Source organism: Aliidongia dinghuensis, assembly GCF_014643535.1.
Taxonomy (GTDB): domain Bacteria; phylum Pseudomonadota; class Alphaproteobacteria; order ATCC43930; family CGMCC-115725; genus Aliidongia; species Aliidongia dinghuensis.
In genome coordinates, this window is record NZ_BMJQ01000016.1 from 1 (window position 1) to 112,768 (window position 112,768).

105 protein-coding genes, 1 tRNA gene and 1 pseudogene (1 of these 107 cut by a window edge) are annotated in these 112,768 nt (G+C 67.7%); 64 read left to right on the forward strand and 43 right to left on the reverse strand.

Translation table 11 applies throughout. The features are described 5' to 3' along the window. The 9 genes and pseudogenes from IEY58_RS25805 to IEY58_RS25845 form a co-directional block, all read right to left on the reverse strand. Window positions 1-952, reverse strand: a pseudogene (locus IEY58_RS25805) (hypothetical protein); the annotation flags it as partial. Further along, a complete protein-coding gene (locus IEY58_RS25810; RefSeq protein ID WP_189051044.1) occupies window positions 942-1,616 on the reverse strand; it encodes a flagellar motor protein MotB in 675 nt (224 codons plus the stop codon). The pseudogene IEY58_RS25805 and the gene IEY58_RS25810, both read right to left, overlap by 11 nt. Beyond that, window positions 1,613-2,281 carry a flagellar motor protein MotB gene (locus IEY58_RS25815; RefSeq protein ID WP_189051045.1) on the reverse strand — a complete coding sequence of 223 codons (669 nt, stop codon included), beginning with the start codon at window positions 2,279-2,281 and terminating at the stop codon, window positions 1,613-1,615. The genes IEY58_RS25810 and IEY58_RS25815 overlap by 4 nt, the downstream gene beginning before the upstream one ends. 39 nt (window positions 2,282-2,320) lie before the next feature. Beyond that, window positions 2,321-2,977 (reverse strand): protein phosphatase CheZ, encoded by a 657-nt coding sequence (locus IEY58_RS25820; RefSeq protein ID WP_189051046.1) that lies wholly within the window; start codon window positions 2,975-2,977, stop codon window positions 2,321-2,323. Window positions 2,978-3,115: 138 nt separating this feature from the next. Next, entirely contained in the window at window positions 3,116-3,892 is a 777-nt protein-coding gene (locus IEY58_RS25825; RefSeq protein WP_189051047.1) for a MotE family protein, read from the reverse strand. After that, window positions 3,889-4,578, reverse strand: a complete 690-nt coding sequence (locus tag IEY58_RS25830; protein WP_189051048.1) for a DUF6468 domain-containing protein — start codon at window positions 4,576-4,578, stop codon at window positions 3,889-3,891. Before IEY58_RS25830 ends, IEY58_RS25825 begins: the two co-directional genes overlap by 4 nt. A 5-nt stretch (window positions 4,579-4,583) precedes the next feature. Beyond that, a complete protein-coding gene (gene fliM, locus IEY58_RS25835) occupies window positions 4,584-5,687 on the reverse strand; it encodes a flagellar motor switch protein FliM (protein WP_189051049.1) in 1,104 nt (367 codons plus the stop codon). A 58-nt stretch (window positions 5,688-5,745) separates the two neighbouring features. After that, complete coding sequence (locus IEY58_RS25840; RefSeq protein ID WP_189051050.1) at window positions 5,746-6,264, reverse strand: flagellar basal body-associated FliL family protein; 519 nt, start codon at window positions 6,262-6,264, stop codon at window positions 5,746-5,748. A gap of 112 nt (window positions 6,265-6,376) precedes the next feature. Then, window positions 6,377-6,859: a flagellar basal body-associated FliL family protein gene (locus IEY58_RS25845; RefSeq protein WP_189051051.1), complete on the reverse strand. Its 483-nt coding sequence runs from the start codon at window positions 6,857-6,859 to the stop codon at window positions 6,377-6,379. Window positions 6,860-7,118: 259 nt separating this feature from the next. On the opposite strand from IEY58_RS25845, the gene flgF reads away from it, so the two are divergent. From flgF to IEY58_RS25870, 5 genes are all read left to right on the forward strand, one after another. Beyond that, a complete protein-coding gene (gene flgF / locus IEY58_RS25850; RefSeq protein ID WP_189051052.1) occupies window positions 7,119-7,841 on the forward strand; it encodes a flagellar basal-body rod protein FlgF in 723 nt (240 codons plus the stop codon). A 32-nt stretch (window positions 7,842-7,873) separates the two neighbouring features. Next, window positions 7,874-8,659: a flagellar basal-body rod protein FlgG gene (flgG, locus tag IEY58_RS25855; protein WP_189051053.1), complete on the forward strand. Its 786-nt coding sequence runs from the start codon at window positions 7,874-7,876 to the stop codon at window positions 8,657-8,659. A 25-nt stretch (window positions 8,660-8,684) separates the two neighbouring features. Then, a complete protein-coding gene (gene flgA / locus IEY58_RS25860; protein WP_189051054.1) occupies window positions 8,685-9,683 on the forward strand; it encodes a flagellar basal body P-ring formation chaperone FlgA in 999 nt (332 codons plus the stop codon). 26 nt (window positions 9,684-9,709) lie between these two features. Next, window positions 9,710-10,486: a flagellar basal body L-ring protein FlgH gene (flgH, locus tag IEY58_RS25865; RefSeq protein WP_189051055.1), complete on the forward strand. Its 777-nt coding sequence runs from the start codon at window positions 9,710-9,712 to the stop codon at window positions 10,484-10,486. 123 nt (window positions 10,487-10,609) lie between these two features. Further along, complete coding sequence (locus tag IEY58_RS25870) at window positions 10,610-11,032, forward strand: hypothetical protein (protein WP_189051056.1); 423 nt, start codon at window positions 10,610-10,612, stop codon at window positions 11,030-11,032. Between the two features lie 9 nt (window positions 11,033-11,041). On the opposite strand, the gene IEY58_RS25875 is transcribed toward IEY58_RS25870, so the two are convergent. The 4 genes from IEY58_RS25875 to IEY58_RS25890 all read right to left on the reverse strand — a co-directional run bounded on the left by IEY58_RS25875 (window position 11,042) and on the right by IEY58_RS25890 (window position 13,933). After that, entirely contained in the window at window positions 11,042-12,256 is a 1,215-nt protein-coding gene (locus IEY58_RS25875; RefSeq protein WP_189051057.1) for an ABC transporter substrate-binding protein, read from the reverse strand. Window positions 12,257-12,338: 82 nt separating this feature from the next. Beyond that, window positions 12,339-12,809: a GNAT family N-acetyltransferase gene (locus IEY58_RS25880; RefSeq protein WP_189051058.1), complete on the reverse strand. Its 471-nt coding sequence runs from the start codon at window positions 12,807-12,809 to the stop codon at window positions 12,339-12,341. Between the two features lie 120 nt (window positions 12,810-12,929). Next, window positions 12,930-13,346: an RNA polymerase-binding protein DksA gene (gene dksA, locus IEY58_RS25885; RefSeq protein ID WP_189051059.1), complete on the reverse strand. Its 417-nt coding sequence runs from the start codon at window positions 13,344-13,346 to the stop codon at window positions 12,930-12,932. A gap of 167 nt (window positions 13,347-13,513) precedes the next feature. Beyond that, window positions 13,514-13,933, reverse strand: a complete 420-nt coding sequence (locus tag IEY58_RS25890; RefSeq protein ID WP_189051060.1) for a flagellar assembly protein FliX — start codon at window positions 13,931-13,933, stop codon at window positions 13,514-13,516. Between the two features lie 222 nt (window positions 13,934-14,155). On the opposite strand from IEY58_RS25890, the gene IEY58_RS25895 reads away from it, so the two are divergent. The 20 genes from IEY58_RS25895 to IEY58_RS25990 all read left to right on the forward strand — a co-directional run bounded on the left by IEY58_RS25895 (window position 14,156) and on the right by IEY58_RS25990 (window position 37,001). Beyond that, on the forward strand, window positions 14,156-15,349 hold the full coding sequence (locus IEY58_RS25895; protein ID WP_189051061.1) for a flagellar basal body P-ring protein FlgI: 1,194 nt from the start codon (window positions 14,156-14,158) through the stop codon (window positions 15,347-15,349). Then, window positions 15,349-15,687 (forward strand): rod-binding protein, encoded by a 339-nt coding sequence (locus IEY58_RS25900; RefSeq protein WP_189051062.1) that lies wholly within the window; start codon window positions 15,349-15,351, stop codon window positions 15,685-15,687. The genes IEY58_RS25895 and IEY58_RS25900 overlap by 1 nt, the downstream gene beginning before the upstream one ends. Next, window positions 15,687-16,169 (forward strand): hypothetical protein, encoded by a 483-nt coding sequence (locus IEY58_RS25905; RefSeq protein WP_189051063.1) that lies wholly within the window; start codon window positions 15,687-15,689, stop codon window positions 16,167-16,169. Before IEY58_RS25900 ends, IEY58_RS25905 begins: the two co-directional genes overlap by 1 nt. A 136-nt stretch (window positions 16,170-16,305) precedes the next feature. Further along, the gene (locus tag IEY58_RS25910) at window positions 16,306-17,976 is read left to right on the forward strand and encodes a flagellar hook-length control protein FliK (RefSeq protein WP_189051064.1); all 1,671 of its coding nucleotides are present in this window, start codon (window positions 16,306-16,308) and stop codon (window positions 17,974-17,976) included. An 11-nt stretch (window positions 17,977-17,987) separates the two neighbouring features. Next, the gene (locus tag IEY58_RS25915; RefSeq protein WP_189051065.1) at window positions 17,988-18,701 is read left to right on the forward strand and encodes a flagellar hook assembly protein FlgD; all 714 of its coding nucleotides are present in this window, start codon (window positions 17,988-17,990) and stop codon (window positions 18,699-18,701) included. 184 nt (window positions 18,702-18,885) lie between these two features. Continuing rightward, complete coding sequence (gene sciP / locus IEY58_RS25920) at window positions 18,886-19,122, forward strand: CtrA inhibitor SciP (RefSeq protein WP_189051066.1); 237 nt, start codon at window positions 18,886-18,888, stop codon at window positions 19,120-19,122. Window positions 19,123-19,286: 164 nt separating this feature from the next. Next, complete coding sequence (gene fliF, locus IEY58_RS25925; protein WP_189051067.1) at window positions 19,287-20,963, forward strand: flagellar basal-body MS-ring/collar protein FliF; 1,677 nt, start codon at window positions 19,287-19,289, stop codon at window positions 20,961-20,963. A 59-nt stretch (window positions 20,964-21,022) separates the two neighbouring features. Further along, window positions 21,023-22,039, forward strand: coding sequence for a flagellar motor switch protein FliG (gene fliG / locus IEY58_RS25930; protein WP_189051068.1), 1,017 nt, complete (start codon window positions 21,023-21,025; stop codon window positions 22,037-22,039). Between the two features lie 26 nt (window positions 22,040-22,065). After that, the gene (locus IEY58_RS25935) at window positions 22,066-22,800 is read left to right on the forward strand and encodes a FliH/SctL family protein (RefSeq protein ID WP_189051069.1); all 735 of its coding nucleotides are present in this window, start codon (window positions 22,066-22,068) and stop codon (window positions 22,798-22,800) included. Window positions 22,801-22,850: 50 nt separating this feature from the next. Beyond that, entirely contained in the window at window positions 22,851-23,129 is a 279-nt protein-coding gene (gene fliN / locus IEY58_RS25940) for a flagellar motor switch protein FliN (RefSeq protein ID WP_229743970.1), read from the forward strand. Between the two features lie 22 nt (window positions 23,130-23,151). Next, complete coding sequence (locus IEY58_RS25945) at window positions 23,152-24,000, forward strand: motility protein A (protein WP_189051071.1); 849 nt, start codon at window positions 23,152-23,154, stop codon at window positions 23,998-24,000. An 11-nt stretch (window positions 24,001-24,011) separates the two neighbouring features. Continuing rightward, on the forward strand, window positions 24,012-25,433 hold the full coding sequence (gene flbD, locus IEY58_RS25950) for a sigma-54-dependent transcriptional regulator FlbD (protein WP_189051072.1): 1,422 nt from the start codon (window positions 24,012-24,014) through the stop codon (window positions 25,431-25,433). A gap of 40 nt (window positions 25,434-25,473) precedes the next feature. Further along, window positions 25,474-27,642: a flagellar biosynthesis protein FlhA gene (flhA, locus tag IEY58_RS25955; protein WP_189051073.1), complete on the forward strand. Its 2,169-nt coding sequence runs from the start codon at window positions 25,474-25,476 to the stop codon at window positions 27,640-27,642. Window positions 27,643-27,684: 42 nt separating this feature from the next. Continuing rightward, window positions 27,685-28,686, forward strand: coding sequence for a flagellar biosynthesis protein FlhF (locus IEY58_RS25960; RefSeq protein WP_189051074.1), 1,002 nt, complete (start codon window positions 27,685-27,687; stop codon window positions 28,684-28,686). Beyond that, window positions 28,683-29,477, forward strand: a complete 795-nt coding sequence (locus IEY58_RS25965) for a MinD/ParA family protein (RefSeq protein ID WP_189051075.1) — start codon at window positions 28,683-28,685, stop codon at window positions 29,475-29,477. Before IEY58_RS25960 ends, IEY58_RS25965 begins: the two co-directional genes overlap by 4 nt. 25 nt (window positions 29,478-29,502) lie before the next feature. Continuing rightward, on the forward strand, window positions 29,503-31,293 hold the full coding sequence (locus IEY58_RS25970; RefSeq protein ID WP_189051076.1) for a hypothetical protein: 1,791 nt from the start codon (window positions 29,503-29,505) through the stop codon (window positions 31,291-31,293). Window positions 31,294-31,377: 84 nt separating this feature from the next. After that, window positions 31,378-32,283, forward strand: a complete 906-nt coding sequence (locus IEY58_RS25975; RefSeq protein WP_189051077.1) for a LysR substrate-binding domain-containing protein — start codon at window positions 31,378-31,380, stop codon at window positions 32,281-32,283. A 151-nt stretch (window positions 32,284-32,434) separates the two neighbouring features. Then, on the forward strand, window positions 32,435-34,765 hold the full coding sequence (locus tag IEY58_RS25980; RefSeq protein ID WP_189051078.1) for a TonB-dependent receptor plug domain-containing protein: 2,331 nt from the start codon (window positions 32,435-32,437) through the stop codon (window positions 34,763-34,765). Further along, window positions 34,762-35,619 carry a metallophosphoesterase family protein gene (locus tag IEY58_RS25985; RefSeq protein ID WP_189051079.1) on the forward strand — a complete coding sequence of 286 codons (858 nt, stop codon included), beginning with the start codon at window positions 34,762-34,764 and terminating at the stop codon, window positions 35,617-35,619. Before IEY58_RS25980 ends, IEY58_RS25985 begins: the two co-directional genes overlap by 4 nt. A gap of 14 nt (window positions 35,620-35,633) precedes the next feature. Beyond that, on the forward strand, window positions 35,634-37,001 hold the full coding sequence (locus IEY58_RS25990) for a spinster family MFS transporter (RefSeq protein ID WP_189051080.1): 1,368 nt from the start codon (window positions 35,634-35,636) through the stop codon (window positions 36,999-37,001). A gap of 3 nt (window positions 37,002-37,004) precedes the next feature. Here the strand turns inward: IEY58_RS25990 and IEY58_RS25995 are convergent, their stop codons facing one another. The 3 genes from IEY58_RS25995 to IEY58_RS26005 all read right to left on the reverse strand — a co-directional run bounded on the left by IEY58_RS25995 (window position 37,005) and on the right by IEY58_RS26005 (window position 40,430). Beyond that, window positions 37,005-38,246, reverse strand: coding sequence for a Zn-dependent hydrolase (locus IEY58_RS25995; protein ID WP_189051081.1), 1,242 nt, complete (start codon window positions 38,244-38,246; stop codon window positions 37,005-37,007). Window positions 38,247-38,252: 6 nt separating this feature from the next. Then, complete coding sequence (locus IEY58_RS26000) at window positions 38,253-38,969, reverse strand: CC0125/CC1285 family lipoprotein (RefSeq protein WP_189051082.1); 717 nt, start codon at window positions 38,967-38,969, stop codon at window positions 38,253-38,255. A gap of 75 nt (window positions 38,970-39,044) precedes the next feature. After that, window positions 39,045-40,430, reverse strand: a complete 1,386-nt coding sequence (locus IEY58_RS26005; protein WP_229743960.1) for an MATE family efflux transporter — start codon at window positions 40,428-40,430, stop codon at window positions 39,045-39,047. Between the two features lie 240 nt (window positions 40,431-40,670). On the opposite strand from IEY58_RS26005, the gene IEY58_RS26010 reads away from it, so the two are divergent. The 3 genes from IEY58_RS26010 (at window position 40,671) to IEY58_RS26020 (ending at window position 45,536) form a co-directional block, all read left to right on the forward strand. Continuing rightward, entirely contained in the window at window positions 40,671-42,635 is a 1,965-nt protein-coding gene (locus IEY58_RS26010) for an APC family permease (protein ID WP_189051083.1), read from the forward strand. Between the two features lie 208 nt (window positions 42,636-42,843). Further along, on the forward strand, window positions 42,844-44,475 hold the full coding sequence (locus tag IEY58_RS26015) for an MFS transporter (RefSeq protein ID WP_229743961.1): 1,632 nt from the start codon (window positions 42,844-42,846) through the stop codon (window positions 44,473-44,475). A gap of 143 nt (window positions 44,476-44,618) precedes the next feature. Further along, the gene (locus IEY58_RS26020) at window positions 44,619-45,536 is read left to right on the forward strand and encodes an NAD-dependent epimerase/dehydratase family protein (RefSeq protein ID WP_189051085.1); all 918 of its coding nucleotides are present in this window, start codon (window positions 44,619-44,621) and stop codon (window positions 45,534-45,536) included. 16 nt (window positions 45,537-45,552) lie between these two features. Here the strand turns inward: IEY58_RS26020 and IEY58_RS26025 are convergent, their stop codons facing one another. Continuing rightward, window positions 45,553-46,665 carry an NAD(P)/FAD-dependent oxidoreductase gene (locus IEY58_RS26025; RefSeq protein ID WP_189051086.1) on the reverse strand — a complete coding sequence of 371 codons (1,113 nt, stop codon included), beginning with the start codon at window positions 46,663-46,665 and terminating at the stop codon, window positions 45,553-45,555. Between the two features lie 25 nt (window positions 46,666-46,690). After that, window positions 46,691-47,464, reverse strand: a complete 774-nt coding sequence (locus IEY58_RS26030) for a LamB/YcsF family protein (protein WP_189051087.1) — start codon at window positions 47,462-47,464, stop codon at window positions 46,691-46,693. 143 nt (window positions 47,465-47,607) lie between these two features. Here IEY58_RS26030 and IEY58_RS26035 point away from each other — a divergent pair, with 143 nt between their 5' ends. From IEY58_RS26035 to IEY58_RS26045, 3 genes are read left to right on the forward strand one after another with little or no spacing between them, the layout of a single operon-like run. Further along, complete coding sequence (locus IEY58_RS26035; protein ID WP_189051088.1) at window positions 47,608-48,114, forward strand: winged helix DNA-binding protein; 507 nt, start codon at window positions 47,608-47,610, stop codon at window positions 48,112-48,114. Beyond that, window positions 48,111-48,854, forward strand: coding sequence for a 5-oxoprolinase subunit PxpB (gene pxpB, locus IEY58_RS26040; protein WP_189051089.1), 744 nt, complete (start codon window positions 48,111-48,113; stop codon window positions 48,852-48,854). Before IEY58_RS26035 ends, pxpB begins: the two co-directional genes overlap by 4 nt. Then, complete coding sequence (locus IEY58_RS26045; RefSeq protein WP_189051090.1) at window positions 48,851-49,855, forward strand: 5-oxoprolinase subunit C family protein; 1,005 nt, start codon at window positions 48,851-48,853, stop codon at window positions 49,853-49,855. The genes pxpB and IEY58_RS26045 overlap by 4 nt, the downstream gene beginning before the upstream one ends. A gap of 14 nt (window positions 49,856-49,869) precedes the next feature. Here IEY58_RS26045 and IEY58_RS26050 read toward each other — a convergent pair whose 3' ends face one another. Next, complete coding sequence (locus tag IEY58_RS26050; protein WP_189051091.1) at window positions 49,870-50,778, reverse strand: LysR family transcriptional regulator; 909 nt, start codon at window positions 50,776-50,778, stop codon at window positions 49,870-49,872. Window positions 50,779-50,874: 96 nt separating this feature from the next. On the opposite strand from IEY58_RS26050, the gene IEY58_RS26055 reads away from it, so the two are divergent. After that, on the forward strand, window positions 50,875-52,104 hold the full coding sequence (locus IEY58_RS26055) for an MFS transporter (protein WP_189051092.1): 1,230 nt from the start codon (window positions 50,875-50,877) through the stop codon (window positions 52,102-52,104). Between the two features lie 50 nt (window positions 52,105-52,154). On the opposite strand, the gene IEY58_RS26060 is transcribed toward IEY58_RS26055, so the two are convergent. Genes IEY58_RS26060 through IEY58_RS26070 form a run of 3 tightly spaced genes read right to left on the reverse strand, consistent with a single transcriptional unit; the run spans window position 52,155 to window position 57,002 of the window. Next, window positions 52,155-53,705, reverse strand: a complete 1,551-nt coding sequence (locus IEY58_RS26060; RefSeq protein ID WP_189051093.1) for a SpoVR family protein — start codon at window positions 53,703-53,705, stop codon at window positions 52,155-52,157. A gap of 11 nt (window positions 53,706-53,716) precedes the next feature. Beyond that, window positions 53,717-55,018, reverse strand: a complete 1,302-nt coding sequence (locus IEY58_RS26065; RefSeq protein ID WP_189051094.1) for a YeaH/YhbH family protein — start codon at window positions 55,016-55,018, stop codon at window positions 53,717-53,719. 37 nt (window positions 55,019-55,055) lie between these two features. Further along, entirely contained in the window at window positions 55,056-57,002 is a 1,947-nt protein-coding gene (locus IEY58_RS26070; protein WP_189051212.1) for a PrkA family serine protein kinase, read from the reverse strand. Window positions 57,003-57,937: 935 nt separating this feature from the next. On the opposite strand from IEY58_RS26070, the gene thiC reads away from it, so the two are divergent. The 5 genes from thiC (at window position 57,938) to IEY58_RS26095 (ending at window position 64,983) form a co-directional block, all read left to right on the forward strand. Next, entirely contained in the window at window positions 57,938-59,752 is a 1,815-nt protein-coding gene (gene thiC / locus IEY58_RS26075) for a phosphomethylpyrimidine synthase ThiC (RefSeq protein WP_189051095.1), read from the forward strand. Window positions 59,753-59,972: 220 nt separating this feature from the next. After that, the gene (locus IEY58_RS26080) at window positions 59,973-61,781 is read left to right on the forward strand and encodes a S53 family peptidase (protein WP_189051096.1); all 1,809 of its coding nucleotides are present in this window, start codon (window positions 59,973-59,975) and stop codon (window positions 61,779-61,781) included. 111 nt (window positions 61,782-61,892) lie between these two features. Beyond that, complete coding sequence (locus tag IEY58_RS26085; RefSeq protein WP_189051097.1) at window positions 61,893-62,918, forward strand: cation diffusion facilitator family transporter; 1,026 nt, start codon at window positions 61,893-61,895, stop codon at window positions 62,916-62,918. Window positions 62,919-63,027: 109 nt separating this feature from the next. Further along, window positions 63,028-63,489, forward strand: coding sequence for a MarR family winged helix-turn-helix transcriptional regulator (locus IEY58_RS26090; RefSeq protein WP_189051098.1), 462 nt, complete (start codon window positions 63,028-63,030; stop codon window positions 63,487-63,489). A gap of 6 nt (window positions 63,490-63,495) precedes the next feature. Next, entirely contained in the window at window positions 63,496-64,983 is a 1,488-nt protein-coding gene (locus IEY58_RS26095; RefSeq protein ID WP_189051099.1) for a class I adenylate-forming enzyme family protein, read from the forward strand. On the opposite strand, the gene IEY58_RS26100 is transcribed toward IEY58_RS26095, so the two are convergent. From IEY58_RS26100 to IEY58_RS26110, 3 genes are read right to left on the reverse strand one after another with little or no spacing between them, the layout of a single operon-like run. Then, window positions 64,980-66,101 carry an NAD(P)/FAD-dependent oxidoreductase gene (locus tag IEY58_RS26100; RefSeq protein ID WP_189051100.1) on the reverse strand — a complete coding sequence of 374 codons (1,122 nt, stop codon included), beginning with the start codon at window positions 66,099-66,101 and terminating at the stop codon, window positions 64,980-64,982. The two genes, IEY58_RS26095 and IEY58_RS26100, sit on opposite strands and share 4 nt — an antisense overlap. Beyond that, on the reverse strand, window positions 66,098-66,817 hold the full coding sequence (locus IEY58_RS26105; RefSeq protein WP_189051101.1) for a methyltransferase domain-containing protein: 720 nt from the start codon (window positions 66,815-66,817) through the stop codon (window positions 66,098-66,100). Before IEY58_RS26105 ends, IEY58_RS26100 begins: the two co-directional genes overlap by 4 nt. Window positions 66,818-66,825: 8 nt before the next feature. Next, window positions 66,826-67,908, reverse strand: a complete 1,083-nt coding sequence (locus tag IEY58_RS26110) for a type III polyketide synthase (RefSeq protein WP_189051102.1) — start codon at window positions 67,906-67,908, stop codon at window positions 66,826-66,828. A 242-nt stretch (window positions 67,909-68,150) separates the two neighbouring features. Here IEY58_RS26110 and IEY58_RS26115 point away from each other — a divergent pair, with 242 nt between their 5' ends. Beyond that, complete coding sequence (locus IEY58_RS26115) at window positions 68,151-69,158, forward strand: coiled-coil domain-containing protein (protein WP_189051103.1); 1,008 nt, start codon at window positions 68,151-68,153, stop codon at window positions 69,156-69,158. A gap of 23 nt (window positions 69,159-69,181) precedes the next feature. Here the strand turns inward: IEY58_RS26115 and IEY58_RS26120 are convergent, their stop codons facing one another. Further along, window positions 69,182-69,646: a hypothetical protein gene (locus IEY58_RS26120; protein ID WP_189051104.1), complete on the reverse strand. Its 465-nt coding sequence runs from the start codon at window positions 69,644-69,646 to the stop codon at window positions 69,182-69,184. 398 nt (window positions 69,647-70,044) lie between these two features. On the opposite strand from IEY58_RS26120, the gene IEY58_RS26125 reads away from it, so the two are divergent. Together IEY58_RS26125 and IEY58_RS26130 are read left to right on the forward strand one after the other, a co-directional pair. Further along, window positions 70,045-72,222, forward strand: coding sequence for a sensor histidine kinase (locus IEY58_RS26125; RefSeq protein ID WP_189051105.1), 2,178 nt, complete (start codon window positions 70,045-70,047; stop codon window positions 72,220-72,222). Then, window positions 72,219-73,757 carry a DUF3369 domain-containing protein gene (locus tag IEY58_RS26130; RefSeq protein ID WP_189051106.1) on the forward strand — a complete coding sequence of 513 codons (1,539 nt, stop codon included), beginning with the start codon at window positions 72,219-72,221 and terminating at the stop codon, window positions 73,755-73,757. Before IEY58_RS26125 ends, IEY58_RS26130 begins: the two co-directional genes overlap by 4 nt. A gap of 26 nt (window positions 73,758-73,783) precedes the next feature. Here the strand turns inward: IEY58_RS26130 and IEY58_RS26135 are convergent, their stop codons facing one another. Continuing rightward, a complete protein-coding gene (locus IEY58_RS26135; RefSeq protein WP_189051107.1) occupies window positions 73,784-74,647 on the reverse strand; it encodes a LysR family transcriptional regulator in 864 nt (287 codons plus the stop codon). Between the two features lie 100 nt (window positions 74,648-74,747). On the opposite strand from IEY58_RS26135, the gene IEY58_RS26140 reads away from it, so the two are divergent. Both IEY58_RS26140 and IEY58_RS26145 read left to right on the forward strand, forming a co-directional pair. Then, a complete protein-coding gene (locus IEY58_RS26140) occupies window positions 74,748-76,385 on the forward strand; it encodes a gamma-glutamyltransferase family protein (protein WP_229743962.1) in 1,638 nt (545 codons plus the stop codon). Window positions 76,386-76,467: 82 nt separating this feature from the next. Beyond that, the gene (locus IEY58_RS26145) at window positions 76,468-76,968 is read left to right on the forward strand and encodes a TNT domain-containing protein (protein WP_189051108.1); all 501 of its coding nucleotides are present in this window, start codon (window positions 76,468-76,470) and stop codon (window positions 76,966-76,968) included. 17 nt (window positions 76,969-76,985) lie between these two features. On the opposite strand, the gene IEY58_RS26150 is transcribed toward IEY58_RS26145, so the two are convergent. After that, complete coding sequence (locus IEY58_RS26150) at window positions 76,986-77,879, reverse strand: LysR family transcriptional regulator (protein ID WP_189051109.1); 894 nt, start codon at window positions 77,877-77,879, stop codon at window positions 76,986-76,988. Between the two features lie 109 nt (window positions 77,880-77,988). Between IEY58_RS26150 and IEY58_RS26155 the strand changes: the two genes are divergently transcribed. From IEY58_RS26155 to thrS, 5 genes are all read left to right on the forward strand, one after another. Continuing rightward, on the forward strand, window positions 77,989-78,396 hold the full coding sequence (locus IEY58_RS26155) for a (R)-mandelonitrile lyase (RefSeq protein ID WP_189051110.1): 408 nt from the start codon (window positions 77,989-77,991) through the stop codon (window positions 78,394-78,396). Beyond that, window positions 78,396-78,626, forward strand: a complete 231-nt coding sequence (locus IEY58_RS26160; RefSeq protein WP_189051111.1) for a tautomerase family protein — start codon at window positions 78,396-78,398, stop codon at window positions 78,624-78,626. The genes IEY58_RS26155 and IEY58_RS26160 overlap by 1 nt, the downstream gene beginning before the upstream one ends. Window positions 78,627-78,655: 29 nt before the next feature. Beyond that, the gene (locus IEY58_RS26165) at window positions 78,656-79,846 is read left to right on the forward strand and encodes an arabinose transporter (RefSeq protein ID WP_189051112.1); all 1,191 of its coding nucleotides are present in this window, start codon (window positions 78,656-78,658) and stop codon (window positions 79,844-79,846) included. A gap of 109 nt (window positions 79,847-79,955) precedes the next feature. Further along, on the forward strand, window positions 79,956-80,384 hold the full coding sequence (locus tag IEY58_RS26170; protein ID WP_189051113.1) for a septal ring lytic transglycosylase RlpA family protein: 429 nt from the start codon (window positions 79,956-79,958) through the stop codon (window positions 80,382-80,384). Window positions 80,385-80,654: 270 nt separating this feature from the next. Further along, window positions 80,655-81,866 carry a threonine--tRNA ligase gene (thrS, locus tag IEY58_RS26175; RefSeq protein WP_189051114.1) on the forward strand — a complete coding sequence of 404 codons (1,212 nt, stop codon included), beginning with the start codon at window positions 80,655-80,657 and terminating at the stop codon, window positions 81,864-81,866. Here the strand turns inward: thrS and IEY58_RS26180 are convergent. From IEY58_RS26180 to sfsA, 5 genes are all read right to left on the reverse strand, one after another. Continuing rightward, window positions 81,856-82,329: a YybH family protein gene (locus tag IEY58_RS26180; RefSeq protein ID WP_189051115.1), complete on the reverse strand. Its 474-nt coding sequence runs from the start codon at window positions 82,327-82,329 to the stop codon at window positions 81,856-81,858. The two genes, thrS and IEY58_RS26180, sit on opposite strands and share 11 nt — an antisense overlap. 96 nt (window positions 82,330-82,425) lie before the next feature. Beyond that, window positions 82,426-82,653 carry a GFA family protein gene (locus IEY58_RS26185; protein ID WP_229743963.1) on the reverse strand — a complete coding sequence of 76 codons (228 nt, stop codon included), beginning with the start codon at window positions 82,651-82,653 and terminating at the stop codon, window positions 82,426-82,428. 140 nt (window positions 82,654-82,793) lie between these two features. Next, window positions 82,794-83,510 (reverse strand): RadC family protein, encoded by a 717-nt coding sequence (gene radC / locus IEY58_RS26190; protein ID WP_189051117.1) that lies wholly within the window; start codon window positions 83,508-83,510, stop codon window positions 82,794-82,796. 10 nt (window positions 83,511-83,520) lie between these two features. Next, window positions 83,521-84,354, reverse strand: coding sequence for a type I methionyl aminopeptidase (gene map / locus IEY58_RS26195; protein WP_407648455.1), 834 nt, complete (start codon window positions 84,352-84,354; stop codon window positions 83,521-83,523). A 72-nt stretch (window positions 84,355-84,426) separates the two neighbouring features. Further along, complete coding sequence (sfsA, locus tag IEY58_RS26200) at window positions 84,427-85,128, reverse strand: DNA/RNA nuclease SfsA (protein WP_189051118.1); 702 nt, start codon at window positions 85,126-85,128, stop codon at window positions 84,427-84,429. 97 nt (window positions 85,129-85,225) lie between these two features. Between sfsA and IEY58_RS26205 the strand changes: the two genes are divergently transcribed. Together IEY58_RS26205 and IEY58_RS26210 are read left to right on the forward strand one after the other, a co-directional pair. Continuing rightward, window positions 85,226-86,008 carry a competence/damage-inducible protein A gene (locus IEY58_RS26205; RefSeq protein WP_189051119.1) on the forward strand — a complete coding sequence of 261 codons (783 nt, stop codon included), beginning with the start codon at window positions 85,226-85,228 and terminating at the stop codon, window positions 86,006-86,008. A gap of 47 nt (window positions 86,009-86,055) precedes the next feature. Further along, a tRNA-Leu gene (locus IEY58_RS26210) sits at window positions 86,056-86,140 on the forward strand. 79 nt (window positions 86,141-86,219) lie between these two features. On the opposite strand, the gene IEY58_RS26215 is transcribed toward IEY58_RS26210, so the two are convergent. Further along, window positions 86,220-86,450, reverse strand: coding sequence for a hypothetical protein (locus IEY58_RS26215; RefSeq protein WP_189051120.1), 231 nt, complete (start codon window positions 86,448-86,450; stop codon window positions 86,220-86,222). 269 nt (window positions 86,451-86,719) lie between these two features. On the opposite strand from IEY58_RS26215, the gene IEY58_RS26220 reads away from it, so the two are divergent. The 5 genes from IEY58_RS26220 to IEY58_RS26240 all read left to right on the forward strand — a co-directional run bounded on the left by IEY58_RS26220 (window position 86,720) and on the right by IEY58_RS26240 (window position 90,275). Continuing rightward, window positions 86,720-87,625 (forward strand): S1C family serine protease, encoded by a 906-nt coding sequence (locus IEY58_RS26220; RefSeq protein WP_189051121.1) that lies wholly within the window; start codon window positions 86,720-86,722, stop codon window positions 87,623-87,625. A gap of 25 nt (window positions 87,626-87,650) precedes the next feature. After that, entirely contained in the window at window positions 87,651-87,920 is a 270-nt protein-coding gene (locus IEY58_RS26225; RefSeq protein ID WP_189051122.1) for a hypothetical protein, read from the forward strand. After that, on the forward strand, window positions 87,917-88,345 hold the full coding sequence (locus tag IEY58_RS26230; protein ID WP_229743964.1) for a DUF4186 domain-containing protein: 429 nt from the start codon (window positions 87,917-87,919) through the stop codon (window positions 88,343-88,345). Before IEY58_RS26225 ends, IEY58_RS26230 begins: the two co-directional genes overlap by 4 nt. Before the next feature lie 193 nt (window positions 88,346-88,538). Then, window positions 88,539-89,066 carry a hypothetical protein gene (locus IEY58_RS26235; RefSeq protein WP_189051124.1) on the forward strand — a complete coding sequence of 176 codons (528 nt, stop codon included), beginning with the start codon at window positions 88,539-88,541 and terminating at the stop codon, window positions 89,064-89,066. 285 nt (window positions 89,067-89,351) lie between these two features. After that, window positions 89,352-90,275: a hypothetical protein gene (locus IEY58_RS26240; protein ID WP_189051125.1), complete on the forward strand. Its 924-nt coding sequence runs from the start codon at window positions 89,352-89,354 to the stop codon at window positions 90,273-90,275. Between the two features lie 189 nt (window positions 90,276-90,464). Here the strand turns inward: IEY58_RS26240 and IEY58_RS26245 are convergent, their stop codons facing one another. Continuing rightward, complete coding sequence (locus tag IEY58_RS26245) at window positions 90,465-91,982, reverse strand: GH3 family domain-containing protein (protein WP_189051126.1); 1,518 nt, start codon at window positions 91,980-91,982, stop codon at window positions 90,465-90,467. 4 nt (window positions 91,983-91,986) lie between these two features. Next, entirely contained in the window at window positions 91,987-94,251 is a 2,265-nt protein-coding gene (locus tag IEY58_RS26250; RefSeq protein ID WP_189051127.1) for a penicillin acylase family protein, read from the reverse strand. Window positions 94,252-94,387: 136 nt separating this feature from the next. Between IEY58_RS26250 and IEY58_RS26255 the strand changes: the two genes are divergently transcribed. From IEY58_RS26255 to IEY58_RS26270, 4 genes are all read left to right on the forward strand, one after another. Next, entirely contained in the window at window positions 94,388-94,984 is a 597-nt protein-coding gene (locus IEY58_RS26255) for a YdeI/OmpD-associated family protein (protein ID WP_189051128.1), read from the forward strand. Window positions 94,985-95,107: 123 nt separating this feature from the next. Continuing rightward, the gene (locus IEY58_RS26260; RefSeq protein WP_189051129.1) at window positions 95,108-98,008 is read left to right on the forward strand and encodes an ATP-binding protein; all 2,901 of its coding nucleotides are present in this window, start codon (window positions 95,108-95,110) and stop codon (window positions 98,006-98,008) included. Between the two features lie 146 nt (window positions 98,009-98,154). Then, entirely contained in the window at window positions 98,155-98,844 is a 690-nt protein-coding gene (locus tag IEY58_RS26265; RefSeq protein ID WP_189051130.1) for a nuclear transport factor 2 family protein, read from the forward strand. A 123-nt stretch (window positions 98,845-98,967) separates the two neighbouring features. Next, window positions 98,968-99,762: an AraC family transcriptional regulator gene (locus IEY58_RS26270; protein WP_189051131.1), complete on the forward strand. Its 795-nt coding sequence runs from the start codon at window positions 98,968-98,970 to the stop codon at window positions 99,760-99,762. A 55-nt stretch (window positions 99,763-99,817) separates the two neighbouring features. Here the strand turns inward: IEY58_RS26270 and IEY58_RS26275 are convergent, their stop codons facing one another. The 6 genes from IEY58_RS26275 to IEY58_RS26300 form a co-directional block, all read right to left on the reverse strand. Then, window positions 99,818-100,096, reverse strand: a complete 279-nt coding sequence (locus tag IEY58_RS26275; RefSeq protein WP_189051132.1) for a hypothetical protein — start codon at window positions 100,094-100,096, stop codon at window positions 99,818-99,820. 157 nt (window positions 100,097-100,253) lie between these two features. Further along, window positions 100,254-101,336 (reverse strand): ABC transporter ATP-binding protein, encoded by a 1,083-nt coding sequence (locus IEY58_RS26280; protein WP_189051133.1) that lies wholly within the window; start codon window positions 101,334-101,336, stop codon window positions 100,254-100,256. A 14-nt stretch (window positions 101,337-101,350) separates the two neighbouring features. Further along, window positions 101,351-102,160, reverse strand: a complete 810-nt coding sequence (locus IEY58_RS26285) for an ABC transporter permease (protein WP_189051134.1) — start codon at window positions 102,158-102,160, stop codon at window positions 101,351-101,353. Between the two features lie 26 nt (window positions 102,161-102,186). After that, entirely contained in the window at window positions 102,187-103,071 is an 885-nt protein-coding gene (locus IEY58_RS26290) for an ABC transporter permease (protein ID WP_189051135.1), read from the reverse strand. A 34-nt stretch (window positions 103,072-103,105) separates the two neighbouring features. Then, a complete protein-coding gene (locus IEY58_RS26295; protein ID WP_189051136.1) occupies window positions 103,106-104,179 on the reverse strand; it encodes an ABC transporter substrate-binding protein in 1,074 nt (357 codons plus the stop codon). A 56-nt stretch (window positions 104,180-104,235) separates the two neighbouring features. Next, a complete protein-coding gene (locus IEY58_RS26300) occupies window positions 104,236-105,558 on the reverse strand; it encodes an LLM class flavin-dependent oxidoreductase (protein ID WP_189051137.1) in 1,323 nt (440 codons plus the stop codon). Window positions 105,559-105,695: 137 nt separating this feature from the next. On the opposite strand from IEY58_RS26300, the gene IEY58_RS26305 reads away from it, so the two are divergent. The 6 genes from IEY58_RS26305 to larB all read left to right on the forward strand — a co-directional run bounded on the left by IEY58_RS26305 (window position 105,696) and on the right by larB (window position 112,142). Continuing rightward, the gene (locus IEY58_RS26305; RefSeq protein WP_189051138.1) at window positions 105,696-107,495 is read left to right on the forward strand and encodes a helix-turn-helix domain-containing protein; all 1,800 of its coding nucleotides are present in this window, start codon (window positions 105,696-105,698) and stop codon (window positions 107,493-107,495) included. A gap of 94 nt (window positions 107,496-107,589) precedes the next feature. Further along, the gene (locus IEY58_RS26310; RefSeq protein ID WP_189051139.1) at window positions 107,590-108,108 is read left to right on the forward strand and encodes a flavin reductase family protein; all 519 of its coding nucleotides are present in this window, start codon (window positions 107,590-107,592) and stop codon (window positions 108,106-108,108) included. Between the two features lie 97 nt (window positions 108,109-108,205). After that, window positions 108,206-109,501 carry a nickel-dependent lactate racemase family protein gene (locus IEY58_RS26315; protein ID WP_189051140.1) on the forward strand — a complete coding sequence of 432 codons (1,296 nt, stop codon included), beginning with the start codon at window positions 108,206-108,208 and terminating at the stop codon, window positions 109,499-109,501. A 4-nt stretch (window positions 109,502-109,505) separates the two neighbouring features. Then, window positions 109,506-110,705 (forward strand): nickel pincer cofactor biosynthesis protein LarC, encoded by a 1,200-nt coding sequence (gene larC / locus IEY58_RS26320; protein ID WP_189051141.1) that lies wholly within the window; start codon window positions 109,506-109,508, stop codon window positions 110,703-110,705. Next, entirely contained in the window at window positions 110,702-111,478 is a 777-nt protein-coding gene (locus tag IEY58_RS26325) for an adenine nucleotide alpha-hydrolase family protein (RefSeq protein ID WP_189051142.1), read from the forward strand. The genes larC and IEY58_RS26325 overlap by 4 nt, the downstream gene beginning before the upstream one ends. 4 nt (window positions 111,479-111,482) lie before the next feature. Further along, on the forward strand, window positions 111,483-112,142 hold the full coding sequence (gene larB / locus IEY58_RS26330; protein ID WP_189051143.1) for a nickel pincer cofactor biosynthesis protein LarB: 660 nt from the start codon (window positions 111,483-111,485) through the stop codon (window positions 112,140-112,142). Here the strand turns inward: larB and IEY58_RS26335 are convergent. Continuing rightward, window positions 112,124-112,768: the 3' end of an MFS transporter gene (locus tag IEY58_RS26335; RefSeq protein WP_189051144.1), read on the reverse strand. The gene runs 660 nt beyond the window's last position; only the last 645 of its 1,305 coding nucleotides appear in the window; its start codon lies off the right edge, out of view — the gene reads right to left on this strand; the stop codon is at window positions 112,124-112,126. The two genes, larB and IEY58_RS26335, sit on opposite strands and share 19 nt — an antisense overlap.

The following is a 112,768-nucleotide window of genomic DNA, read 5'->3' on the forward strand; positions in this document are numbered from 1 at the left end:
CGGGTGGCGGCGGCGCTGCAGGCGCCTGCGGAGCCGGTGGCGGCGGCTGTGGTGGTGCCGGCGGCGCGGCAGCCTCGGCGGCCGGCGGCGCGCCCGGCACCAGCTCGAAAATGATCTGATTGCCCTGGCGGGTGTCGTTGACCCGGCGCCCCGGCGGCAGCGTGAATTCGAGCTGGGTTGCGTCGGCCGAGAGGGACGCCGGCCGCAGCCGCGCCGGCAAGGTCCGCCCGAGCCGCGCGATATCGACCGCGACCGGCTGATCGAACGTGATCTGCACCTTGCCGTCGCCCTGGGCGAGCTTGTAGTCGGGATGCTTAGGGCTGTCGAACACCAGCCGGTCGGCGCCGCCGCGAACGCTGATGCGCCACCCCAGCCGCAGCGGCTTCGGTGTCGCCGGCGGTGTGGCGGCTGGTGTGATGGGCGGGGCGGGCTCGGCCTTGGGCGGTTCGGCTTTCGATGGGGCGGCCTGGGGCTGTACGGTTAGCGCCGGTTTCGGCTTGTCGACCAGGTCAACGACCAGGGTCGTCGCGTCGTAGGAGGCCTGCTGGATCGCGACCGGCCGCTTCAGATGGGCTGTGATGGTGAGCCCGTCCGGCGCCGCTGCAACCTCATCGAGATAGGTGCCGAGCGCGCGCCGGACCTGATCGAGCGGCACCGTGACCGGCCGTTCGAAGCGGATGGTCAGGCTGTCGTCGGCGACGCTCGCCTGGAACGGCACCGAAGCGCCGCCATGCGTGCCGGCGAACACCAGGCGCGCGAAGCCGGTGTGCACCGCCGCGCGGGTGTCGAGCGGCGTCCGCGCCGATGCGGCAGGTCCAGGGGCCGCGACCGCCGTCGCGCCTGCCGGTGCTGAACCCCGCGCCGCCGGTTCCTGGGCGAGCGAGGTGCCGATCCAGGCGAGAGCCGCCACCAGGCCGACCGACATCAGGCGGATCGCGCGCTCAGGGCGCATGATCGCCCTCCGCACGCGCCGGAGCCGCCGCCGTATCTTCGACCGCGATCTCGATCCGGGTCTGGTCGCCGTCGCCGAGATCGACCATCGCCATGACCGAGAGCGGCCGCTGATAGCCGAGATGCCGGAGCGCGCCGGCGACACTGTTGGCGGCGCCGAGTGCCGTCACCCACTCGCGCGTCGTGTCGGCGCCGGGCGCCGGATTGGCGGCGCGATGAGCGATCACGGCGATATGGTTCTCGAAATTGGCCAGCAGCCGCGCCAGATCGAGCAGCGGCGGCGTCTGCGTATCGGCCCAATGCGCGATCGGCGCGGCCGGCAGGCTCAGCACCAGCCGATGCTCCTCGCGCCGCACGGTGGCGCCCACCAGGGCCTTCTGGTCGGCCAGCAGCTTGTCGAGCAATGCCGCAGCATAGCCGAGGTCGATTCGGGCCTTGCCCGGCGTCGGCACCTCGGCGGCGCCCTTGCCCGCGAGCCGATGGCCGGTCAGGTACTCGGAGATCGGCTGCACCACCCGTTCCCAGTCGCCGCGCTCGACGGTCGTCGTCGCGAACAGCAGGACGAAGAATGAGACCAGGAGCGACATCAGGTCGGCGAAGGTGATCATCCAGCCGGGCGAGCGCGGCCGCGGCGGCTGATCCCGCTCGAAGCCGAACGGCATCATGGTGCCGCCCCCGGCGTCTCGGTGCCCAAGACCGAGAAATCGAGCCGGAGGGCCGGCCCTGCCGCACGGTCGACGGCGATCGCGAGCAAGTCGCCCGGGCAGCCTTCGGCATAAAGCCGGGCCACGACGGCCGCCGCCCGCTGCCCGGCCAGCCGCTCGGCAGCGCCGCCCTCCGGCGCGTCAGCCGGCAGGAGCACGCGCCAGGTCATGCGCACACGCGGGCCGCCGCCGTGCTTCTGCATCAGGAGCGCCAGCCGATCGAGTGTCGGCAGCGCATCGGCCTTGGGCTGGGTGCTGCCCGGCTCGAACATGGCGGCCTCAGGCAGCGCGATCTCGAGGAAATTGTCGCCCGGCGCCGCCTCGGCCGTCTGGGCAAGCGGTGCGAAGCCGGTGAGCAAGCCGCTCACGTCGCGCGCGAAGCCCTCGATGTCCCCGGTCTCGGGTCTCAGCATCGGCGACGGCGGTATCATGCCCAGGCTCGATGGCAGGTGGCCGAACGCGGCATCGATCGATTCGAGCACCGCCTGCGCCCGGGGGCGCTGCACTTCGGAGATCGAGACCAGCACGATGAAGAAGACGAACAACAGCAGGAACAGGCTGACGTAGGTCGCCACCGCCGCGCCGGCCGGCGCCGGTGCCGCTGGGATCGAACCATCCTCATCCATGGCCGAGCGGTCCATGGCCCGATGCTGCGCAGGTCGTCGTCAGAACAGCCCCGCGAGAATAGCGTCGATGTCGGCCTGGCTGTTGGCGGCGCTCGGCATCTGCGGGCCATTCATCAGCTTGCGGTCGGCATCGGCCTCGGTTTCGGTTTCGGGCTCCGGTTCCGATGGCGGCACGAAATGCTCGACCTGATCGCCGAACGCCTCCAAGAGTCCGTGGATCTTGGTTTCGATGTAGCGCAGCGTCTTCACCACCTTGGTGATGCGCTGGCCGGTGATGTCCTGGAAGTTCGAGGCCTCGAAGATCTTGGTGACGGAGTCGGTGATCTGGGCCTGGGCCTCCGGCGGCAGGCTCGCGCCCAGCTTCTCCAGCACCTCGGCCTCGTCCAGGATGACGCCTGTCGCGGCGGCCGTCGCCTCGACCACGGCGTCCAGCTCGTCGGTCGCAAGCGGGATGTGATGATGCGGGATGTCGTGCGGCTGGACCGACGCGATCTCACGCTTTGCCGCTTGGATGACACGGGCCAGCGTCTCGAGCTCCTGGTAGAGCTTGATCTCGGACAGCGACAGTGCCCCGGTCAGGCTCGCCACCACCTCCTCGACCGCGGCATTGACCTCAGCCGCATCGACGACCGGCCGCTGGCCGCGCAACGTGTCGAGGCGGCGCGTCAGGTCGTCGGCGATCGCGAGCTTTACCATGGGGTCCCTCCCGAGGATCCGATGCGGGCGGCGCGGGCGGCCTGCCCGACGCGCGTCCCTCAAGATGTGCTAGTGGCCAAACACGAGGTCTGCAAGCCGTTGTGGATACAGGCGCGTGTGGATGGAGGCGCGTGCCCGTCAGTTCTGCGGGTTGGTGGTGGCCGCACCGGCGTCGGCCGCCGATGTTCCGCCCGCCGCCGTCGCCCCGCCCGCCACTGACTGGCGACGCTCGGCGAGCGCCATGGTGATCGACTGTGCCTTCTTCGGGTCCATCGCCGCCATGATCGCCGAGGTCGTGCGGTCCTTCATACGCGTCAGCAGCTGCAGCAGCACCGGCATGTCGAGGTCGGACAGGATCGGCGCCGCCTCCTTCGGCTTCATGGCGCTGTAGATCGCTACCAGGCTGTTCAGCCGCTGGTCCTCCTGGGCGTCGACCTTGCCCAGGCTGGCGTCGACCGACGCCTGCAGCTGCTTCAGCTGTTCGATCTTCTCGTCGACGCGCTGCTCCGCCGCCTTCAATAGCGTCTCGCGCTGCGTCAGCTCGTCGGCGCGCTGATCGAGCTCGGTGCGCCGCTTGGCCAATTCCTGCAGCAGCTTGACCTCGGCCTCGCTATAGCTCTGCGACGGCGCCTTGGACGGCGTCGGGTTGAGCGGCTCGCTCTGTGCTGCGGCACCGGCAGCCGGCGCAGCTCCCGCGGCGGCCGCTTTCGCTGGAGCTTCGCTCGCGGGCGGCTTCGCCGCCGGCGTCTGGCTTTGCGCTGTTTGGCTTTGTGCGGTTTGGCTCTGTGCTGTTTGGCTCTGGGGCGTCTGGGCAAAGGCGATGCCGGCCTCATGCCAGACGGCGCCAAGCTTGAGCATCAGCATGCCGCTGGCAGCGACGATCAACAGATGCAGCAGGCGTGGTCTCAGTCTCATTGGCGTCCCCTCGCCTCCAGCGCGCGCAGCAGATCCCGTTCGGCACGCGACTGCGGTGTGGATTCGGCATCCCGCGGCTCGCCCCCGCGCGGCTCGGCAGCACGAGGCTCTGCATGACGCGGTTCTGGCGGCCGCGGCGCAGGCGCGCTCGGCGGTTCACGGGGCGGCGGCGCGGCACGCCCCTTGGCACGCGCCGGGTCGAGCGCAGGCTCGTTGCGCCCGGCCGGCCCGTCGGCCGCCTCGGCCTGCTTCAGCAGCATGGCAAGGCGGCTCTGGCTGTTCTTGTCGGCAGCAGCGGCGGTCGCCGCAGCCGTCGGCGAAGACGCCCCGTTGCCGGTGGCGGCGGCCGTCGCGGCCTGCTGGTCGCGCTGGATGCGCAGCCCGGCCTCGAGCCGGTTCGCCACCTCCTCGCCGCGCTCGGTAATGAAGCGCAGATCGGCCTCGAGCGTCCGGGCGCCGTCGATCGTGTTTTGCAGCGCGCGTCCTGCGTCGGCGGCCGTGAGCTTGAGCTCGGAGACCGCGTCCTCGGCCGCCCCCGACGCGCCCTGCAGGTCGCGGATCAGGGACTGCAACCGCTCGCTGTCGCGCCGAAGCGCCGCCAGGCGCCCATTGAGCTTGATCGCAAAACCGATCGTCGCAATAAGCAGGACCGCGACCACCGCGTCCATGATCAGCGTCAGCATCATGGGCGTCAGCGCTCCTTCGGTTTGGCGTCGATCTTCTCGTCGATGCGCACGGCCATGTTGCCGCTCTTGCGGCCCATCTTGCCGCTGAACATCAGAAGATCGCCGCAGAGGAGCTCGACGTCGGAGTCCGGCATGGCGTTCAGGGGCAGGCGCGTGCCGACCTTCCAGCTCAGCACGTCCTTCAAGGACAGGCTCATGGTGTCGAGCACGGCGCGGATCTGCACGTCCGTATGCCAGAGCTCGCCGGCAAGATGGCTCTCCCAGATCGAGTCGCGGCCGAACTTCTCGCCCATGAACATCTGCAGCAGGAGCTCGCGGACCGGCTCGAGCGTCGCGTTCGGGAACAGGAGTTCGAGGCGGCCGCCGCGATCCTCCATGTCGATGCGCAAGCGCGCCACGATCGCGGCGTTGGCGGGCCGTGCGATGGTCGCGAAGCGCGGATTGATCTCGAGCCGTTCGAAGCGGAAATCGACCGGCGAGAGCGGATCGAACGCGGCCGAGAGATCACCCAGCACGACCGTCACCAGCCGCTCGACCAGGTTGCGCTCGATCGTCGTGTAGGGTCGGCCCTCGATGCGCATGGCCGCCGTGCCGCGCCGGCCGCCCAAGAGCACGTCGACGATCGAATAGATCAGCGCCGAATCGACCGTCAGCAGCCCGTAATTGTCCCATTCCTCGGCCTTGAACACCGACAGCATGGCCGGCAGCGGGATCGAGTTCAGGTAGTCGCCGAACCGGGTCGACGTGATGCTGTCGAGCGAGACCTCGACGTTGTCGGACGTGAAATTGCGCAACGAGGTCGACATCATGCGGACGAGCCGGTCGAACACGACCTCGAGCATCGGCAGACGCTCGTAGGAGACGAGTGCCGAATCGATGATGGCACGGATGCCGGACGTGTCGCGATCCCGACCGGCACCGTCGGCGAAGCCCAGCAGGCTGTCGATTTCGTTCTGGTTGAGGACGCGCGTCGAAGCTTCGCCGCCGCCAAGCCCCATGGCAGCGGCCATGTCGTCGTCGCCACCGCCGGCGCCGCCGTCATCGCCACCCGCCATCGCGGCCCATTCGGCCGCCATGCGTTCTTCGTCTTCTTTCGTTACATCCGACATCGCCTGTCCTGGTGCACCCGCGTTCCAATCAACGCCCAGATAGTTTCAGTGAAAGCGCTTACTGAACAAGCATCTCAGTGAATAATACGTCGTCCACCTTGACCGGTGCCACGGCGGCGTTGACCCGCATCAGCAGTTCTTCGCGCAGCCGATAGAGCCCGGCCGACCCCTTCAGGTCCTCGAGCCGGAGTTCGCGCAGGTAGGTCTGGAACGTGTCGATGATCCGCGCCTGAACCTGCTTGATCTTGGCCTTGTCCTCTTCGCTCTCGATTTGAAGACTGACATGGAGCTTAAGGAAGCTCGATTTCCGCGAGCCGGTATTGAGGTTGACCAGCATGTCCGGCATGTCGTCGTAGAACACCGCAACCTTTGGCGGCGGTGGTGGCGCTTCGACCTTCTTCTCGACCTTTTCCTCGCCCTTGCCGAGGAGCGTCGTCGCGATGCCGCTGAAATAGAGCGCCGCAGCCGTGCCGATGATCAGGAGCAGCGCCGCGAGTGCCATGATGATGAGCTTCTTGCCGCCGCGCCGGCCTTCGCCACCCTCGGCTGCACCATCATCGATTGCCTCTTCGGCCATTACCCGATTCCCGTCATGCACAAGCCCCGGCCGAACGATACCAGGGGTCGATTAACCATGACCAAACTTGATTAAAAGTTCCTTTAGCACCGCGCCTGCCGCCACGCGGGCGCTATTGCTCCTGCACCATATAGAGGTTGAGTTCGTCTGCCTTGAGCGGGGCGATCGCGGCATTGATCCGGCCCAGCATCTCCGCGCGATGGGCGCTGAGCTTCGCGACGCTCTCGGTCTCCGAGATCGGCAGCGAACGGATATAGACCTGCATGGCATCGACCACCCGCGGCGTGACGCCGCGCACGCTGTTCACATCCTCGCGCGTCGGCATCAGCAGGCTCACGCCCAGCTGCAGGATGCGGTTGCCGTGCCCCTGCGTGTCGAGCGAGATCATGATCGGCGGGCGCAGGTCGAAATAGCGCTCGGGCGTGATCGGCTCCGGCGGCTTCGGCTTCTTCTCCTCCACTGCGGCCATGGTCCCCTCGGGTGGTTTCATGCCGAGGAGCTTCGGCAGGAATCCCGTCATCATGAGTGCCGCACCCGCGCCGGCGACCAGCACGATCCCCCCCACCAATATCAGCACGCCTACGCTGCGCCGCATCGCCCCACCCTCTGACGCTCTTCCCCAGAGCGAGGGATAGCCCCGCTGCCAGAGGGATGGCAAGGCCGGCAGATCCGGCGGCCGCCGGCCGGAAATTTCTGCCGGGCGGCCCCGGTTCTTCCCGGCAAAGCTCGCCCTGATGCGTGCGGAGCCGCACTCTAATTAATTGAAATAAATCGCATTTCTTCATTGGCACGGCAGACGCATGGGGCCCGGCACCTGGCATCGTTGCCGGGTCGTCGTTGAGGAAGTGATCGAGATGCAGACGGCAACCTACGTTGCACTCTCCCGGCAAGCGGTCCTGGACCGGCAGATGGACGTGATCGCCAACAACCTGGCGAACATGTCGACTTCGGGCTTCAAGACCGAGAACCAGCTGTTCCAGGAATACCTGGAGCCGAGCCCGGTCCGCGGCCAGACAATTGCCTACGTCCGCGACGCCGGCGTCGTGCGCGACCTCCGCCAGGGCGACCTGTCCAGGACCGGCAACCCGCTCGACGTCGGCATCGACGGCAACGGCTATTTCCAGGTCAACACCGTCGACGGCCCGCGCTACACCCGCAACGGCCGCTTCCAGCTCGACGCCGGCCGCACGCTGGTGACGGCCCAGGGCTACCAGGTGCTGGATTCGACCGGCCAGCCGATCACCATCCCGCAGGGCTCGACCTCGATCTCGATCGGGGCCGACGGCACGGTCGCGACCGAAACCGGCCCGGTCGGCAAGATCGCTCTCTCCTCCTTCGCCAACGGGCAGGACGTCGTCCCCGCCGGCAACGGCCTCTACGTGACGTCGGCGACGCCGACGCCCGACACGGTCTCGACCCTGCACCAGGGCATGCTCGAGGACTCGAACGTCCGGCCGATTATCGAGATGACCCAGATGCTCGGCGTGCAGCGTGCTTACGCCTCCGCGCAGAACATCATCGACAGCGAAGACAACCGCCTGCGCAACGCCATCGACAAACTGTCGAAGTCGTCCTGAGAGAAGGCCTGAGGAAGAAGGACTGAATCACCATGCGCTCGATGGACATTGCCGCGACGGGCATGCAGGCCCAGCAGCTCAACGTCGAAGTCATCTCGAACAATATCGCGAACCTGAACACGACCGGGTTCAAGCGCCAGCGCGCCGAGTTCCAGGACCTGCTCTACCAGAGCATCCGGCGACCGGGCGAGACATCGTCGGACCAGAACACGGTCGTGCCGGTCGGCGTGCAGGTCGGCATCGGCGTCAAGACCGCCGCCGTCTACCGCATCCATGAGCAGGGCAATCTCACCCAGACTCAGAACCCGCTCGACCTCGCGATCCAGGGCAAGGGCTTCTTCCAGGTCCTGCTGCCCGACGGCACCACCGCCTATACCCGCGCCGGCTCGTTCCAGCTCAACAACCAGCGACAGATCGTGACCGCCGACGGCTATCTGGTGCAGCCGACGATCGCGATCCCGCAGGGCACGACGTCGATCTCGGTCAATGCGTCGGGCCAGGTGCTGGCCCAGGTGACGGGCCAGACCAACCCGCAGACCGTGGGCCAGCTGCAGCTCGCGATATTCCCGAACGATCCGGGCCTGGCCGCCCTGGGCCAGAACCTGCTGCAGGAGACCCAGGCGTCCGGCAACCCGCAGACCCAGGACCCGGGCCAGCAGGACGCCGGCACGATCCAGCAGGGTTTCCTCGAGACCTCGAACGTCAACGTGGTGACCGAGATCTCAAGCCTGATCACCGCGCAGCGCGCTTACGAAATGAATTCCAAGGTGATCGAAGCCTCCGACCAGATGCAGCAGACGCTGACCAACCTGCGCTGATCCAGAGCCTCAAAGGTAACCGGCCATGACCAAGCCCTTCGCCCTCGCCCTGACCCTCGGCCTCGCTCTCGTGCTCGCCCCCGTGGCCCACGCCGCGAACCCGGTGGCCGCGAACCCAGTGGCCGTGAACCCAGTGCCGCCGGCACCGCTCGTTTCGCTCAAAGCGAACGGCACCGTCGACGGCGCCGCGATCCGGCTCGGCGACCTGTTCGACGGTGCCGGCGCCCATGCCGATGACGTGGTGGCCAAGGCGCCGGCGCCCGGCACCAGCATGCTGTTCGACGTGGGCTGGCTCTACTCGACCGCCCGGGCGCACGGCGTCAACTGGCTGCCGCCCTCGACCGAGAGCGCCATCCGCATCCAGCGGAACGCGACCGTGATCGAGACGACCGAGCTCGCCCAGCAGCTGGCCGACAAGCTGCCCTCGACGCTGCCGCTGCGCCGGGTCGAGCTCGACGCGCAGTTCCGCCTCTATGTGCCGGTCGGCGGCTCGACGGACATCACGGTCCAGAAGGTCGACCTCAAGCCTGAGACCGGCCGCTTCTCGGCCGAGGTGCGCGTCGCGTCCGACGATCCCGACGCCGCGCCGGTGCATGTCAGCGGCCGCATCGTCGGCCTGATGACCGTCCCCGTGCTGGCCCGGCCGATGATGCCGGGCGAGGTCGTGCGGGCGGAGGACATCACGACCGCGGACTTCCGCGTCGACCAGATCCAGGCCGGCGGCATCATGGACCCGCGCGAGCTCGTCGGCGAGACGCCGCGCCACCCGCTGCGCGCGGCCCAGCCGCTCAGGGCCAACGACGTGCAGGTGCCGGTCGTGGTCAAGCGCAACGACCTCGTGCTGATCGTGCTGGAAAAGCCGGGCCTCTACCTCACCGCCGAGGGCCGCGCGCTCGAGGACGGCGGCAAGGGCAATGTCATCCGCGTCACCAACACTCAGTCCAAGCGGACGATCGACGCGGTGGTGCTCGCCCCGGGCCAGGTCGCGATCCGCGCCCCCGGCATCCAGCAGGCGTACAACTGACCGATCCCCGCATCCGGAGATAACCGATGCCCCGCCTCCCGCGCGCATCCCGCATCCCGTCGTTCGCCCTCGCCGCCTTGGCGCTTGCCCCCGTGGCGCTTGCCGGCTGCACCACCAACGTCGGGACCAGGCTGAGCGAGCTCGGCGAAGAGCCGGCGATGACCAAGATCACCGACCCGACCAAGGCACCCGGATACGAGCCGGTCACCATGCCGTCGCCCAACGCCGAGCAGACCGTGCATCAGGCCGGTTCGCTCTGGGCGCGCGGCGCCCGGGCGTTCTTCAAGGACCAGCGCGCGAAGCAGGTCGGCGACATCGTGACGGTCACGATCTCGATCAACGACAGCGCCAAGCTCAACAACGAGACCCAGGACAACCGGAACGACACGAACAATTCCGGCATCACCAATCTCTTCGGGCTTGAAAGCAAGCTGCAGAAGATCCTGCCGGGCCACCCCGCGACTTCATCCCTGATCAACACCAACACGACGATGGCGACGGACGGCAAGGCGCAGATCAACCGCCAGGAGCAGGTGACCACCACGCTCGCCGCGATCGTGACCCAGGTCCTGCCCAGCGGCAACATGGTGATCGTCGGCAAGCAGGAGGTCCGCGTGAACTTTGACGTGCGCGAGTTGCAGATGACCGGCATCATCCGGCCAACCGACATCGACCAGCTCAACACCGTCTCCTACGACAAGATCGCGGAAGCGCGCATTTCCTACGGCGGACGCGGCCGCCAGAGCGACATCCAGCAGCCGCACTACGGCACGCAGCTGCTCGATATCTTCAATCCGTTCTAATTGCCGGATTGACCACCATTTGTCGTACGACTTATTGTCACCACATCCTGAGAGTGCAATAACTCCGGTTCTGCGACCCCGGCGGAAAAACCCCCGCCGGGGTCGTCGACGTAACGAGCATTTTTGCGGGGCGTGGTGACATCTGTATCGAACCCGCTGCCCATCATCGAGGGCAGCGGAGCGGACCGTATTTCGATTCGACTGGTCGACGGTATTCTCCGAATCTCAGTCGAGCACGAACCGCCCGGCGAGTGCATCCTCGTAGCGGTCAGCAAAGGCATCGCCGCGGGCTGGATCCGGCCGAACATGCTGGCGCTCGTCGACCTGACCCGGTTCACCGGCTCGGTCGACTGGGCCGCGATGCGCGCGGTCAAGGACCTGGCGCCGTGGGGGGCCGGGCCCACGGGCCGGTCCCGGGTCGCCTATCTCGTCCGCAACGACGTGTTCCGATTTCTGATTCGGGCCACGGCCGCACTCTTCATGAAGACGCAGCACCGCACCTTCAGGACCGAGGCGGACGCGCTCGTCTGGCTCAACTCAGCTTGACGCCCGGATCTATTTGACAAACGGGCAACCGCCGTCCGCCAGCGGCCGGAACGCCTCCGCAGCGGGGATGTCGCGGATCTTCTTGTAATAGTCCCAGGGATATTTCGCCTCCTCAGGCTTCTTCACCTGATAGAGCGCCAGGTCGTAGAGCACGCGGCCGTCCGCGCGGATCGAGCCCTTGCGCCCGAAATAATCGGTCGGCATCGCCTTCATCTCGGCCGCGACCTTTTCGGCGTCGTCGGAATGGCTGGCGTCAAGCGCCTTCAGGTAATGCAGCACGGCGGCATAGGTGTTGGCCTGCTCCTTCGTCGGCATGCGCTGCCGCTTCTCGAAGAAGCGCTTGGCGAAGGCGCGGGTCTGGTCGCTGTCGTCCCAGTAGAAGCCGGTCGTGACATAGGTGCCCTGGGCGGTCTTGAGACCGAGGGTATGGATGTCCGAGATGAAGACGATGAAGCCCGCGAGCTGCTGGCCGCTCTGGGTGATGCCGAACTCGCCGGCCTGCCGGATCGTCGCGATCGAATCGAGGCCCACGTTGGTGAGCCCGATGACGTTGGCGCCCGATGCCTGGGCCTTCAAGAGATATGAGGAGAAATCGGTCGTGCCGAGCGGATGCTTGACGCCGCCCACAACCTCGCCGCCGGCCGCCTTGATGACATTGCTCGCCGCCGTCTCCATCGCCTGGCCGAATGCGAAATCGGCGGTGATGAAGAACCATTTCTTGCCGCCGTTGGCCACGACCGCCCGCGCCGTGCCGTTGGCGAGCGCCGCCGTGTCGTCGGCCCACTGGATCGAATAGGGCGAGCACTGCGCCCCGGTGAGCTCGGTCGTCGCTGCCGCGGAGATCAGCAGGACCTTGTGCTTCTCCTTGGCGATCTGCTGAACCGCAAGCCCGACGGAGGAGACCGGCAGGTCGGTGATCGTGTCGACCTGATCCTGGTCGAACCATTGCCGCGCGATCGACGATGCGACGTCCGGCTTGTTCTGCATGTCGGCCGAGATGATCTGGATCGGCCTGCCCAGCGCCTTGCCGCCATAGTCGGCCGCCGCCATCTCGGCCGCGGTCACGGCACCGATGCCGCCCGTGTCCTGGGCGAAGCCGGAGCCGTCGATCATGACGCCGATCTTGATCGCGTTCTGGCCGGCCGTGGCACCGCCGGCGACGAGCAGCGCTGCGAGCGCCGCGCCGGTCGAGACATATCGCTTGAGACGAGCGCTTGCGCGCATGGTGCTTCCCCCCACCCTTTTTGATTTCACCGGAAACCAAATCACATCGGCGCGGGGGCGAGAAGCCGCAAAAGCAACGACCTCAGGACGATGCCGTCTGCAGGTCCTTCTGCATGAAGACGCTGAGCGGATCCGGCCGGTAATCGGCGAACGGATCGCACGGAACGAAGCCGGCCCGCGCGTAGAGGCCGAGGGCCGCATGGCTCACCACCCCGGTTTCCAGCCGCAGCATCCCCACGCCCGCCGCACGTGCCGCCGCTTCCAGCGTATCGAGGATCGCCTTCGACAGCCCGAGCCCCCGCGCCTCGGGCTCGACCCACATCCGCTTGATTTCGGCCCAGGTGCCGTTGAGGACCACGGCGCCGGTGCCGATCGCCCGGCCGCCCGCGTCGCGCGCGACATGGAACAGCACGTTCGCCGCGCGCAGCGCGTCGAGCGGCAGGTGATGATTGCTCTCCGCCGGATAGAGTTCGGCCGAGTGCGCCTCGCCATGCTCGAGCAGCAGCACGATATCCGGCTGGGCCGGGTCTTCGATCCGGATCGTGGGATGCATGCTGGTACCGGGGCCTCCACTCAACATCCGTGCCGCCTCATGCGGATGCGAATAAAAAGGGCCGGTAGCCGCGCCTCGCGCGACTGCCGGCCCTCAAGGGTGTCTCGTCGGAACCCGCCGCTATTCCTCGCGGTGGGTCCGCTCCATCCGTTCGTGCCGCTCCTGGGCTTCCAGGCTCAGCGTCGCGATCGGCCGCGCTTCGAGGCGCCTGACGCCGATCGGCTCGTCGGTCTCTTCGCAATAGCCGTAAGTGCCGACCTCGATGCGCTGCAGAGCCGCATCGATCTTGGAAATCAACTTACGCTCCCGGTCGCGCGTGCGAAGTTCGGTAAAACGATCGGTCTCGAGCGTCGCCCGATCGGTAATATCCGGCTCCGACAGGCTTTCTTCTTTGAGATGGAACAAAGTTTCGGACGACTCGGCGAGCAGTTCAGCGCGCCATCGCAGCAGCTTTTGCCGGAAATATTCCTGCTGCACCGGATTCATGAACTCTTCGTCTTCGGTCGGTCGATAGTCGGGTGAAAGCGTAGGCCGCATCACGTACTCCGTGCACCCCGAAAGGTCAAAATGCCGGCGGAGTATATGAATCGAACCATTAACCAGCAAGTCCGCGTGAAGCGGCCGTTGCAGGAATGTCGGAATCCGAGAAAATTCCGGGGTTTGCTGAGATCTTTCAGCGGCTCAGCGATTAGACGGGCGCCGGATCAGTCGTCGCGCGGCTCGAGCTTGGCGAGTTCGACCCGCGCCCTGAGCTCGATGTCCTGCAGGACTTCGCGCACCTTGGGATCGGTAATCTGGCTCGAGCCCTCGCCGGCGAGCCGGGCCAGGTCCGCGAGCTTCGACGGTGCGATGGTCCCCAGAAGCAGGCCCCGCTTCAGGTCCTCGAGCCGGTCCAGCATCTCGTCCGCCCGCTGAAAGGCGCGCCGGCGCTCGGTCGTCGCATCCGGCACCTCCTGCAGCGCGAACAGCGCCTCGATGCCGCTCAGCATCGATGGGCCGGACACGGCCTGCGCCGCCGTCTCCGCTTCGGGCTTGAGTGCATCGGCGAAACCGCTGGAGCCGCTCCGCTTGCCATCCTTGCGGACGCCAGCAGGGCCGACAGGGCGGTTGGACTCGATTTTCATCGCGGACGTATCACTCCTCGGAACCGACAATAACCATACAGCATCGGCCCGGCTTTAGATTTGACTAACTGCGGCCTGCGATGCCAGGCAAAAACTGCCGTGCTCCCGCCCGATTAGGCAGGAATTGATCGATTCCCGCCACACCTGATATAAACGAACTTAATTGAAAACAATGAGTTAGACAGCAAAATCGGTTGGCACGGGCCTCGCTAGAGGACTGGCATGTGCACGATCTTCCGCCCCCTCCTCGCCTCCCTCGTCCTGCTTGCGGCCGGATTCGGCAGCGTGCACGCCGACGCCGCCGTCCGACTCAAGGACATCGTCAGCTTCGAGGGCGCTCGCGACAACCTGCTGGTCGGCTACGGCCTGGTCGTGGGGCTGAACGGCACCGGCGACGACGTGACCAAGTCGATTTTCACGCGCGAGAGCGTCATCGGCATGCTGGACCGCCTGGGCGTCAACGCCCGCGACGCCCAGCTGACGGTGCGCACCAAGAATGTCGCGGCCGTCATGGTGACGGCGACCCTGCCCTCCTCCGCACGCCAGGGCAGCCGGATCGACGTCTCGGTTTCCGCCATGGGCGACGCCAACAACCTGCAGGGCGGCACGCTCGTCGGCGTGCCGCTGTTGGGCGCCGACGGCGAGGTCTATGCCGTGGCACAAGGCCAGGTCTCGGTCGGCGGCTTCTCCGCCAAGGGGGCGGCCGCCTCGATCACCCAGGGTGTCCCCACCGCCGGCAAGGTGCCGGACGGGGCGATCGTTGAACGCGAGGTCAATTTCGACTTCAGCAAGCTGCAGACGATGAACCTGGCACTGCGCAACCCGGATTTCACCACGGCCGAGCGCGTGGCTACCGCCATCAACGCCTATATGCACGGCGACCTTGCCCGCGCGACCGACAATGGCACGGTGGCGCTTGCCATCCCGTCCTCGATGCGCGGCGACGTCGTCGGCCTGATGACGCGGCTGGAGCAGCTGCGCATCGAGCCGGACCAGGTCGCCAAGGTCGTGATCGACGAGGCGAACGGCGTCATCGTCATGGGCGAGAACGTGCGGATCTCGACCGTCGCCGTGGCCGAGGGCAACCTCACGGTCAAGATCACCGAGACGCCGCAGGTCTCGCAGCCCAACGCCTTCGCCCCAGGCGGCAACGCGGCCGGCGGCCAGACCGCGCCCGGCCAGAACGGCGTCCAGTTCGCGCCCAACGGCGGCGCCGCGACGACGGTCGTGCCGCGCACCAACATCGAGGTCGACACGGGCAAGGACAAGCGCCTCGCCGTCGTGCCCCAGGGTGTCAGCATCCAGGAACTGGTCAACAGCCTGAACGCGCTCGGCATCGGACCGCGCGACATGATCTCGATCCTGCAGGCGATCAAGGCCGCCGGTGCGATGCAGGCCGACCTGGAGGTGCACTGATGGACATGGCCAACAGCCTGGCTTTGCCGCCGACCCTCTCGACCTACGGGCGCACCGGCGCCCCCACCACAGGCACACCCGGCAGCAAGCTGTCGGGCGCCCAAGCGGCGGCGATCGACAAGACCGCCAAGGACTATGAGGCCGGCTTCGTGAGCGCGATGCTCGAAAGCATGTTCGCCGGCATCAAGACCGACAAACTGTTCGGCGGCGGCTCCGCCGAAGGCATGTATCGCAGCCTGTTGAACCAGGAATACGGCAAGGCGGTCGCCGCGCACGGCTCGCTCGGCATCGCCGACGCCATCAAGCGCGAGATGCTGCATCTGCAGGAGGCGCACTGATGTACGATCCCATGGTCGACGCGCTCGCCGCCCCCGACACGCCGCCTTCGACCGGCAGCCTGATCAGCGCGCTCATCCGCGTGACCGACCGCCTGTCTCAGGTGGTGGCAGAGGAAACCGACGCGCTCAAGGTGCCGCGCTTCGCCGACGTCCAGCGCCTGGGGCCCGAGAAGAGCAAGCTCGCCGCCAATTACGACACGATGGCGCGCGCGCTCGGCCAGCGGCCGCAGCATGAGATCAAGGCCGATCCGGAAGTGGCGCTGCGGCTGGCCGACGCGGTGCGCCGGCTCGACGGCGCCGCGCGCGCGAATGCGGAGGCGCTGAGGGTGCAGATGGCGGCCAACCGCCAGATCCTCGACCTGATCGCCAAGACGGCGGCGACGGCGGCCAAACCCAATTTCAGCTATGGCGGGCAGCGTCTCGGCCACGGCATCCGCGCCCAGTACGCCGCCCCGCCCGTCGCGATCAACCGGGTCTTCTGACCCGGCAAATCTTGCCGGCCGGCAAGCCCAAGCCCTAAATTCGATGATGGAAAACAAAGTGTTTCAAACGGTTAGGTCGGATCGCCCAGCGGCCCTGGGCTTGCATCGGCGGTAGCGGAACCTCGGGGAGAGCCTCATGTCGATCGCCCAGTTCGACGCGACCAACGCCAGCAACACCGCAGCCCAGCTCGGCGCCGCAACCGCGCGGACCACGGCGAACAACGGCTTCGCCCAGGCGCTGCTGGACGCCGAGGCGCGCGCCCGGATCGAGACGCAGCGTCAGAATGCGCAGCACCAGGCCGCGCAACGGGCGGCGAACCAGGCGTCGCCGCCGGCCAAGGATCCGAGCGGCGCCCCTTCCACGGCGACCGCGACGAAGACGGCGGCCAAGAGCGATACGAGCAAGACGGACCAGGGCAAAAGCGATACGGCCAAGACGCACGACAGCGCGCGCGCGAGCCAAGACGACACCACGACGGCCGCCCAGCAGCAGACGGCGGCCGCACCGACGCCGGTACCACCCCCGACCACGACGGCGTCGCCGCCCGCATCCGCGTCCCCCTCGAGCGCCCTCACTTCCGGCACCGACGCCTCCGCCCCGGCGGCCGGCGGCAGCGGTACTGCGACGGCACAGGCGGGCACCGCCGCACAGGCTGGCGACACCCCCGCGCCATCAACCGCGGCCGGGACCGCCGGCAACACGACGACCGCGACAGCCGCTGCCGGACCCGTCGCAGCCCAGGCCGCTGCCACGCCGCCGTCCGATCCCAGTGCCGCCGCCGCCCCGTCGCTTGCGACATTGGCCGCCCTCGGGCTCGGCCGCACCCCACCCGCCGGCGCGAATTCAGCCGCGCCGGCCGGGACCGGCAAGCCCTCAACCGCAGCCGTGACGGTCACGACGACCAAGGCGCCCGTTACCGTCAAACCCGGCACCCTCACGACCCTCCTGCCGTTCGAGTTCGGCGGCGCGGCTCAGCCGGTGGCTGGTCAGGCGCCGGCGCCCGCCGTCGCCAATGTCCCTGCCGCCAACGCCAACGCGACGGGCACGTCCGCGAATGCCGCCGCCGAGACGCCCGCCAGCGACCAGGCCGACCCGAATGCGGATGCGCCCGTGCCGCCGGCGCCGTTGCCGACCGACCCGACGGCGCTGCCCACCGACACAGCGGTAGCGACACCCGCGACCGAGCAGGTCACGGCAACCGCCGTCGCGACGGAGCAGCACGCCTCGCTGTTCGCCCAAGGCGGCAACGAGACGGCGTCGACGGCGCTCACCAGCGGTGCCGCGCCGACCGCCGCCGGCTTCGCCACGCTCAATGCCGGCACGACCGTCTCGCGCAGCGAGACCGCCCCGGACACGCCGCAGGGTGGCCAGACCAGCCAGGCGCCGCTGCAGCCGCCGGCGGAACAGCTCGCCATCGCCATCAGTCGCAACACGGGCAGCAACGGCAGCCAGAACTTCACCATCCGGCTCTCGCCCGAGAAGCTCGGCACCGTCGAGGTCAAGCTGCAGGTCGACCCCAAGGGCAAGACCACGGCGAACTTCGTGGTCGAGCACGCCGAAACGCTGCAGCTCTTGAAGCAGGATTCACAGCAGCTGGTGCAGTCGCTGCAGAACGCCGGCGTCGACACGAACGGCGCATCGCTCAGCTTCTCGCTCAAGGACTCGAATACGGGCCTCGCCCAGAACCAATCGAACGGCGGCCAGGCCGGCCAGCCGCGTGGGATGTCGGGTGCCGCCGCCGCCGATGCGGAAAGCACCGAGACGCCGGCGGTGGCCAGCAACCGCCTCTATGACATCAAAGCCTGACGGAGCCCATCATGAGTAATGTCGGTGGCATCGGCACGAACGGCACGAACAACAGCAGCTCGTCCAATTCGGCCAGCAGCGCTTCGTCCTCGAGCAACAGCAGCAGCAGCGCGATCTCGGCGTCGGTCCAGTCGGAATACAACACGTTCCTGACGATCCTCACGACCGAGCTGCAGAACCAGGATCCGACCTCGCCGCTCGACACGAACCAGTTCACGAGCCAGCTCGTGCAGTTCTCGTCGCTCGAACAGAACCTGCAGACCAACTCGCTGCTGCAGCAGCTGGTCACCAACTCGACCCAGGGCGCGGTCAGCAGCGCGCTTGGCTATCTCGGCCATACGGTGAAGGCGACCGGCAACAGCTTCACGCTCGACGGCACGAGCAGCGACAAGCCGACGCTTTCCTATTCGCTCGCAGGCAAGGCCAACACCGCCGTGCTCGACGTCCTAAACAGCAACGGCCAGACCGTGCGCGAGATCGCGGTCTCGACCGACGCCGGCAGCCACAGCATGACGTTCGACGGCCAGGATTCGAGCGGCAGCCAGCTGCCCGCCGGCACCTACACCTTCAAGGTGCAAGCCGTCGATGCGCACGGCACCGCCATCGCCGCCACAACCTATGAGACCGGTGCCGTGACTGGAATTGACACCTCGAACGGCGTCGTGAACCTCCATATCGGCAGCCTGACCGTGCCCGCGAGCAACGTCGTCCAGGTCGTCTCCTGATCGGTCCGCCCGCGCCCTATGCTAGGAGTTCGCTCGTGTGCCCCCCGCCTTTAGCGGTTTGTTAAGCCGCGCCGCGAGACACTCGGACACCATGTCCGACCCGTCGCGAAAGATCCTTTCGGCAAGCCCACAAGGTTTGCCCTTGCCACCTCAGCGTGCGCCCTCCGGTCGCGCGTTCGGGGGCATGACCTTGGCTGACCTGCCGCCGCCCAACACCAAGCGCTGGGTCATCCGGCGCAAGGCAGAGGTCGTGGCCGGCGTCCGCTCCGGCCTCATCAGCCTCGAGGAAGCCTGTCGACGCTACAAGCTGTCGATCGAGGAATTCCTGTCCTGGCAGCGGCTGATCGAAAGCCACGGTGTGGCAGGGTTGCGGGCGACGCGACTCCAGGACTATCGGGTCACGGCCGAAAAAAGCGACTAATTCGTCGCGAATCCAAATCGTTTCGGCCGCTAGGCAATTTTTGCCGAGATTAATATCCCGTTTACCCAAAAAGGTTAACGTCTATTCTGCACGACCTCCAGATGCACGGCCGCTCGTCGGGCGACCGGTATCAGGCGGGGGTCAGGGAGCGGAGAGACCAGCCAGTGGGTTCCTTTCTTCAGACGCTGCAGAAGCTCGGCCCGGTCCGGCTCGGTGTCATCGCGGCCACGCTGGTCGTGGTTCTCGGCTTCTTCATTTTCGTCGCGACCCGCCTGACCTCGCCGTCGATGGGCCTGCTTTACGGCGACCTCGACACGAAAGACAGCGCGCAGGTCGTCGCCAAGCTCGATCAGATGAACGTGCCATACGAGCTCAAGGGCGACGGCACAAGCATCTTAGTGCCGCAGGACCAGGTAGCACGCCTGCGCCTCGCCATGGCCGAGACCGGCATCCCGCACGGCGCCTCGATTGGTTACGAGGTGTTCGACAAGCCCGAGGGGCTCGGCACCACGAATTTCGTCCAGGGCATCAACGAGATGCGCGCGCTCGAGGGCGAGCTCGAGCGCACCATCGGCACGATCTCGGTCATCGAGAGCGCACGCGTGCATCTGGTGCTGCCAAAGCGCGAGCTGTTCACCCGCGACCGCCAGGAGCCCTCCGCGTCGATCGTGCTCAAGATCCGCGGCAACACCACGCTCGCCAAGGGCCAGGTGGCGGCGATCCAGAACCTGGTCGCAACCGCCGTCTCGGGCCTGAAGCCCAATCATATCTCGATCATCGACCAGAACGGCAACCTGCTGGCGCGCGGCACGGACGATCCGAACGCGGCGTTCGACGGCAACACCACCTCCGAGGAGCAGCGCGTCGCTTACGAGAACCGGCTGGCACGCTCGGTCGAGGAGATGCTGGACCGGTCGATCGGCTACGGGCACGTCCGGGTCGACGTCAATGCCGACATGGATTTCGACAAGGTCACGACCAACCAGGAAAGCTATGACCCGGACGGTCAGGTCGTGCGTTCGACCCAGACCGTGACCGAGGCGAACCAGGACAACGACGCGGGCGATCAGGCGGTCAGCGTGCAGACCAACCTGCCCGACGGCCAGCAGGCCCAGGGCGGCGCCGGCTCAGGCACCCGGTCGAAGCACAACCGCAACGAAGAGACGACGAACTACGAGATCTCGAAGAAGGTGACGAGCCAGACGCGCGAGGCCGGCGTGGTGAAGCGCCTGTCGGTCGCAGTGCTGGTCGACGGCACCTACAAGCCGGGCGAGAACGGTGCGCGCGATTATCAGGCGCGCAGCCCCGATGAGCTGGCGCAGATCACCAAGCTCGTGCAGTCGGCGATCGGCTACAACGAGAAGCGCGGCGACAAGGTAGACGTCGTCAACATGCGCTTTGCCGCCCCCGAAGACGAGACGGCCGAGCCGCCGGCGATCTTCCTCGGCCTCAACAAGGCGGACCTGTTCCGCGCGTCCGAGACGCTGGTGCTGGCGATCGTCGCCGTGCTGGTCATCCTGCTGGTCGTGCGGCCGCTGGTGACGCGGGCACTCGAGACGGCGCGCGAGACGGCGCTCGCCCAGCAGCGCGCGCTTGCCGAGCAGACGATGGGCGGCGCCGAGGCGCTCGCCGGCCCGATGGGCATGGGCGCGCTGCCCGGCCCCGGCGGCGTCGGCACCGGGCTGGTTCCGGCCGAAGAGATGGAAGAAAGCATGATCGACATCAGCCAGGTCGAAGGCCGCGTGCGCGCCTCCTCCATGAAGAAGATCGGCGAGATCGTCGAGAAGCATCCGGAAGAAGCGGTCGCGATCATCCGCAGCTGGATGTACCAGGCCACTTGATGAGCGGGATCATCCTCCAAAGGGCATTCGGCCGGGATAGAGGGCGGAGCTAGAAGAAGATGCGTGTTCGCGAGGATTTTCGCACCCTTGCCGGCCCGGAGAAGGCCGCGATCCTGATGCTCGCCATCGGCGAGGAGCATGCCGCCAAGCTGTTCGCGCTGATGGACGACGAGGAGATCAAGGAGATCTCCCAGACCATGGCCAACCTGGGCACGGTCTCCTCCTCGCTGGTCGAGCGGCTGTTCATCGATTTCTCGGAGCAGATCTCGGCGACAGGCTCGCTGGTCGGCTCCTACGAATCGACCGAGCGCCTGCTGAGCAAAGTGCTGGGCAAGGACCGCGTCAATCTCATCATGGAAGAGATCCGCGGCCCCGCCGGCCGCACCATGTGGGACAAGCTCGGCAACGTGAACGAGGTGGTGCTGGCGAACTACCTCAAGAACGAATATCCGCAGACCGTCGCGGTCGTGCTGTCCAAGATCAAGTCGGATCATGCCGCCCGCGTGTTGTCCCAACTACCTGAAGGCTTCGCCATGGAAGTCGTCATGCGCATGCTGCGCATGGAGGCGGTCAACAAGGACGTGCTCGACGACGTGGAGCGCACGCTCAGGACCGAGTTCATGTCGAACTTGGCGCGCACCAACCGGCGCGACGCGCACGAGCTCATCGCCGAGATCTTCAACAACCTCGACCGCAACACCGAGAACCGGTTCCTGACCGCCCTCGAGGAGCGCAACCGCAATTCGGCCGAGCGCATCAAGAGCCTCATGTTCACCTTCGAGGATCTCTCGAAGCTCGATCCGATGGCGGTGCAGACCGTGCTCCGCAACGCCGACAAGGAGAAGGTGCCGATCGCGCTCAAGGGCGCCTCCGACGCGCTCAAGGACCTGTTCTTCTCGAACATGTCAGAGCGCGCCGCGAAGATCATGCGCGAGGAGATGGCCTCCATGGGGCCGGTCCGGCTGCGCGAGGTCGACGAGGCGCAGGGCTACATGGTGCAACTGGCCAAGGACCTCGCCGCCCGCGGCGAAATCGTCATGGCCGACAACAAGGACGATGACGAGCTGGTCTATTGACCGCCTCGTCCGGAGACGCCCCGCGGATGAAGACCGTCCGGAAATTCGAATTTGACCTGTCGTTCGACCAGCCGGCCGCGCGCCCGAACGTGCGCGTGGCGGCGCCCGAGCCCGAGCCGGAACCCATGCCCGAGCCGGAGCCGGCCGAGCCCCCGCCGCCGCCGGCGCCGACCTTCAGCCAGGAGGAGATCGACGCGGCGCGGCATCTGGGGCTGCTCGAGGGCCGGACCGCGGGCGAGATGGACGCGATGCAGCGGATCGAGCGGCGGCTCGCCGACACGGTCGAGCGGCTGACGCACGATCTTGAGACCCTGAAGGGCGCCCAGCAGGCTGCCCTGGGCCAGATCGAGCGGCAGGCGACCGAACTCTGCCTCGGCGTCGTACGCCAGCTGTTCCCGGTGCTCTCGGCCCGCAGCGGCACGGACGAGATCGCGGCATTGATCGGCGACGCGCTGGCGCTCGCGGTCGAGCAGCCGAAGCTGACCCTGCTGTGTGCGCCGGGCATGACCGAGGCGCTCGAGCCTGTCCTGACCGAGGCGGCGCGGCGGAGCGGTTTCGAGGGCCGGCTCGCCGTGCGCGGCGATCCGACGCTCGTCGAGACGGATTGCCGGATCGAGTGGAACGACGGCGGCCTCGACCGGAATACGGGGCGCCTGATGGCGGAGATCGAAGCGGCCGTGGCCCGTGGGCTCGCGGATTTCGACAGACGGTTTGGTGGTGACGGTACCGGGAGTTCCGGGGCCCTAGAGGAGAGTCGGTGATGAACGACGACGACATGCTGCAGCTGGCGGAGCTCGATTCCGACTCAAGAATGCCGGCGCCGGATGGCAAGGCGCCGCAGAATGCCAAGGAACTGGAGGCGGTCTACGAGATCCCGGTCCAGGTCTCGGCCGTGCTCGGCAAGGCGACGATGCAGGTGAGCCAGTTGCTCAAGCTCGGCCGCGGCGCCGTCGTCGAGCTCGATCGCAAGGTCGGCGAGGCGATCGACATCTACGTGAACAACCGTCTGGTCGCCCGCGGCGAGGTTGTCGTCGTCGATGACCGGCTGGGCGTCACCATGACCGAAATCGTCAAGTCCGAACGCTCGTGAGGCAGGCGGGATTGATCGGATCATGGCCGTGAGCGACGCGGAACGCGAGATCAGGATCGAGGCGCCGCCGTCGCGCATCCTGCCGGACCCGCTCGAGGGCAGCCACGACGGTGCCACGCTCTATGGGCTCGGCATCGGCCTGGCGCTGCTCATCGTCGCCATGCTGCTGGGCGGCTCGCTCGCGGCCTATGTCGACCTGCCGGCCTTCATGATGGTGATCGGCGGCACGGCGGCCGTGACCGCGGTCAGCTTCAGCCTCGACGATCTGAGGCGGCTGCCGTCCGCGCTGGCGACCGCGGTCGCCCGCCGGGTCCCGGCGGCGCATCACGCGGCCGCCCGCCTGGTGGCGCTCGCCGAAACGGCCCGGCGCCATGGCTTCATGGCGCTCGAGGACCTGCTGCCGCGCCTCAAGGACGACCGGTTCCTCATCAAGGCGGTCGCCCTCGTCGTCGACAATACCGAGCCGGACGAGATCGAGCGGCAGCTCCGGACCGAGCTTTCGGCCATGCTGGCCCGCCACCGGGTCGCCGCCGACATGCTGCGCCGCGCCGGCGAGGTGGCCCCTGCGATGGGCCTCATCGGCACGCTCGTCGGCCTCGTGCAGATGCTGTCGAACCTCAACAATCCGACGACCATCGGCCCGGCCATGGCGGTCGCGATCCTGGCGACGCTCTATGGCGCCGTGCTGGCCAACATGGTGCTGCTGCCGCTCGCGGCCAAGCTCGAGCGCAACAACCATGCCGAGGCACTCGTCCACAACCTCACCATCCTGGCGGCGAACTCTATCGCGCGTCGGGAGAACCCGCGCCGGCTGGAGGTGGTGCTGAACGGCATCCTGCCGCCGGCCGAGCGGATCAGCTACTTCGACTAGGAATCCGGAATATGCGCCTTCTCATCGTCGGACCGCTCTCGGGCTACATCAGCGCCGCCGGCAAGATCGCGCTCGCGCGCGGCGCCAAGGTCGCGCAGATCGACGACATCGACCGGGCCATGGCAGCCCTCCGGGCCGGCCAGGGCGCCGATCTCGTGATGATCGACGTCAAGCTCGACGTCGGCCGCATGGTCCAGGCCTTGAAGGCCGAGCGGATCCACATCCATGTCGTCGCCTGCGGCGTCGGCACGGACGCGGAATCAGCGGTGCGCGCCATCAAGGCCGGCGCCAAGGAATATATCCCGCTGCCGCCCGACGCCCAGCTGATCGCCTCGGTCCTGGAGGCGGTCGCGGCCGAGAGCCATCAACTCGTGTTCCGCGACCCGGTCATGGCGCAGGTGCTGCGCCTGGCCGACCAGATCGCGCCGTCCGACGCCTCGGTGCTGATCACCGGCGAGAGCGGCACGGGCAAGGAGATCATGGCGCGCCACCTGCACAGGAAGAGCCGGCGCGCCGAGAAGCCGTTCATCTCGATCAATTGCGCCGCCATCCCCGAACAGCTGCTGGAATCCGAGCTGTTCGGCCATGAGAAAGGCGCCTTCACCGGCGCCGTGGCCCGGCGCCTCGGCAAATTCGAGGAAGCCCATGGCGGGACCCTGCTGCTCGACGAGGTGACCGAGATGCATCCGCGCCTGCAGGCGAAGCTGCTGCGGGCGATCCAGGAGCGCGAGATCGACCGGGTCGGCGGCAGCCAGCCGGTCAAGGTCGACATCCGCGTCATTGCGACCTCGAACCGAGACATGGAGGAGGCGGTGCGCCAAGGCCAGTTCCGTGACGATCTTTATTTCCGCCTCAATGTCGTGACGCTGCGCCTGCCGGCGCTCCGCGAGCGGCCAGCCGACGTGGCGGCGCTGGCCGAGCATTTCGCCAAGAAATATGCGGCCCTGAACGGCTTCGACTATAGGGGCTTGAGCGACGCCGCGCGCGCGATGCTGGTGCGCCACCACTGGCGCGGCAATGTGCGCGAGCTCGAGAACACGATCCATCGCGCGGTCCTGCTGTCGAACGGCAACGAGATCGATGTGGACGCGATCATGCTGACCGGCCAGCGCCTGACGCCGGAGCCCGCAGCGGCACAGGCATCCGGCATCGTCGTGGCCCCGGCCCACCAGCCGCGGCCGGCCGGGGCCGGGGCGAGCGCCGTTTCGCCCGCGGCGAACGGTGGCGTACCGATCGGCACGCTCGTCGGCCGCACGGTGGCCGACGTCGAGCGCGACCTCATCATCGAGACGCTGCAGCATTGTCTCGGCAACCGCACCCATGCCGCCGGCATCCTTGGCATCTCGATCCGCACGCTCCGCAACAAGCTGCAGCAGTACAAGCAGGAAGGCCTGTCGGTGCCGCTGCCCGGCGACGTCGAGGCGCGCGTCTGAGGTCCCCGACGGCAACTCCATGAGACAGATCCGCTAGACCATGGCCGAGACCACGACCTCCCAGGCGATCCAGACCGCGCCGGCCACCGGCGGCGGGCCTGCGGGCCTGGGCGCCTTCGCGGCCGCCGGCGGGTTCCAGGGCTTCGCCGGCCGGCTCTCGACCTCGCTCCTGCGCGGCGAGATCGCGCTGGCGCTGGGCGTCGTCGGCGTGCTGGCGGTGCTCATCCTGCCGATGCCGAGCTTCCTGCTCGACCTGTCGCTGGCGCTGTCGATGACGCTGTCGGTCCTGGTATTGATGGTCGTACTGTTCATCCAGAAGCCGCTGGAGTTCTCGACCTTCCCGACCGTGCTGCTGATGACGACCATGCTGCGCCTGGCGCTCAACATGGCGTCGACCCGGCTCATCCTCGGCCACGGTCACGAGGGCACGGCAGCGGCCGGCAAGGTCATCCAGGCCTTCGGCAACTTCGTCATGAGCGGCAACTTCGTCATCGGCGTGATCGTGTTCGGGATCCTCGTGACGGTGAATTTCGTCGTCATCACCAAGGGCTCGGGCCGCATCGCCGAAGTGGCGGCGCGCTTCACCCTCGACAGCATGCCCGGCAAGCAGCTCGCGATCGACGCCGACCTGGGTGCCGGCCTCATCGACGAGGCCACGGCGAAGAAGCGGCGCGCCGACCTCGAAGGCGAGAGCAATTTCTTCGGCGCCATGGACGGCGCCTCCAAGTTCGTGCGCGGCGACGCGGTCGCGGGCCTGATCATCACCGGCATCAACATCGCGGCCGGCCTGGTGATCGGCATCGCGCAGCGCAACCTGCCCTTCATGCAGGCGCTCAATACCTACACAGTGCTGACCGTCGGTGACGGCTTGGTCTCGCAGATCCCGGCGCTGATCGTGTCGACCGCCGCCGGCATGATGGTGTCCAAGGGCAACATCCAGGGCTCGGCCGACCAGGCGCTGTTCGGCCAGTTGTCGGCCTACCCCGTCGCCCTCGGCATGGTGTCGTTCCTGACCGGCGTGCTCGCGATCGTGCCGGGCATCCCGTTCGTGCCGTTCATCGCCTTCTCTGCACTCTCGGGCTGGGCCGCCTACAAGCTGCCGCGCATGCGCGCCGCCAAGGTCGCCGCCGAGGATGCGATGCTGGATGCGGCCCTGCCGAAGCCGCAGCCCAAGGAAGAGCCGATCTCGACCGCGCTGCAGATCGACCTGGTGCGGCTCGAGCTGGGTTACGGCCTGCTGCCGCTCATCAACGACGAGCGCTCGTCCAGGCTGACCGACCAGATCAAGGCGCTCCGGCGCCAACTCGCCTCCGACATGGGCTTCGTCATGCCGTCGGTGCGCATCCAGGACAATCTGCAGCTGGGCGCCAACACCTACATCATCCGGGTCAAGGAGATCGAGGCGGGGCGCGGCGAGCTCCGGCCGAACATGCTCCTGGTCATGGACCCGCGCGGCGAGCCCATCACGCTGCCGGGCGAGAATACGGTCGAGCCGACCTTCGGCCTGCCCGCCATGTGGATCGCCGAGCATCTGCGCGAGGAGGCGACGTTCCGCGGCCTGACCGTGGTCGATCCGCAGACCGTCATCACGACGCATCTGACGGAGCTCATGAAGGACAACATGCCGGAGCTGCTGTCCTACAGCGAGACGCAGAAGCTGCTGAACGACATCGACAAGGACCACCAGAAGCTCCTGGGCGAGCTCATCCCGGCAATGATCTCGACCGGCGGCGTGCAGCGCGTGCTGCAGAACCTGCTGCAGGAGCGCGTCTCGATTCGCGACCTGCCGACCGTGCTCGAGGGCATCGCGGAGGCCTGCGGCTACACGCGAAATATCACGAACATCACGGAACACGTGCGCGCGCGCCTCGCCCGGCAGATCAGCGATGCGAATATCGGTGAAGCCGGCTACATTCCCTTGGTAACCTTGTCTCCGCAATGGGAGCAGACTTTCGCCGAGTCGATCGTGGCCCACGGGGACGACAAGCAACTTTCCATGGCGCCGAGCCGCCTCCAGGAGTTCATCGTCGCCGTCCGCCAGGCATTCGAGCGGTTCAATATGGTGGGAGAGGCACCGGTTCTGCTAACCAGTCCGGCGATCCGACCCTACGTCCGATCGATCATCGAACGGTTCCGGCCGGCGACGGTCGTGATGTCGCAAAACGAAGTTCACCCGAAGGCGCGTATCAAAACGCTGGGACATATCTGACGATGAGCACCTTCACCCCAAGCCCAGCGCGGGTCGCGGACGATGCGCCTTAGAACCCTGATAGCACCCTCCATGGCCCAGGCCATGGACATGCTGCGCCGCGAGCTCGGAGAAGACGCGATCATCGTCTCGTCCGAGACGACGGAACATGGCGTCAAGCTGGTCGCCGCCATCGAGGAGGCCGACGACGAGCTGCCGTCGGTCGGCCAGGTCGCGGTCGACACCTACGGCCACGCGTCCGACGAAGACCCGATCGACATCATCCACGAAGCGCTGATGGCGCACGGGCTGCCGAACCGGCTGCTCGAGCGCCTGATCGACGCGAGCTTCCTGGTCGGTGCCGACGAGCCGCTCGAGGCATTGGCCGGCGCCCTCGCCGGCACCTTCAACTTCAAGCCGCTGACGCTCGACCGTCGGGTCAACCAGCCGCTGATGCTGGTGGGCGCCCCCGGCGCCGGCAAGACCGTCGGCGTCGCCAAGCTCGCGTTCCGTGCGGTCATGGCCGGCCGCTCCGTCCGCCTGATCACGACCGACACGATCCGCGCCGGCGGCATCGAGCAGCTGGACGCCTTCGCGCGGCTCATGAAGCTGCCGCTCCAGACGGCCGAGACCGAGCGGCAGCTGGCGCGCCTGGTCGAGGCGGCCTCGCCCGACGACTACATCCTGATCGATACGCCGGGCGTGAACCCCTACGCGCCGCGCGACATGGCCGAGATCCAGGGCCTCGCCAAGGCCGTCGCGGTCGAGCCGCTGCTGGTCATCGCCGGCGGCGGCGACGTGGTCGACGCCATGGAACAATCCCACGAATTCTCCCGGCTCGGCGTCAGCCGCGTGCTCGTCACCCGGCTCGACATGGTGCGCCGGCTCGGCAGCATGCTCGCCGCCGCCGACGCCGCCTCCCTCGCCTTCGCCGACTACAGCATGACGCCGTCGGTTGCCGACGGCTTGAACCCGCTCGATCCCATGGGTCTCGCCCGTATGTTGATGCCCGAACCCTCCGCCGTTACGCTCACGCAATCCGTTTCGCAAGGTGCCCGCCCATGATCGTCCCGCTCGACCTCCGGCAGACGGCGCCGAACTCCGCGACCCAGCGCACCAACTTGCTCGCCGTGGCGTCGGGCAAGGGCGGTGTCGGCAAGACCTGGTTCTCGATCACGCTGTCGCATGCGCTGGCGCTTGCCGGCCGCAAGGCGCTGCTGTTCGACGGTGACCTGGGCCTCGCCAACGTCGACGTGCAGCTGGGCATGATGCCCCATCGCGATCTCGGCACCGTGCTCGCCGGGCAGACGACGCTTGCCGAGGCGGCGACGCGCTACCCGGCCGGCGGCTTCGACATCATCGCCGGCCGCTCGGGCACCGGTTCGCTCGCGCAGATCCCGCCGAGCAAGCTTGCGACGCTGCGCAACGACCTGGCGCTGATCTCGAACACCTACGACGTCGTCATCATGGACATGGGCGCCGGCATCGAGCGCACCGTGCGCTCGTTCGCGACCCAGGCGCGCGCCTGCATCGTGGTGACGACCGACGAGCCGACGGCAATCACCGACGCCTACGCCTTCATCAAGGTGACGGCCATGGAGCGGCCGAGCGCCGACCTGCGCATCGTCGTCAACATGGCCTCCTCGATCCGCGAGGGCGAGCGGACCTACGGCATCCTGCTCAAGGCCTGCCGCGAGTTCCTCAAGATCGAGCCGGAACTGGGTGGCATCATCCGGCGCGACCAGCATGTGCGCGAGTCGATCCGCAAGCAGACCTCGCTCTTGACGCGCTATCCCAACACCGAGGCGGCGCAGGACATCCAGGCGGTCGCCCATCGCCTGATCCAGACCTTCTGAGACCGGGCGACACGGGGCGGGCCTGATGAGTGTCACCAGCGCCCCGCCGACCACATCCGTCGCCCAGGCTACGGCCGGCACGGCGACCGGTCCGGCGCAGCTTGTCGTCGTCCAGGTCCTCGGATCCTACGGCGGCGATTCCGTCCGCAACGGTCTCGTCCAGACGCTGCAGGAGGCCGCGGGCACCGGCAGCGTCATCACCGGCACGGTCACGGACGTCCGCGCCGACGGCACCTTCTCGCTGCAGACCAAGGCCGGCCCGGAGCTGCTGCTGCATCATCCGCCGGAACTGCCGCTCACGGTCGGCGCCAATGTGGCGCTGCGCATCGTGTCGGTGGCACCGACGCCGCAAGTCGCGATCCTGACCGTCGATGGCAAGCTGGTCAGCAGCCAGCTGACCGGACCCGTCAATCCGCCCCAGACCAGTCCGCCGCAGACCAGTCCGCTGCAGGCCGGGGCACCCACGCCGACCGCCGCCCCGCCGGCGAGCGGCCCCATCCTGCCACCGGCGACGCTGGCGTCGACCCTGTTCGCGGCTCTCAGCTTCGAGGACGAGGTCGCGATCGAGCAGGCGCTTTCGGGCAACGCCGGGGCGAACAGCGGTGGGGTGAGCGGCGGTCTCGCTCCGCTCTCGACCCAAGCGGTCGGCACGCCCATTACAGCAGATGCGGAGAGCGTGATCGCAACCCTCGTCCGCCCGGCCCCGGCCCGGCCCGGCAGCGCGCCTATTGCAGCCGGCACGCGCTATCTCGCCACCATCGCGATCGGCGAGACCGACACGCCGACGGCGCCGCCAGCGGTCCGCACGCAGCCCTCTGTCGCGTCGTCGCTGTTCGATAGCCCGACGGACCCGCCGACAGCCGAGCCGTCAGGCGACGAAAATACGCCCCTGCCGAGCCAGCCGGCAGCACCGCAAACGACACCCGCGCAGGCGCCGCGGCCGCTCGATCTCACCGACTTCACGGCGCTTACGACCACGCTCGCCGGCCGCGTGCTCGCAAGCTCGACCGCGAGCGAGACGCTGGTCGACACGGCGCTCGGCACCCTGTTGATCCCCGTGCAAGACACCCCGCCGCCGACCGGCGCCGCTGCCCAGCTCAAGATCACGGCCGTGGCTCCGCCCGTGACCACGGATAAGCCGGAAAGCGCCAAGGCGCCGGCGATCGAGGCGGCCGAGCCGCAGCCGGTGCTGCAGGCGGCGGCCGAGGCGCTGGCGACGCTCGCCCCGGCGCTGGCCCAGCAGGTGCAGGCACAGCTCTCGCTGCCGCCGAGCGATCAGCTGACGGCCCTGATCCTCAATTTCCTCGGCGGGCTCAAGACGCCCGCGCCGGCGCCGCGCTGGCCGGAACCCACGATCCGCAAGGCGCTGGTCGACGCCGGCCGCACCGACCTCGCGACGAAGCTCGACCTCGAGGCGAGCCGGATCGGCCAGGTCCAGCCGGCCCCACCCGGCGAGTGGTCGGTCACGGTGCTGCCGTTCCTCGGCAGCGCCACGTCGAAGCCGATGCGGCTCTATCGCCGGACGCCCGATGCCGAGGAACGAGAGAGGGGCGGCGGCGACCGCTTCGTCATCGAGCTGCAGCTGGTCCGGCTCGGCGCCCTGCAGTTCGACGGGCTCGTGCGCGAGCGTCGCTTCGACCTGGTCCTGCGGAGCGAACGACCGCTCGACGACGGGCTCAAGGCCTTGGCCGAGCGGACCTTCCGGGATTCGCTGCTGATCAGCGGCTGGAGCGGCGAGCTCAGCTATGCCCGCACCGGCCCGGTGCCGCTCGTGTCGCTGAAGCCGGAGGGCGGCGGCGTGGGCCTCAGCGCCTGACTAGCTCCGGCGGACCGCCGGTCGATCAATCGTCACGAGCTTGGGGCTAAAATCGTCACGTTCTCGCATGGGAGCGGACTTGCCATGAAGCGTCGTTCTCCGCCCTGGGGCGCCATCGAAGCCTTCATCACTGCGGCCCGGACCAATAGCTTCAAGGAGGCGGCAGACCAGCTGGGCCTGAGCCCACCCGCCTTTTCCCGCCGAATCCAGGCGCTGGAGAACCATATCGGGGTGAAGCTGTTCGACCGGGCGGCGCCCCTGCCTGTTCTGACGGTCTCGGGCGCCCGCTATCTCGAGCGGCTGCAGCCCGGCTACGACGCGATGCGCGCGGCCACCGACTGGATGATGCCGGACGCCGACCGCCGGCCGATCCGGATCGGCGTCTCGCAGTCCCTGGCAGTGAGCTGGCTCGTGCCGCGCCTGCCGCGCTTCTACGCGCGAGCCGACGGCATTCAGCTCGTGCTGCAATCGACAAATCACGGTGCCGATCTGCTCGGCGGCGGCGCGGATGTCACCATCCTCTATGGGACGGGCGACTGGGATCATCTGGTTTCGCAGAAGCTGTTCGGGCTCGAGGCCTTCGTCGTCTCGGCCCCGCGGCTCGCCGACGGGCGCCCGGTGCCGCGCTCAGTCGCGGATCTGGCGGGCCATCGGCTGTTCGAGCTCGTTCATCCGGCCAACCAATGGGCCGACTGGCTGGCGCTCGCTGGCTATCGCAGCCCGATCGAGGCCGAGCGCGCGGCGTTCGACGGCGCGCAGGTCATGTACGAGGCGGCGGCGCGCGGCCTGGGCGTGGCGCTGGGCGTCCGGCCGCTGGTCGATCCGTTCCTGGCGGACGGGCGCCTTGAAATCGCGTTCGATCTGAGCCTGCCCTTGGCCGGATCCTATTATGTCGTGGCCCAGCCGGAAGTGCGTCGGCAGCGCGCCGTGCAGACGCTCTGGCGCTGGCTCGTCGCCGAGGCGGCAGCACCAACGGCCGTCGCCGCCTGACCATCCCGCCCAGCCGCCCCGCCCAACCAATTGCACGCCGTGCAATTACCGTTGCCGGCTTTGCGATTGGCCGGTCCCCGACGCTTCGGCACCTTCCGCCCGAACCGGCGACGGCCTTCCGCCGTCGTCCAGCGGCGGGATGGGGCGAGCAATGCGAAGCAACTGGACTTTGGTCGCGGCGGGGGTCAAGGCGGGGCTCTGCGCGACCGCGGTCGTCGAGGCGGCGTGGGCGGCCGACGGACAGGCAGCCGGCAATTCGACGGAAGAGATCATCGTGACCGGCACCCGCGCCGCGGGGCGTACGGCGCTCACCTCGTCCGCCCCGGTCGATGTGATCGATGCCGAACGGCTCGATGAAACCGGCTACCAGGATCTGGGCCGTGCGCTTGAGTTCGCCGAGCCTTCGGTGAATTTCCCCCGCGCACAGACGACACCCTCCTCGGCCAATACCCGGCCGATTACGCTCCGCGGCCTGTCGCCGGACGAGGTACTGGTCCTGGTCGACGGCAAGCGCTGGCACACGTCCGCCGTCATCAACACGAACTTCGCCGTCGGCCGCGGCTCGGCGCCGTTCGATCTCAGCACGATCCCGATCTCGGCGATCGACCATATCGAGATCCTGCGCGACGGGGCGGCTGCGCAATACGGTTCCGATGCGATCGCCGGCGTCATCAACATCATCCTGAAGTCGAACGATGCCGGCGGCTTCGCCGAGAGCCAGGCCGGCATCACTCAGGCGGGCGACGGCAAGAACATCGACGGCGCGTTCAACCAGGGTTTCGCGCTCGGACAGGGCGGCCATATTACGGTCTCGGGCGAGGCCGGCTATCAGGAGAACACCAACCGCGCCGCCGTCGACCAGCGCTTCGGCCGGGTCACCTACAGCATCGGCGCGCCGGAGCAGATCGACACCAACCTCGCGATTTCTGCGGCCTATCCGCTCGGCGGCAATGCGAGCGAGCTCTACGGCAACCTGCTGGCCTCGCGCAAGGACAGCACCAGCGCCGTGACGTTCGGCGTGCCGGGCACATCGCCGCTTTACCCGAACGGCTTCCAGCCCAAGGTCAACCCCCTGCTGTGGGACGTCGGCAGCACGATCGGCGTGCGCGGCCCGCTCGCGGGGACCATCACTTATGACCTCAGCAACACGTTCGGCTATTCGAGCGCCGACTTCACGGTGCGCGACACGGCGAACGCGTCGCTCGGTCTCGCGAGCCCGACGACCTTCGACGCGGGCTCGGCGACCTATCTCGAAGATGTGACCAACTTCACCGCCAACCGCCCGCTGCCCGAGCTGCTGGCTGGCGGCAACCTGGCCGTGGGTGCCGAATATCGCCACGAGGTCTACCAGCTCGGCCGCGGCGCGCCACAGTCTTTCGCGGGCAGCGGCGCGCTCGGATTTCCGGGCTTCAATCCACGCATCCCGGTCGACAATGCGCGCGATGCCGGCGCCGGTTTCATCGATCTTGAGCTGAAGCCGCTCGCTTGGCTCACCCTCGGCGGCGCCGGACGCTACGACCATTACGGCGACTTCGGCGGGGCGCCGACCTGGAAGGCGACCGCGCGCGCCGAGGCGACGGACTGGCTGGCGTTCCGCGCCTCGGCCAGCACTGGCTTCCGCGCCCCGTCGCTGCAGCAGGAATTCTACAGCTCGATCACCACGGTCGCGAACGGCGCCAACAAGAGCCTGGTCAACGTCGGCACGTTCCAGGTGGGCGATCCGGTCGCCCGCGCGCTGGGTGCGGAGCCGCTGAAGCCCGAGAAATCCCGCGACTATACGGCCGGCGTGGTGGTGACGCCGTCCACCCGCTTTTCGATCACCGCCGATCTCTTCCGCACGGACATCGACGACCGGATCGCGCTCAGCGACGCGCTGAGCGGACAGGCCGTGACGGCAGCCTTGGCCGGCGCCGGCATCAGGAACGTTCAGCAGGTTGCCTATTTCACCAATGCGCTCGACACGCGCACCCAGGGCTACGACATCACGGCGCGTTACGCCGGCGACATCGACGACGAGACGCAATACAACCTGTCGCTGGGCTACGAGCGCTCGCCGACCAGCATCCGTGGCCTCGCCCAGAATTCGGTGCTGCCGCACCTGGCGCTGATCGGTGTGCATGCCCGCACCCTGCTGACCGAGGCGCAGCCACGCGACAAGCTCACCGGCGAGCTGACGCTCGACCACGGCCCCTACGACGGCGTTCTGTCCGTCACGCGCTACGGCAAATATATCGACGCGCCGATCCTCGACCCGCAGAGCTTCAGCGCCAAGACGATCGTCGATCTCCAGGGCTCTGTGCGTGTCGCAGACCGGGTAACGGTGACGCTCGGCATCCTCAATCTGGGCGATGTCTATCCGGACAAGCTGCAGGAGGTGGCGATCGCCTACAAATCCTTCGGCAACAGCTTCGTCTACGGCGAGGAATCGCCCTGGGGCACCGACGGCCGCGCCTTCTTCGCCCGCGTGAGGGTGCGGCTGTGAGGATCGCGCTCGTTACCGATACGCACCTCGCTCCGCGCGCCGCGGCCTTCGCCCAGAACTGGCGCGCGGTCCGGGACTGGATTGCCGAGATGGCGCCCGACCTCATCGTGCATCTGGGCGACATCACGGCCGATGGTGCCGGCGACGCGAGCGAGCTTGCCGCCGCGATCGAGAGCTTCGCCGGCCTCGGCCTGCCGGTCCGCTTTCTGCCGGGCAATCACGATATCGGCGACAACCCTTCGGCGCCCGATCAGCCGAGCGCCCACCCGCTCGACCCGGCCCGGCTCGCGGAATATCGCCGGATCTTCGGTCCGGACCGCTGGGCGTTCGAGGCGGAGGGCTGGCAGATCATCGGCCTCAATGCGCAGCTGTTCGGCACCGCCAGCCAGGAGGAAGCGGCACAGTTCGACTGGTTCGGCTCGACCTTGGCCGGCCATCGCGGCCCGCTCGGCCTGCTGCTGCACAAGCCGCTGTTCCGCGACGGCCCCGACGACCGGGAAGTGCACGAGCGCTATGTACCGGACCGGCCGCGGCGTCGTCTGCTGGACGCGCTCGCCGGGCGGGACCTGCGCTTCGTCGCCGCTGGCCACACTCATCAGGCACGCGAGCATCATTGCGCCGGCGTTGAACATGTCTGGGCACCCTCGACCGCCTTCTGCATCCCCGACGCCCTGCAGGAGCCGATCGGGCAGAAGATCGTCGGCACGATGCTGCTGCATCTGGCGCCCGGGACCCATCGGTTCGAGCTGGTACGCCCGGCGGGCCTGGCCCGGCACAACCTGCTCGACCATCCCGAAACCTATCCGATCGTGGCCGAGATCCGCGCGCGGCTCGGTGCGGCGGCGCACTTGTGAGACGGAGGCAGCCCATGGCGGAACTCGACGACACGGGGGCGACCGTCGCGACAGGGGCGATCGTCGCGACAACGGCGGAGCCGAGCCGCGCCTACGCCTGGTACGCGGTCGGCGTCCTGGTCCTGGCCTATGCCTTCTCATTCCTCGACCGCCAGGTGCTGAGCCTGCTGGTCGAGCCGATCAAGCGCGACCTAGGACTCAGCGACACCGAGATCAGCCTGCTGCAGGGCTTCAGCTTCGCGCTGTTCAATGCGCTGGGCGGCCTGCCGATCGGGCGCCTCGTCGATACCGGCCGGCGGATGACCATCATCCCGATCGGCATCGCGTTCTGGAGCCTGGCAACCGCCGGCTGCGGGCTCGTGCGCGGCTTCGCGGGCCTGCTGCTCTGCCGCATGGCGGTCGGCGTCGGTGAGGCAAGCCTGACGCCGTCGGCCTATTCCGTCATCGCCGACGCCGTGCCGCGGAAGCGGCTCGGCCTGGCCCTCGGCATCTTCAGCATGGGCGTCCATCTCGGCGCCGGCCTCGCCTTCGTCCTGGGCGGCGCCCTCGTCGCATCCCTGTCGACGGGCGGCGGGCCGGATTGGCCCCTCGTCGGCCGGTTGCATCCCTGGCAAGCGACGTTCGTGGTGGTCGGCCTGCCGGGACTGCTGGTCGCGGCCTGGACCGCGACGCTACGCGAGCCGGCCCGACGTGGTGCCGGCCCGACGCCCCTGCCGCTCCGCGAGGTGCTCGCCTATTTCCGGGCCAACGCCCGGTCGCTCACGGCACTCATGCTCTGCGCCGCCTTCGCGTCGATGACGTCCTATGGCGTCACGGCCTGGAGCCCGAGCTTCCTCGTCCGGACCTTCGGCTGGAGCATTGCCGAGGCCGGCCGGTCCTACGGCGCGATCGTCATCGTCTGCGGCATGCTGGGCGTCGTTGCCGGCGGTCTCGCGGGCGATCGTCTCGTCGCGCGCGGCGTTCGCAATGGCCGGCTGATGGTCATGGCGGCGGCGAGCGCTTGCGCCCTGCCCTTCACCGTTGCGGCCCCGCTAATGAGCGATCCGACGACGGCGCTCCTGCTGATGGCACCGGCGACCTTCCTTGGCACGGTGACAATCGGCACCGGGCCGGCGGCCTTGCAGGAGATACTGCCGAACCGCATGCGCGGCCTCGGCACCTCGCTCGCGGTGCTCGTCGTCAACCTGATCGGCCTCGGTCTCGGGCCGACCTTGATCGCGCTCATGACGGATTACGTCATCGGCGACGAAACCCAGCTTAGATATTCGCTTGCCCTGGTCCCGCTCGCGACGCTGACGCTGTCCGCCGCCTGCGGTCTTGCCGCCTTGAAGCCCTACCTCCGAAGCCGCGCTCTGCTCGACGGCTTCGGGGCCGGGTCGTAGAGACTACCGGGCGCGCCGGTTGGCGACGCTCAGCACCGCCTGCAGCAGCACGTTGGCGCCGGCCGTCGCATCAGCCGCGGTGATGCTCTCGGCCTCGTTGTGGCTGATGCCGTCCGCGCAGGGCACGAACACCATGGCGGTCGGCGTCACGGCGGCCAGATGAGCGGCGTCGTGCCCGGCGCCGCTCACGATGTCGCGATGGCCAAAACCGCCGGCCTCGGCCGCGGCGCGCACGGCGGCGATGCAATCCTGATCGAAGCGCACGGCGGGCGCCGCCCAGGTCGCGTCGAACCGGACCTCGATCCCCAGGTCCTGGGCAATCTCGGCCGCCACCGCACGGAACGCCGCCTCCATCCGGTCGAGCGCCGCATCGTCCGGGTGGCGCAGGTCGATGGTGGCCGCTGCCGTGCCCGGCACGACATTGGGCGAGCCCGGACCGACCTCGACCACGCCGATGGTCGCGACCGCGCCGCCGCCCTCGTCGCGCGCGATCCGGTCGAGTGCCACCGCGAAGCGGGCCAGGCCCTGGAACGCGTCGTGCCGATGGCTCATGGGCGTTGTGCCGGCGTGGCTGTCCTGGCCGGTGATCGAGAACTTGTACCAGCGGATGCCCTGCACGCCGGTCACGACGCCGATCGTCTTTTCTTCGGCCTCGAGGATCGGTCCCTGCTCGATATGCAGCTCGAAGAAGGCGGCGAGCGGATGGTCGCCGCACGGTGTCTCACCGGCGAAGCCGATGCGCTCGAGCTCTTCGCCGAACAGCTTGCCGTCCCGATCCGGGCGGGCGAGCGCATAGTCGAGCTCGAACCGGCCGGCGAAGACGCCCGACGCGAGCATGGCCGGGGCGAAGCGCGCGCCCTCCTCGTTCGTCCAGTTGATGAGTTCGATCGGCGCCTCGGTCTCATAGCCGGCGTCGTTGAGCGTACGGATGAGTTCGAGCCCGGCCAGCACGCCCAGGATGCCGTCGAATTTGCCGCCGGTCGGCTGCGTGTCGAGATGACTGCCGACCGCGACCGGCGGCAGTGACGGATCGCGCCCCGGCCGGCGCGCGAAGATGTTGCCCATCCGGTCGATCGTGACGGCGCAGCCCGCCTCCTTGGCCCAGGCGATCAGCTTGTGGCGCACCTCGGCATCGAGATCGGTCAGCGCCTGGCGATTGATGCCGCCCTTGGGCGTGCCGCCGATTTCGGCCGTTTCCATGAGGGTGCGCCAGAGCCGGGCACCGTCGATCCGCAAATTGTCCATGAGACCTCAGCTTTTCGGGGTGGTGGGTTGCTGCTGCCAGGGCAGCGGCGCCGGTGCCGGCGCCGATCCGGGAACTGGCGCCCCAGGAACCGGCGCCACGGTCGGGCCGGCAGCGGGCGACGGCGGAGCCGCGACGCCACCGTCGGCGCCGGGGTAGGTCCGGCGCAGCTGCTGGATCGCGTCCGCCGCGTCATAGTCGCCGGGCTTCAGATCGTTCGACAGCGCCACCGCCAGCTTGACCTCAACTTGGACCGAGGTCTCCGGCGGATTGTAATAGGCGCCACCCCAGCCGTAGGGCGGACGGTGCCAGCCCCAATAGGGCCCCGGGCCCCAGGGGCCAGGGCCCCACGGCCCGTCCCACGGGTCGTCATAGTAGCCGGCACGTTGCTGAATGTCGGAATTCGACCGCGTGTCGGCGACGGAGAAGCCGCGATAGCCTTGTGCCTGCGCGATCTGGGCGGCACGCCAGATCGCCATGTCGAAGGCGAGCGACTTACCCATGCGCTCGGTCGGGCTCTGGTCGAAGCGATAGCCGTAGCCCTGCTGGGCCGGCGCCACATAGCTCACCTCGTACCGCCCATCCGGGAGCCGGATATCCGAATAGCCGAAGCTGCGCGCGACATCGACCGGCGTCAGCAACGGATAGGTGGGCTGGGCGGCACAGGCCGCCAGCAGAAGGCCAAGCGCGCCGAGCAGAGCGCCCGCCGCAGAGCGTGAAAACATGGTGACGTCCTTCGCGAAGACCGCAACTCCCGACAATCAAACGATTATGCGTCGGCTCTGGACATCCCGCGAGCGTTATTCGACGAACGCCGGTTGCGGCGGCCGGTCGCCCCACTCGGCCCCGATGCGCGGGTAGAACCAGGCGAGACAGATGCCGCGCACCGCCATGAACAGCGCATAGGCGCCCCACAGCCCGTGGTTGCCGGCGATCGGCATCAGCGCGAACGCCGCCGCGAGGAACGCCGCGAGCGAGACCACCATGCCGTTACGCAGTTCCCGGGCGCGCGTGGCGCCGATGAAGATGCCGTCGAACTGGAAGCCCCAGACCGAGACAACCGGCAGCACGATCGCCCAGGGCAGATAATCGCGAGCGATCGCCCGCACCACTGCCTGATTGGTCAGGCCATCGATGACCATGGGTCCAGCCGCGAGATAGGCGAGGGAGAAGCCGGCGGCGCTCAGCACCGCCCAGAACATCGAGATCCGGCTCGCCGCGCGGAGCGACGAGCGATCCCGCGCGCCGACCGCGACGCCGACCAGGGCCTCAGCGGCATAGGCGAAGCCGTCGAGGCCGAAGGACGTGAAGGTCTGGAAATTGAGAAGCACGGCATTGCCGGCGAGCACCGTGTCGCCGAGCCCCGCACCCAGCCGCGCGAAGAGGCTCGTGACGCCGATCAGGCAGGCCGTGCGCAGGAAGATGTCGCGGTTGATGCCGAACAGCCGCACGAGCGGCGCCCGGGCCCAGAGCACCGACGGCTCGAACGGCGGCAGGCCATGCGGCCGGAGCCGCCAGAGCACGCCGAGACCGATCACGAGGCCGAGCCCATCGGCCATCGCGGTCGCGGCCCCGATGCCGGCAACGCCCAGCCCGAGGCCATAGACGAGCCCGATCGCGAGCACCATGTTGAAAAAATTGAGCAGGAGCTGCAGCCCGAAGCCGAGCTTCGCCCGCTGCGTGCCGAGCAGGTAGCCCAGCACCACGGAATTGGCGAGCGCCGCCGGCGCCGACCAGATGCGGGTATCGCAATAGGCCCGCGCGGCTTCCGTGACCGCAGCACTGCCGCCCAGGAGATCGAGCGCGCCGTCGATCAGCGGGTGCCGGAGCATGAGGATTGCGAGCCCCAGCAGGATCGCCAGGAACAGGGCCCGCAGCTGGACGAGGCGCATTTCTTCGGCGTTGCCGGCACCGAGCGCTTGCGCCACGAGCCCCGTCGTCGCCATGCGCAGGAAGCCCAGGCCCCAAATCATCGCGTTGAAGAACAGGCCGCCCAAGGCCACGCCGCCGAGGCTCGCCTGGTCCGGCAGATGCCCCGCAACCGCCGTATCGACCGCCGATAGCAGCGGAACCGACAGATTCGCCAGCACGATCGGCAGGGCGAGCACCACGATGCGGCGATGCCAACCGGGTGTCGGCCCGGCCATGCAGCCGTCAGCGTTGACTCGTGCCGTCGCTTTCCCCATCGTGCCGCCGCCCTCGTGAAACGGGGCCCAACCCCGCGTGCGCTTCCTGGCGTCCGGGCGCCGTCGTCAAACCGCGGCGCGCTCCGCGAGCGGGCGGCCGGTTCACCGCCGATCATGAACGCCCTCAAGCAGGATCGACCGAAATAACACCGCTATCGTTTATTGCCCCGGGACCCATGCGCTTTCCAAACGGGGAATCGACATGGGGCCATGCGCGACAAGGATCACGGCGCTATTCGAATGTTCGGTAAGAAGCTTGCGGCCTGGGTGGTCGGACATCCGCGCGATGCGCTCGCCCCCGGCGTTCGCCATCACATGGCGCTCGCCGCCTTCGTCGCCTGGGTCGGTCTCGGCGCCGACGGCCTGTCCTCGGCCAATTACGGCCCGGAGGAAGCCTTTCTGGCGTTGGGCGGCAATACCCATCTCGCGGTCTATCTGGCGCTCGCCACCGCCCTCACCGTCTTCCTGATCTCGCTCGGCTACAACCAGGTGATCGAGCTGTTCCCGTCGGGCGGCGGCGGCTACAAGGTCGCGACAACGCTGATCGGACCGCACGCCGGCCTCGTGTCCGGCGCGGCACTGATCGTCGACTATGCGCTCACCATCGCGATCTCGGTCGCAAGCGGGGTCGATGCGCTGTTCAGCCTGCTGCCTCTCGAGTTCCAGGGCCTGAAGCTTGGCGTCGAGGTCGCGATCACGCTGGTGCTGATGGTCCTGAACCTGCGCGGCGTCAAGGAACCGCTGCATCTCCTGGTGCCGATCTTCATCGGCTTCGTGCTCACGCACGGCGCGCTCATCATCTACGGCATCGCCTATCACGCGCCGATGATCCCCGACATCGCGCCTGCGACCTGGCACGAGACCCAGCATTTCGCGGGCCAGGTCGGCTGGTTCAGCGTGATCGCCGTGTTGCTCAAAGCCTATTCGCTCGGCGGCGGCACCTATACCGGCATCGAGGCCGTCTCGAACAACGTCAACATCCTGAAGGAGCCGCGCGTCAGGACCGGCCGCTGGACCATGGTCTACATGGCGCTGTCGCTGTCCTTCATGGCCGGCGGCCTTATCATCCTCTATGTGCTGTGGGAGGTGCGCGCGGTCGAGGGCCAGACGCTCAATGCCGTCGTGTTCAACACGATCCTCGGCACGATCTTCGGCGCGGGGTCGACGCTCAGCCACAGCATCCTGACGCTCGTCCTGGTGTTCGCCGCCGGCATCCTGTTCGTCGCATCCAACACGGGCTTCCTCGGCGGACCGGCGGTGCTCGCCAACATGGCGGTCGACCGCTGGGTCCCGCACCAGTTCAGCCAATTGTCGAACCGGCTTGTCACCCAGAACGGCGTGCTGGTCATGGCCGTCGCCGCGATCGTGACGCTGCTCATCACCCACGGCGATGTCGACGTGCTGGTCGTGCTCTACAGCATCAACGTGTTCGTGACCTTCACGCTCTGCCTCTACGGCCTGTGCGTGCACTGGTGGGGCGAGCGCAAGCAGCACCCGAACGCGCTCGGCCATCTGGTCCTGGCGGCGCTCGCCTGCTTCGTCACCGGCTCGATCCTGATCGTGACGCTGTTCGCGAAATTCACCGAGGGCGGCTGGCTCACCGTCTGCGTTACGAGCTGTGTCGTCGCCCTCGGCATCGCGATCCGCCGGCACTACAGCCGGACGAGCCAGCAGCTCGCCAAGGTCGACGCGCTGTTCGCGACCGCCGTCCCGTCGCAGCGCGACGTGCCGGAACCGGAGATGGACAAGAACCAGCCGACCGCCGTGTTCATGATCGGCCGCTCGCTCGGCGCCGGCATGCACACGCTCCTGTCGCTGCGCAAGCTGTTCCCGCAGCAGTTCCGCAACTTCGTCTTCGTCTCGGTCGGCGAGGTCGATTCCGAAAGCTTCCGCGGCGACGCGCGCTTGCACGAACTGCAGGCCGAAGTATCGGCGACGCTTGAGCATTTCGCCTCCTATTGTCGCCAACGCGGCCTGTCGTCGGCGACGTTCGAGAGCTTCGGACCCGACATCATTTTCGAGATCAACAAGCTCGTCGATCAGGTACTGGCTGAATTCCCCAACAGCGTATTCTTTTCCTCGACTCTGATTTTTGATGATGAAAATTGGGCGATTCGCCAGCTCCATAACGGAACCGCGTTGACAATCCAGCAGCGTCTGCATCGGCGCGGCATTCCGATGGTCATTCTTCCAATGAATCTGTGACCGGCGAATGCAACCTGCACTCATGGCCAGCGCTGCATTTGATTGCATGATTTGGGCAATGCTCATGTATTGAGCATTGCAACCCCAGACACTCCCCTTGATTTTTGCTGGAATTTGACGCCTGCTATTTGGGATACCGCGGGACGGCGATCTTCGCCCAACCCGCCTACATTCCGATACGGGGGGATGGCTTATGGCGACCTACGAAATGGCAGGTTCCGCTCGCACGCTGGGGGGCGGCGAGAAGCTGGTGATCTTCGCCTCTTCGCTCGGCACCGTGTTCGAGTGGTATGACTTCTACCTATACGGTTCGCTCGCACCGAATATCAGCAAGCAATTCTTCTCTGCGGTGAACCCGACCGCAGCTTTCATCTTCACGTTGCTCGCCTTCGCCGCCGGCTTCTTCGTCCGCCCGTTCGGCGCCCTCGTGTTCGGCCGCCTGGGCGATCTCGTCGGTCGCAAATACACGTTCCTCGTCACCATCATGATCATGGGCCTGTCGACCACAGCGGTCGCGATCCTGCCGGGCTATGCCAGCATCGGCATCGTGGCGCCGGTCTTGCTGATCGGCCTGCGCCTGTTCCAGGGCCTCGCCCTCGGCGGCGAGTACGGCGGTGCAGCGACCTACGTCGCCGAGCATGCACCGATGGGCAAGCGCGGCATCTTCACCTCGTGGATCCAGACCACGGCGACGCTCGGCCTGTTCCTGTCGCTGCTCGTCATCATCGCCTGCCGGCTCTCGTTGGCACCCGCCGATTTCGACGCCTGGGGCTGGCGCGTGCCGTTCGGCATCTCGCTGGCGCTGCTCGCGATCTCGGTCTGGATCCGCTTGAAGCTCGATGAATCGCCGGTGTTCAAGCGGATGAAGGAGGAGGGCAAAGGCTCGCACGCGCCGCTCACCGAGTCCTTCCTGCACTGGGGCAATGCCAAGGTCGTCATCCTGGCGCTGGTCGGCTTGACCGCGGGCCAGGCAGTCGTCTGGTACACGGGCCAGTTCTACGCGCTGTTCTTCCTGACCCAGACGCTCAAGGTCGACGCCCAGACGGCGCAACTGCTGATCGCGGCGGCGCTCGCCATCGGCACGCCGTTCTTCCTGGTGTTCGGCGGCCTGTCGGACCGGATCGGCCGCAAGCCGATCATCATGGCCGGCTGCCTCCTGGCCGTGATCACCTACTTCCCGCTGTTCCAGGGGCTGACCCACTACGCCAACCCGGCACTCGAAGCCGCCCAGGCCAAGGCGCCGGTGACGGTGATCGCGGATCCGGCCGACTGCTCGTTCCAGTTCAACCCGGTCGGCACGGCCAAGTTCACCAACAGCTGCGACGTCGCCAAGGCGGTGCTCGTCTCCCGCGGCGTGCCCTACGAGAACCAGGCCGCCGCGGCCGGCGCGGTCGCCCAGATCAAGATCGGCGACCAGGTGATCGACGCCTATGCCGCCGCCGAAGCCAAGGACAAGGCCCCGGTCTTCACCAAGGCGGTGGGCGATGCCGTGGGCGCAGCGGGTTACCCGGCCAAGGCCGACCCGACCAGGATCGACTACGTGATGACCACGCTGCTGCTCGTCGTCATGGTGCTCTACGTCACCATGGTCTACGGGCCGATCGCAGCACTGCTGGTCGAGCTGTTCCCGACCCGCATCCGCTATACCTCGATGTCCCTGCCCTACCATATCGGCAACGGCTGGTTCGGCGGCTTCCTGCCGGCCACGTCCTTCGCCATCGTCGCCTCGACCGGCAACATCTACTCAGGCCTCTGGTACCCGATCATCGTTGCCGCGGTCACCTTCGTGGTGGGCATGCTGTTCGTGCCGGAAACGAAGGACCGTTCGATCATCGACTGATCGGCCGCAAAGGCTACGCCTGAAAACGATCCGCCCCCGCAGCAATGCGGGGGCGGTTTCTTTTTGAGCACCTTCGCGAAAACATCGTAAGGATCGGAAAGCCTTGCCCGACACTCGCGACGAATCGACTGGAGGATGACTGAATGCGGATCTTGGTGACCGGATCGTCGGGCTGGCTCGGACAGACGCTGGTGCCGCGGCTGAGGCGTGATGGCCATCAGGTGGTCGGGCTCGACCCGGTGCCCTCGCCCTTGACCGAGATCGTCGGCACGATCGCCGACCGCGCCATGGTCCGCGCGGCAATGCGCGATTTCGGCATCGAGGCCGTCATTCATTCAGGCGCATTGCACAAGCCGAATATCGAGACGCACGAGCGGTCGGACTTCGTGGCGGTCAATATCCAGGGCACGTTGAACCTGCTCGAGGAGGCGGTCGCCGCCGGCTCGACCGTCAACCGTTTCGTCATGACCTCGACGACATCGCTCATGATTTCCAAGACGGTACGCGCCGGGCGCGACGGCGGCGCCGAACGCGCCGCCTGGATCACCGAGGAACTGGCGCCGCTCCAGCCCCGCAACATTTATGGCGTCACCAAATACGCCGCCGAGCATCTCTGCCGCCTCACCCACGAGCTTCATGGCTTACCGGTCGTAGTGCTGCGCACCGGCCGGTTCTTCCCCGAGGAGGACGACATGGCCCATGCCATCAGCCAGTCGGGCGAGAACACCAAGGCAAACGAGCTCCTGTTCCGCCGCGCTACGGTCGAAGACATGGCCGAGGCTCATGTGGCAGCGCTCGCAAAGGCGCCGGACCTGGGCTTCGACAATTTCATCATCGCGCCGCGCACGCCCTTCACTCGGGCCGACTGCGCCGGGTTGATTCACGACGCGCCCGCCGTCGTTCGGCGCTATTTCCCGCACTATCCGGAGATCTACGCGCGCCGCGGCTGGACTATGTTCCAGTCGATCGACCGGGTCTACGATGCAACCAAGGCGGCGGAGCGGCTGGGGTTCGCGTGCCGGACGGGATTCGGGGAGATGCTGGCGGCACTGGAGTCATAGCGAACCTCGACAGGGCTCAGGCCGCGACCAGCTCCGCCCGCAACCAGCGGCGGAGCCGGTCCGTTTCGCCGCCGTCGACCGCTTCCGCGACCCGGCGCCCGACCGCGGCGCCGAACTTGTAGCCGTGGCCCGAACAGGCTGAGACGGCCAGGACGCGCCCCACGTGCCGGGCGTAGAAGGTCTTGTCCTTGGTGAAGGTGTAGGCGCAGGTCACCACGTCGCGCACGCGATAGTCGCCGACGCGCGCGAGCGGCGGTGAGAAGGCGTCGCGCAGCCGCTCGCCCTCGCCCGGCTTGGCCGTCCGATCGGCCTCGGGATCGTCCGCCGGCCGCTTCATGAAGCCCGCGCCGAACTTGAGCCCGGTGCCGGCCACCGGCGGCAGGACGTAGCCCTCCGACGGCCCGCCGATCGATAGGATGGCTGGGGCCGCCGCCCAGGCCGGGGCGAGATCGGCCGGCGGGTCGAGATAGACGACCGCCGTTCGATAGACCTTGAGATCCGTCGCGAGCTCGGGCAGCAGCCGCAAGGTCCAGGCGCCGGCCGTGACGACGACGCGATCGGCATCGAGCGTCTCGCCCGAACCGAGCATGACGCGCCCACGCTCGGCATCGAGCCCGGTCACGCGTTCACCCGTGCGCAGCTCGACGCCCTTGCTCGCGAGCCAGGTCGCGAGCCCGGCCGCGATCGCCCGGCACAGGAGCACGCCGCCTTCCGGCGTATGGAACGCGTAGCGGAAGGTAGCCGCATCGAGGAAGCGGAAGCGCTCGGCCGCGGCATCGGGTACCAGCCGCTCATAAGGCGTGCCGACCGCGTCGAAGCCTTGGCGGAACAGATCGGCCTCATCGCCCGGTTCCTGGCAGACGCACAAGATGCCGGCCGGCACGTAGTGGGACGTTCCCAGGTCCGCCCAGAGCTCGTCCCAGGCGTCGTAGGCTTCGGTGATCAGTCGAGCGTAGCCGCTCTGCCCGCCATAGGCGCGGCGGATCATCCGGTGCTGGTCGCCGGAGGCCGCGAGCGGGCTCGGGATCGCCGGCCCTTGCTCGAGCAGCGTCACCTGATGACCGCGCTTGGCCAGCGACCAGGCGGTGGTGAGGCCCATGATGCCGGCGCCGACGATCGTGATCCGCATGGCCGCTCCCCCCGAACCGACCGTGTCAGGCCGCCATCACTTTGGGCAGGATCGCGATCTCGACCCCGGCGGCCACGAGCGCCGCCTTGATGGCGCCGGCGACCGCCCCCGCGGTCGGCTCGTCGCCGTGGATGCACAGCGTATTGACCTGTCGGGCCAGCACCTTGCCGCCGACCGTGCGGATCTCGCCCTCGACGACCATGCGCACGGCCTGCGCCGCAGCCTCGGCCGGGTCGTGCAGCACGGCACCCGGCAGCTTGCGCGACAGGAGCTTGCCGTCGTCGGCATAGGCCCGGTCGGGGAAACCCTCGGCCGCGAAACGCACCCCCGCCGCCTCCGCCGCCGTCGCCATGGGCGAGCCGGTGCCGCCGACCATGATGAGCGCCGGATCGACCGCCTTGACCGCCCGCGCGATGGCGCTCGCCACCTCGAGTTCGGCCTCGGCCAGATTGTAGAGCGCGCCGTGGGCCTTCACATGGGCGACCGGCAGGCCGGCGCGCGCGGCGATGCCGATGAAGGCGCCGATCTGATAGGCGACCATGGTTTCAAGTTCGGCGGCACTCATCGGAATCGGCCGGCGGCCGAAGCCCTGCAGGTCGGCGAAGCCCGGATGAGCGCCGACGCTGACGCCGTTGCGCTTGGCGATCTCGCAGGTCTTGGCCATCACCATCGGGTCGCCGGCATGAAAGCCGCAGGCGACGTTGGCGGAGCTCACGATGCCGAGCACGGTCTCGTCGTTGCCCATGCGCCAATTGCCGAAGCTTTCCCCGACATCGGCGTTGAGATCGATCAGGCGCATCCGTTCCTCCGTCGCTGGCGATGAGGCAAGCCTATGCCCGACAACAGGTCACGGCAAGTTTATGTTTGCGATTTATCGATAAAATGTAAATATGCGGCAACGAGCCGCTCCCCATTTGCGAGACGCCCCGAGGACGCAAGGCCATGACCAAGCGCGACTATATCGTCTCTTCGGCCCATCTGGCCGATCCCGGCGCCGAGGAGCTGAGCGAATTCGAATTCGGCCTGATCCTCGTCCATAACGCGTTCGAGCGCTGGATCGTGCGCTGCATGACGGCGGCCGGCTATCCCGACCTCTCGAAGATCGACATCCTGGTGCTGCATTCGATTCATCATCGCGGCCGGCCGAAGCGGCTCGCCGACCTGTGCTTCGTCCTCAACATCGAGGACAGCCACGTCGTCAACTACGCGCTGCGCAAGCTGACGCAGCTGGGCCTCGTCGCCCGAGCGCGGCCGGGCAAGGAAGTGTTCTACGCGACGACCGCGGCCGGCGATGACGCCTGCGCCCGCTATCGCGCCGTGCGCCAGTCCTGCCTGCTCGCCGTGCCGACGCCTCCTCTGGGCGAGGCAGGACTGGGCGAGACCGCAGGCCTGCTGCGCGCGCTCTCCGGCCTCTACGACCAGGCGGCGCGGGCCGCGACCTCGCTGTGAGCGCGCTCAAGCCCCGGTACCTCGCCGCCGGCGACGCGGCGCTCGTCATCGAATATGGCGAGGTGATCGACCCGGACCTGATCCAGGCCGTGCAGCGGCTCGACCGACGCTTGAGTCGCGCGCGCCTCACCGGCGTGATCGAGACGGTGCCGAGCTTCCGCTCACTCATGGTGCATTACGATCCGCTCGCGACCACGCGCGCGGCGCTGATCGCAGCGATCGAGGGCCTCGGCGACGAGAACGAAGCGGCGGCGGTGGCGCCCGGCCGGTCCTGGCGCCTGCCGTGTTGCTACGATGCGGCCTTCGCGCCCGACCTGGCCGATGTCGCGGCCGCGACCGGCCTGGCGCCGGAGGCGGTGACCCAGACCCATGCGGCCAATCCCTTCTCGGTTGCGGTCGTGGGCTTCCTGCCGGGCTGCCCGTTCATGGCGGAGCTGCCCCCCATCTTCAACCTGCCGCGCCGCACCTCGCCGCGCACCCGCGTGCCGGCAGGCTCGGTCGCGGTCGCCCAGAAACTGTCCGTGATCTATCCGACCGAGAGCCCGGGCGGCTGGCACCTGATCGGCAATTGCCCGGTGCCGCTGTTCGATGCGCGCTGGGACACGCCCGCCCTGCTCGCCCCGGCCGACGGCGTCCGCTTCCAGCCGATCGATGCGGCCGAGCACGCCCGCATCCTGGCCGCTGCCCGCGCCGGCGAATACGACCCGCGCCGTGAATGCGCCGACGGAGAGACGATATGAGCCATCTCAGGGTCGAACGGCCCGGCTTGTCGACCACGGTTCAGGATCTGGGCCGGCGCGGCCTGCAGCGCTATGGCGTGCCGGTGTCGGGGGCCCTCGACCCACTGGCGCTGCGCCTCGCCAACGCGCTGGTCGGCAACGCGGCCGGCACCGGCGCGCTCGAGATCCTGGCGCTGGGTCCCACGCTCGTCGTCGAAGCGGAGTCAGTGCGGGTGGCCCTCGTCGGCTCCGACGCCGGGCTCGCGATCGACGGCCAGCCGGTGCCCGCAGGGCGCAGCGTGACCGCGCCGCACGGCGCGCGCATCACGATCGGCGGCTTCACCGATGCCGCGAGCTGCATCCTGGCGGTCGAAGGCGGCTTCGCGCTCGAACCCTGTATGGGCAGCCTTTCGACTTATGCCCGCGGCGGCTTCGGCGGCTTCGAGGGCCGTGCGCTCAAGGCGGGCGACCGGCTGCCGCTCTTGAAGCCGGCCGCGACCGCAGTGCCGGAACGCAAGGCCGAGCCGATCGATTATGGCCAGGGCCCGATCCGCGTCGTGCTGGGGCCGCAGGAGGATTGGTTCGAGCCGGCGGCGATCGAGCGCTTCTTCGCCGAGCCCTACCGCGTGACCGCCGAGACGGACCGCATGGGCATGCGGCTCGATGGCGCCAAGCTCGACCATGCGCGCGGCTTCAATATCGTGTCGGACGGCATCGCCGACGGCCATATCCAGGTGCCGGGCACGGGGCAGCCGATCGTGCTGCTGGCCGACCGGCAGACGGTCGGCGGCTATCCCAAGATCGGTGCGGTGATCGGCGCCGACCTGCCCCGGCTCGGCCGGATGCGGCCAGGCAGCGAGATCCGCTTCGCCCGCATCGCGCCGGCCGAGGCTGAGGCGGCCCGCCGCGCGCAGGAGACGGCATTTGCCGCCCTCGTCCAGCGCATCGGCCCGGTCGTCGTGATGCCGACGACGGAGCAGTTGCTGCAGGCCAACCTGATCGACGGCGTCGTCGCAGCCTGAGCCCAGGCCCGCCGCTATGACAGCAGCGGCACCGGGGTCCGCATTCCCTCGATCAGCGCCTCGCCGAACACGGCGATCGGGCGCGCGAGCCGGCCGGCCGGCGGCCGGTGCAACAGCCAGGAGCGGACTTTCGGCCGGAACTCCGGGCAGTCGATCACCATGACCTGGTCGCGCCAGGGGCTCTCGGCGAAGGCGCCCGGCGTCACGATGCCGATGCCGAGCCCACGCGCGACCAGCGACATGCGCAGATCGGCGCCCAGCGCTTCGACCGCGACCGTGAACGGCAGTCGCAGCGCGTCGAACCGGTGCTGGATGAAGGCGCGGAAACCGCAGCCGGTCTTGTTCATGATCCAGGAGAAGCGGGCGAGATCCTCGAGCCGCGCCGGCTGTGGCATGCCAAGGCTCGGTGCTGCGATCAGCAGCACGTCATGGATGCCGAGCTCGTCGCCCGCAAGTTCCTCGGGCGGACGCAGGCCGTCGGCGAGGCACAGCGCCACCGCATCGAGCTCGCTGCGCGCGACCTGCTCGAGCAGCCGCGGCGACCAGTCCGACGTGATGCGCAGGGTCAGGTGCGGGAACTCGCTGCGCAGCCGGTCGAGCGGCTTCACCAGTGCGGCTTCGGACAGGTACGGCATGATGCCGAGCCGGAACTCGCCGCGCATTTCACCACCCGGCGTCAAGCCCGCCCTGAGGTCGTCGAGCGAGCGCAGCACCCGCCGGCCGTGCTCATAGGCCTCCCGGCCCGCCGGCGTCGGCTTCAGCGGCTTCGATTGCCGATCGAGCAGGGCGGTGGCCAGGCCGTCTTCCAGATTCTGGATCCGGCGCGTCACCCCCGGCTGGGTCAGATTGAGCCGGGCCGAGGCGCCGACGATCGACCCGGTCTCGACCACCGCCACGAACGCTTCCAGGTCTCGGATGTTCATAGAAACAACTCATAATCATTATTCACATTATTGAATTGTATCATAATGTGGATCGGCAATAAAGGTGACCTCTCGTCCGTCGAACGAAGGTGCCTCATGCCGCCCACGAACGATGTCCTGGTCAGCCGCCGCGGCGCGGATCTGGCGACCGCGGAGATCACACGCCCGCTCATCCTGCTGTTCTCGACCGCCGTCGGCGTGATCGTGACCAATCTCTTCGCGCCGCAGACGCTGGTCGGGCCGATCGCCGCCTCGCTCGGCATCGGCGCCGACGGCAGCGGGCTCGTCGCGACCGCCACGCTCTTGGGCTATGCCGCAGGGCTGTTCCTGCTGGTGCCGCTCGCCGATCTCGCGGAGAACCGGCGCCTGATCGTGCGCCAGTTGACCGCCGCGACGCTCGCGGCCGGGCTCGCGGCGCTGGCACCCAGTGCGGCGAGCCTGCTCGCTCTGCTGTTCGTGCTCGGCGCCGCCTGTTCGGCGATCCAGATCCTGGTGCCGATCGCGGCCGCCATGGCGCCCGCAGAGGAGCGAGGCCGCGTCATCGGCGACGTGATGAGCGGGCTGATGATCGGCATCCTGCTGGCGCGCCCGATCGCAAGCTTCATCGCCGGCAGCTATGGCTGGCGGCCGTTCTTCGGCACAAGCGCCTGCGCCATGGCGGGCCTCACCCTTGTGCTGGCCTGGCGGCTGCCGCGACGCCAGCCTGCGACCCGCGCGTCCTATCCGGCGCTGATCGCCTCGCTCTGGCACCTTCTGTGCCGAGAACCGGTGCTGCGCCGCAGGGCCTGGACCGCGAGCCTCGCCATGGCCGCCTTCAGCCTGTTCTGGACCGCGATTGCGCTCCGGCTGGCACGGCCGCCGTTCGGGCTCGCCCAGCACGGCATTGCGCTCTTCGCGCTGGTCGGCGCCGGCGGGGCCGTGGTGACGCCGATCTTCGGCCGCTGGGGCGACCGGGGCTGGACGCGGCCGGCGACGATCGGCGCGCACTTGACCATGATCGCCTCGTTGGCGATCGCCGCCTGGGCGGGCGCCCTCGATGCGCGCCTGCCAGCGCTGGCGCTGATGGGGCTCGCCGCCGTGCTGCTCGACGTCGGCGTCACGGGTGATCAGACGCTCGGCCGGCGGGAGATCAACCTGCTCAATCCGGAGGCGCGCGGGCGACTCAACGGCCTGTTCGTCGGACTGTTCTTCGTGGGAGGTGCGGTGGGCTCATCCGTCGCCGGCTTCGCTATCGACCGGGGCGGCTGGCCACTCGTCTGCGCAATCGGCGCCGGCTTCGGCCTGCTGGCGCTCCTCACCGACCTCGTCGGGCGGCGGCAAATCTGAGGCGCCGGCCCGAGACCGGCCGCGCGCGGACCAGTCTCGGGCACGTCATCTCAGGCGTCGGGCGCCAGCGCGTGGGTCTTCAGCACCGCGTCGGTCGTGGCATCGCTTTCGATCAGGCGCACCGGATAGCCCCAGAGCTCGACCAGATGGCGCAGCACGGACTGGCTGGTCTTCTCGTCGAGCAGGATGCCTTCATAGACCGCATGGCGCAGTACCAGCGTGCGGTCGCCGGCCATGTCGAGCTCGACCACGTTGATGTCGGGCTCGCGGCGCGACAGGTCGTAGGACCGGGCGAGTGCGGCACGCAGGTCGCGATAGCCCATCTCGTCGTGAATTGCGTCGACCAGCATGTTGGTCTCCGCCGCGTCGTCGCGCACGCGGAAGAAGCGGAACTTGCGCATCACATGCGGGCTCAGGAACTGCAGGATGAAGCTCTCGTCCCGATAATTGGCCCAGGCGTCGCGCAGCGTGCCATAGGGATCCTTGTTGCCGGCGATCTCGGGGAACCAGTAGCGGTCCTCCTCCGTCGGATCGAGGCACATGCGCTTCACGTCCTCCATCATGGCGAAGCCCAGCGCATAGGGATTGATGCCGCCGTAGCGCCGGTCGTCATAGTCCGGCTGGAACACGACGCTCGTGTGGCTGTGCAGGAACTCGAGCATCGAGCCGTCGGTCAGCAGGCCCTTCTCGTGCAGGCGATGCATGATCTCGTAGTGCACGAAGGTGGCGCAGCCCTCGTTCGTGACCTTCGTCTGCTTCTGCGGGTAATAGTACTGCGCGATGTTGCGCACGATCCGGCACAGCTCGCGCTCCCAGCCTTCGAGCTTCGGCGCGTGCTTCTCCATGAAATAGAGCAGGTTCTCCTCGGGCAGGCCGAAGCGCCGGTTCGTCTCCTGGCGGAACTGGGCCGCTTCCTTCGTATCGAACCCTTCGAGCGTGGCCTTCGTCGGCACGGTGCGCCACAGGTCGTTGAAGGTCTGCTCGGCGTATTGGCGACGCTCCTTCTCGCGCTTGCTCTCTTCCGCGAAGCTCAAGCCGCGCCGGGCGTAGCGGTTGACCGACTGGTCCATGAGCGCATGCGCCGCGTCGAGCACGCGCTCGACCCTGCTCACACTGTAGCGCTCCTCGCACTTGGCGACAAAGTCGCGCGCAAAGGCGAGATAATCGAGGATGCCCGACGCGTCGGTCCACTGCTTGAACAGATAGTTGTTCTTGAAGAAGTGGTTATGGCCGAACGCGGCATGCGCCATGACCAGCGTCTGCATGGTCATGGAATTCTCTTCCATGATGTAGCAGAGGCAGGGATTGGAATTGATGACGATCTCGTAGGCGAGACCTTGTAGCCCCTTGCGGTACAAGGCCTCGTTATAGGCAAAGCTCTTGCCGAAGCTCCAATGCCGGTACATGAGCGGCAGGCCGACCGAGGCGTAGGCGTCGAGCATCTGCTCGGACGTGATGACCTCGACCTGGGTCGGGTAGGTATCAAGCCCCAGATCCTTGCGCGCGATCAACTCGATCGCGTCGTAGGCCCGCTTCAGCTTCTCGTAGTCCCAGTCGGCGCCCTCGAACAGGGGAGCCTGACGCTCGATGGTCCGTCGCATGGGCTGCTCCCTTAGGGTTCCTGGTTGACGATCGCCGCCTTGTTGCGAGCGAACAGATCATGGAACACCGGGAAGATCTGCGCAGGGTCGCCGACCCGTCGCATGGCGAAATTCGCGAAGGCGGGGGCGACCTCGGCATAGGCCCGCCACAGGTCGGTCTTGTCCATGCGCCGATCGCCGAAACTGTCGATGCCCTCGCTCACCTCGATATAGGCGAAATACTGGCAGACCGGCAGCAGCTCGGAGAGCAGCTGGACGCAGCGGCCGCTGTCGGCGCCGAAATTGTCGCCGTCCGAGGCCTGCGCGGCGTAGACGTTCCAGGCATCGAGCGGATAGCGCTCCTTGATGATCCGCTCCATCTCGGCGAGCGCGGTCGACACCACGGTGCCGCCGGTTTCACGGCTGTAGAAGAACGTCTCCTCGTCCACCTCCTGGGCGGTCGAGGTATGGCGGATGAAGACGAGATCGACGCTCTTGTAGCGCCGGACCAGGAAGATGTGCAGCAGCATGAAGAAGCGCTTGGCCAGGTCCTTCATGCGCTCGGTCATCGAGCCCGACACGTCCATGAGGCAGAACATGACCGCCTGGATATTGGGCTTCGGAATCCGCTCGAACCGGTTGTAGCGCACGTCGATCGGATCGAAATACGGGATCGCCTTGGTGCGGCGCAGGGCGATCTCAAGCCGATGCTTGGCGTCCTGCCAGGCTTCGGTCGGTCCGGTGTGGGCCAGCCGCTCGACCTCGTCCTCGAGCTCCTCGATCTCATCCAGCTTCGGTCGCTTGAGGGAAATGCGCCGGGCCATGCTGTTGCGCATGGTCCGGATGATATTGATGTTGGACGGGCTGCCGCTGACCGTGAAGCCGGCGCGGCTCAGCTCCGGCGCCGAGGCCTCGGACAGCCGCTTCTTGACCAAGTCCGGCAGCTCCAGATCCTCGAAGAACAGGTCGAGGAACTCTTCGCGCGAGAGCGTGAACTCGAACGCGTCCTGCCCCTCGCCACTGTCCGACGGGTCGCCGCCCTTGCCGCCCTGGCCGCCCTGCGGCCGCTCGATCTCATCGCCGACCACATGCTCCTTGTTGCCCGGCACGACATAGTGACGCTTGCCGCCGGACGAGCTGTGCCGGAAGGTCGGTTCGTCGATCCCCTTGGTCGGGATCGACACTTTCTCCCCGCTCTCGGTGTCGGTGATCTTGCGCTTCCGGAGCGCATCCATCACCGCCCCCTTCACCTCGGCGCGCGCCCGCTCGATGAAGCGCCGGCGGTTGCCGAGGCTCTTGCCCTTGGGGTTCGGTCGACGGTCGACAATGATCATTCGCTACCTCGCCCGGCCGGACGACGGGTCATCCCCGTCACCCTGCCTTGTTCACGCGCATGTACCATTCCACCAGGCGACGGACCTGCCGCTCGGTGTAGCCACGTGCCGTCATGCGGTCGACGAACTGCGCGTGCTTGGTGTCGGTGTCGCTGTCCTTCTTCGTGCCGAAGCTGATGACCGGCAGCAGCTCCTCGACCTGGCCGAACATGCGCTTCTCGATCACTTCGCGCAGCTTCTCATAGGACTGCCAGGACGGATTGCGGCCGGCATTGCTGGCGCGCGCCCGGAGCACGAACTTGACGACCTCGTTGCGGAAGTCCTTCGGGTTCGCGATGCCCGCCGGCTTCTCGATCTTGGACAGTTCCTGGTTCAGGAGCTCGCGGTTCATGAGCTGGCCCGTGTCCGGGTCCTTGAAGTCGCTGTCCTCGATCCAGGCGTCGGCATAGGCGACATAGCGGTCGAACAGGTTCTGCCCGTAGTCGCTGTAGGACTCGAGATAGGCTTTCTGGATCTCGTGGCCGATGAATTCGGCATAGCGCGGCCCGAGCTCGCTCTTGATGAAATTCACGAGCCGCTTTTCGGTATCCTCCGGGAACTGCTCCCGACGGATCGCCTGCTCCAACACATACATGAGGTGGACCGGGTCGGCGCCCACTTCCTGGGTGTCGAAATTGAACGTCTGCGACAGGACCTTGAACGCAAAGCGCGTCGACATGCCGTCCATGCCTTCGTCGACGCCGGCGGCGTCGCGATATTCCTGGACCGACTTCGCCCGCGGATCGGAGTCCTTGAGGCTCTCGCCGTCGTAGGCGCGCATCTTCGAATAGAGGTTCGAGTTCTCGTGCGCTTTAAGCCGGGAGAGCACGGTGAAGCGCGCCAGCATGTCGAGCGTGCCGGGGGCGCACGGCGCCTCGCCCAGCTCGCTCGTCTCGAGCAGCTTCTCGTAGATCCGGCGCTCCTCGGTCGGCCTGAGGCAGTACGGCACCTTGATGACCGAGATACGGTCGATGAACGCCTCGTTGTTGCGGTTGTTCTTGAACGTCTGCCACTCGGCCTCGTTCGAATGTGCGAGGATCATGCCCTGGAACGGCAGCCCGCCGATGTTCTCAGTGCCGATGTAGTTGCCTTCCTGCGTCGCGGTCAGCAGCGGGTGCAGCATCTTGATCGGTGCCTTGAACATCTCGACGAACTCGAGGATGCCCTGGGTCGTGCGGTTGAGGCCGCCCGAAAAGGCATAGGCGTCGGGGTCGTTCTGCGGCAGGTATTCGAGCTTGCGGATATCGACCTTGCCGACGAGCGAAGAGATGTCCTGGTTGTTCTCGTCGCCGGGTTCAGTCTTGGCGACCGCGACCTGCCGCAGCCGCGACGGCTGCATGCGCACGACCGTGAAGCGCGAGAGATCGCCCTCGAACTCCGTCAGCCGCTTTGCCGCCCAGGGCGACATGAGGCCGGTCAGGCGCCGGCGCGGAATGCCATAGCGCTCTTCGATCTGCGAGCCGAGGATGTCCGGGTTGAACAGGCCCAGCGGCGATTCGAACAGCGGGCTCACGTCCTTGCCGGCCTTCAGCACATAGATCGGGAACTTCTCGACAAGCGCCTTCAGGCGCTCGGCGAGCGAGGACTTGCCGCCGCCGACCGGGCCCAGGAGATAGAGGATCTGCTTGCGTTCCTCGAGGCCCTGCGCCGCATGGCGGAAGAAGCCCACGATCCGCTCGATCGTCTCTTCCATGCCGTAGAAATCTTCGAACGCCGGATAGACCTTGATCGTCCGGTTCATGAAGATGCGGCCGAGCCGGGCGTCATGGCTGGTGTCGGTCACCACCGGGTCGCCGATCGCCTTCAACAGACGCTCGGCGGCACTCGCGTACATCATCGGATCGTCGGCGCAGCCGCTCAAATACTCTTCGAGCGACATCTCGACGTCCCGCTGGCTCTCGTAGAACCGGGCGTAGGAGTTGAAGAGGCTGTCATAGGACGGCATGAAATCACCCCCGCTGAAGAATTCCTGATCCGCGCTCCAAACGTCCATCGAGACGCCATCTGCCACGCGATTGCTCGGCCGATGACGGCCGACGAAGATCGGGTTTCGAACGCCAGACCGCCGGCGATGGACTATCGCTCAGGGTCCGGAGGTGCCGCGGCACCAAGCCCGGCAGCCGACCCGATGAACGCTTGCAACAGCCCATTCGCGGAAACGGGTCCGCGTCGACGCTATATTCATTTCGTATCGCTCGGGACATCCACACGTCCCGCGCCTTCCACACGTCCACTCTCCGCCCGTGCGCATTAAGAATATATTGCAGATGCATCATCGGGTCATCGGCTGACGCGGATTTCCGATCGCTGCCTCGCGTTCCCGCTCCGCCGTGACGGCGCCGATCATCGAGCATCGCATGCCTCCGAGGAGATCCGATTGCGCCCAATTTTCATCGTGCTCCTGGAGCTTAAGGTGGGAATGTCATCGTCGTTGTGCAATTAGGAGACCAGCTGATCCAGCGCAGGGACAAAACATGTCTTCGGTTGGACAACGCCTGGAAACGCCAAAAGCTTCCTCGACGACGGCGCCGAATCGAGGCGACTCGGGCGCAAATCTTAGGCAGTTCGGGCGGCGGTGCGGATTGGCGGGCGGTGCTACGGCGGAATCGGGTCCGCGACGAGGCGTCGCGGCCGCATCGCCCATCTTCTTGACTTTCCGTCTCATCGGGCAGAGCGTAGCGCCTATCCCAGGGGAGCCTCGTCTAGGAGGCTGAGACACCGCCGGCCCGGCATCGGGCGACGCGGGAACCCGATGAACCTGATCCGGATCGTACCGGCGGAGGGACGGGAGACCGCGTCGCGCTCGACGACCGCATTTCCGCTCCTTCCCCGCCGATAGGTTCCGGATCGCCCGAGTTTTAGGCGACTGGAGAAGAGACAATGCCCGAAGGAACCGCCGGCAAGGCGTTCACCGTATCGACGGGCCCGCTGCCCGCCTCCCGCAAGATCCATGTCGCCGGCGAGATCCACAAGGACATCCGCGTCGCGATGCGCGAGATCGATCTGGATCCCTCGTCCGGCGAGCCGCCGGTGCGCGTCTACGACCCGTCAGGCTCCTATACCGACCCGAACGCCCGGATCGATGTCGAGCGCGGCCTGAAGCCGCTCCGCCGCGACTGGATCCTGGCGCGCGGCGACGTCGAGGAATATGACGGCCGCGCGATCAAGCCCGAGGATAACGGCCTCAAGGCCGGCGAGATCGCCAACATGCGCGAGTTCCCGCACCTGGCCCGCCGGCCGCTCCGCGCCAAGGGCGGCAAGGCGGTGACGCAGCTGGCCTACGCGCGCGCCGGCATCGTGACGCCGGAGATGGAATACGTTGCCATCCGCGAGAACGTAGGCCGCGCCCGCCAGGCGGATCTCGTCCGCGACGGCGAGAGCTTCGGCGCCGAGATCCCGGATTACGTGACGCCGGAATTCGTGCGCGACGAGATCGCCCGCGGCCGCGCCATCCTGCCGAACAACGTCAACCATCCGGAGACCGAGCCGATGATCATCGGCCGGAACTTCCTGGTGAAGATCAACGCCAACATCGGCAACTCGGCCGTCGCCTCCTCGATCGAGGAAGAGGTCGAGAAGATGGTCTGGGCGACGCGCTGGGGCACGGACACGGTCATGGACCTGTCGACCGGCCGCAACATCCACACGACCCGCGAATGGATCATCCGCAACTCGCCGGTGCCGATCGGTACCGTGCCGATCTACCAGGCGCTGGAAAAGGTCAACGGCAAGGCCGAAGACCTGACCTGGGAGATCTTCCGCGACACGCTCGTCGAGCAGTGCGAGCAGGGTGTCGATTATTTCACGATCCACGCCGGCGTGCGCTTGGCATACATCCCGCTGACCGCCCGGCGCGTCACCGGTATCGTGTCGCGCGGCGGCTCGATCCTGGCGAAATGGTGCCTGGCGCATCACAAGGAGAATTTCCTCTACACGCACTTCGAGGAAATCTGCGAGCTCCTGAAGCAGTATGACGTCGCGTTCTCGCTGGGCGACGGGCTCCGGCCCGGCTCCATCGCCGACGCCAACGACGCGGCCCAGTTCGCCGAGCTCGAGACCTTGGGCGAGCTGACGCAGATCGCGTGGAAGCACGACGTCCAGGTCATGATCGAAGGCCCCGGCCACGTGCCGATGCACAAGATCAAGGCCAACATGGACAAGCAGCTGAAGGTCTGCGGCGAGGCGCCGTTCTACACGCTCGGGCCTCTCACGACCGACATCGCGCCGGGCTACGACCACATCACGAGCGGCATCGGCGCCGCCATGATCGGCTGGTTCGGCACGGCCATGCTCTGCTACGTGACGCCGAAGGAGCATCTGGGCCTGCCCGACCGCGACGACGTCAAGGTCGGCGTCGTGACCTACAAGCTCGCGGCCCACGCGGCCGATCTCGCCAAGGGTCATCCGGCGGCCCAGCTGCGCGACGACGCGCTGTCGCGGGCGCGCTTCGAGTTCCGCTGGCGCGATCAGTTCAACCTGTCCCTGGACCCGATGACGGCCGAGCAGTACCACGACCAGACGCTGCCGGCCGAAGGCGCCAAGATCGCCCATTTCTGCTCGATGTGCGGCCCGAAATTCTGCTCGATGAAGATCACGCAGGAGATCCGCGACATCGCCGAGGCAGGCATGGACGAGATGTCGGCCACGTTCCGCAAGAAGGGTTCGGAGCTCTATCTGCCGGCGGCAGCCGACTGATCGTGGCCGATTGATTTCGGCCCGATCGCTTGAAACGCAAATCGACTGAAACGAGGGAGGCGCGGCGATTATTCGCCGCGCCCCCTTTAAGTTTAATAAGCGGTTAGTAACTCGCGGCAGAACCAGAAAAAATCCCTCGCTTTCTACGCGATAAGTTTTGACGCCGTCGATTACTCCCCTGATAGCTAACGCGTCCATCAACTTGGGGGAGCGTGTCGTCATGACGCGATGGGGAATGATCAAATATCGGCATTCGCTCGCGGTCGGCGCCCTGTTGTCGGCGCTGGTGCCGCTCGCCGCCACGGCCGGCGAGCTCGCCCGGGACCAGCGGGTCGAGTTCGACATCGCGCTCAATCCCCGCAACCCTGAGACCTTCGCGCAACTGCTGACGGCGCTCAGCACGCCCGGCTCGAGCCAATACGGTCATTGGCTGACGCCTGAGCAATATACCCGGGAATTTGGCACGTCGAACGAGACGCTCGCGGCTGTGACCGCCGAGCTCAGCCGCGCCGGCCTCACCGTGCTTGAAACCCATGCCCACGGCCTGCATGTCGCCGGCCGGGCCGCCGATGTCGGCGCCGCCTTCTCGCTCCGCCTCCAACAGGGCCAGGCGCGGAACGGCAGCGCGCGCGTCGTGGCCTCCGGCCAGCCGGTGCTGACGCCGGCGCTGGCCGCCGCCGGCGCCCGCATCGTCGCATTCGACAATTTCGAGCGGATGCGCGCCTTCGCCCGGCCGACGGCAGGCGGCGCCAAGCCGCAGAACGCCACCTCGCCGACCGGCGGCTATTGGGCGACCGACCTCAAGCAGGCCTACGACGGCCCGTCCTACCAGGCCTTGACCGGCCAGGGCCGCACGATCGCGATCCTGATGTCGGGCGACGTGCAGACGTCCGACATCCAGAGTTATTTCAGCCGGCAGGGCCTGGCCATGCCGTCGCTCACCCGGATCGCGGTCAATGGCGGCGCCACCTACAGCGCCAGCAACGACGGCTCGTTCGAGGCGACGCTCGACGTCGAGCAGGCCGGCGGCATGGCGCCCAAGGCCCAGATCCTGCTCTATCTCATCCCGGATCTCAGCGACGCGAACATCCTGGCCGGCTTGAGCCGGATCGTCAGCGACAACAAGGCCGACATCGTCAGCCTGTCGTTCGGCGGCTGCGAGAAATTCTACACCGCCGCCTACAACGGCGGCCACGACGCCTCGGGCGCGCTCGTGAGCTACGAGCAGGTGTTCGAGCGCGGCAATGCCCAGGGCATCACCTTCGTGGTCGCGTCCGGCGACGAGGGCGGGCTGCAATGCCCGGCGCCGGCCTATTTCAGTGGCAAGGCCGGCCAATCCTGGCTCGCGGGCGCGTCGGCCCCCGCCGTCAGCCCGGCCGTGACCGCCGTCGGCGGCACCAACCTCGTCACGAGCTACATCCCCGGCTCGACCGCCTCGACCTATGTGTCGGAGAACGCCTACGGCGATCCGCTGACGGCGGTTGATCCCTACGGCATCGGCGTCACGCTCAAGGGCGGCTATTGGGGCTCCGGCGGCGGCCCGAGCGTCTATTTCAAGGCGCCGAGCTGGCAGTCGCTGGTCAAGACCGGCACATCCATGCGCGCGACGCCGGACATGGCACTGCAGATGGGCGGCTGCCCGAGCGATGCGAAGCAGCCGTGCGGCGCCAACCGCAGCTACGTGATCGAGATCTTCGCCGGCCAGGCCTACGGCGCCGTCGGCACCTCGGCCTCGACGCCGGCGTTCGCCGGCGTGCTGGCCCTCTGGGAACAGAAGCTCGGCAACACGCGCCTCGGCAACGTCAATCCGGTGCTATACCAGGCAGCGAAGACCGAAGGACTGGGCGGCAGCAGCCTGAAGCCGTTCCGCCAGCGGATCGCCGGCTACAACGGCGTCTACACCAGCACCTCGACCGGCAGCACGCCCTACAACATGGTCGTCGGCAACGGCACGGTCGACATCCGGCAGCTGATCAACGGCACCTCGATCGCGGCAGCCGGCAACCCGGGCACGGCGTCGAACCCCTGACCTGACTGACGGCAAGGGTCCGACTTCGATCGGACCCTTGTCGAAATTGAAAAGCCGATCGGGCGGCGTTCGCGTCTATAGTCGGGGCCCCGGCAGATCAGCGGACCGACCATGAGCGACCACGCCCATCACGATCATCAAGACCACGGTCACGATGACCACGACCATCATGACCATGGCCACGACGACCACGCTCATCACGACCATGGGCATCACGACCATGGGCATCATGGCCATGGGCACCACGGCCATTCCCACGCGCCGGCCAGCTTCGGGCTCGCCTTCTTCGTCGGCATCACGCTCAACTCGGGCTTCGTGCTGCTGGAGACGGTCTACGGGCTGATCGCCGGCTCGATGGCGCTCGTCGCGGACGCCGGCCATAACCTGGCCGACGTGCTGGGCCTGGCGCTCGCGTGGTGGGCGACCAACCTCGCGCAGAAGGCGCCGAGCGCGCGCCGCACCTACGGCTTCAAACGCAGCTCGATCCTGGCCTCACTCGTCAATGCCGTCGTGCTGCTGATCGGCGTCGGCGGCATTGCGGTCGAGGCCCTGCGCCGGCTCGCGGTCCCCGCGCCGGTCGACGGCGACACCGTCGTCTGGGTCGCCGCCGTCGGCATTGCCATCAACGGCTTCACGGCGCTGCTGTTCATGAGCGGCAGCAAGGGCGATCTCAATATCCGCGGCGCCTTCCTGCATCTTGCCGCCGATGCCGCCGTGTCGCTCGGCGTCGTGGTTGCGGGCGTCGTCATCGGGCTCACCCAATGGCTCTGGCTCGATCCGGTCACGAGCCTCGCGATCTCGGCGGTTATCCTCCTCGGCACCTGGTCGCTTCTGAAGGAGTCCCTCGATCTGGCGCTCGATGCGGTGCCGACGCGCATCGACCCGGGCGCCGTCCGTGCCTTCCTGCACGAACTGCCGGGTGTGAGCGAGGTCCATGACCTGCACATCTGGGCAATGAGCACGACCGAGACGGCGCTGACCGCCCATCTGGTGCGGCCGGGCGGCGGGCTTGACGATGCGCTGCTCGATGCCGCGGCCGAAACGTTGAGCCGGCGCTTCGGCATCGCGCATGCCACCTTCCAGGTCGAGGCGGGCGACGGTGCCGCCTGCCGCCTCGCCCCGCCGAGCGTCGTCTGACCCGCCACAGCAGGCATCCGTCGCCGCGGCTTGACAGCGGTTCCGCCGAAGTTGTTTGTCTATCAAACAACAAGCATGTGGCACCATAACAGGACGGGCGGAGACAGAGATGGCCGAGACGACGGTCATGGAGGAGAGCAGCGGGATACCGGCGCCCGGGGTGCTGGACGGGCTGCTGGGCTATCGCCTGCGCCGCGCGCAGGTCGCCGTGTTCGCGGATTTCGCGCAAACCATGGCGGCCTATGAGCTGACGCCGGGGCAGTTCGGCACGCTGGCGCTCATTGCCGCCAACCCGGGGCTGAGCCAGACCGCGCTCGGCACGGCGCTCGGCATCGATCGCTCGAGCGTCGTGCCGCTCATCGACAAGCTGGAACGGCGCGGGCTGGTCGAGCGCGCGCCGCATCCGCGCGACCGGCGCAGCCACGCGCTGCGGCTGACCGGCGCGGGCACCGCCCTGTTCGAGGACGCGCGCGAGGCCGTGGCCCGGCACGAGGCGCATATCTTCGCGCCGCTCGCCCCCGCCGAGCGGGAGACCTTGGCCCGTCTGCTCGATCGGGTCTCGGGCGTCTAAGTCCCGATGCTGTTCGGCGATCTCCTCGATCGGGCGCTCGCCGAGGGGGCCGGCCCGCGCACAGCCCTGATCGACGGAACCGGAGCCTTCTCCTACGACGAACTCGATGCCGCCGCCGACCGATTCGCGGGGCAGCTCGTCCGGCGCGGCTACCGTCCGGGTGCCCGGGCGGCACTCTGTGCCCGGAACGGGCTCGCCTACGGCATCATCGTGCTGGGCGCCGCCCGCGCCGGCGTGGTGCTGATCCATCTCTCGACACGTGCGACCGCCGGCGAAATCGAGGCGGCGCTCACCGAGACCGGTGCCGAGGTCCTGTTCGCCGGCGAGGATATGCAGTCCGACCGTGTGCCGGTCGTACATCTGACGCGCGACGGGGACGCCTGGTTCGGGACGGGCCCCGCAGAACGGCCGGTGCTCGATCTCGCCGATGACGCGCCGCTCGCCCTGCTCTACAGCGGCGGGACGACCGGGGCGGCGAAGGGCGTGCTGGTCAGCCATCGCGCGCGGCTCGTCACCGCCGAGATCGCGGCTGGGGGCCTCGGCCTCGAAGCCACGGACCGGGTGCTGGTCTCGACGCCGCTGTTCCATACGGCGGCCCTCTTCTGCTGGCTTGCACCGGCCTGGCTGCAGGGCGCGACCGTGGTGGTCGGCGACAAATGGTCGGCCGCGGGCTTCATCGATTTGGTCGAGCGGGAACGGGTCACCGCCGCCTTTCTGGTGCCGACCCAGATCGGTGACCTGCTAGCGGCCCCGGAACTCGATGCTGGCCGTCTCGCCTCGCTGCGCCTTGTCTGCCATGCCGGCGCGCCAATGCCGCCCGACCGGGCCGACCGGCTGGCGCGCCTGCTGCCTGAGGCCGATATCGCCGAACATTACGGCCTGTCCGAGACCGGTCTGCTCACCGTCCGCCGGCGCAGCGATCCGGCCGACCGGCCGGGAAGCGTCGGGCACCCACCCCCGCCGGTCGAGCTTGCCGTGCGCGGACCGGACGGGGCCTTCCTGCCGCCCGGCACGGTCGGTGAGATCGCGACGCGCGGGCCCCATCTCTTGAGCGGGCTCATCGGCGGCACGTCGATGGCGACGCTGTTTCCGTGGCATGACGGCTGGCTCGCGACCGGCGACCGCGGCCGGCTCGACACCGACGGCTCTTTGACGCTGCTCGCCCGCTCCAGGGACGTCATCGTCTCGGGTGCGGAGAACCTCTATCCGGGCGAGATCGAGGCGGTCCTGCTCAGCCATCCGGCACTCGCCGAATGCGCTGTGTTCGGCGTGCCGGACGAGCGGCTGGGCGAGGTCCCCGTCGCCCAGGTCGTGCTGCGCCCCGGCATGGCCGCGACCGAGACCGAGCTCATCGACCACGTCCTGTCGCTGCTGCCGCGCCACAAACGGCCGCGCCGCATCATCTTCGCCCCGGCCCTGCCCCGCTCCGCCGTCGGCAAGGTGCTGAAGGCGCAGCTCGCGGCCGCGTTCTCGGCCGCGAGGAGCCACGCCTAAGTCGCGGCCAGCAGGGCCGGCGCCGGCACGCGCGTCGCCCGGGCGACAAGGCGCATCAGGCCAGGCACCAGATGCGCCGCGAGCAGCAGACCGCCCTGGGCGCGCGGATCGACGAGCAGCCGCGACAGCATCGTGGCACGCCCGACCTGTGCGCCGAGCTCCGCCGCCAATTGCGTCTGGAAGGCGGCGGCCGATCGGCCGGCCAGCAGATGGTCGGCAGCGAGCCGGGCGCTGTGCAGCGCCATCGACAGGCCGTCGCCGGAGAAGGATGGAATGACCGCGGCCTGGTCGCCGATCCGCCAAAGGTCGGGGCGATCCGCTGACGATGAAACGAAACCGTAGGGGATGGCCGCGACGGTAAGCGGCCGCGCCTGGATCGCGGTCGCACAAGCTAGCCGGCGGCCGAACAGTGGCACCGCCCGGGTGACATGCGCCAACACTGCGGCCCAGGTCCCGCCGAGTGCCGCAAGGCGCGCGCGGCGCACCACCAGGCAGAGATTGGCGAGCCCGTGCTCGATCGGCTCCAGCCCGGCATAGCCGTCGGCGAAGAGCGCCAGCTCGACGTGGCCGGCGAGCGCGCGCGCCTCGTCCGGCGCCAGGCGGAAATGGCTCTTGAAGCCGACGAGATCGTTCTGCCGGCCGGGCGCGCGCGGATGGCCGCGCAGGTCGTGCTTGCCGGTCGCGAGCACCGCCTGGCGCGCCGCAAGCGCCGTGCCGTCGTCGAGCCGGGCCGAGAAGCCGGTCGCGGTCGGCTCCAGCGCCAGCACCCGCCGGCCACGCCGTACCCGGACGCCTGCCGTCGCCGCCCGCGCCAGCAGCACCTCGTCCAGCACCCGGCGCGACAGGCTCATCGCCGCGAAAGGCAGTGCCACCGTGGCCGACAGCCGGCGACCGGCAAGGCGCAGGCGGCCGATCGGCACCGCGCCCAGCGCTGCGGGCTCGATGCCGAGCGCCGCCAGATAGGCGATCGCCTCATGCGAGACGAACTCGCCGCACACCTTGTCGTGCGGGCCCGACGTGCGCTCGACCAGCGTCACCCGTCGGCCGGCGAGTGCCAGCGGGATCGCAAGTGCCGCGCCCGCGGGACCGCCGCCGACCACGAGCAGATCGTCGGTCATCGCGCCCTGCCGACACACAGGCGGAACGGCACGTGCCAGCTGATTTCGGCGGCGCCCTCGGGCACATCCGCGCGGGCGAGCAGCCGCTGCCAGTCCGCGCGCACGAAGGCACGGGTGATCGAGACCGGGCCGTCGTGGCGGACGAACCGGTGCCAGCCGGCGAGCCGGGACCAGTGGCGGAACACGTGATAGGGCAAGGGATGGCGGTGCAGGTCGTTGACGAACCAGCCGAGCCGGGCCGTCGCTTCCATCCAGTTGAGGAAGCGGACGACCTGGTCGTCGTTCAGGTGATGAGTGAAGAGGCTGCTCACGACCAGGTCGATTGGCTTGTCCGGGCGATAGTCGAACAGGTCGGTCGTGATCCAGCGGATCGGCCGGCCCGCCGCCGTCGCCTTTGCCGCCGCCGCGCGCGACCAGGGATTGAGGTCGACGCCGGTCAGCGTGACCGCGACGCCGCGCCGCTCGGCCCAGCGGTCGATCTGGCGCAGCATGTCGCCATAGCCCGAGCCGACGTCGACGATGCTGAGCGGCCCCGCCGGCGGGTGCCGCCGCACCAGCCGGTCGAGCCAGGCGAGCGTCGGCCGGTAGGCGAGCGTCAGGCGGTTGACGCGCGCGAGATCGACGAGGCAGGCCTCGAACTCGGCGACGCCGCAATCCTCCGTGTCCATGAGTTCGGGCGTCGAGGCGCGTCGCGCGAAGTCGAGCGCTCCTGGCATGGCGACGCTCATGCCGCGTGGAACAGCATGGTCTCGGCCGTGAGGCCGGGCCCGAAGCTCATGGCGGCGCCGCGCTGCCCGGGCTCGGCCGCCGCCATCAGGCGTTCCAGCACGAACATGATCGTGGCCGACGACATGTTGCCGAAATCCGCCAGCACCCGCCGCGAGGCGCCGAGCGCCTCCGCAGGCAGATCGAACGCGCCCTGGACCGCATCCAGCACCGAGCGGCCGCCTGGGTGGACCGCCCAGAGATCGATGTCGGACACCGCAGCGCCGTCCAGGATCTCGGCCGCGACCGGCTTCAGGCCGTGCGAGATGGCCCCCGGCACCTGGCCCGACAGGCGCATGTCGAAGCCCTGGTCACCGACGTTCCAGGTGATGAGGTCGGCGCTCTCCGGCACCAGGACCGTGCGGAACCGGTCGAGCGTCAGGCCTTTGGGCTCGGCCGTGACCCAGGCGGCTGCACAACCGTCGGCAAACACCAGGAACGAGAGGATCTGCTCGAGATCCGACGTCTCCTGCAGGTGCAGCGTGCAGAGTTCCAGGTTGACGATGAGCACGCGCGCCTCGGCGTCGGACCGGACGATATGCCGGGCGAGCTTCAGCGCATTGAAGGCGGCGTAGCAGCCCATGAATCCCACCATGGTCCGCTCGACCGCGGGCGGGATGCCGAGGGCGGCTGCGAGCTCGAGATCGAGCCCCGGCGCATAAAGGCCGGTGCAGGAGGTCACGATCAGGTGGCTCGCCCGCGCCACCTCGGGGCCGAGGCCCAGCCGATCGACCGTGCGGAGCGCCAGCGGCAACGCTTCCGCCTGGTAGCGCTGCATGCGCACCGACGTCGAGGGAAAGGCACCCCGATGGAAGAAGCCCTGCGCGTCGACCGACGGGCCGGACGGATCTTCGGCCGGCGCCAGGACGGAGTAGCGGCGATGGATCTCGGCGCGATCGACCATGCGGCGGAAGAGCTTCGCATGCCGCGGATCGGCCAGGAGCGTGTCGGCGAAGCGCACGAACGCGCCATGGACCTCGTTCGGCGGCACCGCCGAGGCGACGTGATTGAGATAGGCCCGTCCTTGCGTACTCGTCACCATTGCACCACCTGTCCTGTGCCCGCCCCACATTTCGTTCCAGCGGACTGTTCGATCATCTTGTCCCCGATCGTCTCGAGGCGCGACCCCGAGAGATCAGGATGCCCGGCCCGTTTCGTTACGAAGGTAACGAGCCGTGAATTTTCTCGTCGTAGAAGGGAACGGGCGCTCCGCGATCGGCGTGCGCCTGGACAAGGTCAGAGACTCGCTGTAAGCGACAATTATTCCGCGGAGTCGTAACACGCATGTCAGCCGACGAGTCGCAGCAAAACCGTCCGTCGCAGGAACGCAGCACTCATTTCAGGTTCGAGCATTCCGTGTTCCGGACGCCCGACCCACGCTTCATCATTGCGAGCGACGGCGAACCGTCGCTGGTGGTCGAGCTCGCCGATCTCGCGGCCGTCATCCCGATCAAGTCGCTGCGCCAGGAGTTCGAGCTCGACAAGGGCCCCGACGGCGCGATGCTCGACAAGGTCGCGGCGGGCTTGAAGTTCGTCAAAACCATCCGCCCGGGTGATTCGATCCCGCGCGAGATCCTCGACGGCACCGCCTCCTGGGCGGTCGACGACCGGCACCTCGAGATCGCCAAGGGGCGCATCACGCTGCAGATCTCGTCGTGGCTCACCGGTGCCGAAACGGTCATCGTCGACCAGGAGGCGCTGATGCAGCTGGCGGAAGACCCGGCGGTCAAGCAGCGCGTCAACAACGCCTTCTCCGACATCGCGCTCAAGCTGGACCTGCCGCCCGATCGCAAGGAGGAGGTCGTCGACCGTATCGACCAGCTGGCGCGTGAGCTCTCGTACATCGAGGCGCTGCGCGAGCGCTTCGGCACGATCAAGGCGATCGGCGAGACGGTAGCGGCGTTCCAGAAGATCTATCGGCGCGATCGCACGGTCATCGAGGACCTGAGCCGGATCACCAACCTGATGCGCCGGCCGTTCACCGAGCTTCAGAGCATCTTCGACCAAGTCGACGGCATGTCGGGCGAGATCATCAGCCTGTTGCGCAACATCACGCGCCAGATCGAATTCATCCGCGAGAGCCGCGACGAGCTGCATCAGCGCATGATGCTGTGGGACGACATCATCGTTAAGTTCCAAACGGTGCAGGTCGACCGCACGCCGGAGAACGAGGCGCTGATGAAGGAGCTCTACCGGTTCCTCGCGCGCAACTTCATCGTCGAGAAGCCCTGGGAACTGGTGAGCGCCGCGTTCGCCCGCCAGGGCGACAAGGGTTCAGGCGAGAAGAGCTAGGCCGCCCGTTCGGAACAGCCTGTTCAGAACAGATCGTCGATGGCGCTCTGGTCCAGGATGCCGTCGATGCCGTGGATGATGGCGGAGCCGGTGTCGACCATCTGCTGCAGCATCATCGAATAGTTCATCGCCTGCTCGGCCAGCAGCGGCACGTCACCCTGTTCGCGCAGGTCGGCGAGCACAAGCTTCGCCTCCTCGACCGTGTCGTGCATGCGCTGGATCGTGCGTTCGAAATGCTCGCGCGCCGACGGCGGCGCATGGGGATAGGCCTCGATCGCAAGCGGCGCGAAGGCGAGCCCGCTCTCGGCGAAATGCTGCTCGTAGGTCTTGAATTTCCAGGCGATCACCTCATCCAACATATCGGGCATATCGCCCAACATGCCGAGCAGCATGATCACTTCGTTGAAAAGGTTGAAATAATCGGTCGACAACAGGGTGCCCGCGTCGATCGTCGTCCCCTTCACCCGTTCGCGGTACAGCTCCAGCATCGCCCAGCCTTCGTTCAAAGCTCTTCCGCCTCCGTGCGGTGCACCGAACGGAGCCGTCCCGTTTCCCGCCGACAGGCAATCCGCATTGCCGTTCGCAGGCAGCACCCTATCAAACGACCGCAATCGTCTGTTTAAACTATTAATTTCGACCCACTCCCCAAAGAATATTTTTTGACGCCGCTTGATCGGCCACAAGCGGGAAGCGGGGATTAACCAAAAATTTTGACAAAACCCCGAACTTCCTTTTTCCGTAAACAATTATTGAAGGTTCTGTCCTCAGGATACGGCGTCATGGATCCGGCACGCATCTCCAATCCTGCCCCTTTGCCGAACGGTCGCCCGGATACCGTCGGCCTGACGCGCTCGGCTGGCCCTGCGCGCGCAGACGCTTGCGCGCCATGATCAGCGAGGGCGCCTCGACCGGCTGGCTCGGCGGGAGCTGGCTGTCCGGCCAGGCCGTGCGCACGCGCGCCGCCGTGCTGGCGGGCGGCGGCATCGCGAGCCGGTTGACCTTCGCCATCATCCTGTTCTCGATGCTGGTCACGTTCCTCACGACCGCGACGCAGCTGTTCATCGAATATAACCAGGACCTCCGAGGCATCCGCGAGCGATTCGCCGAAATCCGCACCTCGCAATTGCCGATCCTGACCAACAGCGTGTGGATCCTCGATGACGCGCTGATCCGCACGCAGCTCGACGGACTGGCCCGCCTGCCCGACATCGAGCGGCTGGCGGTCGAGGTCAACGGCAAGGTCAAATGGTCGTCCGGCTCGACCCGCGCCCGCTATCCGCTGTCGGATCGCGTGCCGCTCGTCCAGCAGAACCGCGACAAGGCGGTCGAGATCGGCGTGCTCGAGGTGACGGCGAGCCTCGACAACGTCTATCGGCGGCTCGTCGACAAGGCGCTCTCGGCGCTGCTCGAGAACGCGATCAAGACGGCAGCGATCGCCGGCTTCGCGCTCGTGCTGTTCCAGCTGACCGTGACCCGGCACCTGCACCGCATGGCCGAATATGCCCAGCGGCTCGACATCGCCGACGACCATACGCCCGACCTGCAGCTCGAGCGCAGGCGGCGCCGGCGCGACGACGTGCTGGACCAGCTCGTCCGCTCCATCAACACCATGCGCACCAACCTCTCGGCCGCCTATGCCACGTCCAAGCGCGACGAGGAGCGTATCCGGCGCGAAAACCTGCATCTGGCCGACCTCCTGCGCGACGACACGCTCCGGGGCGTGCAGGTCATCGACGTGTTCCAGACCGTGACCGAGACGCTCGTGATCGGTCTCGACGTCTCGCGCGCCGGCGCGTGGCGGGTTGACGAGGCGAGCGGCGCCATGCATTGCCTCGACTGTTTCGAGCCCGATGGCCTGCGCCATACGACCGGCCGCAGCTGGGCGCTCGCCGAGATCCCGGAATATCTGTCGATCCTCTACCGCGACAAGGTCGTCGCCATTGGCGACATCTGGACCGACCCACGCAGCCGCGAGCTGCTGATCGGCCACGACATGGCCCCGCCCTACCGCTCGTCGATCGATGTAGCGCTGCAGATCGACGGCAAGCTCGGCGGCATCCTGTCGGTCCAGCACCAGGGCGACAAGCGCGAGTGGACGGCCGACGAGATCGGCTTCGTCGGTGCCGTCGCCGCCGTCGCCTCGGCCGCGATCGAGGCGCGCGACAAGCGCATCGCCCAGCACGAGCTGTCGCAGTACAAGGACCATCTGGAAGAGATCATCGCGACGCGCACGGCCGAACTCACCGACGCCAACGTCGAGCTCAACCGCACGCTCGAAGTGCTGCAGTCGACCCAGGCCGAGCTGGTCGAGCGCGAGAAGTTCGCCTCGCTCGGCACGGTGGTCGCCGGCGTCGCGCATGAGGTCAACACGCCGATCGGCGTCGGCGTCACGGCGGCGAGCGCGCTCAAGGTCGCGACCGTCCGCCTGCAGCGCAAGGTCGAGGCCGGCGAGCTCAAGAAATCCGACCTCCTGGGCTATGTCGAGGTGGCGGCCCGCTCCGCCGACATCCTCGAGGCCAACCTCGGCCGGGCGGCGGAGCTCGTGCGCTCGTTCAAGCAGGTCGCGGTCGACCAGTCGAGCGAGGCGATCCGCGTGGTCGAGCTCGGCCAATATATCCACGACGTGATGACGAGCCTCAGGCCGGAACTGCGCAAGGCGGGGCACGGCGTCAGCGTCGAGGCGCCGAACCGGGTCGAGCTCGAGACGACGCCATCGGCGATCTGGCAGATCATCAGCAACCTCGTGATGAACTCGATCCTGCACGGCTTCGAGCCGGGGCAGCACGGCCATCTCTCGATCTCGGTCAACAGGTCGAAGGATGCCGCGGTCGTGGTCTATCGCGACAACGGTATCGGCATGAGCCCCGAGGTGCGCCGGCGCATCTTCGAGCCGTTCTTCACGACCAAGCGCGGCCAAGGCGGTAGCGGACTGGGGCTCAGTATCGTTTATAACCTCGTGACGAAAACCTTGGGCGGGACGATCCTGTGCACGAGCGCGCCGGACGTCGGCACCGAATTCATGATTACGATCCCGATCAGGATCGCGGAACGGGGTGAGGTATGAGCGACGACGAACTCGCCTTTATCGACGAGGACGTTAACTTCGCTGGCGATGTGGACGCGTCGGCCTGGAAGGTGATCGTTGCCGACGACGAGCCCAATGTGCACGACGTGACGCAGCTCGCCCTTGTCGATTTTCACTTCGACGGACGGCCCTTGAGCTTCATTCATGCGCATTCGGCGGCGGACGCGTTCGATGCCGCCAAGGCCCATCCGGATACCGCCGTGCTGCTCCTGGACGTGGTCATGGAGTCCGAGCACGCCGGCCTCGAGCTCGTGCGCCGCATCCGCGAGGAGCTCGGCAATTCGACGATGCGCATCGTGCTGCGCACCGGCCAGCCCGGTGCCGCACCCGAGACGGACGTCATCGCGCGCTACGACATCAACGACTACAAGGAAAAGACCGAGCTCACCGCCGGCAAGCTCACGACGCTGATGTACGCCTGCCTGCGCGGCTATCGCGACATCATGACGATCGAGCGCAACAAGCAGGGGCTGGAGCGCATCATCGACGCCTCGCGGCGGATCTTCCGGCTGCAGTCGCTCGACGAGTTCACCGCCGCGGTGCTGGACGAGCTGGGCGCCCTGCTCTCGGTCCACGGCCACGAGCCTTCGGGCGGCATCGAAGCCTTGACCGCGACCGGACCGGTCGGCGGCCTCACCGTGCTCGCCGGCACGCGGCATTTCGAACATCTGCGCGGCCAACCGCTCGCGGAGGCGCTCTCGCCCGAGACGGCGGAGCGCATCAACGCCTGCCACAAGGCAGCCTACAACGCCCATTTCGGCAATGAATACGTCGGCGTGTTCAAGGCCCGCGCCGGCCACGACAAGATCCTGTACCTGCGCGGCTATCAGCCCCGCACCGAGCTCGACGGCCATCAGCTCGACATCTTCGCGCGCAACGTCGGCGTCTCGTTCGAGAACATCCAGCTCAAGGAGGCGATCGAGGACGCCCAGCGCGAGATCATCTACCGCCTGGGCGGCGTGGTCGAGACGCGCTCCAAGGAGACGGCGAACCATGTCCGCCGCGTCGCCAAGATCTCGCGCCTCCTGGCACGCGCCGCCGGCATGACCGAGCGCGAGGCGCTGATCTTCGAATACGCCTCGCCGATGCACGACATCGGCAAGGTCGGCATCCCGGACGCGATCCTGAACAAGCCTGGCAAGCTCACGGCCGAGGAGTGGGAGATCATGAAGACTCACGCCTACCTCGGCTACGACATCCTCAAAGGCTCCGACCACGAGATCCTGCAGACCGCGGCGATCATCGCGCTCGAGCATCACGAGAAATGGGACGGCAGCGGCTATCCGTTCAACAAGCGCGGGCACGAGATCAGCTTGCACGGCCGCATCACCGCCGTCGCCGACGTGTTCGACGCGCTCGCAAGCGAGCGCTGCTACAAGGCGGCCTGGCCGATGGACAAGGTGCTGACGCTCTTCCGCGGGGAACAGGGGAAGCATTTCGACCCGCACCTGGTCGACCTCATGTTCGCCGCCCTCGACGACGTCGTCGCCATCCGCGACGCGTACCGGGACTGACGACCGGACGCGTACCGGGGGCGCCCTCAGCCCAGATGCTCGGCGATCGCCCGCGTCAGATCCGCGCGCGGGCGGCCATGGCGCTCGATCACACCGACGTGCCGGACGAACTCCTCGCCGTCGAACGGGACGACCCGGAGCCGCAGATCGCGCTGCCAGTCAGCCCCCTTGAGGAGCGGCACGAGCGTCACGCCGACATCCTGGCGCACCAGTTCGACGATCGTCTCGATCGAGTTCAGGTCGAGGAATTCCTTGACCGCGATGCCGCGCGCGGCCAGCGCCCGATCGATCAATTCCCCGGTCGGGGTCGAACGGTCGAAGCGCAGGAACGGCGCCTCGGCCAGCAGTGCCTCCGCCTGGCGGCCACCGGCGGCGCGCCCCGCCAGAACGACCAGCGGCTCGACATGGAGCGGCGTCCAGTCGAGGCGCGCCGCCGCCCGACCGCCGAGCTCGACCACGATTGCCGCATCGAGCCGGCCGTCGATCACCTGGTCGGCAAGCTCGCCGGACTTGCCGGTAACGAGCCGGACGTCGAGCCGCGGATGGGAGCGCTTCAGGACGGTCACCACGCGCGCGAGGCCACCCATGGCCGAGACTACGGCGCCGACCGCGACCTCGCCCGTCAGCCCGACCTCGCCGACGAAACCCGCGCGGATCTCGTCATAGAGGCCGAGTAGCCGTTCCGCCTCCGGCCGCAGCTGCCGGCCGCGGCCGTTCAGTGCCAGGCCGCGCCCGCTGCGATCGAACAGCGCACCGCCGAACTCCTGCTCGAGCGCCCGCATCTGCAGGCTGACGGCGGCCTGCGTCAGGCCCAGGCGGTCGGCCGCCGACGCCAGCGACCCGCTGTCGGCGACCATCAGGAAACTGCGGAGCAGGCGAAGGCTGGACATGACACTCAAGATATTCTTGAGAAAACGCAAAAGTCTTTTAAATTGTTTTTGCGAGCCCGCGGCCGATAATCGCCCGGTTCCTTGTCTGGAGAGCCGCTCGATGTCGCCGGATTCCGCACCGTTCAATTGGCACAATCCCTACCCGACCCTGCGCATGCCGGTCCTGGCGCGCAACGTGGTTGCGACTTCGCAGCCGCTCGCGGCGCAAGCCGGCCTGCGCATGCTGTGGAAGGGCGGCAATGCGGTCGACGCGGCAATCGCCGCCGCGGCCACGCTCATGATCGTCGAGCCGGTGTCGAACGGGCTCGGCAGCGACTGTTTCGCCATCCTGTGGGACGGCAAGGAACTGGTCGGCCTCAATTCCTCGGGTGTGGCGCCGGCGGCCTGGAGCCCGGCGTATTTCGCCGCGAAGTACGGCACGGACGGCAATGGTCTGGCCCAGCGGCCGATCCGCGGCTGGGACGCAGTGACCGTGCCTGGCGCCATCGCCGGCTGGGAGGTGCTGCACCGGCGCTTCGGCAAGCTGCCGTTCGCCGACCTTCTGGAGCCCGCGATCGAAGTGGCCGAGCGCGGCCATTCGGTGGCGCCGATCGTCGCCCATAAATGGGCGCTCGCGATCCCGCAGCTCGAAGACCAGCCGAGCTATGCGGAAGCCTTCATGCCGCATGGCCGCGCGCCCAAGGTCGGCGAGAAGTTCGTGTTCAAGGCCGCGGCCAAGACGCTGCGGCTCCTCGCCAAGGAAGGCCCGCGCAGCTATTACGAGGGCGAGATCGCCGAAGCGATCGCCGCCTACAGCCGGGCCTGCGGCGGCGCCATGACGCTCGACGACCTGCGCCAGTACAAGCCTGACTGGGTCAAGCCGATCTCCAAGCGCTACCGCGGCTACGACGTGCACGAGATCCCGCCGAACGGCCAGGGCATCGCGGCCCTCATCGCGCTCGGCATCCTCGACAAGTTCGATCTCGCGAGCCTGCCGGTCGACGGCGTCGACTCCCAGCATCTGCAGATCGAGGCGATGAAGCTCGCCTTCGCCGATATCTATCGCTATGTCGCCGACCCGCGGTCGATGGAGGTGACGCCGGCCGAGATGCTCGACGATGGCTATCTCGCCGAGCGCGCAAAGCTCATCGACATGGGCCGGGCCAAGGATCCGGGCTTCGGCATGCCGAAGTCGGGCGGCACGATCTATCTGACGGCCGCCGACGAGAGCGGCATGATGATCTCGTTCATCCAGTCGAACTACATGGGCTTCGGCTCCGGCGTGGTCGTGCCGGGCTATGGCATCAGCCTGCAGAACCGCGGCGTCGGCTTCTCGATGGATCCGAAGTCGCCCAACGTGGTCGCCGGCGGCAAGCGGCCGTTCCACACCATCATCCCGGCGTTCCTGACCAGAGACGGCGCCCCAGTCATGAGCTTCGGCGTCATGGGCGGCGACATGCAGCCGCAGGGCCATCTGCAGACGGTGGCCCGCATGCTCGATTACCAGCAGCAGCCGCAGGCAGCGTGCGATGCGCCGCGCTGGAAGGTCAACCGCGACTTCACGCTCGACATCGAGGCGACGATGCGGCGCGACACGGTCGCAGGGCTCGAGGCGCGCGGCCATCGCCTGAAGTCGATCGACGATCCCTACATGGATTTCGGCTCGGGCCAGTTCATCTGGCGCCTCAGCGACGATCCCGACCACGGCTATGTCGCGGCGAGCGATAGCCGGCGCGACGGCCATGCCGCGGCGTTCTAAGGGAAATCGGCACAACCCTCAATTGTCGGTGAAGGTCGGGCGTCCTATAGTCGACGGAGCAAAAACCGACTGGAGCCGGAGCATGCGGCATCTCGCCCGACTTTCGCTGGTCCTCCTGACGCTTGCCGGCTGTGCCGCGGCACCGGCGGCGCAGTCGCCGCCCCCCTCGACGCCGGCGGCGTCGCAAGCCTCGACGCTCCGGCCGGATCTTGCCCAGCAATGGCGCGATCCGTCCGGCAACATCCGCTGGCCGGCCCACGACGGGTTTGCGGCGACGCCGGTGCTGATGGTGCTGCCGCCCGGTCTGCTGATCGACCGGTTCGGCAGCGACTACGGCCGCTTCTTCAGCCCGAAGGGGGCGAGCTTCGCCGCGCGCGCCCTGCCCTATGTCTGCGCGTCGCTCGTCTATCGCGTCTACAAGCTCGACCAGCCGCTCATCGCCTGGACCGGCGCCGCGGCCCCCTGGTTCGACCAGCCCGGCGGCGCCACCCAGATCGAGACCGACGCGACCGCGGCGCAACTGCTGGCCGATCGCGTCATCGAGCCGGTCGCGGCACCAGACGCAAACCCGTGCGGGAAATAGCCGATCACCATCAAGCCTTACCCGCGATAGCGCAGCGCGTCGACCAATGCCGTGAATGCCGGCGGCGACTGGCGCCGGCTCGGATAGTAGAGGTGATAGCCGGCGAAGGGCTCGCACCAGTCGCCAAGCACCCGGACGAGCCGACCGTCGGCGAGGTAGGGCTCGACCTGTGCCTCGGACAGGTAGGTGAGACCGAAGCCGGCCAGTGCCGCCGTCAGCATCAGGGAGGCGGTGTTGAACACCAGCTGGCCTTCGACCCGCACCCTGAGTTCGCGCCCGGCCTTCTCGAACTCCCAGGCGTAGAGGCCGCCGTGGGTCGGCAGGCGCAGATTGATGCAGTCGTGGGCCGTGAGGTCCTGCGGCACCTCCGGCGGCGGGCGCCGTGCGAAATAGCCGGGCGCCCCCACGACCGCCATGCGCATGTCCGGCGCGATGGGCACGGCGATCATGCCCTTGGCCACGTTGCCGCCGGGCCGCACGCCCGCGTCATAACCTTCGGCGACGATGTCGGTGAACCCGTAGTCGACGGTGATTTCGACTTTGACGTCCGGGTAGTTCGGCAGGAACCGCTCGAGCACCGGCCAGAGCACCGTAACGGCCGCATTCTCGGTGGCGGTGATGCGGACGGTCCCGGCCGGCTTCTCGCGAAACGCGCTCAAGGCGGCCAGTTCCGTCTTGATCTCGTCGAAGTGCGGGCCCACGGTTCGGCACAAGCGCTCGCCCGCCTCGGTCGGCGTGACGCTGCGGGTCGTGCGGGTCAGCAGCCGAATCCCCAGCCGCTCCTCGAGGCCGCGCACCGTCTGGCTCAACGCCGACTGGGACACGCCGAGCTTCGCCGCCGCCCGGGTGAAGCTCCGCTCCTCAGCCACCGCGAGGAAGGCGCCCAGATCAGAGAAACTGTCCGCAGCCATTCATAAGCAACCCTTATGAGTTCATACGGATAATATCCCCTTATCGCTTACTGGCGAACACCCTAGATTCCGGGTCGATGAAATCCCCGGACAGAGTTGGAGGAATGACATGGAGATCAAACGAAGCGGCTCGCAGCCGTCCGGCAAGGGACCGGCGGATTGGTTCACCGGCACGGTGCGCATCGACCCGCTATTCAGCGCGCCGGAGCCGGCTCGCGTTGCGAGCGCGCTCGTGACGTTCGAGCCCGGTGCACGCACGGCTTGGCACACGCATCCGCTGGGCCAGACGCTGATCGTGACCGCCGGCTGCGGCTGGGTGCAGCGCGACGGCGGGCCGATCGAGGAAATCCGGCCGGGCGACGTGGTCTGGTTCGAGCCGGGCGAGAAGCATTGGCATGGCGCGACACCCACGACGGCCATGAGCCATATCGCCATCCAGGAGAAGTTCAACGGCTCCCCGGTCGACTGGCTGGAGCCGGTGAGCGACACGCAATACCGGCGCGCCGACCAGCCATAATGCCCCACGTCATCATCAAGCTCGCCGCCGGGCGATCCGAGCAGCAAAAGGCCCGGATCGCTGAGGAAGTCACCAGAGCCATCATGGCCGGTGTGGAATGCGCGGAGCGTGCCGTCTCGGTCTGCATCGAAGACGTGGCACCTGAGGAATGGGTGGAGAAGGTCTACAAGCCGGACATCCAGGCCAAGCAGGATAGCCTCTACAAGAAGCCGGGCTACGACCCGCTCTGACCCCGCCCTAACAAGGAATCGGCCGTACCGTGTCCGCCACCACCCAGGCGCCGGCTTCCGCCTCCGTCGTAGCGGCATTGCTGCCGATCCTGGTGACGGTCCTGGCCGCCTTCCTCGTCATCGGGCTCGCCATGCCCGTGCTGCCGCTGCATGTGCACCAGGGACTGGGCCTCGGCACGTTCGTCGTCGGCCTCGTCGCCGGCAGCCAGTTCGCGGCATCACTCGTCTCGCGGATCTGGTCCGGCCACTACGCCGACAGCCGGGGCGCCAAGCGCGCCGTCATCGTCGGCCTCGTGATGGCGACCGTGGCGGGCCTGCTCTACCTCCTGTCGCTCCGGTTCGTCGGCACGCCCGTCCTGTCGGTCGCGATCCTGCTTGTCGGCCGGGCCGTGCTCGGCGCGGCGGAGAGCTTCATCGTCACCGGCGCACTCAGTTGGGGGCTGGCGCTCGTCGATGCGCGGAACGCCGGCAAGGTCATGGCCTGGGTCGGCACCGCCATGTACGCCGCCTTCGCCGGCGGCGCACCGATCGGCTCCGCGCTCTACGCGGTCGATGGCTTCGCCGCGATCGCGCTCGCCACGACCGTGGTGCCGCTCGCGACCTTGCTGCTGATCATGCCGCTTCGTCCCCTAGCGCCCTCGCATCGCAACCGGCCGAAGCTCCTCAAGGTCGCGGGCGCCGTCTGGGTGCCGGGGCTGGGGCTCGCATTCAGCAGCATCGGCTTCGGCGCGATCACCGCGTTCATCTCCCTGCTGTTCGCCGACCGCGGCTGGGGTCCCGCCTGGCTCGCCTTCACGGCGTTCGCCGGCGCCTTCATGGTGACGCGCCTCATCTTCGGCCACCTGCCCGACCGGCTTGGCGGCGCCAAGGTGGCGTTGGTGAGCGTGCTGCTGGAGGCGGCCGGCCAGGCGCTCATCTGGCTGGCCTCCGGGCCGGTTCTGGCCCTCGGCGGCGCCGTGCTGACCGGCCTCGGCTATTCGCTGGTCTATCCGGGCTTGGGCGTCGAGGCGGTCCGGCGGGCACCACCGGAAAGCCGCGGTCTCGCCATGGGCGCCTATACCGCGTTCCTCGACCTGGCACTGGGGCTCGCCAGCCCTGCGCTCGGGCTGATCGCGAGCGGGGCCGGCCTCGGCACGGTGTTTCTCGTGAGTGCGCTCACGGTGCTCTGCTCTGCCGTGGTCGCGGTCCGGCTTCTCGGGATGGTTGACCGAACCGGTTGATCCGAGTGGCGTGGAATGATCGTGACCATCGCGCGTTAGCCGCATGCGGGCAGCCAGATACCGTCAAGGCAGCGGAACAAAAACCATAATGAACGTAGGAAGGAATGGCATGGCACGGGCGCGCGATATCCTGCCGCTGCTGAGCGCGCTCGCCTTCCTGTCGGCTTGTTCCACCTTTGGGCCGGTTGGCGGCGAAAAGCCGGTCTTCAGCCAGGTCGGCCTCGCGTCCTGGTACGGCCGCCATCACCAGGGGCATCGGACCGCGAGCGGCGAGCGGTTCGACATGCGTGAGCTGACCGCGGCCCACAGGACGCTCGCCTTCGACACGGTCGTGCGCGTCACCCGTCTCGACACCGGACGGACGGTAACCGTCCGGATCAACGATCGCGGACCGTTCGAGCGCGGCCGCGTGATTGACCTGTCGGCTGCGGCGGCCCGCACGCTCGGCATCGCCGAGGAGGGCGAAGCCGAGGTCCGGATCGAGGAATTCCCCTCCGATCAGCCCCGCGGCGCAGGGCAGGAAGTCGCGGCCGAGTGACGTGGCCGAGTGACATGGCCGAGTGACATGGCTTTACAACCGCCGGCACTTCCCCTAGCCTCCAGCCCATGAATTCGTTCGCTGCCCCGAAGAGCACTACCAAACCGACGACCCGCCTTGGCGGACCGCCGGTCTTCGTCCTGCGCTAGCGAACAGCAGCATCACGCGAACACCAGGCCCCGCCGGCGACGACGGGGCCTTTTTCGTGACCGGCAGGAATGCCTCCCCGCGCGTCGTCTTCCCCCGAAAGACCGCCCCAGGAGACATGCCATGCACGCCCACGACCACCGCGCCCTCGGCAACCGGCTCGAGCTCTTCCACCAGCAGCAGGAAGGGCCGGGCATGGTGTTCTGGCACCCACGCGGCGTCGCCCTCTGGCGCGTCGTCGAGGACCATATCCGCGAGCGAATGCGTCGCGCCGGCTATCGCGAGGTGCGCACGCCACAGATCCTGGCCCGCTCGCTCTGGGAGGAAAGCGGCCATTGGGAGAAGTACGGCGAGGCCATGTTCGCGCTCGAGGCGGAGGGCCGGCCGCTCGCGGTGAAGCCGATGAGCTGCCCGTGCCACATCCAGATTTTCAACAAGCGCATCCGCTCGTTCCGCGACCTGCCGATGCGCTATTTCGAGTTCGGCGCCGTGCATCGCAGCGAGCCGTCGGGCGCGCTCCATGGCCTGTTCCGGACGCGTGGCTTCGTGCAGGACGACGCGCATGTGTTCTGCCGCGAGGACCAGGTCGAGGCCGAGGTCCGGCGCTTCTGCGAGATCCAGACGGCGCTCTACCGGGACTTCGGCTTCAACGAGGTCGAGGTGCGCTTCTCGACGCGGCCGGACGAGCGCGTCGGCGCCGACGCGATCTGGGACCGGGCCGAGGCGGCGTTGGAAACGGCGGCGCGGGCGGCCGGGCTCGACCCGGTCGTCCAGCCCGGCCAGGGCGCCTTCTACGGCCCGAAGCTCGAGTTCCATCTGAAGGATCGGCTCGGCCGCTCCTGGCAATGCGGCACGGTGCAGCTCGACTTCGTGCTGCCCGACCGGCTCGACGCCGCCTATCACGACGCGGCGAACGGCGAGGTGCGCCCGGTCATCCTACACCATGCGGTGCTGGGCAGCCTCGAGCGCTTCATCGGCATCCTCCTGGAGCACCACGACGGCAACCTGCCGGCCTGGCTCGCGCCCGAGCAGGTGCTGGTCGCCTCGATCAACAAGGAGGCGGCACCCTATGCCCGCCGGCTGGAGCAGGCGCTCATCGACGCCGGCCTGCGCGTGGCGCTCGACGACGGCGGCGACACGCTGCCGCGCAAGATCGTCGACGCGCGCGAGCGTGGCATCCCGATGATCGCCATCATCGGCAAGCGCGAGCTGCGCGAGCGGCTCGTCTCGCTGCGCCATCGCGACGGCCGCCAGGAGGTGCTGCCGCTCGGCGAGGCAATCGACCACATCGCCGGGCTCGCGGCCGGGCCGTCCGCCCGAAAGCTCAGAACGTAAGGTTGCGGATGATGCGCCAGACGCCGTCCGGCTCGCGCCGCCAGACCGTGAGATAGGCACCGGCGCGCGTGCTGCGCTGGCCGGCCTGCTCGCTGTCGATCCGCGCGTGGCCCCATTCGTAGATAAGCGGGCCCTGCGCCGTGAGCCCATCCTCGATGAGTTCGCCGTCCAGGACGCGCGCCTTGGCGAAGCGGTCCTGATAGAGCCGCTCGATGGCGGCCCGGCCGACGAAGCTTTCGCCCGTCGCGGTCAGGAAGATGCCGTTGGCGGCATAGGGGACGGCCAGTTCCTTGGCGTCCTGCCGTTCCATCGCCGGCAGCCAATCCTTGTTGGCCTTGTCGATCATCGGCTTGGCCTCGGCGATCAGGTGGTCGGCGTCGGCCGGGCTCGCCGCCGCCGCAGTGCCGGCCGCCCAGGCGAAGCCCGACAACAGGCAGGCGAGCTTGACGAGGCTCGCCCTCACGCGTCCGTTCCGTCGCGACATTTCACGCCCCCATTTTTGGCGCCACCAAAATAGATTATGCCGGAGCACGCGTCTTTCGTCGCGCCAATTCGGCCGCTAGAACGACCGCCCGTCGTACTCGATCATCGCGACCGACGCGGGATCGACGCCGTCGAGGCAGCGGATGTTGATATAGACCTTCCGCCCCGGCCCCTCGACGGCATCCTCGCCAAATGGATAAATGCGGCAGGTCCGGCAGAAGCGATGCGCGATCGTCTGCTTGCCAAAGAGGTAGCGACCGATGTCGTTCGCCCAGGTCGTGACGCGGAGGTGCTCATGCGGCACCGCCCACAGCACTGCCGCCTTGCGGCTGGTGGTTGGCGGTCACGGTATTTCCTCGTCCAGGGCGGTTCATGCCCCAAGGACGCCGCAGCCCCGCCCGCCCCGACATCGGCCCCGCGAGATTTTTCTACATTAGCCTCAGTCTACATGAGACCTAGGCCCTTGAGGCTCGCATGGCCCGAGCGGCCGATCACCAGGTGGTCGTGCAGGTCGATGCCGAGCGTGGCGCAGGCGGCCTGGACCGCGCGGGTCATGTCGACGTCGGCGCGGGACGGCGTCGGGTCGCCCGAGGGATGGTTGTGCACCATGATGATGGCCGAGGCACCGAGCTCGAGCGCGCGCTTCACCACCTCGCGCGGATAGACCGGCGCGTGGTCGATCGTGCCGGTCTGCTGCACCTCGTCGGCGATGAGCGCGTTCTTGCGGTCGAGGAACAGCAGGCGGAACTGCTCGATCGGCGCCCGTGCCATGGCGGCCCGGCAATAATCGACGACCCGGTCCCAGGACGAGAGCACCGGCGCCGCGCGCACCTCGTGCTGCAGCACGCGCTCGACCCCGGCCTGGATCGCCTTCAGGGCCACGACCGAAGCCTCACCCATCTCGGGCACCGCCAGCAATGCCGGGATGTCGGCGCCGATCACGCCGGCGAAGCTGCCGAAGCGCGCGAGCAGCGCCTTGGCCAACGGCTTCGTGTCCTGGCGCGGCTTCGCCTGGAACAGGATTAGTTCGAGGAGTTCATAGTCGGGCAGTGCCGCCGGCCCGGCTTCGAGGAACCGGGCGCGCAAGCGCTGGCGATGGCCGAGATAGCCGGGCTTCGCCGCGCCCTCGTCCCCCTCGCCCCCCGCCTGGGCGTCGCCCATGTTTGGATCGTCAGGCCGAATAGGGCGGCTTGGTATAGCCGGCCGGCGACAGCGTGAAGATCTCGCAGCCCTCGGCCGTGACGCCGATCGTATGCTCGAACTGGGCCGACAAGGACTTGTCCTTGGTAACCGCGGTCCAGCCGTCGGCCAGCACCTTCACCTCGTAACGGCCGGCGTTGATCATCGGCTCGATCGTGAAGAACATGCCCTCCTTCAGGACCGGGCCTTCGTTCGGCCGGCCATAGTGCAGCACGCTCGGCGAGGCGTGGAACACGCGGCCGATGCCATGGCCGCAGAAGTCGCGCACGACCGAGAAACGCTGCGCCTCGGCGAAGCTCTGGATGGCATGGCCGATGGCGCCGAGGCGCGCGCCCGGCTTGACCGCGGCGATGCCCAGCATCATGGCCTCATAGGTGACGTCGACCAGCCGGCGCGCCTTCAGCGGCACCTTGTCGCCGACCAGGAACGTGCGGCTCGTGTCGCCATACCAGCCGTCGAGGATGACCGTGATGTCGATGTTGGCAATGTCGCCGTCCATGAGCTTGCGCTCGCCCGGAATGCCGTGGCAGACGACGTGGTTGATCGAGATGCAGGTCGCCTTCGGATAGCCGCGATAATTGAGCGGCGCCGGGATCGCCTTGTGATCGACGATGAATTCGTGACAGAGGCGATCGAGTTCGCCCGTGGAGACACCCGGCTTCACGAACGGCGTGATATAGTCCAGCACCTCGGCCGAGAGCTTGCCGGCCTTGCGCATCCAGGCGAAATCCTCGGGCGCATGCAGCTTGATGCGCGCTTCCTCGGCATAACTGCGGTCGCTGAGCGCCAGATCCGTCATCGTCATCCTTCAATTCCAAGGGCCTAGGCGACCCCATCACGCCCCACGCGAGGGCCCATCATGCCGCGTCGTGGCCGTCTAGGCCAGCAACTCCAATTTCCGTGCGATCCGGATGCCTTCGATCGTGACCCGGCAGCTGTAGACCAGCACCTCGACCCCGGCCGCGATCGCCACCTTGAGGCCGGCATGGTAGGTCGGATCGAAATCTTCGGCCGTCCGGAACCGGTCGCAATCGTCGCGCTGCACGACGAACAGCATTACGGCGCGAGCGCCGCCGGCCACCATGTCGGCCAGTTCCAGAAGATGCTTCGCCCCACGCTGGGTGACGCAGTCCGGAAATTCCGCAAGCCCGTCGCCGCGGCTCAGATGGACGTTCTTGACCTCAACATAGCAGGTGGGACGCCCTTCCGCCTCCAACAACAGATCGATACGCGAGTTGCGGCCGTAGCGTACCTCGCGCCGGAGCGAGCCGTAGCCGGCAAGCTCCGGGATGACCCCGGTCCGGATCGCCTCTTCGGCGAGCAGGTTCGGCCAGCTCGTGTTGATGCCGACGAGCCCGTCGCCGACCCGCACCAGCTGCCACGACCAGGCGAGCTTGCGCTTCGGGCCCGGCGCTGGTGACAGCCAGACCTCACCGCCCTCAGGGGCAACGCCCAGCATGGCGCCGGGATTGGCGCAATGGGCGACGACAAGCTCGCCGCTCTCGAGCAGCACGTCGGCGAGAAAGCGCTTGTAGCGGCGGACGAGCTGGCCTCGCACCAGCGGAGCGGGAAAATCCATGGCCGCCCCCGTGTAATGATTTCGTCCTCATGCCGCAAGCGCGGGACACAGCTCGTCCCTTGCAGCACCGCTGGACCTGGCCTAGCTTCTAGCAACCATGACCGAACCCGCCCCCGCCGCCGTCACCGCCTGTCTCGTGATCATCGGCAACGAGATCCTGTCGGGCCGGACCCAGGACATCAATCTCAACTACATCGCCCGCGGCTTGACCGAGGTCGGCGTTCAGCTCACCGAGGCGCGCGTCATCCCGGACGTGCGCGAGACCATCATCGCGACCATCAACGAGGTGCGGGCGAAATACGACTACGTCTTCACCACCGGCGGCATCGGCCCGACCCATGACGACATCACGGCCGAGTGCGTCGCCGCCGCGTTCGGCGTCGACCTGATCCTGCATCCGGAGGCGAAGCGCCGGCTCGAGGCGCACTATTCCGCGCGCGGCATCGAGTTCAACGAGGCGCGCCGGCGCATGGCCCATGTGCCGGACGGGGCCTCCCTCATCGACAATCCGGTCTCGACGGCGCCGGGCTTCCGCATCGGCAACGTCCATGTCATGGCCGGCGTGCCCAAGATCATGCAGGCGATGTTCGACGGCATCCGCCACGGCCTCAAGGGCGGGCCCAAGATGCTGTCGCGCACGATCACCTGCGGCCTGGCCGAGGGCACGGTCGCCCATGACCTGGGGCTGATCCAGGCGGACTATCCGGCGGTCGAGATCGGCTCCTACCCGTTCTGGACCGGCGGCGGCGGCTTCGGCGTCTCGCTCGTGCTGCGCAGCACCGACCCGGTGGCGCTGGCACACGCCGGCGAGGCGGTCATCGCCATGATCCGCGGCTTCGGCGGCGAACCCGTCGAACGCGAGCCCGAGATCAAGGAATAGCGCCGGTTGCCCGGCGTGCGGGCTGATGCTACTGCTCTCGCCCGAGCGAGGACGTGGTGGAACCGGTAGACACCTCAGACTTAAAATCTGACGCCTTCGGGCATGCGGGTTCGAGTCCCGCCGTCCTCACCAGCTAGTCCGCCGGCTCGATATCCGCGAGCGATCGGATCGCATCAGGCCGACCAATCTCGTGCCGAGCAGCGAGGGCGCCCTATCCAGCCGAAGCCTGGGTGCCGTCCTTCACGCGCTTGCACACCGTCTTCACATAGGTGTCGTCGCGGCCGGCGAAGGCGGAGGTGGCGAATTGCGCCTGACCCCCGATGCCGTTGCAGTCGAGCTCCGAGGTGGCGGGGCGCTGGACCAGATCGATCGCGGTGTCGGCATTGCAGGCGTCATGATCGACGCTGGCGGCGCAGACGAGAATCATCAGGACAAAATGCATCAGGCAATCCAAGCGGAAGTAGGGCCGAATGCGCTTCCGGCGATTGCCTCCCCCACAATGGATCCTCTGCCGAGATCCATGTCCTTATTGTGCATCGCACCATAAGGGACTGCAAGCGCCTATCGAACGAGTAGCTATGTCGAGGGGGCTGTGCCCGGCTCGCCCGACGCGCCCGGATCTTGCGCCCGGCGGCCCGTCTTCATAGCTATTTGAAAGGAGTATGGGTTCCGCCGCCGCGGCCTCAAGTTTCGCCCTGCCAGGATGAGAACATGGATATAGGCCCCATTTTCCGGTCGATCGTGGCCGTCCGATCCTCAGTCCCGGACGACGCCTTCACGGCGACGACGCTCGGCACCCGGCGCGAGGGCAGCGGTGTGGTCATCCGGGAAGACGGCCTGGTGCTGACGATCGGCTATCTGATCGCCGAGGCCGACGAGGTCTGGCTGACGCGTCACGATGGCCACGTCGTCCCGGCCTACGCTCTGGCCTATGACCAGGAGACCGGCTTCGGCCTGGTGCAGCCGCTGGGTGACCTCGGCCTGCCCGCGTTGCCGCTTGGCGACGCGACCGCTGCCAAGGTCGGCGACCCGGTCCTGCTGGCCGACGGCAGCGGCCGGTTCGTCCAGGCGAGCATCCTCGCCAAGCAGGAATTCGCCGGCTATTGGGAATATCTGCTGGACGAGGCGATCTTCACCGCGCCGGCCCATCCCTGGTGGGGCGGCGCCGCGCTCATCGATGCGGGCGGCAGGCTCTTGGGCATCGGCTCGCTTCGCCTGGAAATGAGCGGGGACGGCGAGAGCGCGGATATCAATATGATCGTGCCCATCAACCTGCTGCCGCCCATTCTCGACGACATGGTCACGCGGGGTCAGGCGGACCGGACGCCGCGCCCCTGGCTCGGCATCTTTTCCGCCGAGAGCAGCGGCAAGGTCGTGGTCATGAGCGTCACCGACGGCGGACCGGCCGCGCGCGCCGGCTTGCGCCAAGGAGACATCATCTCGGACGTGCGGGACGGCCATGTCGACGGCCTCGCGGATTTCTACCGCAAGCTCTGGCAGAGCGGCCCCGCGGGCACGGAGGTCCCCATGCGGGTCGTGCGCGCCGGCCGCGAAACCTGGCTGCGCATCAAGTCGGCCGACCGCCGGAGCTTCCTCAAAAGGCCGCAGCTGCAGTGAGCCAGTCGCAGAGAGATGGTGGCCGATGATCGCGCTCCAGGCGACAAGTCGGCGAAATCGTACGGTCGCCCGGTCGATCACGGGCTTCATCGCGCTCGCGAGCCTGGCAGCCTGCGCCCACCCCGACCGTGGCCAGTGCCTGGAGAGCCATCTCGAACGGCACTACCATCCGACGGACGTCTACATCGGCGATTTTGCCGGCTACACCCACGAAACTTTCCCGAGCGACGATCCAGTCTGCGACCGATGGGAATTTCCGAACGGCCGGCCGAAGCAGCAGGCAACCCCGGGGTGACGGAAGCCGCACCCCCGGATTTCGGCGATCTGTTCGAGCGCCTCGCCCGCTCGAAATTCCGCGCCCGCTTCGCCCTCGACCGGCAGGACCGGGAGTATCTCGCCCGCCACGGGATCGAGGCGGTCGTCCGGCACGCGCGCGCGTTCGTCGATAAACGGCTCGCCCCGGCAGCCCCGCCAAACGACGGACGGCAGACGCCGATGCGCGGCCATCCCGTGTTTGTCGCCCAGCACGCGACAGCGACCTGCTGCCGGTCGTGCCTGGCGAAATGGCACGGCATCGCGGACGGCCGCGTGCTCGAGGAGCCGGAGCGCCGCCACATCGTCGCCGTCATCGAGCATTGGCTCAGCACGGCGGCAACGGCGACGGCCGCGCGTGCGACAGCGCGAGCGCCCGCGCAGCCGGACCTCTTCGACGATCGCTAGTGGATCAAATCTGACGCTTGGTACCCGGTGTCACAAGCCCGGTTCCGAGCCAAGTAGGTCGTACCGTGCTCGGAACCGCGATCCTGGAAGCGGGCTTCAAGGGTTTTCGCCCTGCCATATATGAGGTAGGCATTTGGAGTCGTCGCTAAGGTTGACGCCATTATCTGCTAGCTCTATCGGCGAAGGAAACGCGATGAAGGAAACAGTGCTGCTTGCTGAGCCGGCACTTCCTGCTCGCTTCAGCTATAGCCAGGGCTTCTTTATGACTTCCGGCACATTGATCGAAATAGCTCTCTTCTGTGCTGGCGCTTGGATCGTTCTTTTTAGGCCGGATGCCGAACATTTTGCTGGGATTTTTCTGATCGGCGCGGGAATATTTCTTGGAATTCTACTCGCAAATGCCGCCTTTGGTGGCTCGGATATCATCGTTTCCGAATTGGGGTTGGGTTGGTCTATTTGGCGATGGCAATGGCGAACAATTAGGTGGGGCAATATAAGAGCTATCCGGATGGGCTCATTTTATGATTTTGATAGAAAGACATTATCAAATAAATATAGCGTAGAGCTGAATGTCGGCGTGGCAATTTACCCGATTGTTTTTGACGAAAAAATCGAAGATTTCGCAGAATTAAAGAAAATTATTGAGTTCTATGCGGATAAATTCGGGTTTGAGTGTAATTTTCCACCGGAAAAGCCCGTGGCGAGAGAGCTGATAATTTGAGATTGTCAACGAGGACGCGAATTTTGCGATGATCACAGACGAACCTCTGTTTTCCTCTGTTCCGGCCCGGAACACCGCCGCTCCGCTTTCGACCCGAGCAGGTCGTAGACCAGTCGGCCAAGACGGTCCTGGAAGCGGACGGTTCGCAGTCATGCCGGTTGCTCCTTGGCGCTGGTCCGACCATTCGAGCTGCCCCACCCGGTCCGCCAAAACCAGACGTCTAGTGTGGGGTGGCGTACTCAATTAAACGTTGCCGCCGAGACGGGGAGCGCTCAAACTCATGGCATGCACGCTTGGCCTCAAATTCCTGACGATGTCGTGGTCTGGTTTCGCGGAGTCTTTGCCGAAGCAAATCGGCATGTCTGCGAGCGACTTGTCAATCTTCCCAATATTCGGGAGACCTCGCTCGATGATGGTCTTATCGAGGCGCTAATTCCTGATACGGCTCCAACATTGCTTCCTTCAGGGGCAATTGTCCGTATGGATACGCACAATATTGGTGGGCTACGGAGGATTGGCCGACCCGACTGGGATTTTCCTTACCAGCGGCGTTGGGAAACGGCGGACATCGCAATTCTCGTGTTTGTCTATCGGGGTGAAAAACTCGTCGCAAAGAAGATCGGTCTGCTCCAATCGAAGCGTCTTTACCCTGACAATAACGATGTCGATGACGATGACGAGATTGGCTTTCTCCACGGAATGAACGCGTTCATTCGGCGAGAAGCGTCTCAAGCCATCGCCGCGCTTCATCGGAACTTTGCATTCAACCAAAGTTGCATCTACGGAGCCATGCAAGCAGGTAGCCACCAGATACAGTCGATAGAGAGCCTCAATAGAAACTTTGGGAAGACAGTCTACTACCTGCTTTATAATCCGCACATTATACCGCTCTCGGTAAGATATCCGCTTCAGCAACGCATTCGGATCGATCGTCCGGCCGTGGGGTGTCGGGTGTTCGATGCCGACTATGTCCACCAAGTCCTCTCTGGCTTAAACGAGGGAGAGTCGCCCACGTTCAGCATGATTGAGAGCGCCGGGTTGACAAGCGCCTGGCCACTGGAGACCTGGGCGGCTGATCTCTTGCTGACGTGCCAAGTCGGGCAGGCATTCGAGGACTCCCGCGACACCGAAGTCCGCTATTTTCTTGAACGGCGATCCGGTCCAATTGGCGCAGCCTTGGCAGCCTCGATCACGCTTCCGGACAACTGATGAGCGCCCCAACCTACTGAGATGATCAGACGCTCCGAGCGACCCCTTGAGCGCAGTGACAAATGTACTGAACTATAGACTGGCCACTTAGAAGCGGACCATCTCAAACCCAAAGCCGACCTCGAGCACGGGCACTAAGCGTTAGACTTTGTCCACAAGATCAGGTCGCCCGGCGATGAAACGCCGGCCTCAGCCTTGCTCGCGCAAGCTCGCGAGAAGCTCGGCTTCGGCGATCACCCGCGGGACCTTGTTCTGGCCGCCGAGCTTGCCGCGGGCCTTCATCCAGCGGGCGAAACCGCCGGCGGGAATTGGCTCGACCAGCGGCGCCAGCAGCCCGAAATCGCCCGACCGATGCGCGGCATAGTCCGCGTTGCGGGCGAGGAGCGCCATATCGAGTGTGATCGAGAAGCGGCGAAGCGCCTCGGCATCGGCCGGCGGCGTGAACTCGACGAGAAACAAGTGCCGCCCCGGCCCGCCCTCGGCCGCGGGATAGATCGGCGTCACCGTGAAGTCCACAACCAATCGGCCGACGTCGGCGGCCGCGGCAGCGACCGCTTCTTCGATTTCCTCGCCGATCAGATGCTCGCCGAAGGCAGACAGCCCATAGCTGGTGCGGCCGGTGACGAACACGCGCGGCGGACGGCGGTCGACGAGGCGCACCGTGTCGCCGAGGATATAGGCCCAGAGCCCGGCGCAGCTCGTCACGACCAGGGCATAGTCGACGCCCGGCTCGGCATTCCCGACCCAATGACGGGTCGGCGCCGGCCGGTCCAGTTCCCCGACCGGAACGAACTCAAAGAACAGCCCGTTGTCGAGCAGCAGGCGCAGCCCCTGCCCCGGCGCCCGGTCGGCAACGGCGACGAAGCCCTCGCTCGCCGGATAGACCTCGCGCAGCTCGGCGGAGCCGCCTTGGACCAGGGCCTCGAAGCGCGCGCGATAGGGCGCGAAATTCACGCCGCCGTGCACCAGAAGCTCGAGGTTCGGATAATGGCCGGCGAGCCGTCCCCCCGCACCCGGGCGCAGCGCCGCCAATTGCTCGACGAACAGCAGCAGCCAGCTGGGCGTGCCGCCAAAGGTGCGGATGTCCTCTTGCAGCGAGCGCGCGGCGACGCGCGCCACCTTTTCCTCCCAATCCTCGATCCGTGCCAGATCCGGCGGCGGGAAATAACGTCCGCGTGCCCACCAGGGCACTTCGCTCGCCGCGATGCCGCTCAGGTCGCCTGCGGCGACGCCCGGCGCCAAGGGCTTGAGCTTGCTGCTGCCGCCCAGCATGAAGCTCTTGCCGCCGAGCACGCGGCTTTCCGGACGATGCGCCACGTGGTGGCTCAAGAGATCGAACACCGCGTGCCGGTTCGCGCGCGACATGGCCAGAGAGACCGGGATCTGCTTCGTGACACCGGTCGTGGTCCCCGAGCTCGCCGCGAAGCGGGGGATGAGGCCGGGCCAGGTGACGTCGACCAGCCGCGGAAACGGCGCCTGCCAGTATTCCGTCCAGAAATCCTCGTAACGGCGCAAGGGCACCGCCCGCTGATAATCGGCGACGGTGCGGAGCGCGGCAAAGCCATGCTCGCGGCCGAACCGCGTCCCTGCCGCGTGTCGGACGAGCGCCGTCAGCGTGCGGTGCTGCGCTTCCGTGGGGTCGGAGTGGGCGAGTTGCGCCAGCCGGCGGCGGGCATAGAGCCGAAGCAGCGGCGTCGCGTCCCACATGGGGCTAGCCGCCGCCGGCCGCCGGGTGCGGCTCGACGCGCGTCGAATGCGGATAGAGCCGCTTGACCGTCTCCGGCCGCAGCGGGATCTGCACATAGGCACCGGCGCGCCAGAGCGTCACCTGGTCCGTGAAGGTCGTGCTGCCGAACCAGCCGTCCTGGCCGCCGAGCAGGACGAAATGATTCTGATCGAGGTCGGCAAGATCCGAGATATGGCGCGCATTCGAGCCGTAGCGCACGGCGTGGCGGCCCGAGGCCAGGCCGTGGGCTGTCTTCATCACCGTTTCGCTGCTGCCGCCGGCCGGCAAGTCGAAATAGCGGTAGCGGCGGCCCAGCAAGACCGGCAACGCGCCGAGCGGATGCCGCAAGCGTAGGCGATGCACGTCGCCCCATCCGCGTAGACGCGATCGCGCGACCCGGACGAGTGCCACCCACGCTGCACGCTCGAGCTGCGGCCGCGGCACCGTCTCCAGGTCGAGCAGGATGAGGTCGCGCAGCGTCCAGGCGGCGCTGTAGGCCGCAAGCACGCGCGGCGCATAGAACGCGCGGGCGAAATGAAACAGCATCTGCTCGAACGCCGCCGCCCCCGCCGAGCCGGCCTCGTAGCGCCCGTCCCAGCCTTCGAGCGCCGCCAGGAGGCTTTGCTGGCGCGGTGTCGGCTGGCGGCCGCCGCTCCGTGCAGCCGCCGCGAGCTTGTGCGCGAGCCGCCCCGCACTCGGCACCGTCACGTCCTGCTGGAACGCGGCCAAGGTCTCGAACGTGAGCTGCGGCACAGCCTCGATAAGCGCGCGGATCCGGTCCCGCCGATCGTCGGACGAGAAAAGATGGCCCACGACCGGCGCCGGCGCTGCCGGCCGGTCGTTGGCCGACACGACATAGCCTGTCGGCGGGTCATGCCAGGCGGGCAGCTCGGCGCTCGTCAGCAGATGGTCCCACCCGTTTCCGTCACGCCGGATCGGATGGGCGGACATGGGCTCGGCATCCGCCGGCACGTGCGCCGCCAGCACATGGCCGATGTCGCCCTCCGAGCCGGCGTAGATCATGTTCTGGCCGGGAATGGCGAAGCTTGCCAGGCCGTCCTTGAACTCCGTCCAGGACCGGGCCCGGTTCACCCTGAGCATCGCGGTGAATTCGTCGCTGACGCCGTGACCAACCCAGCGCAACGCCACCCGGCGACCGCCGAAGTCGAAGAACGGCGAGTCGGACAGGACAGGTCCGGCCGGGCTTTCACGCAGGGCGAGCCGGTGCTGCCGGCCCCAACGGACGGCGATCTCGCTCGTGCGCTCCGCGATCTGGCCGGGGTCTATGTCGGTCACATCGACGAGTTCGCTCGCGAAGGCATGGAGATTGGTGCCGCCCCAGGCGACCCTGGGATTGCGGCCGAGGGCGATGAACGGCACGCCGGGGATCATCAGGCCGACGGCCTGATGGCCGGGCGAGCGATAGCCGGCCATGAGCCAAGTGTTCGGCAGCGACAGGCCCAGGTGCGGATCGCTCGCGATCCAGGCGGCCTCGCGTCCGGTCCGTTGCCCGGCGATCGCGAAGGAATTGCTGCCGCTGCGATTGTTGATGCCGAGCGCCGCCTCCGTCGCGGCCGCTTCGAGCGGCCCGGTCGCCCCGTCGGGGATGATCGGCGTGGCGCCGATCGCGACGAGCCGGCGCCAGAGGTCCGCCCCCTCGGGCGCGTTCAGCGCCGGCAGCAGGCGCCGCCAGACGAGCCACATGAAATCAGCGCCGGCGAGCCGCCCCAAGGCCAGCACGTCCGCCACGCGCCACGGCTCGCGCGCCAGCCCGAACAGGGCGAACTCGTGCGGCAGCGCCGGCGCTTCGGCGAGGTAGTGGTTGATCCCGGCGACGAAGCCGGCGAGCCATTCGCCCGTCTCACCCGGCAGCCCCGCCTCGATCGCCGGCACGGCGCGGGGCAGGTCCAGGATCCGCAAGGTCCGGTCGAGCTCGATGCCGGCCGGACCGATCATCTCGGCAATCCGGCCATAAGTGATGCGCCGCATCAGTTCCATCTGGCCGAGGCGCAAATGCGCGTGCACCAACCCGAGGGCCACCGCCAGATCCCGGTCGCTCGCCGCTTCGATGAACGGCACCTGCCGGTCGTTCCAGTGGATCTCGACCGGGCTCATGACGGGCAGCCCGCGCGTCGGCAGCATGGCGAGCCGTGCTGCCAGATCGATCGTACCGGGTGCCGCGGGCCGCGGCGCTCGGAACTCCAGATGCGCGCCGAAGCGCAGGAACCCCAGGATCGTCCGAAGCCGCACCGGTGCATCTCCGACCTTGGCAGCCGGATGTGTGGCCGCCGTCCCAAGGCTAACCTCGCTACCCGGTTTCGTTCCAGCGCGGCAGCGCCGCAGTCGCAGCTTCCGGCCGTTCGCCCCATGCGCTAGCCTTGCGGTCATGGCGACCCTGGCGCTTCCGCTTCTGACCTTCCCCGACGCCCGGGCCTTCCAGGCGTGGCTTGCGGCCCAGCCGGACGATGCGTCCGGCGCCTGGTTGCAATTCGCCAAGCAGGGCGCGCCCGAAGCGACCATCAGCAAGTCCGACGCCATCGACTGCGCGCTGGCGCACGGCTGGATCGACGGGCAACTGGGCTCTGTGGACGAGCATTATTTCAAGACGCGCTTCACGCCCCGCAAACCGAAGAGCGCCTGGTCCCAGATGAACCGCGAGCGCGCCGAGCGTCTCATCGCGGCCGGACGCATGACGCCGCGCGGCTTGGCTGAGGTCGACCGGGCCAAGGCGGACGGGCGATGGGCCGCCGCCTACGCGCCACCGGCACAGGCCGCGCCCGACGCGGACCTGGCGGCGGCACTCGACGCGGCGCCGGCTGCCCGCCAGCTGTTCGACACGCTCGACTCGGCCAACCGCTACGCCGTGCTCTATCGCGTGCACCAGGCGCGGACGCCGGAGCAGCGCGCGGCAAAGATCGCCGATCTCGTCGCCAAGCTCGCCCGCGGCGAGACATTCCACCCGCGCCGCACCCGGCGCGGCTAAACGCCGAGGTGAATTATTTTGGCGCCACGCGTTCGGGCAATATAGAACTGCCCCGACAAAGCCGCTCGCCGAGAAGTACTGCGATTCAGCACCTTACGCGAATCTTTTGATCGGAATTTACCGATGGTTGCAGACACGGGACGGCTGAGGAAGAATGGCTTCGCCTTCGGTCCGTTCCGGCTCTACCCGGTCGAACGCCTGCTCGAGAAGGATGGTGTCCCGGTTCATATCGGGGGACGCGCCCTCGATATTCTGATCTGTCTTGCCGAGCGTGCCGGCGATGTCGTGAGCAAGCGGGATCTCGTCGCAACGGTCTGGGCCGACGTTACGGTCGACGAAGGCAGCCTGCGCTTCCATGTCGGCGCCTTGCGCAAGGCGCTCGGCGACGGACAGGACGGCGCCCGCTTCATCACCAATGTGCCAGGCCGCGGCTATTGCCTGGTGGCAGCCGTCTCGCGCGAGGGCGGCATGGTACCGGAGCGGCCGGTCGAGAGGCCGCCCGCGTCGCCGCAGTCACCACCCGTGCAATCTCCACCGGCGCGCTCGCTGCCGCCGCGGCTCGGCCGGATCGTCGGCCGCGACGAGGCGACCCGGGAGATCGCCGACGCCCTGTCGGCGCACCGGTTCGTCACGATCGTCGGACCGGGCGGCATCGGCAAGACGACGGTCGCGGTTGCCGTCGCCCATCGCCTGGCCGAGGGTTTCGATGGCGAGGCCCATTTCATCGACCTGGGGCAGATCGGTGACCCGAAGCTCGTCGCGAGTGCCGTCGCCTCGGCGCTCGGCCTCGTGGTCAGCACCGCCGACCCGGTGCCGAGCATCCTCGCGTCATTCAAGGACAAGCGCCTCCTGCTGCTGTTCGACAGCTGCGAGCACGTGGTCGAAAGCGTGGCGCAGGTGACGGAAACCATCTTTGCCGCGGCGCCGCAGGTCCACATCCTGGCAACCAGCCGCGAGGCGCTCCGCGTCGAGGGCGAGCAGGTCTACCGGCTGGTGCCGCTCGACTGCCCGCCCCATACCGCGGACCTGACCGCCGCGGAGGCGCTGCGCTTCCCCGCCGCCCAACTGTTCGTCGAGCGGATCGCCGCGACCATCGGCCCCTACGAACTGGCCGACGGCGAGGCACCGGTCGTGGCCGAGATCTGCCTCAAGCTCGACGGCATCGCGCTCGCGATCGAGCTCGCCGCGGGCGGCGTCCAGGCCTACGGTCTCCAGGGCATCGCCGAACTGCTCAACCATCGCTTCGGCCTCCTGTGGCAGGGGCGGCGCACGGCGCGGCCGCGCCACCAGACCCTCGCCGCCATGCTCGACTGGAGCTACAACCTGCTGACCCCGGCGGAAGCGCTGGTGCTGTGTCGCCTGTCCGCCTTCGTGGGACCGTTCAGTCTCGAGGCGGCCCAAGCGGTCGCGGCCGGTTCCGGCATCGAATGGCTCCAGGTCATCGAGGCGCTGGCGAGCCTGGTCGCAAAATCGCTCGTCTCGACCGAGCGCGTCGGTCCCGCCATGCAATACCGACTGCTCGACACGACGCGCGGCTATGCCTTCGGCAAGCTCAGCCAAAGCGGCGAATCCCTCGAGATCCGGCGCCGGCATGCCGTCTATTTCTCGGCGCTGCTGCAGGCGCTCGATGCCGAAACTGTGGCGTCGGGCGACCGGCGCGCGCCGCACCGCGACCAGCTCGGCAATATCCGGGCGGCACTCGAATGGAGCTTTTCGGACGAAGGCGACCCGCAAGTCGCGGTGCCGCTGGCCGCGACCGCCGCCCTGTTCTTCCTCGAGCTGTCGCTGCTGACCGAGTGCCATCGCTGGACCGCGCGCGCGCTCGCGGCTCTGGACGAGCGCTCGACCGGCACGCGGCTCGAAATGGCGCTCCAGTCGTCGCTCGGCGTCTCCCTGATGTTCACCTTGGGCAACCGGGACGAGGTCGGCGCCGCCTTCCGGCGCGGGCTCGAGCTTGCGGAGACGTTCGACGACCGGCATTGCCAGCTCCGGCTGCTGCGCAACTTCCACCTCTATCTGACGCGGGCCGGTGACTTCCGTGGCTCGCTCGAGATCGGCCGGCGGAGCATCGAGGTCGCGCACGGCTTCGACAATGCCGACGATACGCTGATGGCTGAATGGATGCTGGGCGTCGCCCATCACCTGATCGGCAATCAGAGGGAGGCCGTCGCCTACTGCGAAAGCGCCATGACGCGCCCCGGCACCTTGCGGCGGAACAATCTCGTCCATCTCGGCTACGACCACCGTATGATCGCCCTCGTGGCCTACGCCCGAGCGCTGTGGCTCCGCGGCAGCCCGGACCAGGCGATCCAGGTCGCGCGGCATACGCTCAAGGAGGCGGAGGCGCTCGACCATCCGGTCACGCTCTGCATCTCGATGATATGGGCCACCTTTGTCTTCCTGTGGTCGGGCGACTGGGACAGCGCGGAAGAGATCATCGAGCGGCTGCTGCACCATGCGACCGAGCAGTCGTTCGGCCCCTATCACGCGGTCGGCCTCGGCCTCAAGGGCGAGCTTGCGATCGAGCAGGGCGAGCCAGCCCGCGGCGTAGCGCTTCTACAGAATTGCCTCGAGGCGCTGCGGGCGGGTCGCCACCAGATCCTGATTACCGTGTTCGAAGCCAGCCAGGCCACTGGCCTCGCACAGCTCGGCCGGTGGAGCGAGGCGCGCGCCACGATCGACGGCGCGCTCGCCTGCGTCGGCCTGGACGGCGAGACATTCGATCTGCCGGAGATATTGCGCGTGCGCGCCGGCATCCTGGTCGCGTCGCCGGATCCCGACCTCGCGGCTGCCGAGGAAGCGCTGGGGCAAGCGCTCGACCGGGCCCGCCGGCAAGCAGCACTCGGTTGGGCCTTGCGCAGTGCCACGGCATTGGCGGCGCTTCGGCGCCAACAGGGCCGCCGGGAGGAGGCACTGGCCCTGCTGGCCCCGATTGTTGCCGAGTTCGCGCCGGAGGCTAGATCCGCGGACCTCACACGCGCCCGCGCGCTGCTCCAGGAGCTGGAAGAGCCAGACGCCCGTTAGTCGCCGAATTTCATTCGGTCCCAACAGGCTAACACAGCGCCTCACACCTTCTTGCAACCTCTAACGAGCCATTTCCCGCCCCTCAGCGCATGGTGTCCTCGAGATCTCTCGCGCTTCGGCGCGAACAGCGCTGCAGGACAAGGTGCATGGCGTTCCACAATCTCCCCCCGGCGATCGCTGCTTTCCTCGCGGCGGTGACGGAGCGTGATGGCGCTGCCCTGACAGCGGTCTTCACCGCCGACGCGGGGCTGGTCGATCTAGGCCAAGCCCATCGGCGGGAGGAGATCGGCGGCTGGATCGTGCGCATGATGCAGGCCGATCTCCGGCTGCATCCGATCAATATCGCGCGCCGCGAGAGACGGTTTGTGCTGAGCTGCATGGTCGACCGATCGGTCGGCGACGGCCCGGCCCGATGCCAGCTCGACTGGCATTTCGTGCTGGCGGGGGCGCGAATCGCCAGGCTCGAGATCGTCGACGAGCCCAGGCCTCATCTGCCGCCGCCGATCGACGCGTTTGTCCGGGCGGTAAACGACTTCGACCTCGAGGGGCTGTTGGCGCTGTTCGCTGAGGATGCGGTCGTCAACGACCAGCTCCATGATCATTGGGGCAAAGCCGCCATTCGCGACTGGGCTCGTGAAGACATCATCGGTGACAAGTTCACAATGTATGTCGTGAAGGCGGTGAAGCATTACGAGAACTACATCATCACCGCCAACGTCGACAGCGAGTACGACAAGAAAGGCCTGCCAGAACCCCTGGTCCTATCTTTCTATTTCTCGGCGTCGGGCGAAAAGATCGTGCAGTTGATTATCTTGAACAATCAACTTCTCGAATAACGAGCAGCAAGACGGATCAATTTCTCTTCGACGCTGCCGGGTGACTCTGCAGCGAACGGCTTCGATCGTCCTGATGTCGGGGATGCACCCGTTGTGTTGCGCCCCCACGCGGAGGTTTGCGACATGCGCGAGCTGGAAATCCCGGCGGAGATAGACGCCGATCACCGCGGGCGACGACAGCCCGAGCCGCACCATGGGCACCAGGCGATCGTGGCGAATGCCATCGCTCAGATGTTGCGCGAAGGCATGGCGGCGATCGACCTGCCGCTCTCGACCCTCCATCAGGCGGAGGGCCACGCGGTCGGCCGGATCCTTGGGCTGAAGGAGGATCCCAGCCTGCGGCCCGCCGATCAATGGCCCGTCGATCAATGGCCCGCCGACGCCGCGGCGACGCTCCGCTGTTTCGTCGACGGCCGGCCCGTCGTGTTCGCCGCCGTGGGCGAAGTGAAGACGCATGGCGACCGGGCGGTGCTGACCATGACCCTGTTGCAGACACCAGCGAGCAAACGAGCCAGGAAAGCGGGCCGCGCGCCCGCGGGCCTCCAGAAATGGCGGCTCAGGCGGGTCTCCCAGTTCATCGAGGACCGGCTCGCGGACCCGATCACGCTTGGCGAGCTGGCCACGGTCGCGGGCCTGTCGCCGACCTATTTCGGCGCGCAGTTCCGCGCCGCGACCGGGCTGCGCCCACATGAGTACGTGCTGCGCAAACGCATCCAGCGCGCTCAGCAGCTGTTGCTCGAGACCAACGATCCGGTCATCGAGATCGCCCTCTCCGTGGGCTTCCAGACCCAGGCGCATTTCACGCGGGTCTTCAGTCGCTTCGTCAGCGACACGCCCTTCCAGTGGCGCCAGCGCCGGCTGATCGAGGCGCAGCAGGACCCGGATCTTATGGCGCTCGAGCGCCGTCAACGTCGCTGAGCCGGAGCGGCGGCTCCTGGCCGCTCTTGCAAGCAGGCCAGCCCCTCGCCGATCGTCAGCGCTTGGCCGTAGCCTCGTAAGCGGCGGCGGCTGCCGCAGAGCTCGTGGAAATCGTCGTCGTCGCATTCGCGACCGTCGCAGCCGACGACGAGGTCTGCGTCGCAGGCGTCGCCACGGCCGAGACCGGCTTGCGCGGGGCGTCGTGGTCCGGATCGCCGATCGCCGCGTCCTTGTCGATGCCGGTGCGGAGATATTGCGCGCGGGCGGCCTGCAGCGCGGCGTTGCCGGTCAGGGGCGCCGTCGGCGCCGCGGAGCTAACGCTGGAAATGGACATGGTTCAACCCTCAAGTGCCTCATTTGAACGAAGCCGGTCGAGCGTGCTTTGCGCTCTCCAGCATCAAACGGCATCCGGGTCAAGCCAGCAAGCCCCGCAACCCGACATTGGGAAGAATCAATCTGCCGGCATTTTACCGAAACGATGGCAGCTTGGATCAGCGCGCGAACACGATCGCGTGGCGCGGGTCCCAGGCGAGGCCGACGGCCTCGCCGATCGCGGGACCAGGCGCGCCAGCCTCGTTCGGTGGCTGTGTCGCGAAATATTCGCCGTCAGCCAAGCGCACGACCGAGCGGCGTGCCGCACCCAGGTAGATCACGTCGGTGAGCCGGCCTTCGATGCCGCCCGCCCCGGCCGCCAGCAACCGCATCCGTTCCGGCCGGACGGCAACGACGACCTCGGCGCCGGCTGCGAGCCCATCCGACAGCATCGCCTCGACCCGATGCTCGCCGAGGGACACCAGGCAGCGGTCGCCGGCGACATTCGCGATGCGGCCTGAGAAGAAGTTCGTGTCGCCGAGGAAATCGGCAACGAAGCGCGACGCCGGCCGCTCGTAGAGCTCGCTCGGCGTGCCGATCTGCTCGATCCGGCCATGGTTGAACACCGCGATCCGGTCGCTCATGGTGAGCGCTTCCTCCTGGTCGTGCGTCACATAGAGCACGGCGATGCGGCGCTCGCGATGCAGCCGCTTGATCTCCCGCTGCATCTGCTCGCGCAGCTTCTTGTCGAGTGCCCCCAGCGGCTCGTCCATCAAGAGGAGCGCCGGCCGATAGACCATGGCTCGGGCGAGGGCCACGCGCTGCTGCTGGCCGCCCGAGAGCTGGCGCGGCAGGCGCTGGCCATATTCCGCGAGGCCGACGAGTTCCAGTGCGTCCGTCACCTGGCGCTGGATCTCCGCCTTGCCGAGGCCGCGCATCTCGAGCGGGAAGGCCACGTTCTTGCGCACGCTCATGTGCGGGAACAGCGCGTAATGCTGGAACACCATGCCGATGTCCCGGCGGTAGGGCGGCTGGCCCTCGATCGGCGCGCCGTCGAGCCGGATCGATCCGCCATCCGGCTGCTGCAGGCCTGCGACCATCATGAGTGTCGTCGTCTTGCCGGAGCCGGATGGCCCGAGGAAGGTCACAAACTCCTCGCGGCCCAAGGCGAGATCGACGTTCTCGACCGCCACGTGATGGCCATAGGTCTTGCGGATGCCGCGAAGCTCCAGCACCGGCTTGCCGTCGAACGCTGCCGTCATTGCAGTCCTTCCGTTTAGAGCTGGCCTTCCGTTTGGTGCGGGCCTTCCGTGCCGAGCCGGCGGCGCACCATCCCTTCCGCCAAGAGCGCCAGGAACGCGAAGGCGAAGCACAGCGAGGCGATGGCGGCGATCGTGGGATCGACGTCGCCGCGCACGTTCGACCACATCTGCACCGCGACCGGCCGGATCCGCGCGGTGCTGACGAACAGCGAGACGATCAGCTCGTCGAACGAGGCGACCGCGGCGAACAGCAGGCCCGAGAGGATCGACGGCAGCAGCAGCGGCAGCGTGATGCGCCAGAACGCGATCCCTGGCGGCGCGCCCAGGGTCGAGGCCGCATCCTCGAGCCGCGGGTCCATGGTCTTCAAGCCCGAACTCACTGTGGCCACGACATAGGGCAAGGTGATGACGACATGGCCAATGACGAGCCCGGTCAGCGTGCCGTTGAGCCCGAGGCCGCGATAGACGCCGAACAGCGCCGCCGCCGTGATGATCGCCGGCACGATGATCGGCAGCATGAGCATCGCGCCGATGATGGACGCGCCTGGAATGCGGCCGCGCACGAGCGCCAGCGCCGCGGCGGTGCCGAAGAGCGTCGCGAGCGTCGCCGACGGCACCAGGATCTCGAGACTGACGGTCAGCGAGTCCGTCCAAGCCGGGTCGTTGAACAGGTTGCCGTACCAGCGCAGCGACAGGCCCGGCGGCGGGAACTGCAGGAAGGCGGCGGCGCTGAACGAGATGATGACGACAATCGCAAGCGGCGCGATCAGATAGAGCGCCACCACGACGCAGATGCCGGCGCGTAGGCGACGCCAGAGGTCCATGCCGTCGCCTCTCATCGCCACGCCCCTCATCGCCACGCCGCCTTGCGGCCGATCGCGAGATGCAACAGCAGGAACAGGATCCCCGAGATCGCCAGCAGCAGCAGCGAGAGCGCGCCTGCGACGCCCCAATTGCCGAACTGGGCGATCTGGTCCTGGATCATCTGGGCGACCATGGTCTGGCGCGGCCCGCCCAGCATGGCGGGCGTCACGAAATAGCCGAGCGTGCTGATGAACACGAGCGTGGCGCCCGTCAGCAGGCCCGGCAGCGTCAGCGGCAGATAGACCCGCAGGAAGGCGCGCGCGGGCCGGGCGCCGAGCGTGAGGGCCGCCTGCATGTAGGCGGGATCGATCCGCGCCATGGCGGCATGCAGCGGGAAGATCACGAACGGCAGCAGCACCTGGATGGCGCCGGCCAGCACGCCTGGCAGATTGTAGAGCATCGGCAGCGGCGCGCTCGCAAGCCCCAAGCCCATGAGCAGCGCGTTCACCGGCCCGTTCCGCTGTAAGAGGATCACGGTCGCGAAGGTGCGGACCAAGAGGCTCGTCCAGAACGGCAGCAGCACGATGAAGGTGAGCCAGCGCCGGAGCCGCGCCGATCCCGTCGCCATGGCATGGGCGATCGGAAAGCCCAGGACGAGGCAGACCGGCGTCACGAGCGCGCTGATCGCGACGGTATTCCACAGCACCTGCAGGTAGCCCGGGCGCTGCCACAGCAGCTCGAAATTCTGCAGGCCCGGTTGCGGCTGGGTGAAGGCGCGCGCGAGCAACCAGCCGACCGGCCCGACGAAGGCAAGCAATAGGAGCAGCAGCGCCGGCAGCACGAGCCAGCCGCGCGCGAGCCGCAACGAGACCACCCGCCGGTCCGGACGGGCCGGCGCGCGCGTCGCTTCCACGGCGTCGACGTTGCTCATGGCCGGGCTGCTCATGGCCGGCAGGCGCTCCGGCTCAGGCAAGCTTCCAGGCGGTCCACCGCTCCTGCAGCTTCTTCAGGTTGTCGCGCCAATATTCGGCATTGATGAGGAAGCCGCGCTTGACGTTGTCCGGCGCGGTCGGCAGCCACGGCGCGATCGCCGGGTCGATCTTGGCGAAGGCCGCCGGATTGGTCGGGGCATAAGCGATCATGTTCGCGAGCTTCGCCTGATTTTCCGGCTGTGTCATCCCGTCGATGAGGCGCATCGCCGCCTCGCGGTTCTTCGAGCCGTGCGGGACCACCAGATAGTCGATCGACTGGATATTCTGCTCCCACGATACGGCGATGGGCGCCCCCTTCTTCGCCGCATCATAGGCCCGGCCGTTCAGGATCAGGCCCAACGTCACTTCGCCGTCGACGAAGAGCTGTTGCGACTGGGACTCGGAGCTCCAGAACACCGTCTCGGCCTTGATTGTGTCGAGCTTCTTCAAGGCGCGCTCGACGTCGAGCGGATAGAGGTTGGCCGGTGCCACGCCGTCGGCAAGGAGGGCGGCCTCGAGCGTCGCCACCACATTGTCGCCGAACGTGCGCTTGCCGGGAAAGCGCTTCAGGTCGAACACATCGGCCCAGGTGCGCGGCACGTTGGCGCCGGTGAACGCCTTGGTGCTGTATCCCAGATTGTAGGACCAGACGATGCAGCCGATGCCGTAGTCGTTGACGAAGCGCGGGTCGAGCCGGCTCGTGTCAACGAGGCTCTTGTCGATCTTCTCGAACAGCTGGTCGCCGATGCCGGAATAGAGGAAATCGATCGTGATGTCGGCCACGTCCCAGTCGGGCGCGCCGCTCTCGATCATGGCGCGGAACTTGGCCGTGTTCATCGGCCCGTCCTGCACGACGCGCGCGCCAGTCGCCTGGGCGAACGGATCGCAGTAGCTGGCCTTCTCGGCGTCCTGATAGGCCCCACCCCAGCTCGCGAAGACGACGGTCTTGCCCTTGAGGTCGGGGGCCGCAAACGCCCGGCCACCGGCCAGCATCAGCGTGCCCGCAAGCCCGAGCGAACCCTTGAGAACCGTGCGGCGGGTCGGCCGCCCCGTGGAAATCGCTACCATGTCACCCTCACTGCGCCCAAGAGGTTGCAACACCAAGATGTCCCGATCGCCGGCTGTCAGTTCCGCAGGTTCTCGCGGAGCGTGGCCCCGGCGTATTCGCGGCGGAACAGGCCGCGCCGCTGCAGCTCCGGCACCACGCCGCGGCAGAACTGCTCGAACATGCCGGGAAACATGGTCGGCGCCAGCACGAAGCCGTCGCACACGCCGGCCTCGAACATGTCCTCGAGCCGATCGGCGATCATCGCTGGCGTGCCCACGAGCTCGCGGCCGCGGTTGCGCTTCTCCGCCGCCTGGACGAGCGTCAGCCCATCGGCGCTCATGGTCTGGCGCAGCACCTGCTCCGTGCCCTTCATGCCCTGGTTGCCCTGCAGCTCTGCGAGCGAGGCCCCCGACTTGAGCTTGGTCAGGTCCGCGCCCAAGCCGCTCGACGAGGCGGCGACGTTGAGCTCCGGATCGATCAGGCTATTGAGATAATCGGCGCGCTCGAGCGCAATTGATTCCGTCTCGCCCAGCACGACCGAGACGGCCGGCAGGATGGCGCATTCCGTGGGCGCGCGCCCGAGCGTGCCCATGCGCCCCTTCACGTCCTCGTAGAAATCGCGCATCTCGTCGCGGCCACGCTGAACGGTGAAGATGACCTCGGCCCAGCGCGCCGCGAAATCGCGTCCCCGGTCGGAGGCGCCGGCCTGCATGATGACCGGACGACCCTGCGGGCTGCGCGGGATCGAGAGCGGCCCGCGCGTCTTGACCCAGCGGCCGGCATAGTTCGCGTAATGCACCTTGGCGGGATCGGCCAGCACGCCCGACGCCTTGTCGAGCACGAAGGCGTCCTCGTCCCAGCTGTTCCAGAGTGCCATGCAGGCCTCGAGCACTTCGTCCGCCCGGTCGTAGCGCTGCTCGCGCGGCGGCAGCTCGTCCATCCCGGCATTCTGCGCCTCGAGATCGGTTGCGGACGTGACCACGTTCCAGGCGACACGGCCGCCGCTCATGGCGTCGAGCGAGCCCAGCCAGCGGGCGAGATGATAGGGCGTGTGGAAGCTGGTCGAGAGCGTGGCCCCCAACCCCAGATGCGTCGTCGCCGCGGCCATGACCGGCAGCACGACCGTGGGATCAAGGAAGCTGATCTGCCCGCCGCGCCGGACATAGGCGTCGTAACTGCCGCCATGGATGTCGTAGAGCCCGAACAGGTCGGCGAAGAAGCAGCCGTCGAAGCGGGCTTCTTCCAGCACCCGGGCGATATGCTGGTACCGGCTCGGCTGCAGGATGTCGTCGAGCGTCGCTTCCGGATGGCGCCAGCCGCCGACATGCAGCGCCGTCGGCCCCGTCTTGAGATAGGCCACCAGGTGCATCTGCCGCTGTGCCGTTTGCCCTTGTGCCATGTGCCCTCCGAAGGCCCGCCCTGCGATATCAGCGAGTATTTCGCGCACATCCGGCCACCACATCCTCCGATTCAGAGGAAGACTCGGATCAAATCTCCGAGGTTTACTGGGAGGAACGATGCGGTAGGAGAGTGGTCTTGGAGCCTTCGCTGTTCACCTCGCTGGGTGCGGTCGCCAGCCTGATCAACCGCAGCAGCGACCTCGACCAGACGCTGCAACATTTGCTGGAGGCGGTGTGCCGCCGCTCGCCCTGGTCGGCCGGTGGCATCATGAGCATCGATCAGGAGGGCGGCTGGGCCGAGACCGTCGCGCGCTACGATCCGCATGGGCTCGGCGCCCGTGTCGACCGCCGCTGGCCGCTGGCCGAGAGCCCAAGCCGCATCGCGCTCGAGCTCAACGAGCCGGTCATCATCCATGACGCGCAGCAGTCGGAGCAGTTTCCTGGCTATCGGCGCGAATCGATCGAGCACGACTACCACACCGTCGTCGTGCTGCCGATGGCGTACCGCAACGCCCGGGGCCATCGCATCGTGCTGTCGCTGCGCTCCCGCCAGGCAGTCGAAGTCACACCCGACGAGCTCGCCTTCCTGCAATTCGTCGTGCATCTGGGCCAGATCGCCATGGACAAGGCGCGCTCGCTCGCCGAGGAACAGGCATTCGGCGAGCGGCTGCGCGCCGCACTCGTGGCGCACGGCGCGCTGCTCGACCAGGTGCTGGCCGACGAATCGGTGAGTGCCGCGGCGGCGATGGTCGAGGCCATGTTGCCCCACCCGCCGGTCATCGTCGACCTCACGACCCGGCGCGTCATGGCGGAGCGCTCGCCCCTGCCCGATCTCCTGGACGATGCGGCCTGGCGCACCGCCGTCACCGAAGACCTCGGGCCGCAGTTCCTGGAGCTCGCCGGACGCGCTGTCGCCGGCCACCGCTACGAGGTGCGCGATCTGCCGCTCGTGATCGACGGCCGATCGCTGCGGCTGCCGGCGATCCTCTGCCCGCTTACGATCGATCGCACGCGGGTCGGCGCCCTCATCGTCTTCGCGCCGGCACCGGATGCCGGCGACCTCGATCATCTGCTGCTCGACAGCGCGCGCTTCGGCTTGAGCGTCCAGATGATGCGCTCTCATGTGGCGATGCTGACCGCGACGCGGAACCTGGAGGATCTGTTCGCCGACCTACTCAATGGCACGCGGCCGCTTCCGGCCGTGGTCGAGCGGGCCGAGCGGCTTGGTCTCGACCTCGCCAAGCCGGCGCGTCTTGTCGTGCTCACGCCCGGCGAGACCTGGCGGGCATCGGAGGCGGAGGCGCTGGAGCTGCATCGCACCCTGACGCCCCTCACCCGCCAGATCGATGCGCGCGCCACGGTCGCCATCCGGCCCGGCGCGATCGTCGTGCATTGCGCCGCCGACGCGCGGCGGGATGCGCTCATCCCGCCCCTCACGCAACGGCTGATCGCAGAGCTGCGCAAGACGACCGGCACGCAGCCGGTGGCCGTCATCGGCCGGATCTGCCGCATACCTGAAGACTACCAGACGGCCTGGCGCGAAGGCAGCCGACTGACGGCGCTGGCCCATCGGTTCGGGCGCACGGGCCTGGTCGATGCCGCGGACTTCGGCCCGTTCCCCGTGCTGATGTCGGCGGTCGACGCCGACGAAATGCGGGCGTTCGTCGCCCGCCTCATCGGCGCCGTCGTCGATCACGATGCCGCCGAGGGCACGGACTATGTCCACACCCTCGCGGTCTTCCTCGACCATGGCGGCCGCAGCCAGCCCTCGGCCGACGCGCTCGGCATTCACGTGACGACGCTGCGCTATCGCTTGGAACGGCTCGGCGACCTGTTCGGCCTGTCGCTCGCGACACCGGACGCGCGTTTCGCCTTGCAGTTGGCCCTGCAGTTCCAGCGCGTCCTGCAGCCGCCCGCCCCCTCGGAATCGGAGTAGAGACCCGGCCACGGCCTCCTCGCGTCGGACGGAGGAGCCGTCCCGGCATTCATGCCAAGGTCGGCTCCAGTATCGGCAGCGGAGCAGTCGAGCCATGGAGCGGGTTTCATTCGATGCCACCGACCTTAGGCGTGCCTTTGGTACTTTCCTGACCGGCGTCACCATCGTCACGACGCGCGATGCCACAGGCGTGCCGCGCGGCATGACGGCGAACTCCTTCACCTCCGTCTCGCTCGATCCGCCGCTGCTGCTCGTCTGCATCGGCCGCGGCTCGTCCAACATCGCCGCGTTTGAAGCGGCGGAGCATTTCGCGGTCAATATCCTGGACCATGCCCAGGCCGAGGTCGCGAGCACCTTCGCCGCGCGCGGCATCGACCGGTTCGCGACCGTCGACCATCGGCCGGCCGCGACCGGCGCGCCGGTGCTGGACCCGTGCCTCAGCTGGTTCGATTGCACGCTGCATCAGCGCGTCGCCGCCGGCGACCATCTGATCCTGATCGGCCGCGTCGAGGCGTACGCCACCCGCGCGACCGAGCCGCTGGGCTTCTGCCGCGGCCGCTTCGTCAGGCTGGAGCCGGCGATGGAGGACGCACCCCGCTATCGGCGCGCCTGACGAGGATCAGCGCGACCGGTGGCGCGCTTGTCACCGGAAATCGTGCGCCCAATAATGCGTCCAGGACTTCACGGCTCCAGCACGCATCGAGGGATCTATGGCACGGAACGGCATCGAACTCGCTTACGGCCGCGGCGCGTTGCATCTGACGCTGCCGGACGAGGCGGAACCGACCGTCATCCGCAAGGCCGTGCTGCCGAAGCTGCCCGACAATGCCGCCGCAGTCCGCCACGCCTTCGATCAGCCGATCGGCGCCAAGCCGCTCCGCGAGCTGGCGCGCGGACGCAAGAGCGCCTGCATCCTGATCTGCGATATCACGCGGCCGGTGCCGAACCGGCTGTTCCTGCGCCCGATGGTCGAGACCATGGTCGAGAGCGGCATCCCGCTCGACCGGATCACCATCCTGGTCGCGACCGGCCTGCATCGCCCGAATCTGGGCGAGGAGCTGGCCGAGGTCGTGGGCGATCCCTGGGTCATGGCGAACGTCAGGGTCGAGAATCACTACGCGCGCAACACGGAAGACCACGTCGATCTAGGCCCGACCAGGACGCGCGGCACGCCGGTCAGCATCAACCGCATCCTGGTCGAGGCCGACCTGCGCATCGCGACCGGCCTGGTCGAGCCGCATTTCATGGCCGGCTGGTCGGGCGGGCGCAAGGTCGTGGCCCCGGGCGTCGCCGGCCATGCGACCATCCGCACCTTCCATTCCGCGCGCTTCATGGAGGATCCGCTCGCCATCCAGTGCAACCTGGTCGGCAATCCGCTGCATGAGGAGCAGCTCGAGATCGTCCGCATGGTGGGCGAGCTCTACGCGCTCAACACCGTGATCGACGAGGATCGCGACCTAGTCCACGTGACATTCGGCGAGATCATCCAAAGCCACCTGGCCGCGGTCGGCTTCATCGAGCACGCGACGCGCATCAAGGTCGGCCGGCGCTTCAAGACCGTCGTGACCTCCTCGGCCGGCTATCCGCTCGACAAGACCTATTACCAGACGGTCAAGGGCATGGTGACGCCGATCGACATCCTGGAGCCAGGCGGCACGCTCATCATCGCGTCGCGCTGTTCGGAGGGTTTCGGCTCGCCGGAATTCCGCGAAGCCCAGGCGCGGCTGGTCGAGCTCGGGCCCGAGCGCTTCCTGGCCACGCTCACCGCCAAGTCGCTGGCCGAGATCGACGAGTGGCAGACCGAGATGCAGCTGAAGCCCATGCGCGTCGGCCGGATCCAACTCTATACCGAGGGGCTCGACCAGGAGGAGCTGCGCATCACCGGCGTTGAGATCATCCGCTCGGTCGATGCCGCGATCGCCGACAGCGTCACCCGGCATGGCGACGGGGCCGTGGCGATCATCCCCGAAGGTCCCTACGTCGTGCCGGTCCACGAGGTCGGCTGACCCGATGCCGGACATCCATCTTGATGCGGTGGGCGGCATCGCCGGCGACATGTTCGTGGCAGCAATGCTCGACGCCCTGCCCGATTTGCAGCCGCGTGTGCTGGCGGATGCCCAAGCGGTGCTGCCGCACGGGCTCGAGGCCCGGCTCGCCGAGACACGGAACGGCGCGCTCGGCGGCCGTGGCTTCGGGCTCGCCGGCGAGGCCCATCACCATGGCCACCATCATGGTCACGACCATGCCCATGGGTCCGGCAGTTTCCTCGAGATGGTCGCGCGCATTCGCGCCGCCGATCTGCAGGAGGGCACGGCCGAGCAAGCCGTCGCCATCCTGACGCTCATCGCCGAGGTCGAGGCCGCGATCCATCAGGTGCCGGTCGAGACCGTGCATTTCCACGAGATTGCCGACTGGGACTCGTTGCTCGATGTGGTTGCGGCCGGCAGCATCGCGGCGGCGTTGCCGGGCGCGCGCTGGACCGTCTCGCCCCTGCCGCGGGGCGGCGGGCTCGTCAAGACCCAGCACGGGATGCTGCCCGTGCCGGCGCCGGCGACCGCGGCCTTGCTCACCGGCTTCGCCTGGCGCGACGACCACGTCGGCGGCGAGCGGGTGACGCCGACGGGAGCCGCGATCCTGCGGCACCTCATCGGACCCGACGGCAGCGGCACGGCGCTCTCGGGCCGGCTCGTCGCGACCGGCATCGGCACTGGCACCAGGACGCTGCCCGGCATCCCGAACGTGCTGCGCGCGCTCGCGTTCGAGGCGGTGCCGGCTTCGGCAACGCGCGAACGGATCACCACCATCAGCTTCGAGATCGACGACATGACCGGCGAGGAGATCGCGGTCGCGGCCGACCGGCTGCGCGCCGTCCCGGGCGTGCTCGATCTCACCGTCGCGCCTGTCCAGGGCAAGAAAGGCCGGCTGATGCAGTCGCTCCGGCTGCTCGTCCAGCCGGATCGCGGCGACGCGGTCGCGGAGCGCTGCTTCCTCGAGACCTCGACCATCGGGCTCCGGCTCGCCGAGGAACAGCGCATCACGCTACCGCGCAGGCTCGCGACGCGCGAGGCCGACGGCATCGCGATCGGCGTCAAGACGGTCGAGCGCGGTGGTAGTGCCAGCACCAAGGCGGAAAGCGACGACCTCGCGGGCGATAGCCTGGAGGCACGGCGGCGCCTCAAGCACCGGGCGGAAGAGGGTGGAGAGCGATGAGCGCCGATCTCGCCGCCGCCCTCGCCCGCCATCCGCACCTCGCGATCGCGGTCAGCGGCGGCGTCGACAGCATGACGCTCGCCGCCTTCGCCCATCGGCTGCAGCAAGACGGCGGCACGGTCGAGATGATCCATGCCGTGTCGCCGGCGGTACCACCGGCCGCGACGGAGCGCGTGCGGGCCAGGGCCGCGCGTGAGGGCTGGCGCCTGACCGTGACCGGCGCCGGCGAGTTCGACGACCCGCGCTACCGGGACAATCCGGTCGACCGCTGCTATTTCTGCAAGACCAATCTCTACGACCGCATCCGGTCACTGACGTCTGCCACCATCGCCTCGGGTGCCAATCTGGGCGATCTCGGCGACTATCGGCCGGGCCTGCTCGCCGCCGCCGAGCACGAGGTCGTGCATCCCTATATCGAGGCCGGGATGGACAAGGCCGCGGTGCGCGCGCTCGCCCGCGAGCTCGGATTGGACGAGGTCGCCGAGCTGCCGGCCCAGCCCTGCCTCGCGAGCCGCGTCGAGACCGGCATCGCCATCGACGCCGCCGACCTCGCCTTCGTCGACCTGGTCGAGACCCGCCTCGCGACACTCGCCCCGGCCGGCTCGGCGCTGCGCTGCCGCATCACCCGCGCCGGCATCGTGATCGAGGTCGGCGACGCGGCGATGGACCGCCAGGCGCTCGCCGATCTGGCAGAGACGCTGTGCCGCGAACACGGCCGGCAACTCGTCGGCGTCCGGCCGTACCGGCGCGGCGCCATGTTCGTGCACGGCTGATCCCATGGAATTTCCCGAGTTCCAGATCGACTGGGAGCGTGAGCGCCGCACCGGCGTGCCCGAGGCGATCTTCTGCCACGGCAAGACGCCGGCACAGATCGATGCGATCGCCGCCGCGGCCGGCGACCGGCGCCTGCTGCTGACGCGTCTCTCCCCAACCCTTCACGCGGCACTGGCGCCCGAGACGCGCGCGCTCCTCGACCATGATCCGCTGTCGGCCACAGCCTTATTGGGCGGCGGCGTGCCGCTCGCCGCGAGCGGCATCGGCATCGTCGCAGCCGGCACCTCAGACCTGGCGGTTGCGCGCGAGGCGGCGCGCACCCTCGCCTTCGCCGGCTACGACGCCGAGATCTTCGCCGATGTCGGCGTCGCCGGCCTGTGGCGGCTCATGGCCCGGCTCGACGAGTTCAGGCGCTGCCGCGTTCTGATCGCGGTCGCCGGCATGGAGGGCGCGCTGTTCAGCGTGCTGGCCGGCCTGGTCGAGGCGCCGGTCATCGCCGTGCCGACCTCGGTCGGCTATGGCGTCGCGGCCGGCGGCACCGCAGCACTCCATGCTGCACTCGCCAGCTGCGCGCCGGGCGTGGTCGTGGTCAATATCGACAACGGCTTCGGTGCCGCCGCCGCAGCACTCAAGATGCTGCGGGCCTATTCCCGCGCGATGTAGCGCCGGGCCGAGAGCGCCAGCACCGTCGCCACGAACAGGAACCCGGTCATTGCGACGAGCCCGCTGTTGAACGAGCCGGACAGGTCCTTCATCAGCCCCATGATCGACGGGCCGACGAAGCCGCCGAACACGCCCACCGAATTGATGAAGGCGAGGCCGCCGGCCGCGGCGAGGCCGGTCAGGAACCGCGTCGGGATCGTCCACAGCACGGCCCGCGCCGTGCTGGTGCCGACGACGGCGACCGTGAGGCCGATGAAGGCCGGCACGAAGGAATGCACCGCGATCGCCACGACGAGGCCGAGGCCCGAGACGAGGCAGGTCATGGCCAGGCTGAACACCGCACGGCCGCTGCGGTCGATGAAACCGGCCCAGACGACCATGACGATGCAGGCCGCGAGATTGGCGAGTGCCGTCAGCCAGCCGATCAGCATGTTGGTAAAATGCTGCTCCTTCAGGATCAGCGGCAGGAAGATCGCGACGCCATAGGCGCCGACCGTGTAGGTGAACTGGACGAGCGCCAGGGTCAGCACGCGGCCGTCCTTGAGGCTCTCCCACAGGAACTTCCGCTCGCGCTCCTTGGGTTCGGCCGCAAGCCGCCGCTGGATCAGGTCCCGCTCGGCCGGCGT

Coding starts and splice junctions, on each gene's coding strand:
- IEY58_RS26060 (WP_189051093.1), bottom strand. CDS start 53,705: ATGCGACGGACCATCGAGCGTCAGGCTCCCCTGTTCGAGGGCGCCGAC.
- IEY58_RS26290 (WP_189051135.1), bottom strand. CDS start 103,071: ATGAGCAACGTCGACGCCGTGGAAGCGACGCGCGCGCCGGCCCGTCCG.
- IEY58_RS26295 (WP_189051136.1), bottom strand. CDS start 104,179: ATGGTAGCGATTTCCACGGGGCGGCCGACCCGCCGCACGGTTCTCAAG.
- IEY58_RS25890 (WP_189051060.1), bottom strand. CDS start 13,933: ATGAAAATCGAGTCCAACCGCCCTGTCGGCCCTGCTGGCGTCCGCAAG.
- IEY58_RS26280 (WP_189051133.1), bottom strand. CDS start 101,336: ATGACGGCAGCGTTCGACGGCAAGCCGGTGCTGGAGCTTCGCGGCATC.
- IEY58_RS26215 (WP_189051120.1), bottom strand. CDS start 86,450: ATGCATTTTGTCCTGATGATTCTCGTCTGCGCCGCCAGCGTCGATCAT.
- IEY58_RS26015 (WP_229743961.1), top strand. CDS start 42,844: ATGGCAGGTTCCGCTCGCACGCTGGGGGGCGGCGAGAAGCTGGTGATC.
- IEY58_RS26000 (WP_189051082.1), bottom strand. CDS start 38,969: ATGTTTTCACGCTCTGCGGCGGGCGCTCTGCTCGGCGCGCTTGGCCTT.
- flgH (WP_189051055.1), top strand. CDS start 9,710: ATGCCCCGCCTCCCGCGCGCATCCCGCATCCCGTCGTTCGCCCTCGCC.
- IEY58_RS25965 (WP_189051075.1), top strand. CDS start 28,683: ATGATCGTCCCGCTCGACCTCCGGCAGACGGCGCCGAACTCCGCGACC.
- IEY58_RS26090 (WP_189051098.1), top strand. CDS start 63,028: ATGGCCGAGACGACGGTCATGGAGGAGAGCAGCGGGATACCGGCGCCC.
- IEY58_RS25840 (WP_189051050.1), bottom strand. CDS start 6,264: ATGGCCGAAGAGGCAATCGATGATGGTGCAGCCGAGGGTGGCGAAGGC.
- IEY58_RS26270 (WP_189051131.1), top strand. CDS start 98,968: ATGCGCGAGCTGGAAATCCCGGCGGAGATAGACGCCGATCACCGCGGG.
- flgF (WP_189051052.1), top strand. CDS start 7,119: ATGCAGACGGCAACCTACGTTGCACTCTCCCGGCAAGCGGTCCTGGAC.
- IEY58_RS26140 (WP_229743962.1), top strand. CDS start 74,748: ATGTCGCCGGATTCCGCACCGTTCAATTGGCACAATCCCTACCCGACC.
- IEY58_RS26035 (WP_189051088.1), top strand. CDS start 47,608: ATGACCAAGCGCGACTATATCGTCTCTTCGGCCCATCTGGCCGATCCC.
- IEY58_RS26150 (WP_189051109.1), bottom strand. CDS start 77,879: ATGGCTGCGGACAGTTTCTCTGATCTGGGCGCCTTCCTCGCGGTGGCT.
- IEY58_RS26135 (WP_189051107.1), bottom strand. CDS start 74,647: ATGTCCAGCCTTCGCCTGCTCCGCAGTTTCCTGATGGTCGCCGACAGC.
- IEY58_RS26265 (WP_189051130.1), top strand. CDS start 98,155: ATGGCGTTCCACAATCTCCCCCCGGCGATCGCTGCTTTCCTCGCGGCG.
- flgG (WP_189051053.1), top strand. CDS start 7,874: ATGCGCTCGATGGACATTGCCGCGACGGGCATGCAGGCCCAGCAGCTC.
- IEY58_RS26030 (WP_189051087.1), bottom strand. CDS start 47,464: ATGCGCCTGATCGATCTCAACGCCGATGTCGGGGAAAGCTTCGGCAAT.
- IEY58_RS25970 (WP_189051076.1), top strand. CDS start 29,503: ATGAGTGTCACCAGCGCCCCGCCGACCACATCCGTCGCCCAGGCTACG.
- IEY58_RS25845 (WP_189051051.1), bottom strand. CDS start 6,859: ATGCGGCGCAGCGTAGGCGTGCTGATATTGGTGGGGGGGATCGTGCTG.
- IEY58_RS26120 (WP_189051104.1), bottom strand. CDS start 69,646: ATGCTGGAGCTGTACCGCGAACGGGTGAAGGGGACGACGATCGACGCG.
- IEY58_RS26235 (WP_189051124.1), top strand. CDS start 88,539: ATGAAGGAAACAGTGCTGCTTGCTGAGCCGGCACTTCCTGCTCGCTTC.
- larC (WP_189051141.1), top strand. CDS start 109,506: ATGCCGGACATCCATCTTGATGCGGTGGGCGGCATCGCCGGCGACATG.
- IEY58_RS25975 (WP_189051077.1), top strand. CDS start 31,378: ATGAAGCGTCGTTCTCCGCCCTGGGGCGCCATCGAAGCCTTCATCACT.
- IEY58_RS25900 (WP_189051062.1), top strand. CDS start 15,349: ATGGACATGGCCAACAGCCTGGCTTTGCCGCCGACCCTCTCGACCTAC.
- IEY58_RS26255 (WP_189051128.1), top strand. CDS start 94,388: ATGGCGACCCTGGCGCTTCCGCTTCTGACCTTCCCCGACGCCCGGGCC.
- IEY58_RS26125 (WP_189051105.1), top strand. CDS start 70,045: ATGATCAGCGAGGGCGCCTCGACCGGCTGGCTCGGCGGGAGCTGGCTG.
- sciP (WP_189051066.1), top strand. CDS start 18,886: ATGACCTTGGCTGACCTGCCGCCGCCCAACACCAAGCGCTGGGTCATC.
- IEY58_RS26170 (WP_189051113.1), top strand. CDS start 79,956: ATGGCACGGGCGCGCGATATCCTGCCGCTGCTGAGCGCGCTCGCCTTC.
- flbD (WP_189051072.1), top strand. CDS start 24,012: ATGCGCCTTCTCATCGTCGGACCGCTCTCGGGCTACATCAGCGCCGCC.
- IEY58_RS25960 (WP_189051074.1), top strand. CDS start 27,685: ATGCGCCTTAGAACCCTGATAGCACCCTCCATGGCCCAGGCCATGGAC.
- IEY58_RS25820 (WP_189051046.1), bottom strand. CDS start 2,977: ATGGTAAAGCTCGCGATCGCCGACGACCTGACGCGCCGCCTCGACACG.
- IEY58_RS26260 (WP_189051129.1), top strand. CDS start 95,108: ATGGTTGCAGACACGGGACGGCTGAGGAAGAATGGCTTCGCCTTCGGT.
- IEY58_RS25815 (WP_189051045.1), bottom strand. CDS start 2,281: ATGGATGAGGATGGTTCGATCCCAGCGGCACCGGCGCCGGCCGGCGCG.
- IEY58_RS26085 (WP_189051097.1), top strand. CDS start 61,893: ATGAGCGACCACGCCCATCACGATCATCAAGACCACGGTCACGATGAC.
- IEY58_RS26275 (WP_189051132.1), bottom strand. CDS start 100,096: ATGTCCATTTCCAGCGTTAGCTCCGCGGCGCCGACGGCGCCCCTGACC.
- IEY58_RS25945 (WP_189051071.1), top strand. CDS start 23,152: ATGGCCGTGAGCGACGCGGAACGCGAGATCAGGATCGAGGCGCCGCCG.
- IEY58_RS25935 (WP_189051069.1), top strand. CDS start 22,066: ATGAAGACCGTCCGGAAATTCGAATTTGACCTGTCGTTCGACCAGCCG.
- larB (WP_189051143.1), top strand. CDS start 111,483: ATGGAATTTCCCGAGTTCCAGATCGACTGGGAGCGTGAGCGCCGCACC.
- IEY58_RS25825 (WP_189051047.1), bottom strand. CDS start 3,892: ATGAGACTGAGACCACGCCTGCTGCATCTGTTGATCGTCGCTGCCAGC.
- dksA (WP_189051059.1), bottom strand. CDS start 13,346: ATGCGGCCTACGCTTTCACCCGACTATCGACCGACCGAAGACGAAGAG.
- IEY58_RS26155 (WP_189051110.1), top strand. CDS start 77,989: ATGGAGATCAAACGAAGCGGCTCGCAGCCGTCCGGCAAGGGACCGGCG.
- IEY58_RS26220 (WP_189051121.1), top strand. CDS start 86,720: ATGGATATAGGCCCCATTTTCCGGTCGATCGTGGCCGTCCGATCCTCA.
- sfsA (WP_189051118.1), bottom strand. CDS start 85,128: ATGGATTTTCCCGCTCCGCTGGTGCGAGGCCAGCTCGTCCGCCGCTAC.
- IEY58_RS25905 (WP_189051063.1), top strand. CDS start 15,687: ATGTACGATCCCATGGTCGACGCGCTCGCCGCCCCCGACACGCCGCCT.
- flgA (WP_189051054.1), top strand. CDS start 8,685: ATGACCAAGCCCTTCGCCCTCGCCCTGACCCTCGGCCTCGCTCTCGTG.
- IEY58_RS26025 (WP_189051086.1), bottom strand. CDS start 46,665: ATGCGGATCACGATCGTCGGCGCCGGCATCATGGGCCTCACCACCGCC.
- fliN (WP_229743970.1), top strand. CDS start 22,851: ATGCCGGCGCCGGATGGCAAGGCGCCGCAGAATGCCAAGGAACTGGAG.
- IEY58_RS25880 (WP_189051058.1), bottom strand. CDS start 12,809: ATGCATCCCACGATCCGGATCGAAGACCCGGCCCAGCCGGATATCGTG.
- IEY58_RS26315 (WP_189051140.1), top strand. CDS start 108,206: ATGGCACGGAACGGCATCGAACTCGCTTACGGCCGCGGCGCGTTGCAT.
- IEY58_RS26245 (WP_189051126.1), bottom strand. CDS start 91,982: ATGTGGGACGCGACGCCGCTGCTTCGGCTCTATGCCCGCCGCCGGCTG.
- IEY58_RS26325 (WP_189051142.1), top strand. CDS start 110,702: ATGAGCGCCGATCTCGCCGCCGCCCTCGCCCGCCATCCGCACCTCGCG.
- IEY58_RS25990 (WP_189051080.1), top strand. CDS start 35,634: ATGGCGGAACTCGACGACACGGGGGCGACCGTCGCGACAGGGGCGATC.
- IEY58_RS25995 (WP_189051081.1), bottom strand. CDS start 38,246: ATGGACAATTTGCGGATCGACGGTGCCCGGCTCTGGCGCACCCTCATG.
- IEY58_RS26300 (WP_189051137.1), bottom strand. CDS start 105,558: ATGGCACAAGGGCAAACGGCACAGCGGCAGATGCACCTGGTGGCCTAT.
- IEY58_RS26240 (WP_189051125.1), top strand. CDS start 89,352: ATGCACGCTTGGCCTCAAATTCCTGACGATGTCGTGGTCTGGTTTCGC.
- IEY58_RS26055 (WP_189051092.1), top strand. CDS start 50,875: ATGCCGCCCACGAACGATGTCCTGGTCAGCCGCCGCGGCGCGGATCTG.
- radC (WP_189051117.1), bottom strand. CDS start 83,510: ATGGGCGACGCCCAGGCGGGGGGCGAGGGGGACGAGGGCGCGGCGAAG.
- IEY58_RS25895 (WP_189051061.1), top strand. CDS start 14,156: ATGTGCACGATCTTCCGCCCCCTCCTCGCCTCCCTCGTCCTGCTTGCG.
- IEY58_RS26065 (WP_189051094.1), bottom strand. CDS start 55,018: ATGATCATTGTCGACCGTCGACCGAACCCCAAGGGCAAGAGCCTCGGC.
- flhA (WP_189051073.1), top strand. CDS start 25,474: ATGGCCGAGACCACGACCTCCCAGGCGATCCAGACCGCGCCGGCCACC.
- thiC (WP_189051095.1), top strand. CDS start 57,938: ATGCCCGAAGGAACCGCCGGCAAGGCGTTCACCGTATCGACGGGCCCG.
- IEY58_RS26100 (WP_189051100.1), bottom strand. CDS start 66,101: ATGACCGACGATCTGCTCGTGGTCGGCGGCGGTCCCGCGGGCGCGGCA.
- IEY58_RS26225 (WP_189051122.1), top strand. CDS start 87,651: ATGATCGCGCTCCAGGCGACAAGTCGGCGAAATCGTACGGTCGCCCGG.
- IEY58_RS26080 (WP_189051096.1), top strand. CDS start 59,973: ATGACGCGATGGGGAATGATCAAATATCGGCATTCGCTCGCGGTCGGC.
- IEY58_RS26310 (WP_189051139.1), top strand. CDS start 107,590: ATGGAGCGGGTTTCATTCGATGCCACCGACCTTAGGCGTGCCTTTGGT.
- fliG (WP_189051068.1), top strand. CDS start 21,023: ATGCGTGTTCGCGAGGATTTTCGCACCCTTGCCGGCCCGGAGAAGGCC.
- IEY58_RS26115 (WP_189051103.1), top strand. CDS start 68,151: ATGTCAGCCGACGAGTCGCAGCAAAACCGTCCGTCGCAGGAACGCAGC.
- IEY58_RS26285 (WP_189051134.1), bottom strand. CDS start 102,160: ATGGACCTCTGGCGTCGCCTACGCGCCGGCATCTGCGTCGTGGTGGCG.
- IEY58_RS26130 (WP_189051106.1), top strand. CDS start 72,219: ATGAGCGACGACGAACTCGCCTTTATCGACGAGGACGTTAACTTCGCT.
- IEY58_RS26095 (WP_189051099.1), top strand. CDS start 63,496: ATGCTGTTCGGCGATCTCCTCGATCGGGCGCTCGCCGAGGGGGCCGGC.
- IEY58_RS25875 (WP_189051057.1), bottom strand. CDS start 12,256: ATGCGCGCAAGCGCTCGTCTCAAGCGATATGTCTCGACCGGCGCGGCG.
- IEY58_RS25830 (WP_189051048.1), bottom strand. CDS start 4,578: ATGATGCTGACGCTGATCATGGACGCGGTGGTCGCGGTCCTGCTTATT.
- IEY58_RS26005 (WP_229743960.1), bottom strand. CDS start 40,430: ATGGGGAAAGCGACGGCACGAGTCAACGCTGACGGCTGCATGGCCGGG.
- IEY58_RS26050 (WP_189051091.1), bottom strand. CDS start 50,778: ATGAACATCCGAGACCTGGAAGCGTTCGTGGCGGTGGTCGAGACCGGG.
- IEY58_RS25910 (WP_189051064.1), top strand. CDS start 16,306: ATGTCGATCGCCCAGTTCGACGCGACCAACGCCAGCAACACCGCAGCC.
- IEY58_RS25915 (WP_189051065.1), top strand. CDS start 17,988: ATGAGTAATGTCGGTGGCATCGGCACGAACGGCACGAACAACAGCAGC.
- IEY58_RS26010 (WP_189051083.1), top strand. CDS start 40,671: ATGTTCGGTAAGAAGCTTGCGGCCTGGGTGGTCGGACATCCGCGCGAT.
- IEY58_RS26205 (WP_189051119.1), top strand. CDS start 85,226: ATGACCGAACCCGCCCCCGCCGCCGTCACCGCCTGTCTCGTGATCATC.
- IEY58_RS26110 (WP_189051102.1), bottom strand. CDS start 67,908: ATGGTGACGAGTACGCAAGGACGGGCCTATCTCAATCACGTCGCCTCG.
- IEY58_RS25810 (WP_189051044.1), bottom strand. CDS start 1,616: ATGATGCCGTTCGGCTTCGAGCGGGATCAGCCGCCGCGGCCGCGCTCG.
- IEY58_RS25980 (WP_189051078.1), top strand. CDS start 32,435: ATGCGAAGCAACTGGACTTTGGTCGCGGCGGGGGTCAAGGCGGGGCTC.
- fliM (WP_189051049.1), bottom strand. CDS start 5,687: ATGTCGGATGTAACGAAAGAAGACGAAGAACGCATGGCGGCCGAATGG.
- IEY58_RS26045 (WP_189051090.1), top strand. CDS start 48,851: ATGAGCCATCTCAGGGTCGAACGGCCCGGCTTGTCGACCACGGTTCAG.
- IEY58_RS26160 (WP_189051111.1), top strand. CDS start 78,396: ATGCCCCACGTCATCATCAAGCTCGCCGCCGGGCGATCCGAGCAGCAA.
- IEY58_RS26070 (WP_189051212.1), bottom strand. CDS start 57,002: ATGCCGTCCTATGACAGCCTCTTCAACTCCTACGCCCGGTTCTACGAG.
- IEY58_RS26020 (WP_189051085.1), top strand. CDS start 44,619: ATGCGGATCTTGGTGACCGGATCGTCGGGCTGGCTCGGACAGACGCTG.
- IEY58_RS26145 (WP_189051108.1), top strand. CDS start 76,468: ATGCGGCATCTCGCCCGACTTTCGCTGGTCCTCCTGACGCTTGCCGGC.
- thrS (WP_189051114.1), top strand. CDS start 80,655: ATGCACGCCCACGACCACCGCGCCCTCGGCAACCGGCTCGAGCTCTTC.
- IEY58_RS26105 (WP_189051101.1), bottom strand. CDS start 66,817: ATGCCAGGAGCGCTCGACTTCGCGCGACGCGCCTCGACGCCCGAACTC.
- map (WP_407648455.1), bottom strand. CDS start 84,354: ATGACGATGACGGATCTGGCGCTCAGCGACCGCAGTTATGCCGAGGAA.